Source organism: Streptomyces ficellus, from assembly GCF_030406405.1.
In the GTDB taxonomy this organism is placed as follows: Bacteria; Actinomycetota; Actinomycetes; order Streptomycetales; family Streptomycetaceae; genus Streptomyces; species Streptomyces ficellus_B.
The window spans coordinates 57,672-171,881 of sequence record NZ_JAUEPL010000003.1; the positions used below are offsets into that span (position 1 = coordinate 57,672).

Below are 114,210 nucleotides of genomic sequence, written 5' to 3' on the forward strand. Positions count from 1 at the left end.
GCGGTCGCGCACGGCGCGGCGGCCGTGCAACTGCCGGGCAGCGAAATGCCGACCCCCTCCGATCTGGACCCGTCCGCGGTCACCGTGACCGCCGACATACCCCTCGACCGAGACTTGAGCGAGTAAAGGGAGCCCGCGATGAGCGACATGATCACCGCGGACCTGGTCGATCTCGACCTGGCCGCGAACACGAAGGAAGCGGCGGCCCGTTCGCTCGCCGAGCGCATGGTGACGCTGGGGCGGGTGACCGACCTGGAGGGCTTCCTCGCCGATGTGGCGGCGCGGGAGGCGCAGATGCCGACCGGCCTGGACGGCGGCATCGGCATCCCGCACTGCCGCAGCGCGCATGTCACCGAGCCCACGCTCGCCTTCGGCCGCTCGGCCGCGGGTATCGACTTCGGCGCGGCGGACGGCCCGGCGGACCTGATCTTTCTCATCGCCGCCCCGGCGGGCGCGGACGACGCACACCTGACGATCCTGTCCTCCCTGGCCCGCCGCCTGATGGACACCGACTTCACGTCGGCGCTCCGGACGCTGACGGACCCGGCGGAGGCAGCCGCACTGATCCGCGGCGACACGCCGCAGCAGCCGCAGCCTGCTCGGGCGGCGACGGCGGCTGCGGCGACGGCGGCCCCGGCGGGTACGGCGACGGCGGCCCCCGCTTCCGAAGCGGAACGCCCGGTCGCGGCTGCGGGTTCCGGTGCGCCTGCGGCCCCGGCGGGTTCCGGCCCCGAGAGCCCCGCCCCGGCGGTGCCCTCCGGTGGGACGCCTTCCGGCGCGGAGAGCCCCGCCGCCGGGGAACCGGGCGCAATCCCCGCCGATGGGGGACCGGAACCGTTCCGGATCGTGGCCGTCACGTCGTGCCCCACCGGGATCGCCCACACCTACATGGCGGCCGAGTCCCTGGAGAACGCCGGGCGGGCCGCCGGAGTCGAGGTGGCCGTCGAAACGCAGGGCTCCGCCGGGTTCACCCGGCTCGACCCCGCCGTCATCGACGCCGCCGACGGCGTGATCTTCGCTCATGACGTCCCGGTCCGCGAGAAGGAGCGGTTCGCCGGGAAGCCCACCGTCGACGTCGGCGTCAAGGCCGGGATCAACCGGGCCGCCGACCTGATCACCGAGGTGCGCGGCAAGGCCGCACGCGGTGAGGTCACCGACCACGCCAAGGGCGGCGGCACCCCCGTCGAGCGCGCGGGCGAACCCGGTGAGGGCTACGGCACCAAGCTGCGCAAGTGGCTGATGTCCGGCGTCAGTTACATGGTCCCGTTCGTCGCCGCCGGCGGTCTCCTCATCGCCCTCGGCTTCGCCATCGGCGGCTACACCATCAACAAGGCCCCTTCCGTCGCCGAGCACTTCGCGTGGGGGCAGGCCGACAGCTGGGCGGCGCTGCTGTTCCAGGTCGGCGGCCTGGCGTTCAGCTTCCTGGTGCCCGTCCTCGCCGGATACATCGCGTACGGCATGGCCGATCGCCCCGGCCTCGTCCCCGGCTTCGTCGGCGGCGCCGTCGCGCTCAGCATCAACGCCGGGTTCCTCGGCGGCCTGGCCGCCGGCCTGATCGCCGGTGGGGTGGTGATGGGTATCCAGCGGCTTCGGGTCCCCGCGCCGCTGCGCGGCATCATGCCCGTGGTGGTCATCCCGCTGATCTCCTCGATCGTCGTCGGCTTCCTGATGTTCCTGGTGATCGGCAAGCCGATCGCCTCCCTCCAAAGCGCGCTGACCGACTGGCTGTCGGGTCTGTCCGGCGCCAACGCGATCGTGCTGGGCGTGATCCTCGGCCTGATGATGTGCTTCGACCTGGGCGGTCCGCTCAACAAGGTCGCGTACACCTTCGCCATCGGCGGTCTGGCCAGCCCCAACGAGGGTTCCCTCAAGGTCATGGCCGCCGTGATGGCCGCCGGCATGGTCCCGCCGCTGGCGATGGCCCTGGCCACGGTGGTGCGGGCCAAGCTGTTCACCAAGGCCGAGCGGGAGAACGGCAAGGCGGCCTGGGTGCTCGGCGCCTCGTTCATCACCGAGGGCGCGATCCCCTTCGCCGCGGCCGACCCCCTGCGGGTCATCCCTTCGGCGATGGTGGGCGGCGCGGTCACCGGCGCCCTGTCGATGGCGTTCGAGTGCACGCTGCGCGCGCCCCACGGCGGGATCTGGGTGGTCCCACTGATCGGCAACCCGTTCCTCTACCTGGTCGCGATCATCGCCGGCACCCTGGTGAGCGCCGGACTGGTGATCGTCCTCAAGGGCCACGCCCGCAGGGCAGCCGTCCCCGCCCCGGTGGACGAGCCGGAGACCTCCGGGAAGGTCGCCGTCGCGGCCTGACGACGGCGACCGGCGGGAGGCCGGCCGACGACGGCGGCGGCTGAAGCGTCAGCGCACCCGCGCGCGGAGCTCCATCGCTTCGCGCGCGGTGTGCTCGTCCTCGTACACCTCGCACATGTGGCGGCCGTCCGGCGTCGCCGTGTGCTCCACCTCCCAGACGCTCATCTCGCTGCCGTCCAGCAGCAGGAACGCGTGCTCGTACAGCGTGAACCCCGCGTCCTTGCCCGCCACGCTGCGCTGCCGCCCGAAGACCTGCCTGATGTGGTGGGCGAAGGCGCCCCGCAGCCGCGCCGCCACCGCGTCACCCGGCCGGTCCTCGTTCTCCGCCCGGCGCAGCACCCGGCGCGCATGGTCGGCGGAATCCTCCGGCACGTACCTCCGGGGCGCCGGGACCACCGGCCGGGCCAGCAGCGCGCCCAGCAGCTCATAGTCGGCGTCCAGGTCGTCCTGGTCGGGCTCGGGCGGGCCCACGGGCAGACGCGAGGCCGCCAGCCGGACCTCCGCCTCCTCCGTATACAGCTCGTGCTGGTCACGGCCGTCCCGCCCGGTGTTGTGCACCAGCTCCCACAGGGTCAGCGACGAGCCGTCCGCCAGCAGGTACGTATGCCGGTACGTCGCCCGGTGGAGCGCCGCGCTGTGGTGCGACGAATGCAGCGAACTGGCGTGCGCCAGCGCGGAGTCCAGTCGCTCGACCAGCGCGTCGGGCAGGTCGAAGGAGTTGAGCGCCCGCCCCATGAGGCGCTCGACATGCATCTCGGTCGTTTCGTACGGGTAGTCCAGGCCGCTCGGATCGATCGGATGGATCGGATCGATCGGCTCGTTGGGAACGTTCAAGAGGGGTCTCCAGGCCGTCGCCGCGTGTCACTCGATGCTTGCTTAAGGTAGTGCCTGGGTCTGACAACGCGTCCGGCTTCGACAAAACGAAGGGCGCGCGGGGCGAGTTCCCACGCGCCCCCAACCGCGGTGCTCCGCCCCTCAGTCGAGCCGGTACAGCTCACGGTACGAGGGGAAGTCGCCGCCCGGCCCGGACACCGACCCGGCGGCCAGTACCGCCCGGACGATCGCCCTGGTCACGACGGATGCCCCGGCCGCCAGCACCTCGTTCAGCGCCAGCGGACCGCCCGCTTCCGGCAGGGGCCGCTCACCCGTGGCGAGGGTGAACACCGTGTCGCCGTCGTTGAGCAGATGCACCGGCCGTACAGCGCGCGCGATGCCGTCGTGCGCCGTCCCCGCGAGCTTCTGCGCCTGCGCCCGGGTCAGGTCGGCGTCCGTACCGACCACCGCGAGGGTGGTGTTCAGCGGCGGCCAGTCGTTGCGCTCCAGCGCCTCGGCCAGCCGCCGGGCCGCCGCGGCGTGCACCTGGGGGTCCGGAAGCGCCACGGGCCCGTCGCCGTACGCCCCGTACAGCGCCCCCGTCAGCGGATCGACCGCCGAGCCCACGGCGTTGGCCACCACCAGCGCGCCGACGGTGATCCCGGACGCCAGCACCGTACTGGCCGTACCGACACCCCCTTTCATCCCGCCGATCACCGCGCCCGTACCGGCTCCGACAGCCCCGCACTCCACCGGTGCGCGCGGCCCCGTCGCGTCCGCCGCCTCCACCGCCGCCCGCCCCGTGGCCGCGTCCGGGCGCGCCCTCCAGTCGCCGCCCCGGCCCAGGTCGAACACGCACGCCGCCGGCACGACCGGCACCACCTGCGACGGGTCGGGACCCACGCGCACGCCGCGCCCCCGCTCCTCCAGCCACGCCATGACCCCGGCGGCCGCCTCCAGCCCGTACGCGCTGCCGCCCGTCAGGACCACCGCCTCGATGCGCTGGACCAGGTTGCGCGGGTCCAGCGCGTCGGTCTCGCGGGTGCCGGGCCCACCGCCCCGCACGTCCACGGCCGCTACCGCGCCGCCCTCCGGCGCGAGGACGACGGTGGTGCCGCTCAGGGCGCGCTCACCCAGCACGCGGGCATGGCCCACCCGCAGTCCGGCCACATCCGTCAGTGCGTCATTCATCCCTCTTGCGTATCACGGGCCGCGCGCCCGGCGGCCCCGCCGACCGCCGCCACGGGTGTGGCCGACCGCCTCGAACGACCGCTGATTTCCGGCGTACGCTGAGGGTATGAGCACCGCCCCCACCCCCGGACCGCGCGATGCGAAGGCCGAATCAGCGCCTGAGGAAGAGAAGAATCCACACAATCCGGAGAACCTGAAGAGTCCAAGCAGTCCGGACGATCCGAGCAGTCCGCAGAGCAGTCCGCAGAGCACTCCGAACAGCCCGGACGGGCCGGAGAGTCCCAAGAAGAGGAAACCGGCGCTGATCTTCGACGATCCGCTGGACCAACAGTCCGCGGACGATACGGGCCGTGGGTGGGGTGAGCGGCCTCCCGTCGGCGACAGCGCCGCCGACCTCGCGCGTTTCCTTGACGAGAAGCCGCCGCACCACCTCTGAGCCGGCGGCCTTACGGGGTGCCGCGCCCCGAGCCCCCGCGCTGTGAGACGAGGGCGTCGCGGATCTCCTTGAGCACCTCCAGCTCGGTGACTTCCAGGGTTTCCTCCACGCCCTTCTTCTGCTTCTCCAGTGCCGCGCGCCGCGCCAGGTACTTGGCCATGGGCAGCACCATCAGGAAGTAGACGATCGCCGCGGTGATGAGGAAGCTGAGCGTGGCGCTGAGCACCGAGCCCCACAGGATTGTGACGCCGCTGACGACCTCCCCACTGGCGTTCACCTCGCACGGGCCCTTCAGGCAGGCCCGGTAGCCGTCCAGGTTCTGGGTGCCGAAGGCGCCGACGATCGGGCTGATCACTCCCTTGACGATCGCGTTCACGATGTTGGTGAACGCGGCGCCGATGACCACCGCGACCGCCAGGTCGATCACGTTCCCGCGCATGAGGAAGGCCTTGAAGCCCTCCAGCAAGCTCTGATTCTTCTCCTGGCTCACCACGGTGCCTTTCGTCGCATGTGCAGTTGGCGGAGCCATTAGGCCGTGCGCCGCACACCACCGTCCAATCCGTGCACAGCGAAAGGGGACGTGACAGGCAAACGGTGCGGCTCAGCACAGGGTCACCGCCAGGCGGGACGTCGCACCCGCGCCGGCCAGCACCGCCGCGGTGGCACGCGGGACGGAGAGGACGACCAGCGCTCCACCCTCCGCGGAGGCCTCGGGTGCCCGCGGCACCTCGGCGACACGCACGCCCCCGGCCACCACCCGGGCCTTCGTCCCCTCACCGGACGCCGGGTCGGGTGCGGCGATCACATCCACCCGGTCTCCCGGCCTCAGCAGCCGTACCGTCGCCCCGTCCGCGATCCGCACCGGGGCGGACACCCACTCCATCGGCTTCCGCTCCTGCTGTGGCGCCGCGGCGGCCCGTGGCGCGCCCGTGTCGGCGAGCCCGCCGGCCCCCGAAGCGGCAAGCGCGGCCGCCGTCATGGCGAGCCCCGCCGCCATCGCCCGCCGCCTCCGCCGCAGGGCGCGCCGCAACCGGTGCCGCCCGCCGCGCACGCGCAGCGGTGCGAACTGCGGCACCCCGCACGGCTCGGGCACCGGAGAAACGAAGGGGGAAGCAGCGGAAGGAACCGCAGGAGGATCAGAGGGAGAAGAGCCAGCGGGAGAGGAACCAGAGGGAGAGGAACCAGAGGGAGAGGAACCAGAAGGAGAGGAACCAGAAGGAGAGGAACCAGAGGGATAAGAAGCGGAGAACGAGAGGGACGCCATGGCAACCACCGCCTGCCGTGAGAGACCGGATCGAGAAGCAGCTCCGCCGGCTCTTCCGCCGACGTGCCTCACGATCCCGCGTCCCCGCCGATCCCGCTCGTGCCTGTGGATGACCACCGGCATGTGGAAAACCCGCTCACCCGCCGGGGTGACCACCCGCCACGATCACGGCAGTTCGATCCCCAGGTCCCAGCCGTCGTGCACCCGCGTGCACAGGCACGAACGGCTCTCGGTCTCGGGCAGCGCGGCGACCGCGTCGAAGAGCACCTCGCGCAGCCGTCCCACGTTCTCGCCGAACACCCGCAGCACCTCGGTGTGCGAGACGCCGTCGCCCGTCTCCGCGCCCGCGTCCAGATCCGTGACCAGCGCCATCGACGTGTAGCAGAGCCCCAGCTCGCGGGCGAGCAGCGCCTCGGGGTGCCCGGTCATGCCCACCACCGACCAGCCCATCGCGGCGTGCCACTGGGACTCGGCCCGGGTCGAGAAGCGCGGGCCCTCTATGACCACCATGGTCCCGCCGTCCACCGCCTCCCAGCCCCGGCCGTGCGCCGCGGCCAGGGCGACCTTGCGGCCGTCGGGGCAGTAGGGGTCGGCGAAGGAGGTGTGCACGACGTTCGGCACGGTGCCGTCCGGCAGCGGCTCGCCGTCGAAGAACGTCTGCGTGCGCGCCTTCGTACGGTCCACCAGCTGGTCCGGTACCAGCAGCGTGCCCGGTCCGTACTCCGGCCGCAGCCCGCCCACCGCGCACGGCCCCAGCACCTGCCGTACGCCGGCCGAACGCAGCGCCCACAGGTTGGCCCGGTAGTTGATCCGGTGCGGCGGCAGATGGTGGCCGCGCCCGTGCCGGGGCAGGAACACGACCCGCCGCCCGGCCAGCTCACCGAAGAACAACGAGTCGCTCGGGCTGCCGTACGGGGTGGTCACCTCGACCTCGGTCACGTCCTCCAGGAAGGAGTAGAACCCCGAGCCGCCGATGACCCCGATGTCCGCGCCGTTCCCTGCGTTCCCTGCGTTCCCTGCGTTCGCCATGCGGCTCACCCTAACGGGGCCCGGATATGCCGAGGACCCCGCCGTGGGAAACGGCGGGGTCACGGAAAGTGGATCAGGCAAAGCGGACCGGGGAGAGCCGATCAGGCGGCGGTGCTGGAGCTTCCGGCCGTGCTCGACGTCGCGGACTTGGCCTTCGCATCCGAGGACGAGGAGCCCGACGACGAGGAGTCCGAGGACGAGCTGGACGCGCTCGACGCGGCGGATCCGTTCGCCGGCTTCGATGCGGGCGTGCTGCTCGACGACGAACCGCGGCTGTCGTTGCGGTAGAAGCCGGAGCCCTTGAAGACAATGCCGACGGCGGAGAACACCTTCTTCAGGCGTCCCTGGCAGCTCGGGCACTCGGTCAGGGCGTCATCGGTGAACTTCTGCACCGCCTCGAGGCCCTCGCCGCACTCGGTGCACTGGTACTGGTAGGTCGGCACTTGTCTTCCTCCTGGCACTCTCACTCGATGAGTGCTAACGACAGTCCATACTGACGTATTCCGCTGGATCAGTCCACCGTCACCGGCACGCGGTGACCGACGCCACGTGCCACGGTCCGGCCCGCAGGGCGCGGAGCCAGCCGCGACCGGAGCGCCACCAGGGTGGTCAGCGCCAGGGCCGTGCCGGCCAGCGGTACCAGGAAACCGGCGCTCGCGCCGTATCCGTCCGCGAGCCGGCCGGACACCGTCACGGCGGCAGCCTGGCCCAGCGCCACGGCGCCGGTCAGCCAGGTGAACGCCTCGGTACGGGCGGACGCCGGCACCAGGGACTCGACCAGCGTGTAGCCGCTGATCAGGGCCGGCGCGATGCACAGGCCGACGACCAGGCCCAGGGCGCCGAGCAGGGCCACGGAGTGCACGGACCACAGCAGCGAGGCGGCCACGGTCAGTCCCGCGTACCCGAGGACCAGCCGGTGCCGGGGGCCGCTCTTCCAGGCGATGGCGCCGACGGCGAGGCCGGCCAGCATGTTGCCCGCGGCGAAGAGCCCGTACAGCAGGCCGTTCATGCCCGGCTGGCCGATCTCCTCGGTGAACGCGGTCAGCGAGACCTGCATACCGCCGAAGACCGATCCGATGCCCAGGAAGGCCACAGCCAGGACGCGCACGCCCGGCACGGACAGGGCGGAAACGCGCTCCACGCGCGCGTGGGCACCGGCGGCGTACCCGTGTGCGGGCTGAGTACCGCGCTGCGCGGCGAACAGCAGGCCGCCGGCCAGCGTCAGCGACGCTTCGGCGATCAGGCCGGCGGCCGGGTGGACGCCGGTGCACAGGGCGGTCGCCAGCACGGGGCCCACCACGAACGTGAACTCGTCCGTCACGGACTCGAAGGCCGCCGCCGTCGACATCAGCGGGGAGCCCTCCAGCTTCGCGGCCCAGCGGGACCGCACCATGGGCCCGACCTGCGGCACGGAGGCGCCGGTCGGCACCGCCGCCGCGAACAGGACCCACAGGGGGGCATCGGCCAGCGCCAGCGCCGTCAGCGCCGACACCGACACGGTGTGCACCAGTACGCCGGGGACCAGGACGGCACGCTGTCCGAAGCGGTCGGCGAGCTTGCCGCTCTGCGGCGCGAACAGGGCCATGGAGACACCGGTGAACGCCGCGACGGCGCCGGCGCTGCCGTACGAACCGGTGGTGTGCTGCACCAGCAGGACGATGCCGATGGTGAGCATCGCGAAGGGCTGCCGCGCCGCGAAACCGGGCAGCAGGAACGTCCAGGCGCCGGAAGTGCGCAGCAGCTGCCCATAGCCGGGACGCTTCCCGGAAGCCCCGGAAGCCCCGGAAGCCCCGGAAGCCCCGGAAGCCCCGGAAGCCCCGGACGACGCCGCCGCGCCGGATGACGCGGAAGCCCCGGTTGACGCCGGAGTCCCGGGCGTCGACGCCCCGGACGTCGAAGCGTCAGAAGTGACCGTGGATGCCACGGCCCGTGCCTTTCTGCCGCCTGGTAGCGCTCCCCTGGGTGTCGGGAGCCGCCGAGAGCTGTCCTCTTGCGCGGAACTGCGGTAGATGCCGGGCCCCACTCGGGAGGGGCGTCACCGGCCGCCATACGGTCGCGCCAGCTCTGCGTCAGGCAGAGTTGGTCGATCAGTGTGCCTTCATGATACAGGGGAGAGCGGGTGTGGTCCCTGTGAAATTGCCAATACGGGCGAGTCCACACCTCCGATTAACCGGACGTTCACCTTCCAGCGCCGCCGGTCCCCAGCCAGCCGGCCAGCTTGCCGCCCTGTCCGACCGCCCGCAGCCGCCTCTCGGCCGCGTCCCGCACCGGATCCGTCGCCACCACCAGCAGCTCGTCCCCGCGCCGCAGCACGGTCGTCGGCGCCGGTACGAAGCTGGTTCCGTCCCGTACGACGAGGGTGACGGCCGCCCCCTGGGGCAGCCGTAGCTCCGCGACCTCCACGCCGTGCATCTTGGAGCCCTCGGGGATGGCCACGGACAGCAGGTGCCCGCCGAGCCGCTCCAGGGGGGCCGATTCCACGCCCAGGTCCGCTGCCCCGGCCGAGTCGCCCAGCCGCAGCGCCCTGGCCAGCCAGGGCAGCGTCGGGCCCTGCACCAGCGTGTAGACGACCACCAGGATGAAGACGATATTGAAGATCTTCTTGCTGCCCTCGATCCCGGACACCATGGGGATGGTCGCCAGAATGATGGGCACCGCGCCGCGCAGCCCCGCCCAGGACATCAGCGCCTGCTCCTGCCAGGGGATCCGGAACGGCATCAGGCTCACGAAAACGGACAGGGGCCGCGCCACCGCCGTCAGCACCAGTCCGACCATCACCGCCGGCCAGAAGTCCTCGACCAGCTCGTGCGGGGTCACGAGCAGGCCCAGCAGCACGAACATGCCGATCTGGGCGATCCAGCCCAGCCCCTCGGCGAAACCGCGGTTGGCGGGCGCGTGCGGCAGCTTGGCGTTGCCCAGGACCACCGAGGCGAGATAGACCGCCAGGAAGCCGCTGCCGTGGGCCATGGCGCCGGCCGCGTACGCCACCACGGCGATGGCCATCACGGCGATCGGGTAGAGGCCGGAGGCGGGCAGGGCCACATGCCGCAGCCCGTACGAGCCGAGGAGGCCCACCGCCAGTCCGATGCCCGCGCCGATGGCCAGTTCCAGCACGATGGTGCCGAGCAGCGCGTACCAGGTGTCGACCGGACCGGCCGTCGAGAAGGCCACCACAAGGATCAGGACAGGGGCGTCGTTGAAGCCGGACTCCGCCTCAAGGGCGCCGGTCACGCGCGAAGGGAGGGGCACTTTGCGCAGGACGGAGAAGACGGCGGCGGCGTCCGTCGAGGAGACGACCGCGCCGATGATCAGCGACTGCCGCCATTCCAGGCCGACCAGGTAGTGCGCCGCCGTGGCGGTGACGCCCACGCTCACCGCGACGCCGGCGGTCGACAGCACGGCCGCCGCGGGCAACGCGGGTTTGATCTCCTTCCACTGGGTGCCCAGGCCGCCCTCGGCCAGGATCACCACAAGCGCGGCATAGCCGATCACCTGGGTCAATTCGGCATTGTCGAAGGCGACGTTGCCGATCCCGTCCTGCCCGATGGCGACCCCGATCCCGAGGTACAGCAGCAGGCTGGGGAGCCCGCTGCGGGACGAGACACGCACCGCCGCGACGGCGACGAGCAGCACGAGCGAGCAGATGAGCAGGAGTTCGTTGAGCTGGTGGACAGTCAGTGGCCGATCCTTTCCTGACATGCGTGCCGGATCATTCCAGCCGGCGGTACTTCGTTACCTTACCTAATCATTAACGGTTCCTTGACGTCGCCTCCGGACCCGCGGCCCTCTCGCGACGGCGCCCGGAAAGGCGCCCTTACTGACACCGCGTCCGGGCCGGCCGGGCGCTGCGCCTATGGTTGCTCCAGCACTCCAGGACCAGCCTGCGCCTCGAAGGACAGCGATGCCCGCCAACACCACCGCCGCTTCCACCAAGAAGAAGGGGCGACGTGCCCGTCTGCTCGTGATCGCCCTGGTGCTGGCGCTGGTCGCGGGCGTCGGCTACGGCGCCTACTGGAGCGTCAGCACGGTGCGCGCCCCCTTCCCGCAAACCACCGGCAATCTGAAGCTCGACGGGTTGTCCGGGCCCGTCGACGTCAAACGCGACGACTACGGCGTCCCGCAGATCTACGCGTCCACCGACGAGGACCTCTTCCGCGCCCAGGGCTATGTCCAGGCGCAGGACCGGTTCTGGGAGATGGACGTCCGCCGCCATATGACGGCCGGGCGCCTCTCCGAGATGTTCGGCAAGGAGCAGCTCGACACGGACGCCTTCCTGCGCACCCTGGGCTGGCACCGGGTGGCGCAGGAGGAGTACGACAAGCACCTGTCGGCCGACACCAAGAAGTACCTCCAGGCGTACGCGGACGGCGTCAACGCCTACCTGAAGGGCAAGGAGGGCCGCGACATCTCCGTGGAGTACGCCGCCCTGGCCTTCAGCAACGACTACACGATCGAGCCCTGGACGCCGGTCGACTCCGTGGCCTGGCTCAAGGCGATGGCCTGGGACCTGCGCGGCAACATGCAGGAGGAGATCGACCGTTCGCTGATGACCAGCCGGCTCAGCGAGAAGCAGATCAAGGACCTCTACCCGCGGTACCCGTACGACCTGCACCGCCCGATCGTGGACCGGGGCGGCATCGACACGAGCACCGGAAAGTTCGACCCGTCGGCCACGGGCATGGGCTCGGGCTCGGGCGAGGGTGCGGGCACGGACTCCGGAGCGGGCACCGGTACGGGCTTCCAGGGCAGCGAGAGCGGCCAGGGCGGCGCCGGCGCCTCCGGCCAGGGCGGCACCGGCCCGGGCGGCTCCGACACCGCCCAGGGCGCCGCACAGGGCCTCCAGTCGCAGCTGTCCTCGCTGTCCGCGTCGCTGGAGCGGATCCCCGCCCCGCTCGGCCCCAACGGCAACGGCATCGGTTCGAACTCCTGGGTCATCTCGGGCAAGTACACGACCACCGGGAAGCCGCTGCTCGCCAACGACCCGCACCTGGCGCCCCAGCTGCCCTCGGTCTGGTACCAGATGGGCCTGCACTGCCGTTCCGTCTCGGACAAGTGCCGTTACGACGTGGCCGGCTACACCTTCGCCGGCATGCCCGGCGTGATCATCGGCCACAACCAGGACATCGCCTGGGGCTTCACCAACCTGGGCGCGGACGTCAGTGACCTGTACCTGGAGAAGGTCACCGACAGCGGTTACCAGTACGACGGCAAGGAACTGCCCTTCGCCACCCGCGAAGAGGTCATCAAGATCGCCGGCGGCGGCAGCAGGACCATCACCGTCCGTACGACGAACAACGGCCCCCTGGTCTCCGACCGCAGCAACGAGCTGGAGAAGGTCGGCGAGGAGGCCCCCGTCGACAACCTCGCCCCGGACCGCGGCGACGGCTACGCGGTGGCCCTGCGCTGGACCGCGCTCGACCCGGGCAAGTCCATGGACGCCGTCTTCAAGCTGAACCGCGCCAAGGACTTCAAGCAGTTCCGCGCGGCCGCCCGCGACTTCGACGTGCCCTCCCAGAACCTGATCTACGCCGACGCCAAGGGCGCCACGGGCAACATCGGCTACCAGGCGCCCGGCAGGATCCCGGTCCGGCAGAAGGGCCACGACGGGACCATGCCGGCGCCCGGCTGGGACTCGAAGTACACCTGGAAGAAGACCTTCGTCCCGTTCGACGAGCTGCCCTACGAGGAGAACCCCGAGCGCGGCTACATCGTGACCGCCAACCAGGCCGTCATCGACGCGGACAGCTACCCCCACCTCCTGACCGAGGACTGGGGATACGGCTCGCGCAGCCAGCGGATCAACGACCTCATCGAGTCCAAGACCAAGGACGGGGCCAAGGTCTCGACCGAGGACATGCGCGCCATGCAGATGGACAACAGCAGCGAGATCGCCAAGCTGCTGACGCCCTACCTGCTGAAGATCGACATCTCGGACCCGCACGTCCGTGAGGCCCAGAAGCTCCTCGAAGGCTGGGACTACACCCAGGAGGCGGACTCCGGCGCGGCCGCCTACTTCAACGGCGTCTGGCGCAACGTCCTCAAGCTCGCCTTCGGCGACAAGCTGCCCAAGGAGCTGCGGGTCAAGGGCGAGTGCCTCAACGTCCGCCCGGCCGACTCCACCGGTCCTGTCGACGAGCAGAACAGGCTCGTACGGGAGTGCGGCCAGCGTGACGCCGATACGGCCCAGCCGGACGGCGGCGACCGCTGGTACGAGGTGGTCCGCCGGATCCTGAAGGACGAGAAGAACGAGTGGTGGACGTCGGCGTCCAGCCGTACCCACCCGGGCACCGCCACCCGTGACGAACTGCTGAAGCGGGCCATGGAGGACGCTCGCTGGGAGCTGACCTCCAAGCTCGGCAAGGACGTCTCCAGCTGGAGCTGGGGCCGGCTGCACCAGCTGACCCTGAAGAACCAGACCCTCGGTACAGAGGGCCCGGGTTTCCTTCAGTCCCTGCTCAACCGGGGCCCGTGGAACCTGTCCGGCGGCGAGGCGGCGGTCAACGCCACCGGCTGGAACGCGGCCGGCGGGTACGGGGTGATGTGGGTGCCGTCGATGCGGATGGTCGTGACCGTCGGCGACTGGGACAAGTCCCGCTGGATCAACCTGACCGGCGCCTCCGGGCACGCCTACAGCTCCCACTACACCGACCAGACGGAAAAGTGGGCCAAGGGCGAACTGCTCGACTGGCCCTACGGCAAGCAGGCGGTCGACGCCAAGACGGTCGACACGCTCGTCCTGACCCCTTAAGCCCCCTTTAGCCCCTTAAGCCCCATCCCGATGGCTAGGGAGACCTCAGTCGCCGTAGCCGTCCGTGGGCCGGAAGTGGAGGGTGACCTCCGGGGTGACCACCGTGTGCACGGGGTGGTCGTGCGGTTCCTCCGGGACCCGCGCGACCACCTCGTTCGCGTACAGCAGCACCACCAGGGCCGGATCGGTCCCCGCCCGTACGATGCGGGCCAGCACCCGGTCGTACGAGCCGCCGCCCCGCCCGAGCCGCATGCCCCGCGCGTCCACCGCCAGGCCCGGCAGCAGCACCGCGTCGGCCTCCAGGACGGCGTCCACGCCCAGCCCGGGCCCCGATGGCTCCAGGAGCCCGCGCCGGGCCCGTACGAGCCGCTCGGCGCCCTCGTAGGCCGCCCAGTCCAGGTCGTTGTCCTCCAGCAGGACCGGCAGCAGCACCCGTACGCCCCGCTCGCGCAGCGCGTCGAGCAGCGCCCGCGTGCCCGGTTCGCTCCCTATGGACACATATGCGGCGACCGTGCGGGCCCGGCGCAGCTCGGGCAGGTGCAGGGCCGTCCGCGTCAGGGCCGAGGCCGCCTCCTGGACGTCAGCGCGGGTCAGCCGCGCGCGGGCGGCGAGGAGTTGGCGCCGCAGAGCGGTCTTCTCGGGCACGCCGCCGGACCTGTTGACGGTCGTGTCGCCGGTCGTGCCACCGGTCATGTCGCCGGTCATGGTGAATTCGCGAACCTCTCTTATGTGTCCATATGGGAAGGAAGTTAACCGGAAGCTCATCTCCTTCCCATACCGACCGGATATGGTGCTCGGCATGACTCAGTCGCACCCCAGGATCAGCAAGGCTGTCATCCCCGCCGCAGGGCTCGGCACCCGGTTCCTGCCGGCCACGAAAGCCACTCCCAAAGAGATGCTTCCTGTGGTCGACAAGCCCGCCATCCAGTACGTGGTCGAAGAGGCCGTGGGGGCCGGTCTCACCGATGTACTGATGATCACCGGCCGCAACAAGCGTCCGCTCGAGGACCACTTCGACCGGAACTACGAGCTGGAGGAAGCCCTCGTCAGGAAGGGCGACCAGGAGCGGCTCGCCAAGGTCCAGGAGTCCAGCGACCTGGCCACCATGCACTACGTCCGCCAGGGCGACCCGCGCGGCCTCGGGCACGCCGTCCTGTGCGCCGCCCCCCACGTCGGCAGCGAGCCGTTCGCCGTCCTCCTCGGCGACGACCTCATCGACCCCCGTGACCCGCTGCTGTGCCGGATGGTCGAGGTCCAGGAGCGGGAAGGCGGCAGCGTGATCGCGCTGATGGAGGTCGATCCGGCCCAGATCCATCTCTACGGCTGCGCTGCCGTCGAGCCGACCGGCGACGCCGACGTCGTGCAGGTGACCAACCTCGTCGAGAAGCCCGACCCGGGCGACGCGCCCAGCAGCTACGCCATCATCGGCCGGTACGTCCTGGACCCCGCCATCTTCGCCGTACTGCGCGAGACCCAGCCGGGCCGTGGCGGCGAGATCCAGCTCACCGACGCCCTCCAGAAGCTCGCCGCGGACGAGAGCATCGGCGGCCCGGTGCACGGCGTGGTCTTCAAGGGCCGCCGCTATGACACCGGTGACCGGGGCGACTATCTGCGGGCCATTGTCAGACTCGCGTGCGAACGTGAAGATCTGGGACCGGAGTTCCGGAACTGGCTTCGCAGTTACGTCACCGAGGAGATGCAGGGACTGTGAGTACGACCTGGTCGGTGGACGAGCACCTGGAGGACATCCTCCAGAGCGTCCACCCGCTCGACCCGATCGAGCTGCCGCTGCCCGACGCCCAGGGCTGTGTCCTGGTCGAGGACGTCATGGTGCCCGTCGCCCTGCCGCCCTTCGACAACAGCTCCATGGACGGGTACGCGGTGCGGGTCGCCGACGTCACCGGCGCCACCGAGGAGTTCCCGGCGGTCCTGACCGTCATCGGTGACGTCGCGGCGGGCAGCGGGGGCCTTCCCACGGTCGGCCCCGGCCAGGCCGCACGCATCATGACCGGCGCTCCGCTGCCGCCCGGCGCCGAGGCGGTCGTCCCGGTCGAGTGGACCGACGGCGGCACCGGCGGCGCGCCCGCCACCGGCATGCGCGCCGCCAGCGCGGCCCCCGAGGGCGCCGGGGGCGAGGTCCGCGTCCACCGCCCCGCCGAGGCCCGGGCGCATGTACGCGCGCGTGGCAGCGACGTCCAGGCCGGCGACCTGGCCCTGGAGGCCGGCACGGTCCTCGGCCCGCCCCAGATCGGCCTGCTCGCCGCCATCGGACGCGGCACCGTGCGGGTGCGCCCCCGCCCGCGCGTGGTCGTGATCTCCACCGGCAGCGAACTGGTCCAGCCCGGCGAGGAGCTGGGCCCGGGCCAGATCTACGACTCCAACAGCTTCGCGCTGGCCGCCGCCGCGCGCGACGCCGGCGCCATCGCCTACCGGGTCGGCGCGGTCACCGACGACGCCGAGAGCCTCCGCGCCACCATCGAGGACCAGCTGATCCGCGCCGACCTGCTGGTGACGACCGGCGGGGTCAGCGTCGGGGCGTACGACGTCGTCAAGGAGGCCCTGTCCTCGGTGGGCGACCAGGACGAGCCCGGCGGCGGCGTCGACTTCCGCAAGCTCGCCATGCAGCCCGGCAAGCCGCAGGGCTTCGGTTCCATCGGACCCGAGCACACCCCCCTGCTCGCCCTCCCGGGCAACCCGGTCTCGTCGTACGTCTCCTTCGAGCTGTTCGTCCGCCCGGCGATCCGCGCCCTGATGGGCCTCACGGACGTCCCGGACTCCCAGCGCCCACGCGCGCGTGCCGCGCTCGCCGCCGACAAGCCGCTGTCCTCACCCTCCGGCAAGCGCCAGTTCCTGCGCGGCACGTACGACGCCGAAGCGGGCACCGTCACGCCCGTGGGCGGCGCCGGGTCCCATCTGATCGCCGCCCTCGCACACGCCGACGCGCTGCTCGTCGTCCCCGAGGACACCACCACGGTCGAGCCCGGCAGCGAACTGGAGGTGATCCTCATCGGCTGACCGTCCCCCCAGGACCCGAGAGGACGGACCTATGCCCGGCGGGCGTGGAGGTGCCCGCGGCGTGGCGGTACCGTGTCTGCCGCTGTGCCTTCCCGGGGGACGACCCCCGGCCCCCGGCGGCGCGACAATGGGCCGTGCGGGGCAATCGGCGCCGGAACGCGAGGCGGAGTTCAGTGAGTACGCAAGGCAGCCTGACGCACATCGACGAGTCGGGGGCGGCCCGTATGGTCGACGTCTCGGAAAAGGACGTCACCGCCCGCACCGCCCGCGCCACCGGCCGGGTCCTGGTCTCCCCGCGCGTGATCGAGCTGCTGCGCGGCGAGGGCGTCCCCAAGGGCGACGCCCTGGCCACCGCCCGTATCGCGGGCATCATGGGCGCCAAGCGCACCCCCGACCTGATCCCGCTGTGCCACCCGCTGGCCGTCTCGGGCGTGAAGCTGGACCTGTCGGTCGCGGACGACGCGGTCGAGATCGCGGCGACCGTGAAGACCACCGACCGCACGGGCGTCGAGATGGAGGCCCTGACGGCGGTGTCCGTCGCGGCGCTCACCGTCGTCGACATGATCAAGGCCGTCGACAAGGCGGCGGTCATCACCGACGTACGGGTGGAGGAGAAGACGGGCGGCAAGTCGGGCGACTACCGCCGCGCGGAAGGACCGGGACAGTGACCCCCCGGGCCGGAAATGTCACCGGCGCGCACGCCCACGAGCCCGGCGCGCACGGGGACCGGCCCGGCGCGCACGCCACGGGTTCCGCCGCGCCCGGAACCGCCCCCGGGACCGCCCCCGGGCCGCACGAGGGCCGGGCCTCGTACCGCGCCCTGGTCGTCACGGCCTCCAACCGGGCGTCCGCCGGGGTGTACGAGGACAAGGGCGGCCCCATCCTCGCCGAAGGGCTGGCCAAGCTGGGCTTCGCCGTCGACGGGCCCCAGGTCGTCCCCGACGGCGACCCCGTCGAGGCCGCCCTGCGTGCCGGGGTGGCGGCGGCGTACGACGTCATCCTCACCACCGGCGGCACCGGCGTCTCACCCACCGACCGCACCCCCGACGTCACCCGCCGCGTCCTGGACCACGAGGCGCCCGGCATCCCGGAGGCCATCCGCGCGTACGGCCGCGACAAGGTGCCGACCGCCGCGCTCTCCCGGGGCCTCGCCGGGGTCGCCGGCCGCACGCTGATCGTCAACCTGCCCGGCTCGACCGGCGGTGTCCGCGACGGCCTGGCCGTCCTGGAGCGACTCCTCGTCCACGCGGTCGACCAGCTGCGCGGCGGCGACCACCCCAGACCGTCATGAACCCTGCCTGGCCCGTGATCCTGGCGGACGGCGGAGTCGTCCTCCGTCCGATAAAGCTGCGCGACCAGCGGGCCTGGCGGGAGGTCAACCGGCGCAACCGCGACTGGCTGCGGCCCTGGGAGGCGACCATCCCACCGCCCGCCCCCGGCGGCCCGCTCGCCCAGCGGCCCACGTACCGTCAGATGGTCCGCCACCTGCGCGCCGAGGCCAACGCGGGCCGGATGCTGCCGTTCGTGATCGAGTACGAGGGGCGGCTGGTCGGCCAGCTGACCGTCGCCGGGATCACCTGGGGCTCGATGTGCTCCGGCCACGTCGGGTACTGGGTGGACCGCGAGGTCGCCGGCCGGGGCGTCATGCCGACCTCCGTCGCCCTCGCCGTCGACCACTGCTTCCGTACGGTCGGACTGCACCGGATCGAGGTGTGCATTCGGCCGGAGAACACCCCCAGCCGCCGGGTCGTGGAGAAATTGGGATTCCGCGAGGAGGGCCTGCGCCCGCGCTACCTCCACATCGACGGCGCATGGCGGGACCATCTCGTCTTCGCGCTCACGGCGGAGGAGGTCCCGGAGGGCCTGCTGCGCCGCTGGCACCGGGTGAGCCGCGGAACACCGCGATAAATAAAATACTTGTTCGAATTACCTCTCCTCGCGAGACGGCCGGTCTGTCAATCAGAAAAAAATTCGGTGATATCAGCCAGATCGTGCGACACACCGGCTCAATTGGCCGATGGCCGGATGGGAACCCCTCTACGGTGTGAGGCGTGAGCAGCAGCGGCCTCATCTACGCAGTCATCGTCGGGGCCTGGGCCGCCTACCTGGTGCCGATGTGGCTCCGAAGGCAGGACGAGCTGAACGAAGCCCGTCCGACGGAACGCTTCAGCACCGCCATCCGGCTCCTGTCCGGACGGGCGGGCATGGAGCGCCGGTACGCCAGGGAGTTGCGCGAGCGCACCGCCGGTGAGGCGGCGCCCGACGTCGACCCGGACGCCGAGACCGAGCATCTGAGCTCGGTCGACGTCCGGGCCTTCGCCGCGCCCCCGGCCCATACGGAAGCCCGCCTGGAGATCCCCGCACCGGCGAGGCCCCGGCCCGTCCGGCGGCCCGTGTCGCCCGGCGCGGCCGAACGCGCCCGGCGCTCCAAGGTCCTCGCCCGGCGCCGGCGCACCACGGTGGTCCTCTTCCTCGCCTTCACGCTCGGCGCGATCGTCGCGGCGGTCGGCGGGCTGGCGTTCCTGTGGGCCCCGGGCGTCCCGGCCGTGCTGCTGAGCGCGTACATCGTGCACCTGCGGGCCCAGGAGCGCCGCCGCTTCGTGTACGTGATGGACCGGCGCCGCGCGGAGGCCGCGGCCCAGCGCCTGCGCGAGAGCCGGCCGCGCAACCGGCCCGCGCCGGACCGGGGTGACGCACCCGAGGCCCACCACCCGCACCGCCCGCACCACCCGCAGCCCGAGCCCGAACCGGCGCCCGCGCTGTCCCCGCAGGAGGCGGGGCGCCGCGCGCTGGTCGAGCAGACGGACCACGCGGAGTGGGTGGACCAGCAGCGGGACCACGGCCCGGCCCACGGCGACAGCTGGGACCCGGTCCCGGTGCCGTTGCCCACGTACGTCACCGCCCCGGTCGCGCCGCGTGCGACGGGTGGCGTGGACGTGACGGACCCGGAGACCTGGAGCGCGGCCCGCTCCTCCCCGGCGGAACCCACCCCGCCCCCGGCCACCCGCCAGAACCCCAACCCCAGCGCCACCCCGCCGCGCCGCTCCCACGACCACGGCCGGACACCGCTCTTCGATCAGTACGCGGACGAGGACCGGCCCCGCGCGGCCAACGAGTGACGGGGCCCTCCGCCGCCGCCCGGGAACGGATTTCCAAGCACCCGGATCGGGATGCTAATGTTTCACACGTCGCAAGGGCCTGTGGCGCAGACTGGTAGCGCACCTCGTTCGCATCGAGGGGGTCAGGGGTTCAAATCCCCTCAGGTCCACGCACGTCAAAGCCCCTGTCGGAAAAATCCGGCAGGGGCTTTGAGTTGTTGTACAGCAGCGAAGTACAGCAATTACTGCGGATCTTGCTTGCCCAGGTGCTTGCCGAGCTTGCGCCCGTCGAGCCGAGGAACTTCACCGCGCCTTTGCCGACCGGTCCGCGAAAGCAGGTGTCCGTAGGATCCGGCTGCACGAACGCGCCACACGTGCGGTTCGCTTCTCGCGGCCCTGGACGTGCACCCTCGCATCGCCATGCAGATCCTCCGTCACAGCAAGATCGCAGTGACAATGGAGGTCTACAACGCCAGGCACCCCGGGGGAGGCTCCAGAACGATCCAGTCGTCATCCTCGTAGCGCGGAGGCTGCCGCACGTACAGCAGGGCGTGACGCCAGAACTCGCCCCGCCCTCCTGTCATGGACCACGCCCAGCGAAACCTGCTTGATCGTCGCCATGCCGGCAGCCCAGGCATGCCCTGTCTGCGTGCTTTGAAGTCGGCCGGGCCGCCTGGCTGTCCGCGAACGCTAGAAGCTCAAAAGGGACATTCCCCGTGCTGCCAGCGTTGTCGTACTGAACTCGTGCGGCGCCCTTCAGGCCCACGCAGTTGTCTCGAGTTCTCCCGCACAGCGTGTCCTTTCTGTGCCAGTGCTCGACGGGCTTCGCTTCACGGACACTGCACCCGACGGCCGACAGCACATCAGCGATCACCACCGCAACCCATGCACGTGCCGCTAACCGACCCGGGCTGTTCTACCACAAGATCGTGGAGCCGGACCGGGTATTAGGAGGTGTAACGGAAGTCCGCCGGCGAAATACCTCCTTTACACCTCTCGTGAGGTGACTTAGTGCATACGACCCAGTCCTGAGTTCCTGGTGGCACTTGATAGATCCGTTCACTGTTCCACGCTGTCGTCATGAAAGACTTACCGCGATTATTCACCTCGACCGTCTGCCGCTCACCGCCAACTACCAGATCCAATTGAATCACCCAATCGACGGTACCCTTGGTAGTGGCCGCCAAGTCGAAGATTTCCGTCTCACCCTTCTGCAGAGTGAAGCCGAAAGGCTTCAACTGTCCAGGCACCTTTTCTGCATAGTCAGCAGCTCGGCCTTCTGAGTCCAAGTCGATGACCAGTTGTCTAGGGCTGGCCTCTCCCTGCGTTCCCCCGCAGCGGAAGCCAATGCCGGCTGGTTCGGGCTTAACGGACCGGCGGATAATCTTGGCTCGCAAGTTCTCGATCAGCACGCCTTTATCCGTGGCGCCTTGAATGACGAGTCGAACCCGAGTCGCCTGGTGGTCGGCGGCTCTATTGCGTCGAACCCAGTCAACCATTCGGCCGCAGTCTGTGGATGGTTGGCCGACGGGAGTAACATCCTTGGGCATGACGAAACCGAACTTCTCACCGCTCCAAGTGTTTACCGTGGCGGGATTGTTGACGACATTTACTGCTATGGGGCGAGTGTCCTGTGGATCCAGAATTTTGGGCACATAAACACTTGCAGCAGCGCCAATCACAGCAGTGGTCACACCGGCGGCCAGAAACCACCATCCCTTACGAACTGATGCGAGCGCCCGGACCCGAGGACTTTCGGCTTCTTCGTTCGTTTCCGTCGTCACTGCGCGGCCCCCTTCCACGACCCTACCTGCTTGCCATCCGGGACAGACCACACCCTGCCACTATCGAGGAAGTATGTGAGGAGCCATTTCCCATCCTCGGAGAACGCCATGTCCGCACCGGCATAGCTTCGCTCATAACCATCTTGGACCACAGGCGGAAGCTTCCATCGGGAAACTTCGCGACGAGTGGACCTTTCCCATAGAGAAATCCCTTCTGGAAGGATGTAGGCCACGCGATGGGCTCGACGGTCGATGGCAGCCCCTGTTGACTGACAGCCGCATGGCACCCATTCGACCTCACGCTCACTGGTCGACCAAAAAAAATACCCGTCAGCACCGGCAGCCACCACATGCTTCCCTGCGTCGAAAACCGCCAGTTCGTCGGCGACCCAAATGGTCGCATCGTCCCGCTTCACCGTCGGCGGTTGCGGAGAAGTCGACCGCTGCCCAGTGCGCACGTTGAATAACACATATCTACCACTGCGGTCCTCAATGAACTCTTCTCCCACCAGGTACGCACTGTCGGCCGAGAATCTGATGTTCATGAGTTGCTGACCAAGGATCGCACGCGGATTTTTCGTGGCGAAGTCATAAAGGATCACGGAGTCGGATACCGCAACCGCAAGGAAGCGGCCATCCGGAGAGAAGTCCATTGGCGGGTCGCCCCAATCCGACCCGGTGTCGAACGAATCGAACTCGTCGCCCTGAGCAGACGTGATGACCAGCCGGCCATTGGTATGCCGTGCCTCGTATCGTCCGTCCGGACTTATATGCGAGCCTTCGATCGCCCGCCGTTCCAGGTCGAACTGCCTGTCCAGCGTTGGGCTGACGCTGGATGGCTTCTCGGTGATGGCGTCCGTCCCGTCAAGGACGCCCTCTTCAGACGGCTGTGTGCAACCGGCTAAGAAGAGTGAGACCAGAGCAAAAGCCGCAACGAAACGCATGAGTTAAAAAGCTCTCCCCGTGTGGCATCAGTCGAAGCGAATACACACCTGCGATCCAGAGTCTGTCAAGGCGCTTCCTGGCCCTTCTGCATCCTTCGCTACCGCGGCGGGACGCTCGACACCGGCCCGGCCGCGCCCCACCCCTCGCGCCGGACGGCGCCCCGCACTCGTGGTTTTGCCCCGCCGGATGACGCCCAGTCGGCGCAGGTCCGTATCGAGCCGGCTGACTCGTGCATTCATGGTCGTCACGGCGGCACATCCCGCAGCCCCGCTGTAGAGGGTTACTACAGGGTGGAGGGTCGTCCGGTGGCGGTATGGCGGGCGGTGGTCCGCCGGCTCAGCGGCCGCTGCTGCTGGGCCCCTCGGCCAACCAGCCTTTTTGGGAACCCTGGCAGGGGGCGCGGCCCTCTCCGCACGCCTCGCGGCGGGGAGAAAGGGGCGCCAGCGACTGACCACCCCCGGCCCGCCCCTCCGGCGGCTCACTGGCGGCCCGGGCCCAGAAGCCCCGTGTTGGAACAGCCCTCAACTGACGTCAACTGACCCCCTGTCCCACCCGGAAAGGCTGGGGAACGATCACCACGCAGACGGGGAAAGATCTTCAACGGCCGACGACGCAGCAGGTCACATCCACTCGTGAACGCCCCACGCACACGCAAGATCCCGCACGATCATTCCGATCGGAACGGGATCTTGTCGTTGTGCCCACCCTGCTGCCCGTGCCGTGCCCCGCCGGCGGCAGGTTGTGGAAGCTCATGGAGCGGGAATCCGCGGTAGTGGTGCGGGCGGGCGGAACTCTTGTTCCAAAGTGGCGAGTTATGCAAAGCTGTGCAGCCCCGCAGCCCAACAGGGACTTATTGAGCGGACGTTCGAATTACCTTGTGTGTGGCTTCCTTAAAAGGGAATCGGCCCCACAAGGTATGTACCAATCAGGCGCACGTCTTCAGCCCCCCACCGCAATGCCCTGAATGGAAACGCCCATGTCTTCTTTCCGTACCGATCGCCCCGTACCGCCGCCGCCTCCCTACGCGCCCACGTCGGGAGGGGCGGACGCCGCGCTGGCCAGGATGCTGAGCGCGCCCGGCGGTGCGGGGGACGCGTACCCCGGCACCGTGCTGATGGCGCGGCACTGGAGAGCGGCGGCCGACTACGCGGCGCTGCTCACCGCCTCGCGCACCCACGCGTCGATGGCCGTGGCGGCCGCCTTCGAGCGGGTGCTGGAGGAGCTGCGGGAGGGCGTCGGGCCGGAGGAGGCCGTGCGGCCACGGCTGCTGGTGGCGGTACGGAGGGCCGTCGCCGACTGGGCGGCGGACCCGCGCCTCGTGGCGCTGCTGAGCTCAGTGCGCGATCCGGCCGGGCCCGCGCCCGACCGGCAGCTCGCGGCGCGCGCATTCGCGGCATTGCCCGGTACGGCGCAGGTTCTCCTGTGGCACCGGGAGGTCGAGGCGGAGGGCATATCCATTCCGGCCGCATTGCTGGCCATCGACCCCCGGGCCGCGACAGAGCAACTGGAACGGGCCCGAGAACTCTTCCGTGACGGTTGTGTACGCGCCCATTCGGAGCTCGCCGCGGACCCGGAATGCCGCCACTACAACCGGCTGCTCGACATATCGCTGCGGCGCGGTACCGCGCTGATCCCGGACATTCAGCGGCATTTGGCGAAGTGCCGGCACTGCCGGTACGCGGCTGATCAGCTGCGCCATTTTCGCGGGCGGCTCCCGGTGCTGCTGGCCGAGGGGGTGCTCGGGGAGGGCGCCCGGGGCTACCTCGACTCCCGGCCCGGACGCCGCCGGACCCGTACGCAGGCCGGGGCGCGCGGAATGGGCCGCCACTCGCGCGCGGCACGGGCGCGCGTGGCGCGGGGGCTGTCCGTGCCGAGCCGGGGAGCGCTCCTGGTGGGTCTCGGGGTCGTGATGACCGGCGTGCTGGCCGTGGCGGCCGTCTCCAGTCTGTGGAGCCAGGACGACAGCGCCGGTCCGGGTACGGGGACGGCGGCCCCCAGCGGTCCGGTTCCCAGTGGTTCGACCTCCAGCGGTCCCGTCACCGTCGCCCCGCCCGTGGTCCCGAGCGACGCCGTCAGCAGCGCCGCCCCCGCGCCCGGCTCCCGTCCCACCACTGCCGGACCGCCCGCGTCCGCCGGGTACGGCGACACCACCGGCCCCCTGACCACCCGGCTGCGCAACGCCGAGGCCGGACTGTGCCTCGACATCCGGGACGGCCGGCCCTCGGTCGGCGCCGAACTGACGCTCGCGCCCTGCTCGGCGTCGGCGACGCAGCAGTGGCGGTACGAGGCGGACGGGCTGCTGCACAGCGCGGCGGCGCCCGTCCTGTGCCCCAACTCCCAGGAGCACGCGGGTGTGGTCGTGCTGCGGCTGTGCGCGGCGCAGGACGCCGCCAGTGTGCGCTACGACCTGAGCGTCCAGGGCCATATCACGCCCCGCTGGCACGCGGGCCTGGCGCTCATGCCGGCCACCGCGGACCCCGGGACGAGCGTGGTCGTCAAGCTCCGCGACGGGTCGGCGTCCCAGCGCTGGCTGACCGACTCGGCACCCGGCTCGCCCGAGCCCCGGCGGGCCGAGGAGGTCGAGAGCGCGGGCTCCCGGCCCGCGCCGACGCCGCCGCCTCCCGCGACGGGCCACGAGGCGCGGCCCGAGGGCTCCGACGCGCGCCCCGGCGTACGCAGCGTCAACGACCCGGCGACGCCCGAGCCGGACCAGGGGCGCCGGGGGCCCGCGCAGGAGGCCGTGTCGCTCGTCGCCGGCCTGGTACCGGTGCCGGTACCGGTGTCCGTGCCGGTACCGGCGCCCGGGCTCGCCAGGTGAGCGGTGCCGCTCAGGGCGTCAGGAAACCCGGCCCTAGGAGGCCTGGGCCTTGTCGTACAGGGCCTTGGCCTCGTTGCCGAAGTACGGGCCGAACATCCGGTTGGGCAGGAAGGTGTAGCCGAAGCTGTTCACCGAGACCTGGAGGCCCGTGCCGGCGCTCTCGCTGAAGCCGGTGAACCAGGGGCCGCCGCTGGAGCCGCCCGTCATGTTGCAGCCCAGGCTGTGGTCCTGCGAGAACAGGAAGTCCTTGGAGGAGTTCCCGCTGCAGTAGATCAGCTTGGAGCCGTCGTACGGGGACGCGGCCGGGAAGCCGAAGGCGTACATCGGCTTGTTGTAGCCGCCGTTGAACTGGATGCCCTGCGCGCCGGTGACGGCGGTGAGCTTGCGGCCGTTGAGCGGGGCGAGAACGGCCGCGCCGATGTCGTAGTTGATGTCCTCACTGGCCTCCCACTGCGGGGTGGTCAGCGTCTTGGAGGCGGTCCACTGGCCGTAGGGTGCCTGGCCGTTGTCGTACGCGGGGACGAAGACCCAGTTGGTGTGCCAGCTGCCCTGGTACTTCACACAGTGCCCGGCCGTGATGACCGTGCTGGCGTTCTGGCTGGTCACCGCGTTCGCGGAGCACGAGGCGTTACGGCCCTGGAAGGTGAAGAACACCCGCCCGGACGTCTTGACGACCGCGCCGCCACCGGTCCAGGCCCCGCCCGCCTGCGGGAAGGCGGTGGGCGCGATGGTGGTCGTCTCCTCGCCCGGCGCGGGGGTCTTGAGCCGCTTGACGGCCTTGGGGGTGAGCACCAGGTCCAGCGGGGTCGCGGCGCGCATGCGCTCGGCGGTCCAGAAGGTGCGGGCCTGGCGCTGCTCGGCGGTGGTGATGTTTCGGGTGGAAGGGGTGGGGGTGGAGGGAGTGGGCGCCGCGGTGGCCGCGGTGGCGGTCGACAGGGCGCTCGTGAGCAGGGCTCCGACGGTCAGCAGGATGCCCGTGGCAGTGCGTTGGCGTCTCACGCAGGTCTCCTTCTGCCGTGCCCGGGCATGGCTCGCGGCGGCCCGGGCAGGGTGGGGGAACGAAGAGCGGTGCGGATCGACGTGCGTGAGAAGGGTGCCACGGACGGCGCCTGTTTGTCAGGGGCGCGTCACGGCCGGTTCACGGTCGCTTCAGCGGTTTCGCGAAACAGCGGCTGCTGTCGTACGTGCGGTAGTAGCCGAACTTGGCGCACGGCTGGTACCCGCTGGAGGTGTAGAGCGCGATGGCCTCCGGCTGCGCGTCGCCCGTCTCCAGCACCATCCGGGTGCGGCCGGCGGCACGGGCGTCGTCCTCCAGGGCGGCGAGGATGCGGCGGGCCAGACCCCGCCCCCGGGCCTCGGGGATGACGTACATGCGCTTGAGCTCGGCGTCGCCGTCCGCGTACCCCTTGTCGTTCTCGTCCTGGGTGCGCCAGCCGCCCGTGGCGACGGGGCGGTCCTTGGCGTCGTACGCGATGAGGTACAGGCCGCGCGGCGGGCGGAACATCAGGGGGTCCAGCGGTGTGAGGTCGCCCTCGTCGCCGTAACGCTCGGCGTACTCCTCCTGGACCATGTCGTTGAGCTTGCGGGCGTCCGGGTGGTCGAACGGCAGAGGGCGAATAATCATGCGGAGTATCGTACATTCATGCGGAGTGACCTTCGAGGCGTTGTCGGTAGGGTGCCGGGATGCTCATTGTGACGTCCGTGAATGTCAATGGTCTGCGCGCCGCCGCCAAGAAGGGGTTCGTGGAGTGGCTGGCCGCCACCGAGGCCGATGTCGTGTGCCTCCAGGAGGTCCGGGCCGAGGAGTCGCAGCTCCCCCAGGCGGCCGGCGCGCCCGAGGGCTGGCACACCTTCCACGCCCCGGCCGCCGCCAAGGGCCGCGCGGGCGTCGCCCTCTACACGCGGCGGGAGCCGGACGCCGTACGGATCGGGTTCGGGTCGAGCGAGTTCGACGGCGGCGGCCGGTACGTGGAGGCCGACCTGCCCGGCGTCACGGTCGCCAGCCTCTACCTGCCCTCCGGCGAGGTCGGCACCGAGCGGCAGGAGGAGAAGACCCGCTTCATGGGCGAGTTCCTGCCGTACCTGAAGGAGCTCAAGGAGCGCGCGGCCGCCGATGGCCGGGAGGTGCTGGTCTGCGGCGACTGGAACATCGCCCACCAGGAGGCCGACCTGAAGAACTGGAAGTCCAACCGCAAGAACTCCGGCTTCCTTCCCGAGGAGCGGGAGTGGCTGACCCGCGTCTTCGACGAGGCGGCGTACGTGGACGTGGTGCGGGCGCTCCACCCGGAGCAGGAAGGGCCGTACTCGTGGTGGTCCTACCGCGGCCGCGCCTTCGACAATGACGCCGGGTGGCGCATCGACCTCCAGGTGGCCACGCCCGGCCTCGCGGCCCGCGCGGTCAAGGCCTGGGTCGAGCGGGCGGCGACGCACGGCGAGCGCTGGAGCGACCACGCGCCGGTGACGGCGGCGTACGAACTGTAGGCCCGGCGCGGCCTGTGGGGGTGTCAGGGCCGGGGTGGGGAACGAGGGCTGCCACGGTGGTGTGATGCGGATCACCGTGGCCCTCTTCGTGGCGCTCGCGCTGCTCGCCGTCTCCCCGCCCGGCGTTCCCGCCGGCACCCCCGACGTGCTGCTCACCGACCAGGCGTCCCGGCGCGTCCTGCTGCTCGACGGTACGCGGCGCGACTGGGACCCGGCCGCCGAGCCGGGCGTCGTGAGGTGGGCGTTCTCGCCGCTCGGCGACGCCCGGTACGCGGACCTTCAGCCGGAGCGCAGCTGGGTCCATCCCAACGAGGCCAAGGTGCGCGGGTACCGGGGGCGGACGTATGTGCTGACCAGCGCGTCGTACGGGTTCGCGGCGGTCGTGGCGTACCCGTCGGGGGAGCGGTACTGGGCCGGCGCGCTGGCGCCCGGCACCATCAGGGTCAACCCGCACAGCGTGGAGCTGCTGCCGAACGGCGATGTGGCGGTCGCGGGCAGCACGGGGGACGTGGTGCGGCTGTACGCGGCCGGGTCAGGGGGGCGCGAGCGGGGGCGCGAGCCGGGGCCTGAGCGGGGGCGGGAGCCGGCCGGGGCGGCGTTCGCGGCGTACGCGCTCGATGACGCGCACGGGCTCCAGTGGGACGACCGGTGGCGGGTGCTGTGGGCGCTGGGCCGGGACCGGCTGGTGGCGCTGAAGGCGGGGCGTGAGCGCGGGCTGCCCGCCCTCACCCGGGTCTTCGAGGTGGCGCTGCCCACACCGGGCGGGCACGACCTGGGGCAGGTGGCGGGGGACCCTGACCGGTTGTGGGTGAGCAGCGGGTCGGCCGTGTACCAGTACGTGAAGAGCGCAGGGAGGTTCGTCCGGGACTTCGCGGGCGCGGCGCGGATCAGCCGGGCACGGGTCAAGGCGGTGGGGGACGACCCGGTGACCGGACAGGTGCTGTCGACGGTTCCGGAGAGCGGCCTGGCGGAGCCCTGGTGGACCCGGACGGTGGCGGTGCACCGGCCGTCCGGCACGTACCGGCTGGTCAACGGCGGGATCTACAAGGCGCGTTGGTGGCTGCCCTGATCCTGGGCGGTGGTGCGCTGGTTCCCATGGTCCTGGGCGGTGGTGCGGTGATTCCCATGGTCCTGGGCGGTCGCGCGTAGCCGGCGGTCCAGGGCCATCGACAGCTCGGCGTCCACCACGCTCTTGGCGAGCGGCCGCAGCCGCGCGATGTCCTGGGCGTCGTGCACGTGCTCGTGCAGCAGGTCGGTGAAGAGGGCGGCCAGGGACTCCGCCTGTTCCCGGACGCGCCCGGCGGCCGCGAGGACGGCCGCCAGCGGGACGCCTTCCTTGACCAGGGCGGCCGAGACGTCGAGCAGGCGGCGGCTGACGTGGACGATCTGCTCGCCGTCGGTGGCGAGGTAGCCCAGTTCCAGGGCGGCGGCGAAGTTCTCGGGCGTGACCTGGTCGCCGAAGTGGTCGGCCAGCTCCTCCGGGGTCAGCCGGACCGGTTCCTCCTCGGTCGGCTCGCCCAGCCCCAGCACCTCGCCGACGTCACGGCCCGACTCGAAGGCGGCGGCCAGGTCGGCGATGCCGGTGAGGGTGTGGCCGCGCTCCAGCAGGGCCGCGATCGTCCGCAGCCGGGCCAGGTGCCGGGCTCCGTACCAGGCGATGCGGCCCTCGCGGCGGGGCGGCGGGATCAGCCCGCGCTCGCGGTAGAAGCGCAGCGTCCGCGCCGTGATGCCGGCCGCCTCGGCGAGCTCCTCCATACGGTACTCACGCTCATCGGTCACGCCCGCAACCCTATGTCGTACCGCCGGTAACTTTAGCTGCCCGACCCCTACCGTTCGGTAAGTCCCTGCTCTACGCTCCCCTCAACCGTGCCAGTGATCGCTGGCAGGGTTTCACCGGATTTCCGATGCGGAGGCGGCATGAGCCAGCACGAGCATGTACGAGTGGCGGTGATCGGATCCGGATTCGGTGGCCTGGGAGCCGCCGTCCGGCTGCGCCGCGAGGGGATCACCGACTTCGTCGTCCTGGAGCGGGCCGACTCAGTCGGCGGCACCTGGCGCGACAACAGCTACCCCGGCTGCGCCTGTGACGTCCCGTCACACCTCTACTCGTTCTCGTTCGCGCCCAACCCCGACTGGCCACGCACCTTCTCCGGGCAGCGGCACATCCGCGCCTATCTGGAGCACGTCACCGACACCTTCCGGCTGCGCCCGCACCTCCGCCTGGGCCACGAGGTGCTGATGGCGCGCTGGGACAACGACGAACTGCGCTGGGAGATCGAGACCTCGCGGGGGACCCTGACCGCCGACGTCGTCGTCTCCGCGACCGGGCCGCTGTCCGACCCCAAGATCCCGGACATACCGGGGCTCGCCGCCTTCGAGGAAGCGGGCGGCAAGGTCTTCCACTCCGCCCGCTGGGACCACGACTACGACCTGACCGGCAAGCGCGTCGCGATGGTCGGCACGGGCGCCTCGGCCATCCAGATCGTCCCCGCCATCCAGCCCGAGGCCGGGAAGGTGACGCTGTTCCAGCGCACCGCGCCGTGGGTCATGCCCCGCATGGACCGCGCCATCAGTGGCGCCGAGCGGTGGCTGCACCGGCGACTGCCCCTCACCGCGACCGCGCGGCGCGGACTGCTGTGGGGCATCCGGGAGCTCCAGGTGAGCGCCTTCACCAAGCGGCCGGCGCAGCTCGGGCTCGTCGAGTCCCTCGCCAAGGCCAACATGGCCAAGGCCATCAAGGACCCGGCGCTGCGGGCCAAGCTGACCCCCTCGTACCGCATCGGCTGCAAACGCATCCTGCTGTCCAGCGACTATTACCCGGCCCTGGCCCGGCCCAATGTGGACGTCGTCGCCTCCGGGCTCGCTCAGGTGCGCGGCTCGACGGCCGTCGCGGCCGACGGGACCGAGGCCGAGGTCGACGCGATCATCTTCGGTACGGGATTCCACGTCACCGACATGCCGATCGCCGAACGCGTCGTCGGCGCGGACGGGATCACGCTCGCCGAGGCGTGGAAGGACGGCATGGAGTCGCTGCGCGGCGCGACCGCCGCCGGCTTCCCCAACTGGATGACGATCATCGGCCCGAACACCGGGCTCGGGAACTCCTCCATGATCCTGATGATCGAGTCCCAGCTGAACTACCTGGCCGACTACCTGCGGCAGTTGGACACGCTCGGCGAGCGGGTGGCGCTGAGCCCCCGCCCCTCGGCGGTGGGCGCCTGGAACCGGCGCGTACAGGCCCGGATGGAGCGGACCGTGTGGAAGGCGGGCGGCTGCGACAGCTGGTATTTGGACGCCAACGGGCGCAACACCACGCTGTGGCCGGGCACGACGAGCGAGTTCCGGCGCGCGACACGGTCGGTGGACCTGTCGGAGTACGAGGTCGTCCGCGCCCGTTCGCCGCGGAAGGAGGCCGTGCGATGAGGGTGATCTCCGCGGACGGCTCTCCGATACACGCCGAGGTGTACGGGCCCGAGGGCGCCCCCGCCGTGGTGCTGGTGCACGGCTGGACGTGCTCGACACGGTTCTGGGCGGCGCAGGTCCGGGACCTGTCCGCCGACCACCGGGTGGTCGTCTACGACCAGCGCGGTCACGGTCGCACCCCGGCGGTCGGGCGGGCCGGTTACTCGACGGACGCCCTCGCCGACGACCTGGAGGCCGTGCTCGCCGCCCCGCTGGAACCGGGCGAGAAGGCCCTGCTCGTCGGTCACTCCATGGGCGGCATGACGCTGATGGCCGCTGCCGGGCGGCCGGGCTGGCGTGCGCACGCGGCGGCGGTCCTGCTGTGCAGCACCGGCCCGTCGCGGCTGGTCGCCGAGTCGCTGGTGCTGCCGCTGCGCGCGGGGCGGCTGCGGACGTGGCTGACGCGTGCCGTGCTCGGGGCGCGGGCGCCCCTCGGGCCGGTCACGCCCCTGTCGAAGGCCCTCCTCAAGTACGCCACGATGGGCCCTGGCTCGGCGGCCGAGCGGGTCGCGGAGTGCGCCCGGATCGTGCACGCCTGCCCGCGAGCGGTGCGGGTGGCGTGGTCGCGCGTGCTCGCGGAGCTCGATGTCGAGGCGAACGTACGGAAGTTGACGGTGCCGGCGGCGGTGATCGTCGGTACGGCCGACCGGCTCACCCCGCCCGTGCACGCGCGGGCGCTGGCCGCCGCGCTGCCCGACTGCGTGGGCCTGGAGGAACTGGCGGGCGTCGGGCACATGACGCCGGTGGAGGCGCCCGAGGCCGTGACGGCCCGGATACGCGACCTGGTGGCGACGTACGTCCGTAGCGAGAGCGAGGAAGTGGCATGAGCAAGGTGAGCCTGGACGGGCAGGTCGCCGTCGTCACGGGCGGCGCGCGGGGCGTCGGGGAACTGCTGGCGCGCAAACTGTCCGCGCGCGGCGCGAAGGTGGCGCTGCTGGGCCTGGAGCCGGAGCTGCTGAAGGAGGTCTCGGGGCGGCTGCACACCGAGAGCGACTGGTGGCACGTCGACGTCACCGACCACGAGGCGATGGCCCGGGTCGCGGGCGAGGTGAAGGAACGCTTCGGCAAGGTGGACATCGTCGTCGCCAACGCGGGCGTCGCGGCGGGCGGCCCGTTCGCGGACTCCGACCCGGTCGCGTGGCGGCGCGTCATCGAGGTCAACCTGATCGGCGGCGCGGTCACGGGGCGGGCGTTCCTGCCGGTCCTCATGGAGAGCCGGGGGTACTTCCTCCAGATCGCCTCGCTGGCCGCCATCACCCCGGCGCCGATGATGACCGCGTACTGCGCGTCCAAGTCGGGCGTCGAGGCGTTCGCGCACAGCCTGCGCGCGGAGGTCGGTTACAAGGGCGTACGGGTCGGCGTCGGGTACCTGTCGTGGACCGACACCGACATGGTGCGCGGCGCCGACGAGGACGACGTCATGCGGGAGTTGCGCCGGCGGCTGCCGTGGCCGTCCAACCGTACGTACCCGCTGGGCCCGGCGGTCGACCGGATCGTCGCCGGGATCGAGCGGCGTTCGGCGCACGTGTACGCGCAGTGGTGGCTGCGGGGCATGCAGGGCGTGCGCGGGTACCTGCCGGCCCTCATCGCCACGGTCGGGCAGCGCGAGATGCGGCGCTTCGAGCCGCGGCTGGCGGGCGTGCGCAAGGGGCTGGTCGGGGCCGGCGGAGCGGCGGACGAGCTGGCGCGCAGGGCGGCCGCTACCGACCGTAACTGATCGAAATGCGCGCCATGTCCGGGCGTGCCAGGCTGGTCGAGGCCGGGAGCCGAGCACGGCTCCCGCAGTCCCCACATCCTTTCAGGAGACACCTCGATGGGTATCGCAGACCAGTTCAAGGACAAGTCGCAGGAGATGAAGGACCAGGCCAAGCGCCGGGCCCAGGACGCCAAGCGCGAGGCGCAGGAGCGTACGCAGAAGGGCCGCGGGCGCGAGGAGGGGCAGGGCCGGGACCGGACCCTGGACGACGAGATGCCAGCCGCTGAGCGCCGGGGTCGCGACACGGGCTACGACGTCTGACGTCCGCTCACGCCGACGTTCGACGCACCGCGCTCACGCGCACGGTGAGGCGCACCCGGGACGCCGGGTGCGCCTTTCGCCGTGGCGCCTCCGGTCTCCTTGACAGGTGCACGCGCTCCTCCCATCCTTCCCGTACCGACTGCGGGGGGAGTACGCATGGCGTCACAGACCGTTCCCGAACGGATGCCCGGCAAGCTGAAGGTCGCTCTGGTGGCCGTCTGGCTGCAAGGAGTCCTCAACGCCGCGGGCGGTGTGCTGCTGCTGGCGGTGGTCAACGACGAGGCGCAGCACGGCCGGGACGACGGCCTCGGCCTCCTGCGCTTCCTGGCCGTCCTGTCGTTCCTGGCCGCGGCCGCGCTGATCACCTGCGCCGTGCTGACCCCGCGCCGGACCGGGTGGGTCCGGGGCACCGTCATCGGCCTGGAGATCGTCACGGTCGTCAGCGTGCTGATCACGTTCTTCTCGGGCGGCGCGCCCTCGGCCATCGTGGGGCTGGCACTCGCGGCGGCGGTGCTGACCGCGTTCATGTCGCCGGAGGGCAAGGCGTGGTTCGCGCGGTGAACGGCCCAACTGGTTCAGCCGGCCGGTTCGTTGAAGCCGGCGGACCTGTTGAGCCGGCGTACCCGTTGAGCCGGCACATCTGTTGACCGGCCGCCCCGGACCCGTGTCCGGGGCGGCCGGTCCCGGTCAGCCCGTCCGGCGCGGTGGCAGCGGTGGCCGCTTCAGTGACGGGACCTCGGAGTAGTCCGGGGGCCGTGACGCCGGGTGCGTGGCGAGGAGCTTCAGCGCCACCTCCACCGCGTCCGCGAGCTGGCGGTGGCGGCCCTCCGCCCAGTCCAGCGGGGTGCGCAGGATCTCGATGTCCGGGGCCACCCCGTGGTTCTCCACGGACCAGCCGTACTCGTCGAACCACGCCGCGTTCATCGGCACCGTGATCACCGTGCCGTCGCCCAGCCGGTGGCGGCCCGTCATACCGACCACCCCGCCCCAGGTGCGCTGGCCGACCACGGGGCCCAGGCCGAGCAGTTTGAAGGCGGCCGTGATCATGTCGCCGTCCGACGCCGTGGCCTCGTCGGCGAGCGCGACGACCGGGCCGCGCGGCGCGTTGGAGGCGTACGAGACGGGCTGGGCGTCGCGGGTGAGGTCCCAGCCCAGGATCTTGCGCGTGAGCTTCTCCACGACCAGTTCGCTGATGTGGCCGCCGGCGTTTCCCCGTACGTCCACGATCAGGGCCGGCCGGGAGACCTCAAGGCGCAGGTCCCGGTTGAACTGCGCCCAGCCCGAACCGCCCATGTCGGGGATGTGCAGGTACCCGCACTTGCCGCCGCTCAGCTCCCGCACCACGTCGCGGCGCTTGGCGACCCAGTCCTGGTACCGCAGCGGCCGCTCGTCAATGAGCGGGACGACGGCGACGCGGCGCGGACCGCCCTCGCCCTCGGCGGGCTCGAAGGTCAGCTCGACGGTCGTACCGCCCGCCGCGGAGAGCAGCGGGTAGGGCCCCGCCACGGGGTCGACCGGGCGGCCGTCCACGTGGGTGAGCACCGCGCCCTCCCGGATTCCGGTACCGGCGAGCGGCGAACGGGCCTTGGAGTCGGACGACTCGCCCGGCAGGATGCGCTTGACCACCCAGTGGCCGTCGCGGGGCACGAAGTTGGCGCCGAGGAGCCCCTGCGCCCGCTGGTAGTGCGGCGGCCCCTCATTGCGGCGCGCGGGCGTCACATACGCGTGCGACGTGCCCAGCTCGCCGAGCACCTCGCGCAGCAGGTCGGCGAACTCGTCGGGCGAGGCGACCCGTTCGACCAGCGGGCGGTACTGGTCGAGGACCGCCTGCCAGTCGATGCCGCTCATCCCCGGGTCCCAGAAGTACGCGCGGATGATCCGCCCCGCCTCGTCGTAGGCCTGCCGCCACTCCGCGCCCGGGTCCACCTCGTGCAGGATCCGGCGGGAGTCGACGTACACCGTGCTGTCGCTGTCGCCCACCTCCGTCGCCGGGACTGCCCGCAGGTCGCCCTCGTCGACCACGACCAGCCGTGTCCCGTCGCCGCTCACCGCGAACCAGTCGAGGTGGTCGACCAGTTCGGTCTTGCGGGCCTTGGCGAGGTTGAAGTGCTCCAGGGTCGGCCGCCCGGAGGTGTCCGCCGGGTTGACGAACGTCTCGCCCAGCGCGCCCGAGATCGGCCAGCGCAGCCACACCAGGCCCCCGCCGCTCACCGGGTGGAGGCCCGAGTACTTGGACGCGATGACCGGGAACGGCGTCACCCGGTTCTCCAGCCCCTCGAACTCCACCACCACCGCCCCGTCGCCGCCCGGCTCGTCGGCCGGGTCCAGCCCGCCCGCCGCCGGCCGCCCCTCCGGGGACAGCGCGAACGGCGAGGGGGTGGTGGAGGCGAGGGGTACGAGGTAGGGGCGGCAGCCCAGCGGGAACGACAGGTCGCCGGTGTGCACGTCGTACACCGGGTCGAAGCCCCGCCAGGACAGGAAGGCCAGGTACCGGCCGTCGCGCGTGAAGACCGGGTTCTCGTCCTCGAAGCGGCCGTTGGTGACGTCCACGATCGTCCGGTCGTTGATCCGCGCGATCTTGATCTGGCGCAGCGACCGGCCGATACCGGGATGCGACCAGGTCAGCCACGCGCCATCGGGGGAGAAGGCGAGATCCCGAACGGGCCCGTTGAGGGAGCGGGTCAGCTCCGTGACCTCCCCGTCCGACTCCTCGGATGCGGTGACGAGGAGCAGCCGGCCGTCGTGGGAGGCGATCGCGAGCCGCACCCCGTCCGGGTCGGCCTCCATCTCGGTCACATGGCCCAGCTCGCCCGCCGCGAGCCGCCTCGGCTGCCGGTAGCCGCTCGCCCGCGGCAGGTAGGCCACCTCGATGGCCTCCTCGCCCTCCGCGTCCGTGACGTACGCGATGCGCCCGCCGCTGCCGAGCATCACCGGCAGGCGCACCCGCACCCCCGGCGTGTCGGCGATCGTCCGCGCGGGCCCGTCCCGGTGCGTGAGCCAGTACAGGCTGCCGCGTACGGAGACGGCGCTGGCCCGTCCGGTCTCGTCCACCGCCACCGCGTCCACGTTGTTCGCCGCCGGCACCTGGTAGGTGCGCCGCCCGGCGCGCGGCCCGCCCAGCCGTACCGCCAGTTTGCGCGGCACCGAGTCGGGGGTCAGCGCGTCCACGATCCACAGGTCGCCCGCGCACTGGTAGACCACGCGGCGCCCGTCGGAGGAGGCGTGCCGGGCGTAGAAGGCGTCGTGGTCGGTGTGCCGCTGGAGGTCGGTGCCGTCCGGCAGGCAGGAGTACAGGTTGCCGACGCCCTCGTGGTCGGAGAGGAACGCGATCCTGCCGTCCACGAACATCGCGCAGTCCAGGTGGCCGCCGATGTTCGGCAGCAGCCGCTCCCCGTGCAGCCACAGCCGCCCGGTGGCGCCGCCCCGGTACCGCTTCCACGCGGCCGGTTCGTGCGGGGGCTTGCCGGTCAGCAGCAGGGTGAGGTGACGTCCGTCGACGTCGGCGACCGCGATGTCCGAGACCGGCCCCCACGGCAGCCGGCCGCCGGGGGAGCCGTCGAGGGGCACTTTGTACGCCCAGGAGAAGTGCGAGAACGGCTGGCCGTGCGAGGCGACGGCCAGGATCTCGCCGTCCGGTGTCCACCCGCACACACGCGTGTCGAGCGACCCCCAGTAGGTCAGCCGGCGCGCGGGCCCGCCGTCGACCGGCACCAGGTGGATCTCCGGATCCAGGCTGCGCCAGGTCGTGTACGCGATGTGCCGCCCGTCCGGTGAGAACCGCGGGTGTCCCACCCGCGTCCGGTCGACCGTCAACCGCCAGGCGCGGCCGGGCGGTTCGCCGTCCCCGGCCAGGGGGGCGATCCACAGGTCGTCCTCGGCCGCGAAGCACAGCAGGTCGTCGTGGAGGTGGGGATAGCGGAGGTATGCGCCGTCGCTGCTCACACAGCAATGCTTTCCGCGCGGCGGGGGCCCGGCAACCCGGCCGGATGACCTTGTTGGCACGGACACCGTGATCCGCGCCACGTACGAAACTGTTTCGTTTCGCTAGCGGCTGTCGTAAGGTCATAGGTGTACGAAACCGTTTCGTCTCGATGGGAGCAGGAGACATGGCGCGCGGCAGGCTCACCCCGGAACGCGAGGCCGAGCTGTACGAAGCCGTGCTCGACCTGCTCCGCGAGGTCGGCTACGACGCCCTCACCATGGACGCCGTCGCCGCCCGCACCCACTCCAGCAAGGCCACCCTCTACCGCCAGTGGGGGAGCAAGCCGGAACTGGTCGCCCACGCCCTGCGGCACAACAAGCCGGTGAGCATCGCCGAGATCGACACCGGCTCGCTGCGCGGCGACTTCCACGAGCTGCTCGCGCGTTCCGACGACTGCCAGATGGAGAAGGACTCCGCGCTGATGCGGGGCCTGGCCCATGCCGTCCACGACAACCCCGATCTGCTCCAGGCGCTGCGCGACCTGCTCATCGAACCCGAGATGACCGGGCTCAACGAGGTGCTGGACCGTGCGGTGCGGCGCGGTGAGGTCGCCCCGGACAACCCGGCGCTGGGGCTCGTCCCGCATATGTTCATCGGTGCCTTCGTCGCCCGCCCCCTCGTCGAGGACCGGCCGGTCGACCAGGCGTTTCTCACCGCGTACGTCGACGCCGTGGTCCTCCCCGCCCTGGGCGTCTGACCGCTTCACCGCACCACCCGCACACCAGCCCCGCCGCGTACAAGCACCACCGGCACCACCGGCACAGCACCGCCGGCACCGTCGGCATCACGCACCACCTGCACCACCTGACACGTACCGCTCACGCTGTCGGGCCGACTCCCCATGTCCTGTCCCACTCATCACCGGGAGACGCCCCCGTGGCAACGTTCCTTTACCGACTCGGCCGGTCCGCCTTCCGGCGCCGCCATCTCGTGACCCTGATATGGATCGCGCTGCTGGCGCTCGCCGGAGTGGGCGCCGCCTCGGCGCCCGCCGCGACCTCCAGCTCGTTCTCCATACCGGGTACGGAGGCCCAGAAGGCCTTCGACCTCCTCGAAGAGCGCTTCCCGGCCGCCGGCGCCGACGGCGCCACCGCCCGTGTCGTCTTCAAGGCCCCCGAGGGCGGGAAGATGACCGACCCGGCGAACAAGGCCGAGGTCCACAAGGCCGTGGGCGCGCTGAAGTCCGGCTCCGGCCAGGTCGCGAACGTCACCGACCCGTACACCGCCCAGGCGGTCTCCCGGGACGGCACCACCGCCTACATCCAGGTGTCGTACAAGGTCAGCGGCATGGAGCTGACCGACGCCACCCGCGAGGCGCTGGAGAAGACCGGCGACGAGGCGCGCGAGAGCGGGCTCACCGTCGAGATCGGCGGCGACGCCCTGCAGACCGTGCCCCAGACCGGCGCGGGCGAGGTCATCGGCGTGATCGTCGCCGGGGTGGTCCTCGTCATCACCTTCGGCTCCCTGGTCGCCGCCGGGCTGCCGTTGCTGACGGCCCTCATCGGCGTGGGCATCGGCGTCTCCACCATCACGGCGCTCGCCAACGCGCTGGACCTCGGGTCGACCACCTCCACGCTCGCGATGATGATCGGCCTCGCGGTCGGCATCGACTATGCCCTGTTCATCGTCTCCCGCTACCGCGCCGAGCTCGCCGAGGGCCGCGACCACGAGGAGGCGGCCGGGCGCGCCGTCGGCACCGCCGGTTCCGCCGTCGTCTTCGCCGGGCTCACCGTGGTCATCGCGCTCGTCGGCCTGGCCGTGGTCAACATCCCGATGCTGACCAAGATGGGCTTCGCGGCGGCCGGCACGGTCGCGATCGCCGTCCTCATCGCGCTCACCCTCATCCCCGCGCTGCTCGGCTACGCGGGCAAGCGGGTCGTCGGACGCAAGGCCCGCGAGGCCGGGGAGGCTCGCGAGGCCCGGAAGGCCCGCGGGGCCGGCGATGCCCGCGGGGCCGGCGATGCCCGCGAGGCCGGCGATGCCCGCCAGGCTGCCGCGAGCGTGCCGGCGGCCGACAAGCCCAACATGGGCACCCGCTGGGCCCGCTTCGTGCTGCGCCGCCCCGTCACCGTGCTGCTCGTCGGTGTCCTCGGCCTCGGCGCGATCGCCGTGCCGGCCGCGTCCCTGGAGATGGGCCTGCCCGACGACGGCGCCCAGCCCACCTCCACCACCCAGCGCCGCGCCTACGACCTGCTCTCGGACGGCTTCGGGCCCGGCTCCAACGGGCCGCTGATGGTCGTCGTCGACGGCGACAAGGCCGCCGCGGACCGTACCGTCACGGACATCAAGGGCCTCGACGGTGTCGCGGTCGTCACCCCCGCCACGCCCAACAAGGCCGGTGACACCTCCATCATCACCGTCGTACCGAAGGACCGTCCCTCCTCCGTCGAGACGGAGAACCTGGTCCACTCCATCCGGGACACCACCGGAGACGATGTGCTGGTCACCGGCGCGACCGCGATGAACATCGACTTCTCGCAGAAGATGAACGACGCGCTGCTGCCCTATCTGGCGCTCGTCGTCGGTCTCGCCTTCCTGCTGCTGATGGTGGTCTTCCGGTCGGTGCTGGTGCCCCTGAAGGCGGCGCTCGGCTTTCTGCTGTCGGTGGTCGCCGCGCTCGGCGCGGTCGTCGCCGTCTTCCAGTGGGGCTGGCTCGGCTCGCTCTTCGGCGTCGAGCAGACCGGCCCGATCATGAGCATGATGCCGATCTTCATGGTGGGTGTGGTCTTCGGCCTGGCCATGGACTACGAGGTCTTCCTCGTCACCCGGATGCGTGAGGCGTACGTCCACGGGGAACGGCCCGCCGAGGCGATCGTGACCGGCTTCCGGCACGGGGCGCGGGTCGTCACGGCCGCCGCGGTGATCATGATCGCGGTCTTCGCGGGCTTCATCGGCTCCAGTGAGCAGATGGTGAAGATGATCGGCTTCGGGCTGGCCATCGCCGTCTTCTTCGACGCGTTCGTCGTCCGCATGGCGATCGTCCCGGCGGTGCTCGCACTGCTGGGCCGCACGGCGTGGTGGCTGCCGTCCTGGCTGGATCGCGCCCTGCCGAACGTGGACGTCGAGGGCGAGCAGCTGCGTACGGCCGCTCCCGAGGAGGACGAGCGGGAGCTCGTACGGGTGTGACAACGGGTGTGACAACGGGTGTAACAGGTCTGACAGACCCCGGGGCGGCCGCTTGAGCGGAGGGGCCGCCCCGGTTCGCGCCCGGGCCGTGGTGGGGACCACGGCCCGGGCGGCGGCGTCACGCCGTCATCGCGTCACGGACGACGCGGTGGCGGAGTACGTGCGTCGCAGGAAGCGCAGCAGCGCCGAGGAGTCGAACTGCACCACGGCCACGCCGTCCGACGAGTGGAACTCCACGATCGCCTGCACCCGGCCGCACGGCCAGATCCCGATGTCACCGCCGCGGGCGGGGGTGCGCAGCCCCGACTCCAGCAGGGAGCGCGGGACGCTCCACTCCGTGCCGCCGGGGAAGCAGAAGCGTACGGTGGCGGGCTCGGCGCCGGCCGGCGCGTCGTAGCGCAGGGCGACGGGGACGGGGCGCGAGAGGGGGCCGTCGGTCACGAGCTGCGCCTTGGTGTGGACTACGACACCTTTCTCAGCGGGGTACATCACCGACTCCTCACGCTCGCCTCATTTGTCTCTAATGTCCCACCATTCCGTGGTGTGCGCCCGTCCCCTTCTGTGACATGCCCGCTCTTGCAAGTCGTTTGCAGGAGGACCCATCATCGAACCCGTTCATATCCGCCTGTCCGAAAGCGGTCCCCGCATGCATGTCCCCGACGGATTCATCAACGCACCGGTCTCCGCGGCCGCCGGACTCGTCGCCGCCGGAGCCGTCGCCGCCGGCCTGCGCGGAGCGCGGCGTGAGCTGGACGAGAGGACCGCCCCGCTCGCCGGGCTGGTGGCGGCGTTCATCTTCGCCGTACAGATGCTGAACTTCCCCGTCGCGGCCGGCACCAGCGGGCACCTGCTCGGCGGCGCCCTCGCCGCGATCCTGGTCGGGCCTTACACGGGTGTGCTGTGCATCGCGGTCGTGCTGCTGATGCAGGGTGTGCTGTTCGCGGACGGCGGGCTCACCGCGCTGGGCGTCAACATCACCGTCATGGGCGTGGTCACCGTCGTCGTCGCCTACGGGCTCTTCCGCGGCCTGGTCATGGTCCTGCCCCGCACCCGCCGCTCGGTGACCATCGCCTCGTTCGTCGCCTCGCTGGTGTCGGTACCGGCCGCGGCGGCCGCGTTCACGGCCATCTACGCGATCGGCGGCACCACCGACGTACCCGTCCCCAAGGTCCTCACCGCCATGGTCGGCGTCCATGTCCTGATCGGCATCGGCGAGGCGGTGATCACGACGGCGACGGTCGGCGCGGTCATCGCCGTACGGCCCGACCTGGTGTACGGGGCGCGCGGCCTGACCGCGCCGCTGAAGCTGCGGGTGGGCGGCGAGCTGATCGACGCGCCCACGGCCCCCGTGGCGGTCGCGGCGCGCTCCACGCGCAAGGTGTGGGCCACCGGCCTGGTCACCGCCCTCGTGCTGGCCGGATTCGTCTCCTTCTACGCCTCCGCCAGCCCCGACGGCCTGGAGAAGGTCGCCGCCGACCAGGGCATCGACCGGAAGGCCGAAGAGCACGCCGTGAAGGACTCGCCGCTCGCCGACTACGGCGTCAGCGGCGTCACCGACACCCGCCTGTCCGGGGGGCTGGCGGGCACCATCGGCGTCGGCGCCACGGTCGCGGTCGGCACGGGCGTGTTCTGGGCCGTGCGCCGGCGCCGTACGGAGTCCGGGGCCGATTCCCGTACGGATTCCCGGACCGCTTCCCGTACCGGGGAAAGCGTCTGACATGGGCGCCGGCCACGCGCACAAGCTCTACCGGCACGGTCGCTCGCCCGTGCACCGCCTGCCGCCGCACTGCAAGCTCGCCGCCGTCTTCTGCTTCGTCGTGGTCGTCGTCTCCACGCCCCGCGAGGCGGTGTGGGCCTTCGGCGCGTACGCCGTGCTGCTCGGCGCGGTCGCGGCGGTGGCCCGCGTCCCGGCGGGCTTCGTGCTGCGGCGCCTCGTCATCGAGATACCGTTCGTCGCGTTCGCGTTCCTCATGCCGTTCGTCGTGCCCGGCGAGCAGACGGTCCTCTTCGGGGTCTCCGTCTCCGTCCCCGGCCTGTGGGACGCCTGGAACGTCCTCGCCAAGGGCACCCTCGGCGTCGCCGCGTCCGTCCTGCTCGCCGCCACCACCGAACTGCGCGCGCTGCTGCTCGGCCTGCAACGGCTGCGGCTGCCGCCCCTCCTCGTACAGATCGCCTCCTTCATGATCCGGTACGGCGACGTCATCACCGGCGAGATGCGGCGCATGTCCATCGCCCGGCGCTCGCGCGGCTTCGAGGCGCGGGGCGTACGGCACTGGGGCGTGCTCGCCAAGTCCGCCGGCGCCCTGTTCATCCGCTCCTACGAGCGCGGCGAACGCGTCCACCTGGCGATGGTCAGCCGCGGGTACGCCGGTTCCATGCCCGTCATCGACGAGGTGACCGCGTCGCGCGCCCAGTGGTCGGCGGCGGCTGTTCTGCCCTGCACCGCCCTGCTCATCTGTCTGCTGGGATGGACCCTATGACCCTCAGTTTCGTCCCGTCGCTCGACGTCCGGGGCCTCGCGTACGCCTACCCGGACGGCCACCAGGCGCTCTTCGGCGTCGACCTGACCGTCGAGCGCGGCGAACGGGTCGCCCTGCTCGGCCCCAACGGCGCCGGCAAGACCACCCTCGTCCTGCACCTCAACGGCATCCTGACGGGCGGCGCCGGGACGGTGACGGTCGCCGGGCTGCCCGTCGAGAAGGCGAACCTCGCGGAGATCCGCCGCCGCGTCGGCATCGTCTTCCAGGACCCGGACGACCAGCTGTTCATGCCGACCGTCCGCGAGGACGTGGCCTTCGGCCCGGCGGCGGCCGGGCTGCGCGGGCCCGAGCTGGAGGCCGTGGTGCGCAAGGCCCTGGCCCGGGTCGGCATGGAGCAGTACGCGGACCGGCCCCCGCACCACCTGTCCTTCGGCCAGCGGCGGCGGGTCGCGGTGGCGACCGTCCTCGCGATGGAGCCCGAGATCCTCGTCCTGGACGAGCCGTCGTCCAACCTCGACCCGGCCTCGCGCCGCGAACTCGCCGACATCCTCCGGTCATTGGACGTGACCGTGCTCATGGTCACCCATGATCTTCCGTACGCCCTCGAACTGTGCCCGCGCGCGGTGGTGCTGAGCGACGGCGTGATCGTGGCGGACGGCCCGACCGCAGGGCTGCTCGCCGACGCGGAGCTGATGCGGCGCCACCGCCTGGAGCTGCCCTTCGGCTTCGACCCGACCGCCCGGCCGACCCGGAATCCGGCCTCTCACTAGCACGTTGCACCATGGGTGTGACCGATCGGTGGGAAGGAGCGTGGGGCGTGGACGTCCAGGGCACGGTGCAGGCGGGCTTCGAGCCGGTGAGGGACGCGTTCGTACGCAACTTCGAGCAGCGCGGGGAGCGGGGCGCCGCCGTCGCCGTGTACCGGGACGGCCGCAAGGTGGTCGACCTGTGGGCGGGCGTGAGGGACGTGGGCGGGTCCGCGCCCTGGGCGGTGGACACCGCGCAGGTGATCCGCTCCGCGACGAAGGGCGTCGCCGCGGCCGTACCGCTGCTGCTGCACCAGCGCGGGCAGCTCGACCTGGACGCACCGGTCGGCACCTACTGGCCCGAGTTCAAGGCGGCCGGCAAGGAGCGGGCGCTGGTGCGCCACCTGCTGTCGCACCAGGCGGGCGTCCCCGTCCTGGACCGCCCCCTGACCTTCGCCGAGGCGGCCGACCTCTCCGTGGCGTCGGCCGCCATCGCGGCCCAGGAGCCCGCCTGGGAGCCGGGCACCGACCACGGCTACCACGCGCAGACGTACAGCTGGCTGCTGAGCGCGCTGGTCCAGCGGGTCACGGGCCGCACCATCGGCCGCTGGGTCGCCGAGGAGATCGCCCGGCCGCTGGGCCTCGACCTGTGGATCGGGCTCCCGGCGGACGAAGCGCACCGGGTGGGCCGTATCGGGCCGGTCGAGCAGCCGGCGGACGGCGGTGCCGCGCTGAGGCTGCGCCCGAAGCGGTCGGTCGCCGAGGCGTACGCGGACCCGGCTTCCCTGACCCGCCGCGCGTTCGAGGCGATCACCCCGGCCCCGGACGAGAACGACCCGGCGTACCGCGCCGCCGAACTCCCCGGCTCGGCGGGCGTCTCCACGGCCCGCGCCCTGGCCCGCTTCTACGCGGCCACGCTGGGCCCCGTCGACGGCCACCGGCTCTTCGCCCCGGCGACGCTCGCCATGGCCCGCACGGAGGAGTCCACGGGCCCCGACCGGGTCCTGGTGGTCGGCACCCGCTTCGGCCTCGGCTACATGCTGCACGGCCCGGCCTCGCCGCTCCTGTCGCCCGGCTCCTTCGGCCACCCCGGGCGCGGCGGCTCCCTCGGCTTCGCCGACCCGGCCTCGGGCATCGCGCTCGGCTACGTGACCAACGGCATGCGCAAGGGCGTCACCGCCGACCCCCGGGCGCAGGCACTGATACGGGCGGTGCGTACGGCCCTCGCGTAAGGCTCCCCCAGGGGTCACCTAGAGTGATGCCCATGACTGACAACAGCAACGTCTTCTTCGACATCACGATCAACGACGAGCCGGCCGGCCGGATCGTCTTCACCCTCTTCGACGACGTCGTCCCCAAGACGGCCCGCAACTTCCGCGAACTGGCCACCGGCCAGAACGGCTTCGGCTACGCGGGCTCCAGCTTCCACCGCATCATCCCGGACTTCATGCTCCAGGGCGGCGACTTCACCGCCGGCAACGGCACCGGCGGCAAGAGCATCTACGGCGAGAAGTTCGCCGACGAGAACTTCCAGCTCAAGCACGACCGCCCGGGCCTGCTGAGCATGGCCAACGCCGGCCGGAACACCAACGGCTCGCAGTTCTTCATCACGACGGTCGTCACCGACTGGCTGGACAACAAGCACGTCGTCTTCGGCGAGGTCGTCGAGGGCATGGACCTGGTCAAGAAGATCGAGTCCCTCGGCACCCGCGCCGGCACGCCGCAGGCCAAGGTCACCATCGCCGCCTCCGGCACGATCTGACGCCCCCACCGGCGCTCACCCCTGTGGGCCGCCCTTCAGCACACCGACGAAGGCGCGCCACTGGCCTTCCGCAAAGGCGAGGGCGGCACCAGAGGGCTTCTTGAGCACTCCGCCCAACGTGGTAATCCCGTAACAGCGAACCTGCTGCCACTCGCCCCGGGTCAGCACTGAGGTGTCGACGTCCGAGAGAGGCATAGTGAGCTGCTCGCGATGGAGCACCACAAAACCCGTGTCGGTGAAGGCTCGGGCCCACGGGGGCGGTGCGAGGAACTCCTCGGTGTACCACTCCCGGCGTTCCTGAGCGAATGCGATCCAGGGGTGGTAGGCGTGGCACAGGACGATGCACTCACCTGTGCCGTCGACGACCGTCGCGGTGTGGAAGGTCGGTCTCGGGAAGCGGACCGTCCTTCGGGCGGAAGAAGCCTGTCGCTCCCCTGGGGAGTGTGAAGCCCGCGTTCTCGTCGTTGACCATGTCCTCGGCTTTGTTGCTGTCTTGTGGTGCCACTACTGCCGGATGGGTCGGCCCGTGCGAGGGCGGTTACCGGGCCTTCAGTACGGAGGCGACCAGTGGGCCCGCCGCGTCGCCGCCGTGGCCGGCGGACGGGACGACTGCCGCGGCGGCCAGGTCGTCGGCGAAGCCGGTGAACCAGCTGTTGGAGGTGGCCTGGCCGTCCACTTCCGCCGAGCCGGTCTTGGCGCCCTTGTCGCCGCCGACGCCGGCCATGGCTGCCGCGCCCGTGCCGCTGGTCGCGGTGGCCCGCATCATGTCGCGCAACTGGCGGGCCGCGGAGCCCTCCAGGGGGCGCGAGGCGGTGGCGATCTCGCGGTCGTCCAGCTCGCGCGGCACCAGGATGGGCTGCTTGAAGCCGCCGTGCTTCGCGGTGGCGGTGATGGACGCGACGTTGAGCACGTTCATCTGGATGGTGCCCTGCCCGATGTACTGGGCCGCCGCCACACCGCCGCTCTCCGCGGGCACGGAACCGTCCTCGGTCGCCACGCCCGTCTGCCAGTTCAGGCCGATGCCGAAGACGTCCCGCGCCTCCTTGCCCAGCGCCGCGTCGTCGCCGACGTCGTCGATCAGCTTGATGAAGGCGGTGTTGCAGGACTGCTTGAAGCTCTCCGTGAAGGTGCTTGACGCCGGGAGGTCGAAATGGCCCAGGTTGTGGAAGGACCGGCCCTGGTACATGACGTCCTTGGGGCACTCGGCCGGGCGGTCGGCGCTCACCAGCCCCTTCTCCAGCAGCATGGCCGCCGTCACGATCTTCATCGTGGAGCCGGGTGCCTGCACGCCCAGGAAGGCGGCGTTCCAGCCGTCCTGGCGGTTGTTGGCGACCGCCCGTATCTCGCCCGTGCTCGGCTTGATGGCGACGACCGACGACTCGGCGTACCGCTTCACCGCCTGCTCGGCCGCCGCCTGGACGTCCGCGTCCAGCGTCGTCTCCAGCGTGCCCGGGACGCCCTTGGCGAGCGTCAGCAGCGTCTGGTCGGCGACGCTCTCGTTCACGGACTCGATCCACGTCTCGATGCCGGGCCGACCGCCCGCCTCCGAGCCGTACTTCTCGCGCAGCTGGTCCAGGACCGGCTTGAGGGACGGGTACTTCTCCGGCGTCAGTTCCGCGCCGTTGCGGTCGACGGCCTTCACCGGCGGGTTCGGCGCCTCGCCCGTATGCAGCGCCGACTGGTCGGTCAGCTTCGGGTGGATCACCGACGGCTCCCAGTCGACCAGCGGCCTGCCGGTGGTGAGGCCCCGTACGACGGTGAGCTCCGAGGCGTACGTCCAGCGCTTCGACCGGCCTTCGTACGTCACCGTCGCGTCGACCGTGAAAGGCACCTTCGGGCCCACCGCCCTGCCCGGGGTGATCACCGCCTTGGAGACGTGGGCGGTGTCCCGGAAGTCCTGTATGGCAGGTCCGGCGCCGCCCGCGTTGTTGGTCAGCTCACCGGCGGCGGCCGCGTCGCCCTCCGCCCAGGCCGCGAGGAACGCCTTCGCCGTCTCCTCGACCTCCCCGGCGGTCACCGGCCCCGAGCCGGCCTTCCGCGGGGCGGCGGCCGACGTGGTCCGCGTCTCGCCGCCCGTGATCCCGTTCCAGAGGTTGTACGCCCCGTACCCCACGCCACTGGCGACCACCGTGAACACGCCGCCGACGATGGCGACCTTCGCTCCACCGCGCATCTCGCAGTCCCCCTCCCCAGGAGCTCACTTGAACATGTTCAAGCAAGTGATGGGAGGCACTCTATGGGACAGCACTGACAAGGGAGGCGGTCGTTACCCGACCGGAACTCAGACCCACGTATCCAGCCACATGCGGTTGCGCCAGGAGTCCATCGGAATCGGCTGCCCTGTGTACAGGGGCCAGAAATAAATAAAGTTCCAGATGATGAGGAGCACCAGCACCCCCGCGCCGACCGCCCCGATCGTCCGGCGCCGCTCGGCCGCGCCGCCGCGCCCCGGGGGCCCGAGCATCGCGCCGATCATCATCGCCACCGCCAGGCACAGGTACGGCACGAACACCACCGCGTAGAACAGGAAGATCGTGCGCTCCTGGTAGTGCAGCCACGGCAGCCACCCGACCGCGATCGCGCACGCGATCGCCCCCGCCCGCCAGTCGCGCCGGAAGAACCAGCGCCACAGGACGTACAGGATCGCGAAGCACGCCGCCCACCACAGCAGTGGCGTACCGATCGCCAGCACCTCGCGCGCGCACTTCCCCGCCGCGTTCGCGGGACAGCCGTCCTGGCCGGGCGCGGGGTCCTCGTAGAAGTACGACACGGGCCGGCCCAGCACGATCCAGCTCCATGGGTTGGACTCATACGTGTGCCCGGACGTCAGGTTGCGGTGGAAGCTGTAGACCTCGGCCTCGTAGTGCCACAGGCTGCGCCACCAGTCCGGGAACAGCCAGGACCAGGAACTGTCCTTGCCGTCCGTGGTGGCCCAGTTCCGGAAGTAGCCCTTGTCCGTGAAGATCCAGCCGGACCACGACACGATGTACGTCGCGATCGCCACCGGCACCGTCGAGACGAACGCGGGCAGCAGATCCCGCTTCAGCACGGTCCGGTACGGCCGCCAGGCACCGGCCGTGCGCCGCGCGCCCACGTCCCACAGCACCGTCATCACCCCGAACGCGGCCAGGAAGAACAGGCCGTTCCACTTCGTGGCCGCCGCCAGGCCCAGCATCACACCGGCCGTCAGACGCCACGGCCGCCACCCCAGGCGCAGCGTTTCCGCAACCGCGGCGTCCGGCCGGAGCACCCCGTCCTCGTCCACCGGCAGCGCGGCCGCGAGCCTGCGGCGCGCACGGTCACGGTCGATCAGCAGGCAGCCGAACGACGCCAGGACGAAGAACATCAGCACCTGGTCGAGCAGTGCCGTACGGCTCATCACGAAGTGCAGCCCGTCCACCGCGAGCAGCGCGCCCGCCAGGCACCCCAGGAACGCCGACCGCAGCAGCCGCCGGCCGATCCGGCACAGCATCAGCACCGACAGCGTGCCGAGCACCGCCACCATGAAGCGCCAGCCGAACGGATCGAACCCGAACAGCCACTCGCCGGCCCCGATGACCCACTTCCCGACCGGCGGGTGCACCACATAGCCCGGGTCCGTGGGGACGGCCACCGCGCCGGGGTCCTTGAGGATCGACGCGTCGACGTTCTTGGGCCACGATCCCTCGTAGCCCTGATTGATCAGCGCCCAGGCGTCCTTGGCGTAGTACGTCTCATCGAATATCACCGCCCTGGGCTCGCCCAGGCGCCAGAACCGCATCAGCCCCGCGACGAGCGCCACCAGCAGCGGCCCTCCCCACGCCGCCAGCCGCCATACCCGCTCCGCCCGCCACGGCGGCACACCGAGCACCGTCCACACCCGGTCCGAGGGCCGGACGTACGGAGGCACCAGCCGCTCGCGCAGGCCGGTCACCGGGCGCGGCGCGTAGCCGAAACGGCGAAGGCGCCGCTGCCATGGGGGCGGCTGTCTCCCGGCGGTCCCGGCGTCCTGCCCGTGCAGTGCCTCTGGCGCAGTACTGGTCACCGCGCCATCGTAGGGAACGCACCTGTGCGAGTCGCCCGTCCGGGCTGCGAGGATGGCCCCTGTGACAGGAACGGTGACCGGAACGCTCGTACTCGCAGGGACCCCGATCGGAGACGTCGCGGACGCCCCGCCCCGCCTCGCCGCCGAGCTGGAGAGGGCGGACGTCGTCGCCGCGGAGGACACCCGGCGGCTGCGCCGGCTGACCCAGGCGCTCGGCGTGCACACGACCGGGCGGGTCGTGTCGTACTTCGAGGGCAACGAGTCCGCCCGTACGCCCGAACTGGTCGAGGCCCTCACGGGAGGCGCGCGGGTCCTGCTGGTCACCGACGCGGGCATGCCGTCCGTCTCCGACCCCGGCTACCGGCTGGTCGCCGCCGCCGTCGAGCGGGACATCAAGGTCACCGCCGTGCCCGGGCCGTCCGCCGTCCTGACCGCGCTCGCGCTGTCCGGGCTGCCCGTGGACCGGTTCTGCTTCGAGGGCTTCCTGCCGCGCAAGGCGGGGGAGCGGCTGTCCCGGCTCCGGGAGGTCGCCGGTGAGCGGCGCACGCTCGTCTACTTCGAGGCCCCGCACCGCCTCGACGACACGCTCGCCGCGATGGCCGAGGTGTTCGGCGAGGAGCGCCGGGCCGCCGTGTGCCGCGAGCTGACCAAGACGTACGAGGAGGTCAAGCGCGGCGGGCTGGGCGAGCTGGCGCGCTGGGCGGCCGAGGGCGTACGGGGCGAGATCACCATCGTCGTGGAGGGCGCGCCCGAGACCGGGCCCGCCGAACTGGACGCGGCCGAGCTGGTGCGCAGGGTGCGCGTGCGCGAGGAGGCCGGGGAGCGCCGCAAGGAAGCCATCGCGGCGGTCGCCGCGGACGCGGGGCTGCCCAAGCGGGAGGTCTTCGACGCGGTCGTCGCGGCGAAGAACGCCTCTCCCGAGGGCTCAGCGGACGGTAAAGGACTATCGTAAAAAGCAAAGACCAGCACCGTGCGGCAGGCCTTTCGGCATGGAAAGCCCCAAAACCGGTCCAACATTCGGCAGGTGCCTACGCACTCCCGCCCGTAAAGGCGTCCACTGGTGCAGTGGAAAGGAGCTGGCATGAGCGAGACCACACATACTCCGGCCGGCCACGAGGCATACGCCTTCGCCTGCATGAACTGCGGGTACGGCTGGGAGCAGGCCTACGACATCGAGCACCACACCGACATCAGCGGTCATGAGTTCGTCGTGTACAAGGCGGGGGGCCACCGGGTGCCGTCACCGCTCTCCGACCCCACCTGTGTGAACTGCGGACGGCACCGCGTCCGGATCATGCGGGCCGGCCAGGTCTCCTCGGTGCTCGAACTGCTCGCCCAGCACCAGGCCGAGCCGACGAAGGGGTCCGTCGGGTCCGCCGGGCCGACCCTCGCCCAGGAGCGGACCGCGGCCGAGGCCGCGCAAGCGCCGCCCGCCAGGGAGCCGCACCACTGGCACCTGTCGGATCTGCTGCACGCCTTCCACCGCAAGTAGGCCCGGGCCGGTCTTCGCCGGTCTTTCGTACGATCGGGGCATGAGTTCCAAGGACGCCCCGCCGCCGCTGCCCGAGCCCCTCGGGGTGCCGGTCGCCGATTCCCACACCCATCTGGACATGCAGTCCGGCACCGTCGAGGAGGCCCTCGCCAAGGCGGCGGCCGTTGGCGTCGAGACCGTGGTCCAGGTGGGCTGCGACATCAAGGGCTCCCGCTGGGCCGCGGAGACCGCCGCCGCGTACGACCCCGTGTGGGCGGCCGTCGCCCTGCACCCCAACGAGGCCCCGCGCATCGTGCTCGGAGACCCCGCCGGCTGGTCCCGGCAGGGGGCGAGGGAGGCGGGCGGCGACACGGCGCTGGACGACGCGCTCGCCGAGATCGACCGGCTGGCCGCGCTGCCCGAGGTCAAGGCGGTCGGCGAGACCGGCCTGGACTACTTCCGTACGGGGCCGGAGGGCATGGTCGCCCAGGAACGGTCCTTCCGCGCCCACATCGAGATCGCCAAGCGGCACGGCAAGGCCCTCGTCATCCACGACCGCGACGCCCACGACGACGTCCTGCGGATCCTCGCCGAGGAGGGCGCCCCCGAGCGGACCGTCTTCCACTGCTACTCCGGGGACGCCGACATGGCCCGGATCTGCGCGGAGGCGGGATACTTCATGTCCTTCGCCGGGAACGTCACCTTCAAGAACGCCCAGCCGCTGCGCGACGCGCTCGCCGTCGCCCCGCTGGACCTGGTCCTGGTGGAGACGGACGCGCCCTTCCTGACGCCCGCGCCGTACCGCGGACGGCCCAACGCCCCGTATCTCGTTCCGATCACGGTCCGGGCGATGGCGGCGGTGCGGGGTATCGACGAGGAGGCCATGTCGACCGCGATCGCCGTCAACACGGCACGGGCCTTTGATTACTGAGCGATAACGGGCGGGTCCGCTCGCAGGGCCCGCTTGGCGACACCCGGTAACCGGCTTGCTTTGGAGAGTGACCGGCCCTCCGCTAGGGTCCCGGCCTCGTGAGCTACTCCCAGGGCAGACACCGGAGCGTCGCCGGGTACGGAGGCGGCGCGGTCGCGTACGAGCCGCTCCTGCCGGCCCAGGGCGCCGACCCCGACGCTCCGACGATCACGGCGGTCCCGGGAGCCACCGCCGGGGGACTCGGGACCGCCACCGTCCCGGCGCCCGGTCTGAGGACCACCACCGTCCCGGGGTCCGGTCTCGGGACCTCGACCCTGCCGGGGCAGGGGGCCGCGCCCCTGGACATCCCCGCACGGGTGCCAACGCCCGCCCCCGTGGGCGGCCGCGCCGAGGCCCGCCGTGCCGCACGCCGCCGCAAGGCCGCCTCTCCGGCCGCCCCCGAGGGGCTGCGGCGGCTGGTCCCGCAGGCCCTGGTCGTGGCCTTCCTCGCGGGCGGCACCAGCGCGTTCGTCGCCAGCGACAAGGCCGTACGGCTCAGCGTCGACGGCGTACCCCGCACCATGCACACCTTCGCCGACGACGTGTCCGAGCTGCTCGCCGACGAGGGCCTGAACGTCGGCGAGCACGACCTCGTCGCCCCCGGCCCGAACGCCGCCCTCGCCAGCGGCGACGAGGTCGTCCTGCGCTACGGCCGTCCCCTCACCCTCACCCTCGACGGCAGCCGCCGTCAGGTGTGGACCACCGCCCGCACCGTCGAGGAGGCGCTGCGCCAGTTCGGCGTCCGCGCCGAGGGCGCCTACCTGTCCGTGTCCCGCTCGTCCCCCATCTCCCGCCGCGGGCTCGCCCTCGACGTACGCACCGAACGCACCGTGACCTTCATGGCCGACGGCCGCGAGCGCACCGTCCGCACCAACGCCGCCACCGTCCGCGAGGCCGTCGAACAGGCCGGGATCACCCTCAGCGGCCAGGACACGACCTCCGTACCGCCCGGCAGCTTCCCGCGCGACGGCCAGACGATCACCGTCATGCGGATCACCAGCGGCAGGGAGGTGCGCGAGGAGCCCATTCCGTACGAGGTGGAAAGGGTGGAGGACCCGTCGCTGTTCACCGGCACCGAGGTCGTCGAGCGGCAGGGGCAGCAGGGCTCGCGACGTGTCACGTACGCGCTGCGCACGGTCAACGGCGTCCGGCAGGAACCGCGCAGGATCGACGAGGAGGTCGTACGCGAGCCGGTCGACCGGCTCGTGAAGGTCGGCACCAAGCCCATGCCCACCTCCGTCGCCGGCGCCGACCACCTCGACTGGAACGCCCTGGCCCAGTGCGAGTCGGGCGGCCGGCCGGACGCCGTCGACGCGTCGGGCACCTACGGCGGGCTGTACCAGTTCGACCCCGGCACCTGGCGCTCCCTCGGCGGCACCGGCGTCGCCCAGGACGCACCCGCCGCCGAACAGACATACCGGGCGAAGAAGCTCTACGTGCAGCGGGGGGCGAGTCCGTGGCCGCACTGCGGCCGTAGGCTGTATCGGTGAGCACCACTGAGCCCGACGCCCTCCTCGGCCCCGCCGACATCCGTGAACTGGCCGCAGCGCTGGGCGTACGCCCCACCAAGCAGCGCGGCCAGAACTTCGTCATCGACGCCAACACGGTCCGCCGGATCGTGCGGACGGCGGAGGTACGGCCCGAGGACGTCGTCGTGGAGGTCGGGCCCGGGCTCGGCTCGCTGACCCTGGCGCTGCTGGAGGCGGCGGACCGGGTCGTCGCGGTCGAGATCGACGACGTACTGGCGGGCGCCCTGCCCGCGACCATCGCCGCCCGGATGCCCGCGAAGAAGGACCGCTTCTCCCTGGTCCACTCCGACGCGATGCACGTGCGGGAGCTGCCCGGCCCGCCGCCGACCGCGCTCGTGGCGAACCTGCCGTACAACGTCGCCGTGCCCGTCCTGCTGCACATGCTCGACCGCTTCCCGACCATCGAGCGCACCCTCGTCATGGTCCAGGCGGAGGTCGCCGACCGGCTGGCCGCCCGGCCCGGCAACAAGGTGTACGGCGTGCCGTCGGTCAAGGCCAACTGGTACGCGGAGGTCAAGCGGGCCGGCGCGATCGGGCGCAACGTCTTCTGGCCCGCCCCGAACGTCGACTCGGGCCTGGTGTCCCTGGTACGCCGCTCGGAGCCGGTGAAAACCAGCGCCACGAAGGCGGACGTCTTCGCGGTCGTCGACGCGGCGTTCGCCCAGCGCCGCAAGACGCTGCGCGCCGCGCTGGCGGGCTGGGCCGGGTCACCGGCGGCCGCGGAGGCCGCGCTGGTCGCGGCCGGGATCTCGCCGCAGGCGCGGGGCGAGGCCCTGACCGTGGAAGAGTTCGCACGCATCGCGGAGGCCAAGTCAGCGTGAGCATCACCGTACGGGTACCGGCCAAGGTCAACGTCCAGCTGGCGGTCGGCGCCGCACGCCCCGACGGCTTCCACGACCTGGCCAACGTCTTCCTCGCCGTATCGCTCTACGACGAGGTGACCGTCACGCCCGCCGACGAGCTGCGGATCACCTGCTCGGGCCCGGACGCCGGCCAGGTGCCGCTGGACGCGTCCAACCTGGCCGCGCGGGCGGCCATGGCGCTCGCTGCCCGGTACGGCATCACCCCGGACGTCCACGTCCACATCGCCAAGGACATCCCGGTCGCGGGCGGCATGGCGGGCGGCAGCGCGGACGGCGCGGGCGCGCTGCTGGCCTGCGACGCCCTGTGGGGCACGGGTGCCTCCCGCGACGAACTCCTCGCCATCTGCGCCGAGTTGGGCAGCGACGTGCCGTTCAGCCTGATCGGCGGGGCGGCGCTGGGCACCGGGCGCGGCGAGCGGCTGACGCCGCTGGAGGTGGGCGGCACGTTCCACTGGGTGTTCGCGGTCGCGGACGGCGGGCTGTCGACACCCGCGGTGTACGGGGAGTTCGACCGGCTCGCGGCCGGCGCGGACGTCCCGGAACCGGCCGCCTCACCCGCGCTGCTGGACGCGCTGCGTACGGGGGACGCCGCCGCCCTGGCCGGTGCCCTCGCCAACGACCTCCAGGCCGCCGCCCTGTCGCTGCGCCCCTCGCTCGCCGACACGCTGGCGGCGGGCACGGCGGCGGGCGCGCTCGCGGGCCTGGTCTCCGGCTCGGGGCCCACGACCGCGTTCCTGGTCAAGGACGAGGACGCCGCCCGGACGGTCGCCGAAGCCCTGCTCGCCTCGGGCACCTGCCGCACGGCCCGCGTGGCGACGTCCCCGGCGCCGGGCGCGCGCGTCCTGTGAGGTGGGGCGGCCTGTGAGGTGGGGCGTCAGCGGCGGCAGTCGGCTCCCCGGCTACGGGCGGCACGGATGCGGGCTCGCGGGACACGGGCTTCCCGGCCGCGAACCCTGCGGCGGCGAGCGCCGCTGGACTCGTCGCCCATGTCCACGGTGACACGGTGACCCGCCCCGGGCGGTAGAGGCCGGTCCTGGCCGGCCTCGGCGGCCTGAGGGAGGCCACCCGGTCTCGGTGAGGCGGATCGCGGTCCACGTCACGCCCGGCGGCGGTCGCCATGGCCTGCAGGGGTCAGTCCGTCACGGCCATCGTCCTCCTGGCCAGCTCGTACGCCGGCAGCATCTGCTGGTGCTCCGCCGTGTCCAGGCCGCCCAGGTGCACCACGACCGCGCCGCGCGGGGTGGTGACGGCGAGGGCGCGCTCGGTCTTCGGCTCGTCCTGGAACTCACCGGAGACGGTGTACGTCACCTCGGCGGCGGGCAGCCGGCCCGCCTCCACGTCCCGGTAGCGGGCCTTGCTCGCGGACGTGTCGGCCGCGATGAAGCCCTCCAGGATCTCGCGGGGCGTGGCGCCCTTGGCGGCGGCCTCGGCCTCGCCGGTCCAGACGCGGAGGAAGCCGATGTTCCCGGCGGGCTTCGCGTCGATCTCGCAGGCCAGCACGACGGGGCCCTGGTCGAGAACGCCGATCGCGGGATCGGACGTCACCGCCTCCGCCGTCCACTCGGGCGCCGTCTCGAAGGACACCGGCAGGGCGCACGGCGTGCCGGCCCCGCCGATCAGGCGCTTCGGCTGTGCGGCGGCCCGGACGCTCCCGGACGGCTTCGCGGCCGGCCCGGCACCCTCCGCCGCGCACCCGGCCGCCAGCCCCCCGGCCACCACCAGCACCACCATCGCGGCCACGCCCCGCATCCCGTACCGGCCCATCACCATGCCACCCCCCGCGCTCGAACGAACGCCGCACGCTACCGCACGGGTGCCGCGCCCCCCGTGGGGGTCCGCCCCACGCGGACGCCGACGCACCGGCCGCGGCGGCTACCCTGGTAGGTCGGCCCGTCCCCCTGCACAGGAGTGAAATGGCAGTCAACCTCGTCAATGTCGAGGCAGTCAGCAAGGTGTACGGCACCCGTGCCCTGCTCGACGGCGTGTCCCTCGGCGTCTCCGAGGGGGACCGGATCGGTGTCGTCGGGCGCAACGGGGACGGCAAGACCACCCTCATCCGGATGATCGCCAAGCTGGAGGAGGCCGACACCGGGCGCGTCACCCACAGTGGCGGGCTGCGGAGCGGGGTGCTCACGCAGCACGACTCGCTCGACCCGGCCGCCACCGTCCGGCACGAGGTCATCGGCGACCTCGCCGACCACGAGTGGGCCGGCAACGCCAAGATCCGGGACGTGCTGACCGGGCTGTTCGGCGGGCTGGAGATGGCCGGGTTCCCGCAGGGCCTCGACACCGTCATCGGGCCGCTGTCCGGTGGTGAGCGCCGCCGTATCGCCCTCGCCAAGCTGCTGATCGCCGAGCAGGACCTGATCGTCCTGGACGAGCCGACCAACCACCTGGACGTCGAGGGCATCGCCTGGCTGGCCCGGCACCTGCGGGAGCGGCGCTCCGCACTCGTCTGTGTCACCCACGACCGCTGGTTCCTCGACCAGGTCTGCACACGGATGTGGGACGTGCAGCGCGGGGCGGTCCACGAGTACGAGGGCGGCTACTCGGACTACGTCTTCGCGCGCGCCGAGCGTGAGCGCATCGCCGCGACCGAGGAGGTCAAGCGGCAGAACCTGATGCGCAAGGAGCTGGCGTGGCTGCGGCGCGGCGCCCCGGCCCGGACGTCCAAGCCGCGCTACCGCATCGAGGCCGCCAACGAGCTGATCGCCGACGTGCCGCCGCCGCGCGACACCTCCGAGCTGATGCGGTTCGCCAACGCCCGGCTCGGCAAGACCGTCTTCGATCTGGAGGACGTCACCATCACGGCCGGGCCGAAGGTGCTGCTGAAGCACCTCACCTGGCAGCTCGGCCCCGGTGACCGCATCGGCCTCGTCGGCGTCAACGGCGCCGGCAAGACCTCGCTGCTGCGGGCCCTCGGCGACGCCGCCACCACGGGGGGCGAGAAGCAGCCGGCGGGCGGGCGGATCGTCGTGGGCAAGACGGTGCGGCTGGCCTACCTGTCGCAGGACGTGGCCGAACTGCCGCCGACGCTGCGCGTGCTGGAGGCGGTCCAGCAGGTGCGTGACCGCGTCGACCTCGGCAAGGGCCGGGAGATGACGGCGGGGCAGCTGTGCGAGCAGTTCGGGTTCACCAACGAGAAGCAGTGGACGCCCGTCGGCGACCTCTCCGGTGGTGAGCGGCGCCGCCTCCAGCTTCTGCGGCTGCTGATGGACGAGCCGAACGTCCTCTTCCTCGACGAGCCCACCAACGACCTCGACATCGAGACGCTGACGCAGCTGGAGGACCTCCTCGACGGCTGGCCCGGCTCGATGGTCGTCATCTCCCACGACCGGTTCTTCATCGAGCGGACGACGGACAGGACGTACGCGCTCCTCGGCGACGCCACGCTGCGCATGCTGCCGCGCGGTATCGACGAGTACCTGGAGCGGCGCCAGAGGATGATCGAGGCGGCCGTCCCGTCCCCGGCGTCCGCCCCGGTCAAGGAGAAGTCGGCGGGCGACGCCCGTGCCGCGAAGAAGGAGCTGCAGAAGATCGAGCGCCAGCTCGACAAGATCTCCGAGAAGGAGAGCACCCTGCACACCCAAATCGCCGACAACGCCACGGACTTCGAGAAGGTGGCGAAACTCGACGCGGAGCTGAGAGAACTCGCGGCCCAGCGCGAGGACTTGGAGACGCGGTGGCTGGAACTCGCCGAGGACGCCTCCTAGCGCGTACGCGTGGCGAAGGCGTGGAGAGCCGATAACGACGGCGTCACGGGCCGGTCCTCCCTTGGGAACAGGGGGCGGACCGGCCCTTTTCGTGTCAGTGCCGGGTGATAGAAAGAAGCCCCGCTCGACTCACGTGACACTGCGGAATCCATGTCCGATTCGCTCCTTTCCGGCGGTACGTGTGCGCCGGAATCGCGGGGGAGGCCGGTCGGGCAGCGGGCCGCACGAAGGGGGATGCGCTGATGACTCAGCCGCCCAGCCAGCAACCGCCGCAGGGAGGCTCCGGGTCCCCGCAGGACCCGCCCCAGCAGCCCCACCAGCCCCCGGCCCCACCCCAGCCGCCAGCCGCCCCCGCCGCGCCGGGTCAGCCGCCGGTGCCGCCGACCGCCGCACCGCGGGTGCCGCCGGGCCGGCCGGGGCACGCACCCGCCGCCGGGCCGGGCGTGCCGCCGCAACAGCCTGCCGCCGCACCGCAGATGCCGCAGCCGTCCCAGACGCCGCCGGCCGCGCCCGGCCAGCCGCCCACCGCCGCACCCGGGTACCCGCAGCCTCCGGCCGCCGCGCCCGGTTACGGCACCGCGCCTGGTTACGGCACCGCGCCTGACGCCCCCGGTTACGGCAACCCGCCTGCCGCCGCCCCTGGTTACGGCAACGCGCCCGCCGCCGCGCCCGGTTACGGCTACCCGCAGGCACCGGCCGCGCAGCCCGGTTACGGCTACCCGCAGGCGCCCGGCCAGCAGCCCGGCCAGCAGCCCGGCCCGTACGGGGCGCAGCCGGGGCCCTATGGCCGGCAGCCCAACCCGTACGGCGGTTACCCGGCCCAGCCGCAGTACCCCGGCGCGCCCACCCCTCCCCCCGGCGGGGGCAAAGGCCCCTTCAAGGGCAAGCCCGCCGTCATCATCGGCGCGGCCGTCGCCGCCCTGCTCGTCATAGGCGGCGGCACGTACCTCGCCCTCAGCGGCGACGACAGCGGCACCAAGCCGGACGCCAAGAGCTCCGGCGCCGCGCCGGACCCGACCACCTCCGAGTCCGCCGACCAGGGCGACGGCAGCGGCGACGGGCGTGAGGCCAACGACGACCTCAACGCCGGGCGCAAGCCGGGCGAGGCCAAGGTCGAGTGGCTGGTCACCAACGACGTGGACCTGCCGCGCAACGGCGCGGACGTGCACGGCCCGTGGGTCGTCGGCGACACCATCGCCAAGGCGATGTACAAGGGCCTCTCGGGCTACTCGGTGGCCGACGGCAAGAAGAAGTGGGACCTGCCCTTCACCACCGAGGTCTGCGCCGCCCCGGTCGCGCCCGCGGCCAACGGCACGATCGTCATCGGCCTGAACGACAAGACCGGCGACAAGGCCGACTGCACCGTGTTGCAGCAGATCGACCTCAAGACCGGCAAGGCGGGCTGGAAGAAGCCCATCCCGAAGGGCACGGGCTTCGGCTCGCTCTCCGACTTCACGCTGGCCATCAGCGGCAACACCGTGACGGCCGCGGGCACCGGCAACTCGTACGGCTTCTCGCTGGCGGACGGCACGCAGCTGTTCGGCAAGCCGTCCACCGACTGCAAGCCGTTCGCGTTCGCGGGCGGCCCCAAGCTGATCGCCGCGTCGAGCTGCCCCACGGGTGACTACGAGAAGGTCCAGCACCAGGTCAGCGAGGTCGACCCGACGACCGGCAAGCCGAAGTGGACGTACCGGCTTCCGCTCAACTGGGAGGTCGACAAGGTCTTCTCGGTGAGCCCGCTGGTCGTCTCCACCACCGAGCCCGACAGCAAGAAGTGGAGCGTCATCGCGCTGACGGACGCCGGCAAGCTCCGCTCGACGCTCGACGGCGGCAAGGACAAGTTCCAGCCCGACTGCGGCGGCAGCTTCGTCGTGTTCGGCCAGAACCTGGAGGGCTGCGTCGGTGTCGCCGCCGACGCGACCACCTTCTACATGGCGACGGTGCCGACCCAGGTCAGCAACGGCACCAACGACGTGGTGGCCTTCGACCTGAACACCGGCAAGCCCAAGTGGCGCGCACCGGCGGGCCCGCAGCGGACCGCGACCCCGCTGCGCATGGAGGGCGGCGACGTCCTGATGTACATGGAGGGCTCCTGGGACCGCGGCGGCGCCGTCGCCACGCTCGCCCCGACCGGCGGCAGCCCCAAGGTGCTGCTCCAGCACCCGGCGTCCACGGCCGAGATCGAGCGCGACTTCTACTCGCCGCAGTACGCCTACGCGGACGGCCGCTTCTTCATCGTCAGCGGCCGCGTGAGCGCCCGCAATGACGCGGAGGAGAAGCAGACCAAGACGATGATGGCCTTCGGGAAGTGAGGGCCGCCGCCCCGCTCGCCCTTCTTCAGATCCTCAGAGGTACATAGCCCATGACGCAGCCACCGCCGCCACCGCCGAACCAGCCCCCGGGCCCCCCGCCGAACCAGCCCCCCGGCCCGCCAACCGGCTCGCCGCAGCCGGGCGGCTTCGGTGCCCCGCAGGACCCTCCGCCCGGCTTCGGCGCCCCCACGCCGCCGCCGCAGGACCCCGCGTACGGCTATCCCCAGACGCCGCCCGCCCAGCCCCCCGGCTACGGCTACCCCCAGGCCCCGTACCAGGCTCCCGGGCAGCAGCCCGGGTACGGCTCCGGCTACCCGGCCGCTCCCATGCACCCCATGGGGCAGCCCGCGCCCATGCCGGGCGGGCCCGGCGGCGTCAAGAAGCTGTCCACGCCGACGCAGATCATCATCGCCGCGACCGTCGCGGTGGTCCTGATCATCGCCGCCGGTGTCTGGTACGCCGCCGGCAGCGGAGGCAGCGAGAAGACCAACGACGCCAAGGGCTCCTCCGGCGCCGCCGACGGCGGCAAGGACGGCGGCCAGCAAGGTCTCGGCGGCAAGGAGAAGGTGCCCGCGAACACCAAGTCCAGGGTGGCCTTCCAGCTGCCCCAGCCCGAGGTCGGCGACCTGACGTTCGTGGGCGGCTCATGGGTCACGGACAAGGCGTACGTCAAGACGAACGTCCGCTCCGTCGTCGGCCACGACCTCGCCAAGGGCACCCCCCTGTGGACCCTCCAGCTCCCCGGTGACGTGTGCGCGGTGTCGCGCCACATGAAGGACAACAAGACCGCCATCGCCTTCGAGGCCACCAAGCGTGTGCCGCCGAAGAACTTCCAGCCGTGCACCGAGGTCGGCGCCATCGACCTGAACACCGGCAAGCTGTTGTGGACCAGGTCCGTCTCCGGCGGCAACGCCGGTGACAGGAAGGTCGCGTACAACGAGGTCACCCTGGGCGCCTCCACCGTCGCGGCGGGCGGCACGGACGGCGGCGCGGCCTGGGACCTGACCACCGGCAAGGAGCTGTGGAAGCCGCAGGTCGACGCCGACTCCTGTTACGACATGGGTTACGGAGGCGGCGAGGGCCTGGTCGCCGCGCGCAAGTGCGGTCCGTACGACAACCAGTACGTCCTCATCCAGAACCTGGAGCCCGGGACCGGGGCGCCGATCTCCTCGTACAAGATGCCGACAGGCGTCGAGTACGCGAGCGTCGTCTCCACCAAGCCGCTGGTCGTGGCGGCCGATGTCGGCGACACCGCCGGTGACGGCTCCGGCATCTCTGACTTCTTCTCCATCGATGAGAAGACCGGCAAGCTGAAGGCCAAGATCTCGGCCAACGCCGAGCGGTACGCGGGCGAGTGCGGCTCCACCGAGGTCGAGGCGTGCGAGAAGCTCGTCGTCGGCAACAACCGGCTCTACCTGCCGACCGAGGACCACGAGGGCGGCGGCGAGTACGGGGACACCAACGAGATCGTCTCCTTCGACCTCACCACCGGCAAGCCGACCACCGACAAGGCCGACGCGGGAGACCGGTACTCGATGGTCCCGCTGCGCATGGACGGCGCCAACCTGATCGCGTACAAGGTGCCCCCGTACGACAAGGGCGGCCAGGTCGTCAGCATCGACGGCTCCACCTTCAAGCAGACGGTCCTGATGGAGAACCCCTCCGACGAAGCCGTCCGGGACGCGGAGGAGAGCTTCTCGCTGGAGTACAACGAGATGCTGTACGCCGGTGGGCGGCTGTTCCTGTCCGAGAACATGCTGTCCGAGCGCAGCTCGTCCTCTTCCGACGAGAAGAAGTACCTGGCGATGTCGTTCACCACGAACTGAGCGCACCCAGCCTCCGGCCCGGCCCGGCACATCGATCCGCGATGTGCCGGGCCGTCCACTTGGTGAGTCTCAAGTAGCCCTGTTTGACGAAGAATTCGACATTCTGGGGGGCTTCTGGCAGGTAGGGGGCGCGCAACGTCGAACAAGCGTGTAGCTTGCCGGGTCAACAGTGCCGGGGTGCGGCGGGGGGCCGGTCCCGGGGGATGGGGGGATGGTGGATGGGCGTGCGGCTCATGGTGGTCGACGATCACCGACTTCTCGCCGAGGCGCTCGCCTCGGCGTTGAGGCTGCGCGGACACCGGGTGCTCGCGGCCACCGCGCCCACGGCGGGCGCGGCCGAGCTGGTGGTCAGCAGGGCGCCCGAGGTGTGCCTGCTGGGGACGGCGGCACCGGCCGAGCCCGGGGTCTTCGACCCGATCGTGACGATCAAGCGGGAGCGTCCGCAGGTGGCGGTCGTGGTGCTCGGGCCGGTGCCCAGCCCGCGCGGGATCGCGGCGGCGTTCGCGGCCGGTGCTTCGGGGTACGTCCGCCACGACGAGCGCATCGAGGGCGTGGAGCGCGCCATGGCCAAGGCGCGGGCGGGTGAGGCGGCGGTGGCGCCGCAGCTGTTGCAGGGTGCCTTCACCGAGCTGCTGAACCCGGCCGCGCAGCCGGACGACGAGGGCCGGCGGCTGTTGCGGATGCTGACGCCCCGTGAGGTCGAGGTGCTGGTACGGGTCGCGGAGGGCGAGGACACGCGGCTGATCGCGGCCGGCATGGGCATCGCGCCGAGCACGGCGCGCACACATGTGCAGCGCGTGCTGATGAAGCTGGGCGTGGGGTCACGCCTGGAGGCCGCCGCCCTCGCCGCCCGTACGGGCCTGCTGGACCGGGCGGCCGCCGGTGCGCGAAACGGGCACCCCGGCCCGCACCGACCCGGGGCGGAGGGGCCCGGCCCGGTGTGACGGGCGGCGGGCCCCGGTCGACTCTGGTGGTCTCTGTTGGGTTCTTTGTCGATGGCGAGTGCGCCAGGCGATATGTCCGTTGCAAGCGCTTACCCGCGCCCCGCTGACTCACTGGCTCATTGGCTCACCCATTGACGTGACTGTTCGAGTATGGTTGGTTGTGTTTGTTTCTGTTGAATGAGTGTGCGTGCCACCGCGTGTGAGCGAGGAGTCCCGGAGTGAAGAAGACGTCGACCCGGCTGGCCGACGGGCGTGAGCTGGTCTACTACGACCTGCGGGACGACGTCGTACGTGACGCCGTGGACCCGCGGCCGCTCGACCCGATCTCCACGACCTCCGAGGTCCGCCGCGACCCGCTGCTCGGCGACTCGGTCGCCATCGCCTCGCACCGCCAGGGCCGCACCTACCACCCGCCCGCCGACGCATGCCCGCTGTGTCCCTCACGGGACGGCCGGCACAGCGAGATACCGGACGGTGACTACGACGTCGTCGTCTTCGAGAACCGTTTCCCCTCCCTCGCCGATGACTCCGGCCGCTGCGAGGTCGTCTGCTTCACCTCCGACCACGACGCCTCGTTCGCCGATCTCACCGAGGAACGGGCCGCACTCGTCCTGGAGGCCTGGACGGACCGCACCGCCGAACTCGCCGAGCTCCCCCACGTCCAGCAGGTGTTCTGCTTCGAGAACCGGGGCGCCGAGATCGGGGTCACCCTCGGCCACCCGCACGGCCAGATCTACGCCTACCCCTTCACCACTCCCCGTACGGCGCTGATGCTCCGCTCGCTCGACGACCACCGCGCCGCCACCGGCCGCAACCTCTTCGACGACGTGGTCGCCCGCGAGCGCGCCGAGGCCGAACGGGTGGTCCTGGAGACCGGCGAATGGGTGGCCTTCGTGCCGTACGCCGCGCACTGGCCGTACGAGGTCCACCTCTACCCCACACGGCGCGTCCCCGACCTGCGGGCGCTGGACGACGCGGCACGCACGGAGTTCCCCCAGGTCTATCTGGAACTCCTGAGGCGCTTCGACCGGATCTTCGGGCAAGGTGAGCCGCCGACGCCGTACATCTCCGCCTGGCACCAGGCGCCGTTCGGCGACCCGCGGCGCGACGCGTTCGCGCTGCATCTCGAGCTTTTCACCATCCGCCGCACTTCCGGCAAGCTGAAGTTCCTCGCGGGCTCGGAGTCCGGCATGAGCGTATTCATCAACGACGTGCCGCCGGAGGCCGCGGCCCGGCGACTGCGAGAGGTAGCGAGCGCGTGAAATATCTGGTTACGGGCGGGGCCGGCTATGTCGGCAGTGTGGTCGCCGCGCATTTGCTGGAGGCCGGACACGAGGTCACCGTCCTGGACGACCTGTCGACCGGGTTCCGCGAGGGAGTCCCGGCGGGCGCCCGCTTCATCGAGGGCCGCGTCCAGGACGCCGCCCGCCACCTCGACGCCTCCTACGACGGCGTCCTGCACTTCGCCGCGTTCAGCCAGGTCGGCGAGTCCGTCACCGACCCGGAGAAGTACTGGGTGAACAACGTCGGCGGCACCATGGCCCTGCTCGCCGCGATGCGCGACGCGGGGGTGCGCAGGCTCGTCTTCTCCTCGACCGCCGCCACGTACGGGGAGCCGGTCTCCACCCCCGTCACCGAGACCGACCCCACCGCGCCCACCAGCCCCTACGGCGCCTCCAAGCTCGCCGTCGACCACATGATCACCGGCGAGGCCCGCGCGCACGGCCTGGCCGCCGCGTCCCTGCGGTACTTCAACGTGGCGGGCGCGTACGGCGACTGCGGCGAGCGCCACGACCCCGAGTCCCACCTCATCCCGCTCGTGCTCCAGGTCGCGCTCGGCGGGCGCCAGTCGATCTCGGTGTACGGCGACGACTACCCCACCCCCGACGGCACCTGCGTACGCGACTACATCCATGTCGCCGACCTCGCCGAGGCACACCTGCTCGCGATGGACGCGGTCACCCCCGGCGAGCACCTGATCTGCAACCTCGGCAACGGTAACGGCTTCTCGGTCCGCGAGGTCATCGAGACCGTACGGGAGGTCACCGGCCACCCGGTTCCCGAGGTCGTCGCCGCGCGCCGTGCCGGTGACCCGGCCGTGCTGGTCGCCTCGGCCGTCACCGCGCGCGAGCGGCTCGGCTGGCAGCCGTCCCGGCCGGACCTCGCGGGCATCGTGGCCGACGCGTGGGAGTTCGCGCGGAAGCGGGAGGCGGGGCGGTGACCGGGGGCGGAGAGACCGGGGGCGGAGCCGTCGCGGAGGGCTTCCGCGAGCTGTACGGGTACGCGCCGCAGGGCGTGTGGGCCGCGCCGGGCCGGGTCAACCTCATCGGCGAGTACACCGACGTCAACGACGGCTTCGTGATGCCGCTGGCCCTCCCGCACACCGCGGTCGCCGCGGTCTCCCGGCGGGACGACGGGCAGCTGCGCGTCCACTCGGCCGACGCCGACCAGGGCGTGATCCAGCTCGGCGTCGAGGCGCTGGAGCCGCTCTCCGACACCGGGTGGGCCGCTTACCCGGCCGGTGTGGTGTGGGCGCTGCGCGAGGCGGGCCACCGGGTCGGCGGCGCCGACATCCACCTCGCCTCGACCGTGCCCACCGGAGCCGGCCTGTCCTCGTCGGCCGCCCTGGAGGTCGTCACCGCGCTCGCCCTCAATGACGTGTACGGGCTCGGGCTGGCGCCGCGGGAACTGGCCGTCCTGGCACAGCGCGCCGAGAACGCGTTCGTGGGCGTCCCGTGCGGCGTGATGGACCAGATGGCGTCGGCGTGCTGCACCGAGGGCCACGCCCTGTACCTCGACACCCGGGACCTGACGCAGCGCCACGTGCCGTTCGACCTCGCCGCACAGGGCCTTCAGCTCCTGGTCGTCGACACCCGGGTGAAGCACGCGCTCGGGGACGGCGCGTACGCAGAGCGGCGCGCCGGATGCGAGGCCGGTGCGCGGGCGCTGGGTGTGCGCACGCTGCGCGAGGTCGAGTACGCGCATCTATTCGACGCCCTCGGGCGGCTGGCTGATGAAACGGTTCGCTCGTACGTCCGCCACGTGGTGACCGACAACCACCGGGTGGAGCGGACCGTCGCGCTGCTGGACGCGGGGCACGTGCGCGCGGTCGGGCCCGTCCTGACGGAGGGCCACACCTCGCTCCGCGACGACCTCAGGGTCTCCTGCCCGGAACTGGACCTCGTCGTGTCGGCCGCGAACGCCGCCGGGGCGCTGGGCGCCCGGATGACGGGCGGCGGGTTCGGCGGCTCGGCGATCGTGCTGGTCGAGGCGGCGGACGCGGACACGGTGACCAAGGCGGTCGGGGAGGCGTTCGCGGCGGCCGGGTACACGGCCCCGCGGGTCTTCCCGGCCGTGCCGTCGGCGGGGGCGCGCCGCATCGGGTGAGCGTGGGTGCCCGCCGCGTCCCCGGCGGACGGGCGGCACGGCTTCGGCCCGTCCCCGGCGGACGGGCCGAAGCCGTGAGTTCGGCCAATCACCCTCCCCCTTCGCCCGCCCGGTCGTAGTCTGTGCACAGCACCGGTGGGGGCCGGTGTTGATCAGGGGGCGAGAGAAGCCGGGTACGACGCCCGGGGCGGGGGTAACAGTCACTGCACGGCGGCGGCCGCGCGACCACTGGACACCTCAACTCCGGGCGCCGTACCCGCAGCTGCTCCGCTTCTCGACACTTGGGGGTGTCAGTGGTCCGTATCCGGGTTCTGGTGGTGGACGACCACCGCATCTTCGCCGAATCGCTCGCCGCCGCTCTGGCGGCCGAGCCCGACGTGGATGTCGCGGCGGCCGGCAGCGGCCCCGCCGCGCTGCGCTGCCTGGACCGCGCGGCCGCCGAGGGCCGCCGGTTCGACGTGCTGCTGGTCGACGCCGACCTGGGCGCGGCGGCCACGCCCCCGCCCGCCCCGGGCACGCCGGCGGTCTCCGCGGTCACGCCTTCGGTGGTGGCGCCCCGCGCCGTGCCGGACGACGGCGAGGGCGCCGTGGACGGTATCTCGCTGGTGGCCGGGGTCCGCGAGGGCCGGCCCGAGGTGCGTACGGTCGTGCTGGCCGAGAAGGACGACGCGCGCCGGGCCGCGCTGGCCCTCCAGGCGGGGGCGTCCGGCTGGGTGGCCAAGGACTGCTCGCTGCAACGGCTGCTGACGGTGATACGGGGTGTACTGCGCGACGAGACCCATCTGCCGCCCGCGCTGCTCACCGGTGTGCTGCGGGAGCTGACGGCCGCGCGCAAGCACCGCACCGAGAGTGAACGGCTGGTGGAGTCGCTCACCCCGCGCGAGCGCGAGGTGCTGCGGTGCATGGTGGCGGGCCTGGGCCGCAAGGCGGTGGCGGAGCGGCTGTTCCTGTCCCCGCACACGGTCCGTACGCATATGCAGAACGTGCTGGGGAAGCTGGGCGTGCACTCCACGCTGGCGGCGGTGGCACTGGCCCGCCGGGCGGGTGTGGGGCCGGCCGAGTTAGCCGGGGATGTTGTCGAACGGGGCGGTCAGCTGGCGTAGCAGCGCGGCCAGTTCGGCGCGCTGCGCGCGGGACAGCTCGGCCAGGATGGCCCGCTCCTGGGCGAGGAGCCCGGCGAGGGCCTGGTCGGCCCGGTCGCGGCCCTCGGCGGTGAGGCGGACCAGGACGCCGCGCCGGTCGCTCGGGTCGGGCAGCCGTTCGACGAGACCCTTCTTGGCGAGCCGGTCGATGCGGTTGGTCATGGTGCCGGAGGTGACCAGCGTCTGGGTGAGCAGCTGGCCGGGGGAGAGCTGGTAGGGGGCGCCCGCGCGGCGCAGTGACGTCAGGACGTCGAACTCCCAGGGCTCCAGGTTGTGCTCGGAGAAGGCGAGCCGGCGGGCCCGGTCCAGATGCCGGGCCAGCCGTGAGACCCGGCTGAGCACCTCGAGCGGTTCCACGTCGAGGTCGGGGCGCTCACGGCGCCATGCAGCGACCAGTCGGTCGACCTCGTCCTCCATGGCGATCAGTGTAGGCGATCTGTCGACGTGAAGTCTCTTGACGTCAAGAAATACTCTCCTGGACCATTGGGCATGACGGGGCCGGGACACTCTTCCGCTTCCGTATGACGTTCCAGCAAGGGGGCTCGAACATGCATTCCGCGCCAACGTGGGATCCACAGCAGTACCTGCGCCACTCCTCACACCGCACACGCCCGTTCCTGGACCTGCTCGCTCGCATACCCGAGCTGCCCGCCACGGCGCAAGGGCGTCCTCCCCGTATCGCCGACCTCGGGTGCGGCCCGGGAAACGTCACCGCGCTGCTCGCCGAGCGCTGGCCGGACGCGCGCATCACCGGCTTCGACCTCTCACCCGAGATGCTGGAACAGGCCAAGAAGGACCACGCCGGCACCACCCCCGGCGGCGGCTGGCTCGACTTCCGGCCCGCCGACGCCGCGCACTGGACACCTGACGAGCCGTACGACCTGATCATTTCCAACGCGGCGCTCCAGTGGGTACCCAACCATCCCGAATCGCTGCCCGTCTGGACCGAGGGGCTGGTCCCCGGCGGCATCCTCGCCTTCCAGGTCCCCGGCAACTTCACCTCACCCAGCCACGCGATCCTCGGCGAGCTGTGCGAGTCGCCCCAGTGGCGCGCCCGCCTCGGTGGGCACGGCCACCGCTTCGTCCATATCCTCGATGCCGCCGACTACCTCACCCGCCTCTCCGACCTCGGCTGCACCGCCGATGTCTGGGAGACGGTCTACTCCCAGCTCCTCCAGGGCGAGGACCCCGTCCTGGACTGGGTGAAGGGCACCGCGCTGCGCCCGGTCCTCACCGTCCTGGACGGTGACGACGAGGCCGTCGCCGAGTTCCTGACCCAGTACCGCGACCTGCTGCGCAAGGCCTACCCGCCCGGCCCGTACGGCACGGTCTTCCCCTTCCGCCGCATCTTCGCGGTGGCGCGGAAGGGGGCGTGACACCGGTGCCGGGCAGAGGGGCGCGGCGGCCGGCCCACCGTGCCCCTCGCCTGCCCCCCCGGGGTCAGCTCTTGCGGTGCCCTATCAGGCGGGGCTTCGGCTCCAGGCCGTCCAGGCCGTGCCAGGCCAGGTTCACCAGATGGGCGGCGACCTCGGCCTTCTTCGGCTTACGGGCGTCCAGCCACCACTGACCGGTCAGGGCCACCATGCCCACCAGCGCCTGCGCGTAGAGCGGGGCGAGCTTCGGGTCGAAGCCACGGGCCTTGAACTCCAGGCCCAGGATGTCCTCCACCTGCGTGGCGATGTCGGAGATCAGCGACGCGAACGTGCCCGTCGACTGCGCGACCGGCGAGTCCCGGACCAGGATCCGGAAACCGTCCGTGTACGTCTCGATGTAGTCCAGCAGCGCGAAAGCGGCCTGTTCGAGCAGCTCGCGCGGATGCCCGGCGGTCAGGGCGCCGGTGACCATGTCGAGGAGCTGGCGCATCTCGCGGTCCACGACCACCGCGTACAGCCCCTCCTTGCCGCCGAAGTGCTCGTACACCACCGGCTTGGAGACCCCGGCCTTCGCGGCGATCTCCTCCACCGACGTGCCTTCGAAACCGCGCTGGGCGAAGAGGGTGCGGCCGATGTCGAGCAGTTGCTGGCGGCGCTCGGCGCCCGTCATGCGGACCCTGCGCCCCCGCCTGGGCTTGTCGCTGCTGCTGGTGCTACTGCCGTCGATCGCCACACCGTCCATCATGCCGCGTTCGCGGGCTGGTCCTGGCGCCGGGCTTCGATCCGGGACGCGCTCGGCCAGCGCACGTCGTACGCCCAGCCCAGCTTCTCGAACCAGCGGATCAGCCGGGCGCTGGAGTCGATCTGCCCCCGCATCACACCGTGACGCGCACTCGTCGGGTCCGCGTGGTGCAGGTTGTGCCAGGACTCGCCGCACGACAGCACCGCCAGCCACCACACGTTGCCGCTGCGGTCCCGTGACTTGAACGGGCGCTTGCCCACCGCGTGGCAGATCGAGTTGATCGACCACGTCACATGGTGCAGCAGCGCCACCCGCACCAGCGAGCCCCAGAAGAACGCCGTGAAGGCGCCCCACCAGGACATGGTCACCAGACCGCCCACCAGCGGCGGGATCGCCAGCGAGAGGACCGTCCAGCCGATGAACTGCCGCGAGATCGCCCGGATCGCCGGGTCCTTGATCAGATCCGGCGCGTACTTGGCCTGCGGGGTGCGCTCCTCGTCGAACATCCAGCCGATGTGCGCCCACCACAGGCCCTTCATCAGCGCCGGCAGGGTCTCGCCGAACCGCCACGGGGAGTGCGGGTCGCCCTCCGCGTCGGAGAACTTGTGGTGCTTGCGGTGGTCCGCCACCCAGCGCACCAGCGGCCCTTCCACGGCGAGCGACCCCATGACCGCCAGCGCGATCCGCAGCGGGCGCTTGGCCTTGAAGGAACCGTGCGTGAAGTACCGGTGGAAGCCGATCGTGATGCCGTGGCAGCCGATGTAGTACATCGCCACCAGCAGGCCCAGATCCAGCCAGCTCACGCCCCAGCCCCAGGCCAGCGGCACCGCCGCGAGGAGGGCGAGGAAGGGCACCGTGATGAACAGCAGCAGCGCGATCTGCTCGATCGAGCGCTTGCTGTCCCCGCCGAGTGTGGCGGGGGGCAGATCGGAGGAGGGTGAGGGAGAGGGCGCGGGATCCGTGGTGTGGAGCACGTCGGGGCTTGTTGTCATGGGGTCCCCAGGGGGTGAGGGATACAACGGAAGCCGTGGCGACGGTCCTGGCTACGGTTCCGTAACCTACGGCGACGTAAGTATGACAGCGCCCGGGCGGGCGGCAAGAGGGCTGTGGACAACGCCGCACACGGGGACACCTATCCTGGGTGTCGTCGGACAGCGCGGTCCGCAAGCCTCCAGTACCCCTCCAGACGTGCTCAAACACTGCAAGGAGCCGCACCTGTGAGCAGTGCCGACCAGACCACCACCGCCAGCGCCGAACTGCGCTCCGACATCCGCCGACTGGGCGATCTCCTGGGCGAGACGCTCGTACGGCAGGAAGGACCGGAGCTTCTCGAGCTCGTCGAGAAGGTCCGCCGCCTCACGCGCGAGAACGGCGAGGCCGCCGCCGAGCTGCTCGGCGACACCGACCTGGAGACCGCCGCCCGCCTGGTGCGCGCCTTCTCCACGTACTTCCACCTGGCCAACGTCACCGAGCAGGTCCACCGTGGCCGTGAGCTGCGCGAGAAGCGCGCCGCCGAGGGCGGCCTGCTGGCCCGCACCGCCGACATGCTCAAGGACGGCGACCCCGAGCACGTACGCGAGACGGTCAAGAACCTCAACGTCCGTCCCGTCTTCACCGCGCACCCCACCGAGGCGGCGCGGCGCTCCGTACTCAACAAGCTCCGCCACATCGCCGAGCTGCTGGAGACCCCGGTCATCGCCTCCGACCGGCGCCGCCACGACCTGCGCCTCGCCGAGCACATCGACCTGATCTGGCAGACCGACGAGCTGCGGGTCGTCCGCCCCGAACCGGCCGACGAGGCGCGCAACGCCATCTACTACCTGGACGAGCTGCACGCCGGCGCGGTCGGTGACGTCCTGGAGGACCTCGCCGCCGAGCTGGAGCGCGTCGGCGTCGAGCTGCCGCCCGGCACCCGGCCGCTCACCTTCGGCACCTGGATCGGCGGCGACCGGGACGGCAACCCCAACGTCACCCCGGACGTGACCCGCGAGGTGCTGATCCTCCAGCACGAGCACGGCATCACCGACGCCATCGAGCTCATCGACTACCTGCGGGGCCTGCTGTCCAACTCCATCCGGTACGCGGGCGCCACCCAGGAGCTCCTGGACTCCCTGAAGGAGGACCTGGAGCGCCTCCCGGAGATCAGCCCCCGCTACAAGCGCCTCAACGCCGAGGAGCCCTACCGCCTCAAGGCCACCTGCGTACGCCAGAAGCTGGTCAACACCCGCGAGCGCCTCGCCAAGGGCACGCCCCACGAGGAGGGCCGCGACTACCTCGGGACGGCCGGGCTCATCGAGGACCTGCGGCTGATCCAGACGTCCCTGCGCGAGCACCGCGGCCAGCTGTTCGCGGACGGCCGGATGGACCGCACCATCCGTACCCTGTCCGCCTTCGGCCTCCAGCTCGCCACCATGGACGTACGCGAGCACGCCGACGCCCACCACCACGCGCTCGGGCAGCTCTTCGACCGGCTCGGTGAGGAGTCCTGGCGGTACGCGGACATGCCGCGCGACTACCGGCGGAAGCTGCTCGCCAAGGAGCTGCGCTCCCGCCGCCCGCTCACGCCCCAGCCCGCCCCGCTCGACGCGGCCGGCACCAAGACCCTGGGCGTCTTCCTCACCATCAAGGACGCCCTGGAGCGCTTCGGGCCCGAGGTCGTCGAGTCCTACATCATCTCCATGTGCCAGGGCGCCGACGACGTCTTCGCGGCGGCCGTGCTGGCCCGCGAGGCGGGACTGCTCGACCTGCACGCCGGCTGGGCGAAGATCGGCATCGTGCCGCTGCTGGAGACGACGGACGAGCTGAGGGCCGCCGACGTCATCCTCGACGACATGCTCGCCGACCCCTCCTACCGGCGCCTGGTCTCCCTGCGGGGAGATGTGCAGGAGGTCATGCTCGGGTACTCCGACTCCTCCAAGTTCGGTGGCATCACCACCTCCCAGTGGGAGATCCACCGAGCCCAGCGCCGCCTGCGCGACGTCGCCCACCGCTACGGCGTGCGGCTGCGCCTCTTCCACGGCCGCGGCGGCACCGTCGGCCGCGGCGGCGGCCCCTCGCACGACGCGATCCTCGCCCAGCCCTGGGGCACCCTGGAGGGCGAGATCAAGGTCACCGAGCAGGGCGAGGTCATCTCCGACAAGTACCTGATCCCCTCCCTCGCCCGGGAGAACCTGGAGCTCACGGTCGCCGCCACCCTCCAGGCGTCCGCCCTGCACACCGCGCCCCGCCAGTCCGACGAGGCCCTCGCCCGCTGGGACGCGGCCATGGACACCGTCTCGGAGGCCGCCCACACCGCGTACCGCAGGCTGGTCGAGGACCCCGACCTGCCCGCCTACTTCTTCGCCTCCACCCCCGTCGACCAGCTCGCCGAGCTGCACCTGGGCTCCCGCCCCTCCCGCCGCCCCGACTCCGGCGCGGGCCTGGACGGGCTGCGGGCCATCCCGTGGGTGTTCGGCTGGACCCAGTCGCGGCAGATCGTGCCCGGCTGGTACGGCGTCGGCTCGGGCCTGAAGGCACTGCGCGAGGCGGGGCTGGACCCCGTGCTCGACGAGATGTACGGGCAGTGGCACTTCTTCCGCAACTTCATCTCCAACGTCGAGATGACGCTCGCCAAGACCGACCTGCGGATCGCCCGCCACTACGTCGAGACGCTGGTGCCGGAGAACCTGCGGCATGTGTTCGCCGACATCGAGGCCGAGCACGCGCTGACGGTCGCCGAGGTGCTGCGCGTGACGGGCGGTGAGAAGCTGCTCGACTCGAACCCGGTGCTCCAGCAGACCTTCGCCATCCGCGACGCCTACCTGGACCCCATCTCCTACCTCCAGGTCTCCCTGCTGGCCCGCCAGCGGACCGCCGCCGCGCGCGGTGAGGAGCCCGACCCGCTGCTCGCCCGGGCGCTGCTGCTGACGGTGAACGGCGTGGCGGCCGGCCTGCGCAACACCGGCTGACGCCCGCCCGGACGTGACGAAGGGGGGCGCCCGGGTTCACCGGGCGCCCCCCTCATGTCATGCCGTGCTACGTCAGCCCTGCTGGCCCTGCGCCTTGCGGCGGCGCATCACCAGGAAGCCACCGCCCGCGACCAGCGCGGCGGCGACGCCCGCCAGCACGCCCACGGGGGCACTGCTGCCGGTCTCGGCCAGGTCACCCTGGGCGTCCGGGTTGTTCGGGCTGTCCGGCGAAGCGGACGCGGCGGGTCCGGCGGCCGCGGGGGCGGTGGCGTCCGCCTGCGCGGGCTCCTCGGCGGGCTTGTCACCCGGCTGCTCGCCCGGCGTGTCGCCCGGCTTGTCCTCGGGCTTGTCACCCGGCGTGTCGCCCGGCTTGTCGGCGGGCTCGTCGCCCGGCTTGTCCCCGGGCTTGTCGCCGGGCTTGTCACCCGGCACGGAGTCCTCGGTCTCGCAGTCGGTCTTGAAGACCTTGTGCTTGGCCTTGCCGTTCTCGCCCTCCCAGTTCCAGAAGAGCTTGTACTGACCGTCGGGCAGGGTCATGTCCTCGGTGCGCCCGTGGCCCTTGGCGTCGAGGGCGAGCGAGCCGGACTCCACCGTCTCGCCCTTCGCGACGTCGTTATTGGCCCAGGCCTCGATGTGCCAGGTGACCTTCTGCCCGGCGTCGAAGTGGAAGGCGTCCAGGTAGAACTCGCAGACCTTCGGCTCGTTCTTCTTGAGCTCTTCGCCGGTCGTGGCGTTGTGGATCTTTACGGTGCCGTTGTCACCGTTGTTGCCTTTGGTGGCGTGCGCCGCGGGAGCGAGCAGGAGCGAGCAGGCCGTGGCCGCCACCATCGCGCTGGTGGCAGTGAGAATGCGCATGGGCAGTCCAACATGAGTAAGAGGGCCGTGGGGGGCGGCGGCTCAGCTTCCTGTGACCACGCCAGCCCGTCAAGTGACGTTGCGCCACATCCATGACGTGCGCTAGGACTTGCCCCATTGCTCCCGGATAACAATTGGGTGAATGCCAGGGCGCCCACCGGCCCAGTGTCCATCGCGGCGACCGGCTCACCACGCCCGTCGCGGCGCGCGTCAGCGTGCGCGTCACAGGGCGAAGAACGTTCCCACCAGCAACGCCCCGCCCACCGACGCCGACACCCACGCCAGCCGCGGCATCCGCATTCCGCCGCCGATCACCAGCCCCGCCAGCAGCAGCGCGCCGCCCAGCGGCAGCCACGCGTGCAGCCCGCCGGGCCAGCCCGTACGCACCAGCTCGGTCGTGTCCGGCTTCACCACCACCGGGTAACTCCCGCCCGTCCGCACCGCCACCGAGTGGCCGATCGTCATATCGGTGCGCGGCCCCGCCGGGCCCTCCGGGTCGTACCGCCCCGTACACACATCCGCCGAACACCCCGTGACCGTCAGCGTGCCGTGCTCGCGGCCCTTCGACAGCAGGACGTGCTGCGCCGTACCCCACGACGCCCAGGTGCCCGCCACCACCAGCAGCAGCGCGACCAGCGCCATGGCGGCGCTCCGGGCATAGGGAAGGGCTGAAGTCCGCTTCTTGCTCATGGGGCGCGATCCTCAGGGATAGCACCACGCCCGGTCAATCCCGATCGGAAACGGTCAAGAGTTGTACGCCGATTGCGCCCGCTCCAGGCCCTCCGTCACCAGGCACTCCACCGCGTCAGCAGCGCGGTCCACGAAGTAGTCCAGCTCCTTGCGCTCCGCCGACGAGAAGTCCTTCAGTACGAAGTCGGCCACCTGCATCCGGCCCGGCGGACGCCCGATCCCGAACCGCACCCGGTGGTAGTCGGGCCCCATCGCCTTCGTCATCGACTTCAGACCGTTGTGCCCGTTGTCGCCACCGCCCAGCTTCACCCGCAGCGTGCCGTAATCGATGTCCAGCTCGTCATGGACCGCCACGATGTGCGCCGTCGGCACCTTGTAGAAGTCGCGCAATGCGGTCACCGGTCCGCCCGACAGGTTCATGTACGACATCGGCTTCGCCAGGATCACCCGGCGGTTCGCCGGCCCCGGCGGACCGATCCGGCCCTCCACCACCTGCGCCTGCGCCTTCTGGGCGCGCTTGAACCTCGCCCCCATCCGCTCCGCGAGGAGGTCGGCCACCATGAACCCGACGTTGTGCCGGTTCGCGGCGTACTCAGGACCCGGGTTGCCCAGGCCCACGATCAGCCAGGGGGCGCTGGCGTCCGTCGTCATGCGGTCAGTCTCCTCGTACACGCACCGAACAGGGAAACGGGGTGGCGGGCCGCAGCCCGCCACCCCGTCAAGCAGAGCCCAGGACGGCTCAGACCTCGGCGGCCTGCTCGCCCTCGGCGCCCTCGGCGGCCGGCTCCTCGGCCTGCGCGGCCAGGACCTGGAGGACGACGGTGTCCTCCTCGACGGCGAGCGTGGTGCCCTTCGGCAGCGGGATGTCCTTCGCCAGGATGGACGCACCGGCCGCCAGGCCCTCGACGGAGACCGTCAGGCTCTCGGGGATGTGGGTCGCCTCGGTCTCGACCGGCAGCGCGTTGAGCACGTGCTCCAGCAGGTTGCCACCCGGGGCCAGCTCGCCCTCGGCGTGGACCGGGATCTCGACCGTGACCTTCTCGCCACGCTGGACCAGCTGCAGGTCGACGTGCTCCAGGAAGCCCTTCAGCGGGTCGCGCTGCACGGCCTTCGGGATCGCCAGCTCGGTGGACTTGCCGTCGATGTCCAGGGAGATCAGGACGTTCGGCGTACGCAGCGCCAGCAGCAGGTCGTGACCCGGCAGCGACAGGTGCAGCGGCTGCGAGCCGTGACCGTAGAGAACACCGGGAACCTGGTTCGCGCGGCGGATACGGCGGGCAGCGCCCTTGCCGAACTCGGTACGGGTCTCAGCGGTGAGCTTCACCTCGGACATATGCACTCCTCGTAAGTGACAGACGGATCAACGGTCGTGGTTACCCGGCCACGACTGGACTTGGCCTGCTACGAAGAGCGCGTCGATAACGGACCGCCGCACCGTGTATGGGTGCGGCCTCCCTCGCCGAGCAACTGCACCAGTCTAACCGAACACGAGAGGCCGCCCCGACCGTGCGGCCGGGGCGGCCTCTCGCGCTCGCTGTGGACAGCGCCTCGTGCGGGTCAGTGGCTTGTGCGGATCAGCCCTGCTCCTCGAAGAGGCTCGTGACCGAGCCGTCCTCGAAGACCTCGCGCACCGCGCGGGCGATCGTCGGTGCCATCGACAGCACCGTGATCTTGTCGAGCTCCAGCTCACCGGGGGTCGGCAGGGTGTTCGTCAGGACGAACTCGCTCACCTTGGAGTTCTTCAGACGGTCGGCCGCCGGACCCGACAGGATGCCGTGCGTCGCGGTGACGATGACATCCTCCGCGCCATTGGCGAACAGCGCCTCGGCCGCCGCGCAGATCGTGCCACCCGTGTCGATCATGTCGTCGACCAGCACACACACCCGGCCCTTGACCTCACCGACGACCTCGTGGACGGTCACCTGGTTCGCGACGTCCTTGTCACGGCGCTTGTGGACGATCGCCAGCGGCGCGTCCAGCCGGTCGCACCAGCGGTCGGCGACCCGCACCCGGCCCGCGTCGGGCGAGACCACCGTCAGCTTGTTCCGGTCGACCTTCGCGCCCACGTAGTCCGCCAGCACCGGCAGCGCCGACAGATGGTCCACCGGACCGTCGAAGAAGCCCTGGATCTGGTCCGTGTGCAGATCCACCGTGAGGATGCGGTCCGCACCTGCGCACTTCAGCAGATCCGCGATCAGACGGGCCGAGATCGGCTCACGGCCACGGTGCTTCTTGTCCTGCCGGGCATAGCCGTACGACGGGATGATCACGGTGATGCTCCGGGCCGAGGCCCGCTTCAGAGCATCGATCATGATCAGCTGCTCCATGATCCACTTGTTGATGGGAGCCGTGTGGCTCTGCATCAGGAAGCAGTCCGCGCCACGCGCCGACTCCTGGAAGCGGACGTAGATCTCACCGTTGGCGAAGTCGAAAGCCTTCGTCGGCACCAGGCCGACACCCAGCTGATGTGCGACCTCCTCGGCCAGCTCGGGGTGGGCGCGGCCGGAGAAGAGCATCAGCTTCTTCTCGCCGGTCGTCTTGATCCCGGTCACAGCACTGTCTCCTCAGACGTGTCCTCTGGCCGCGAGCCACTTTCGCGCGAACCAGCCGAATTTGTGTGCACGTATCACGGTACGCCGAGTTCGACGCACCCGTTTCCGGTCAGTCCTCGCCCGGAACCTGCTCCGAAGCCGCCGCGGCCGCCTGCGCGGCAGCGCTGCCAGGCCGCTTACGGGCCACCCAACCCTCGATATTCCGCTGCTGGCCACGGGCCACGGCCAGCGAACCGGGCGGCACGTCCTTGGTGATCACCGAGCCGGCGGCGGTGTAGGCGCCGTCCCCCACCGTGACAGGAGCCACAAACATGTTGTCCGAGCCCGTCTTGCAGTGCGACCCGATCGTCGTGTGGTGCTTCGTCTCACCGTCGTAGTTCACGAACACGCTGGCCGCACCGATGTTGGTGTACTCACCGATCGTCGCGTCACCCACGTACGACAGGTGCGGCACCTTCGTGCCCTCGCCGATCACGGCGTTCTTCATCTCCACGTACGTCCCCGCCTTGGCCTTCAGGCCCAGGCGCGTCCCCGGCCGCAGATACGCGTACGGACCCACCGCCGCCGCCTCGCCGATCTCGGCACCGTCCGCGACCGTGTTGTCCACCCGGGCGCCCCGGCCGACCTTCGTGTCGTTCAGCCGGCTGTTGGGACCCACCTCGGCGTCCTCGGCGATGTGCGTGGCACCCGTCAGCTGCGTATTCGGGTGCACCAGCACGTCACGCTCGAACGTCACCGTCACATCCACCAGCACCGACGAGGGATCGACCACCGTCACCCCCGCCATCATCGCCCGCTCCAGCAGCCGCGCGTTCAGCAGCGCACGGGCCTCGGCCAACTGCACGCGGTTGTTGATCCCCAGGATCTCCCGGTGGTCCGACGCCACCGACGCCCCCACCCGGTGCCCGGCCTCCCGCAGAATCCCCAGCACGTCCGTGAGGTACTCCTCACCCTGGCTGTTGTCCGTCCGCACCTTGCCCAGCGCCTCCGCCAGCAACTGCCCGTCGAACGCGAACACCCCGGAGTTGATCTCCTTGATCGCGCGCTGCGCCTCGGTGGCGTCCTTGTGCTCCACGATCGCCCTCACGGCACCGGTCCCCGGATCGCGCACGATCCGCCCGTACCCCGTGGAGTCCGGAACCTCGGCGGTCAGCACGGTCACGGCGTTGCCGTCGGCGGCGTGCGTCCCGGCGAGCGCGGCCAGCGTCCCGCCCGACAGCAGCGGGGTGTCACCGCACACGACGACCACCGTGCCGTCGAGCGCCTCCGGCCCCAGCTCCTCCAGCGCCATGCGCACGGCATGACCGGTGCCGTTCTGCTCGTACTGCACGGCGGTACGGGTGCCGGCGTAGTGCTCGTCAAGATGCGCGGTGACCTGCTCGCGGGCGTGCCCGACGACCACGCACAGGTGGGCGGGATCCAGCTCGCGCGCCGCGGAGACGACGTGTCCGACGAGCGAGCGCCCGCAGATCTGATGCAGGACCTTGGGGGTCTTCGACTTCATGCGGGTGCCCTCACCCGCTGCGAGGACGACGACGGCTGCCGGGCGGTTGGCGCTCACGGGAATGCCCTTCGGCTTCGGGTGGTGGACACCCGCAGGATACCGGGGGGTTTCGGAGCGGAAATGAGGGCGGGTCCTGACGGTTAGGTCAGGACCCGAACTTTCGAAGCTCCCGGGGGAGGACTCGAACCCCCATGATCAGAACCAAAATCTGACGTCTTGCCCTTAGACGACCCGGGATGGGCTTTATGTCCGATTCCCTGATCCGGGTGCGGACGCAGCCCCTACTATGCCGTACCAGCAGCCTTCGATGCGACGGTAGAGATCGACGCTTTGGACGACGCGAATGGCGAGACAGCCGTGATAGTCCGGTCCGACGTTCTTCCGGTTGGTCTTGGGGTTGTGCTTCTTGAGCGTCGTCCGGCCCAGTGCGGACACCTCCTCGCCGACGATGTGCGCCCAGAAGTCCTCCGCCTTGCTGACGTCGGCGGATTCGTGCACGTGTACGTGGTAGCGCAACTGCTCTCTCCGTACACCGAGAAGGCGCAGCCAGGATAGGAAGACCCTGATCATGTCGGGGTCGCTGTTGATAAAGGTGACCCGCTCCTGCGGGCGATGCGCCTTGGACTTGGTGCCCTCGGCCCAATAGAGGGCCGTGCCGACCAGCAGTAGTTCGCGGTCCGTCATGTCGCCGACCGCCTTCGCGGCTGCCGTCTTGGCCTCCTGCCGTTCGGCTTCCCGCCGCTGCAGCGTGGGCTCCCACCCCTTCTTGGCAATGGCTGAGGCCTGCTCGCGGCTGCGCCTGCACTCCGGCTTCGGCAAGTCCCGCACCCACAGCGAGATGGAGCTCTTCGAGCAGCCCAGCTCGACCTGGATCCGGTCGTAGGTCATGCCCTGGAGGCGCAGCTCGCGGGCGCGGGCCCGGAGGTCGTCCTTGGCGCGGGGGCGTTTGGTCCACTCCGGTGGGGGCTCGCCCTCCAGGAGGCGGTTGAGGATGTCGTTGTTGTCGACCCGCAGGCGGTCGCGGATCTGGCGGCGGCTGAGGCCCTGCCTGCGCAGGGTGATGGCCTGCTGGCGCAGGTTCTCGAAGTCGGCGTATTTGTCGGTGGCAGTTGTCACATGGACAGGTTCGTCCGGAATGCGGACCTCCGGGTCGAATGCGCGGTCGATTCACATGTTCGAGGGATCAACGTGTGTTTCGGCTGCGGATCGTCCCGGTCTGTGCTGCTGGGCTCCCCCGAAAATGAGTCGCGGCCGCCCGTAGGCTGGAAGACATGACCACAACGGGGGCACATCAGGACGCTGCGGGCGCGGTCGCTCGTGGCTGGTGGTGGTGGGGGCGGCGGCGTAGTGCCGTGCTGGATGTGGCGCTCGGGGGCGTGTCGGCCCTGGAGTGCGCGGTCGAGGGTGTGGGGTTCGCGGAGCGGGCCGGGTTGCCCGTGGCCGTGGGGTTGCTGTTCGGGCTGGTGGCGGGGGCCACGCTGGTCCTGCGCAGACGCTGGCCCATCGCCGTGGTGCTGGTGTCCATCGCGATCACGCCCGCCGAGATGGGCATCCTCATGGGCATCGTCGGGCTCTACACGCTCGCCGCGTCCGAGGTGCCACGGCGGATCATCGGGCTGCTGGCGGGGATGTCGCTGGTCGCGGTGCTGATCGTGACGTTCGTGCGGGTGCGGCAGGACATCGCGTCGGCCGACTTCGACCCGGGCCCCTGGTACGTGCCGCTCATGGCGGTCTTCATCTCGCTGGGTATGAACGCCCCGCCGGTGCTGTTCGGCCTCTACATAGGGGCCCGGCGGCGGCTGATGGAGAGCCTGCGGGAGCGGGCCGACAGCCTGGAGCAGGAGCTGTCGCTGCTGGCGGACCGGGCGGAGCAGCGGGCGCAGATGGCGCGTACGGAGGAGCGGACGCGGATCGCGCGGGAGATGCATGACGTGGTGGCGCACCGGGTGAGCCTGATGGTGGTGCACGCGGCGGCGCTACAGGCGGTGGCGCTGAAGGATCCGCAGAAGGCGGCGAAGAACGCGGCGCTGGTCGGGGACATGGGGCGGCAGGCGCTGACGGAGCTGCGGGAGATGCTGGGGGTGCTGCGTACGGGGGAGTCGCAGCCGGTGGCGCGGGCGTCCGTGCCTCTGGCGGCGGTGGGACGGGCCGCCGCGGCGGCGGCTTTCGCGGCGGAGGCGGAGGACGGGCCGTGTCTGGACCGGCTGGAGGAACTGGTGGAGCAGTCGCGGCAGGCCGGGATGGTGGTGGAGCTGCGGGTGACCGGGGAGGCGCGGGCGTACGGGCCGGAGGTGGAGCAGACGGCGTACCGGGTGGTGCAGGAGGGGCTGACGAACGTCCACAAGCACGCGGCGGGCGCGAAGGTGGTCGTCCGGCTGGCGCACCGGGGCGATGAGGTGGCGATGCAGGTGGAGAACGGCCCCTCGGACGGTGCGGCGGCCGATGCGGGCCTGCCGAGCGGGGGCAACGGTCTGGTGGGCATGCGGGAGCGGGTGACGGCGCTGGGCGGGGTGTTCGTGTCGGGGCCGACGGACGAGGGAGGTTTCCGGGTGTCGGCGGTGTTGCCGGTTTCGCCGGGGGCGTGAGGGTCAGCGGGGAGGCTGGCGGTGTTGCCGGTTTCGCCGGGGCGTGAGGTCGGGGTGAGGTGGGTGGTGTTGCTGGTTTCGCCGGGGCGTGAGGGCCCGGGGGAGGTGCGCGGTGTTGCCGGTTTCGCCGGGGCGTGAGGTCACGGTGAGGTGAGGCGGGCCGGCTGGGTGCCGGTGATGAGGGCCGCCAGGGCGTGGTCGACGTCGGGGCCGAGGTACCAGTCACCGGTGTGGTCGAGGCTGTAGACGCGTCCTTCGGCGTCGATGGCGAGGACGGCCCGGTTATCGGCCTCCTCGCCGAGGGGGGCCAGCTCGGTTTCCAGGGCCCGGCCGAGATCGGCGAGGCTGCGGGCGTGGTGCAGGCCGGCGAGCGGGTCGACGTGTACGGGCGCGGGGGCGATCTGGCGGCCGGGGCCGGGGGCGGTGATGTGGAGGCCGCCGAATTCGGCCCAGGCCTCGACGGCGGCGGGGAAGACGCTGTGCCGGTGGCCGGCGGGGGAGACGTACGCACGCAGGGCGTCGGCCCACTGTTCGGCCTGCTTGATGTCCCAGCGGCCGGGCTGCCAGCCCGCTTCCCTCAGGGCGGCGTCGACGGCGACGGGGAAGCGGGTGGTGTTGAGGTCGGGCATGTGCGTGCGGTCAGCCGTTCTGGGGGGTGGTGGGGTCGACGGGGCGTACGCCGAAGTGGGCGAGGAGCGCCGCGCAGGAGCGGCAGGGTGCGGCGTAGCTGCCGTGCAGGGGGTCGCCGTCCTCGCGGATGCGGCGGCTGGTGATCTTGGCGTGTTTGAGGGAGCGGCGGGCCTCGCCCTGGCTGAGGGGTTTGCGCCGGGCGCGTTTGGAGCGGCCCGCCTCGGTGGCCGTGAGGTGGCGGGAGAGCAGGATCGCCTCGGGGCAGCGGCCGGTGAAACGCTCGCGCTGGCCGCTGGTGAGGGTGTCGAGGAAGTCCTGGACGAGGGGGTGCAGCGCGGGCGGCCGGTCGCCGCGGCCGGCGGTGCACGTAAGGGTCTCGCCGCGTACGGAGAGTGCCGCTCCGACGGTGGGCAGGATGCCGTCGCGGCGGTGGCGCAGGGTGGGGGCCTGGTCCGGGCCGGTGCTGCTCCAGCTGAGGCGCGGGTCGCCCGACGCGGGCGTTGTGCCTGGCTGTGGTGCGTGCATGATGCGTGTCGTCCCCTCTGCAATCCCCCGAGTTGCGGGGAACAGCCTGCCAAATGGGTGAGCTGATGGGGAAGCTGGGGCGCTGAATCGTGTGATGGGTGTGTCGTGTGATCGTCGGTGGGTCATCCGATTGTGACGGTTGGTCACCGCGGCGGAGGGCGGGTTCCCCCTGTCGGCCCACCGCATAGGCTGTGCGCAACCAGCCAGCAGCAGCAGGGGGCAACCGCCATGACGACAGGTCGGCTCGGGCAGCAAGCCGCGCCAGCCGCGCCACCGAACGCGGCGTACGCCGGGCAGGTCGTGCACTTCCCGGATCCGGTCCGGGCCGCCCGGCACCCCGGCGGGGTGCGGGTGGACGAGAACGGCCATCCGAACTTCTCTCCGTACGCCCGCGCGGCCGCGGAGATCGCGGAGCCGCCGGAGGGTTTCGGTGTGGACGAGCTGCGGCTGACGGACTACGTGTCGGCGAACGCCGCGCTGGCCGCGTCGGGGCACGAGCTGTGGGACACGATCCCGCCGGTGGCGACGCCGCACGGCTGGACGTGGCACCACGTGGCCGGTACGCGCCGGATGCAGCTGGTGCCGGTCGAGGTGAAGGCGCTGCTGCGGCACCACGGCGGGCTGGCGACGGCGGCCGTGGACCAGTCCAAGCGCGGTACGCGGCCGTTGCAGGAGACCCGGCCTGCGCACTTCGGGCTGCCGAAGGGTTCCCTGTCGGTGACGGAGGCGCAGCTCCAGGGGGTGGAGGAGGACCTCGGCTACCGGCTGCCGGGTGCGTACCGGTCGTTCCTGAAGGCGGCGGGCGGTTGCGCTCCGGTGGGCGCGGCGCTGGACGCGGAGCTGGGGCTGCTGGTCGACCAGCCGTTCTTCACGGTGCGTGACGAGGCGGCGGTCAATGACCTGGTGTACGTCAACAAGTGCCTGCGCGACCATCTGACGAAGGATTACCTCGGGGTCGGTTTCGTCCAGGGCGGTCTGCTCGCGGTGAAGGTGCGGGGCGGCGGCGACGTCGGCTCGGTGTGGTTCTGCGCGTACGACGACGCCCGTGACCAGGACGGCTGGACGGTGCGGGAGCGGGTGGAGCGGCTGCTGCTGCCGTGCGGGGCGGACTTCGACGCGTTCCTCCAGCGGCTGGCGGGCAATCCGCCGGAGCTGGAGACGGTGGCGAACCTGATGGTGGACGGCGGCTTCGCGCGGGCCGTCCCGGTGGGGGAGTGAGCTTTCGATGGTGACCTTCGCGCAGGCGCAGGAGCGCGCGGAAGAGTGGGTCAACGGCGACGTGCCCGCGTACCAGCACCGTGAGGTGCGGGTACGGGAGTTCGAGCTGGGGTTCGTGGTGTGGGCGGAGGACCGGGACGGGGTTGCCGCGTCGGACGGCGGGCGTCAGCGGCTGGTGATCGCCCGGGACAGCGGCGAGGCCACGCTGTGGCCGGGGCTGCCGGTGGGCGAGGTGATCCGCCGGTACGAAGAGGAGTACGGCGCCGCCGGCAGCGCTCCGGCGCCCGCTGCGGCGCCGCCGGAGCGGATCGACCTGAACCAGACGTCGTTCCTGCTGAGCCCGCCGGAGTGGCTCCAGGACGCGGCGGACAAGCTGGGTATTCCGGACCGGCGGGCCGGTGTGGGTGCGGGTGCTGGTGCTGGTGCTGGTGTGGGTGCGGGTGCTGGTGCGGGTGCGGGTGCTGGTGTGGGTGCCGCGGCTTCCGTTTCCGTGGACGCCGCGCCCGCCGGTTCGTCGACGTCCGGGCGCGGGTCGCACGTCGAGGGCGGCGCCTGGCCGGCCCCCGGCGACTACGAGCCGACCGCGCAGGACGGGCTGCCCGCCTCCGCGCCGTGGAGCGACGTCAACGCGCCGGGCGGCCGCCGTGACGGTGACGACGACGGTTCGGTGCCGCTGCCCGCGACGGTGTTCGCCCCGCCGCTGTCCGGCTCGGACGACGACGACACACCGCCGCCCGCGGTGGGCGCGGACGCCCCGACCGCGCTGATGGCGGGCGGCAGCCAGTTGCCGCGCACCTCGGTCGCGCCCGCCGTGGACCCGCAGGGTTCGTCGGCGGGGGACATCGCGGACGCCGCCACCAGCAAGGCCACCGCGCCGCCGCGTGGCGCGCGCCCGCCGCGCGGGGCAGGGCCGACGACCCCGCCGCCGCCCGGTGCGCCGGGCACTCCCGGGGCACGGCCGCCCGCGTCCGGCCCGGGTGCTCCCGGGGCGCCCGCCGGGGGCTACGTACCGACGCAGCTGGTGTCGCAGCTGGGCCCCGAGGGCCCGCAGCCTCCCGGTCCCCCCGGCCCGCCGGGGCCCCCTCCGCCGCCTCCGGGCGCGACGCCGCCTCCGGCGCCTCCCGGGCCTCCCGGTGGCGGGGTGCACCATGCGGCGACGATGCTGGCGCAGCCGGGGCCGGGTGGTCCCGGTACGCCGCCGCCCCCGGGCCCGCCCGGCCCGCCCGGTCCGCCCGGGCCTCCCGGTGGTGGGGTGCACCACGCTGCGACGATGCTGGCGCAGCCGGGGCCCGGGGGCCCCGTTCCGCCGGGCCCGCCGCCGCCCGCGTACGGCTATCCGCAGCAGCCGCAGCCGCAGCCGACCGGTCTGCCGACCGTCGGCCCCGGCTACCAGGCCGTGCTGCGCTACCGCGCGCCCGACGGCTCGGAGGCGCAGCTGATCCGCCGCTCCGCGCCCGGTACGCCGCACCCGGAGTGGCAGATCCTGCACGAGCTGCGCGCCATGAACGTGCCGCCGCAGCAGGTGCTGGAGCTGCACACCGAACTGGAGTCGTGCGAGCTGCCCGGCGGCTACTGCGCCCGGATGATCCGCGAGACGTGGCCGCAGGCGCGGATCACCTCGATCGCCCCGTACGGGCGTGACCACGCGAGCCGCCAGCAGGGCATGCGGCAACTCCTCGCCCACCAGGCCGAGTTGCACCAGGTCGCGGACGGGCCGGCGCGTCCCGCGCCGGTACGCGCCCCGCTGCCGCCGGTGCAGCCCGCGCCGCCGATCCCGCCGGAGGGCATCGCGCAGGAGCTGGCCGGGGCGTTCGGGCCGCAGGGCATCTGCCGGTTCGACCAGCGGGCGGTGTCGCGGCAGGGCGTACCGGAGCTGGTGGCGCGCACGCTCGTGTGGGCGGGCCTGCCGGCGGACTTCGGGCCGTTCTTCTGGGCGCAGCCGGCCCAGCCGGTCGTGCCGACGCTGGCCGAGCTGGCGGCGCAGCGGCAGGTGCGGCCGGCGTCCGACGCGGGTTCGTACCTGGTGATCGGTTCCGACTTCGGGCGGGCGATCTGCGTGCAGTACGGTACGGCGCACATCGTCGCCGTACCGGTGGAGGCGGGTCCGGGCGGTCAGCCGCACGCGCCGCAGTTCGTCAACAGCGGGCTGCCGGAGTTCACCCGGTGCCTGGCGCTGCTGGGGCGGATGTGGCGGCTGCGGTTCGGGCTGACGCCGGAGCAGGCCGGCCGCTGGACGGTGGACTTCCAGGCGCAGTTGGCGATGCTGGACCCGGCGGCGCTGTCGTCGCCGGAGAGCTGGTGGTCGGTGCTGCTGGAGCAGATGTGGGACGGACTGCTCTGAGCGTGCGGTGACGTGGGGGGCGCCCGTCCGGAAACGGATGGGTGCCCCCTTTTCTCGCGTACGGGTTGTTGCATCCTGCATCCTGCATCCTGGATCGGGGAAAGGGGCGTCAGGATGAGCGGTTTCGATGTCGTATGGGGCCGTGGTTACCGCACCGAGCAGGTGGACCGTGCCGTCGCCCGCCTGGAGGCGGAGCGGGACGCCGCGCGGCGGCGGGCGGGTGAGCTGACGGTTCGCGCCGAGGAGCTGGCGGCGGAGGCGGCGCGGCTGCGGGAGTTCGTCGCCGAGCTGCCGCCGCAGCGGTACGAGACGCTGGGCCGCCGCGCGCAGGAGGTCCTGGCGCTCGCGGAGGAGGAGGCCGAGGCGCTGCGGGCGGACGTCGTGGCCGAGGCGCGGCGCCTGGCCGACGAGGCGGACGCGGCGGCCCAGCGGGTGCGGGACGCGGCGGGTGAGGCGGCGGACGCGGTACGGAGCCGGGCCGAGGCGCGGGCGGAGGAGACGCTCCAGGCGGCGCGGCGCACGGCCGGGGAGACGCGGGCGGAGGCGCTCGCGGAGGCCGAGGAGCGGCGCGGTGAGGGGCTGGCCGCGCTGCGCGAGGCACGGGAGCGGGCGGAGCGGGTGCTCGCCGCCCAGGAGGCCGGGCACGCCGAGCGGTGGCAGGCGCACGAGCGGGAAGCGGCCGCGCGCGAGGCGGAGCTTGCGGCGCGGCACGAGGAGCTGATCGGGGCGGCCCAGGCGCGGCTGACGGCGGCGGAACGGGCGCTGGCGGAGGCGGCGGAGCAGGCGCGGCACGGCCAGGAGGAGGCGGAGGCGCGGGCCGAGGCGCTGCTGGCCCAGGCGCGGCTGCGGGTGGAGCGGCTGGAGCGGGAGACGGAGCGGCTGCTGCGGGAGCACGAGGCGGCGCGCGAGGAGGTCCGGGCCCATATGGCGCACGTACGCAGCAGCCTGGCGGCCCTGACGGGCCGGGTGGCCGACTGACGCCGGGTGCTCAGTTCTCGTCCGGGAGGACGGGGAAGCGGCGCGGGGCGAGGGTGAGGAGGACCACGAGCGCCAGGACGCCGGCCGCCGCGGCGCCGGCGTAGACGTACTCCACCGCCGCGTCCACCGCCGTGGGCGTGAGCGTGCCGGGGTCGTCGAGGTCGCCGTGGGGGAGGTGGGCGGCGAGGACCGCGTTGGCGATGGCGCCGAAGAGCGCGGCGCCCAGGCTCTGGCCGACCTGGCGGCAGAAGAGGACGGAGGCGGTGGTGGTGCCGCGCTCGGACCACGGGACCGTGGACTGGACGCCCACGATCAGCGGCAGCTGGAACAGCCCGAGGGCGGCGCCCAGCAGCAGCATGATCAGCGCCGGCTGCCAGGGCTCGCCCGGGTAGGGCAGGAGCGGGAAGGCCAGCAGGACCAGGACGGCCAGCGTCATGCCGGTGATCGCGGTGAGGCGGAATCCGATGCGCCTGTAGAGGCGGTTGGAGAAGGCCGCGCTCACGGGCCACGAGAGGGTCATCGCGGACAGGACGAAGCCGGCCGCGATGGGGCCGAGCCCCAGGACGGTCTGGGCGTACGTCGGGAGGAAGACGGTCGGCGCCACCATCAGCAGGCCGAGCGCGCCGAGGGAGAGGTTGACGGCGGCTATGGTGCGGCGGCGCCAGACCCAGCCGGGGATCACCGGCTCGGCGGCGCGGCGTTCGATCACGACGGTCAGGGCGGTCAGCAGCGCGGCGCCGGTGAACAGGGCCAGGGACGGGGCCGACAGCCAGGGCCAGGCCACGCCGCCCTGGACGAGCGCGGTGAGCAGCAGGGTGCCCGTGGCGAAGACGGCCAGGGCGCCGGGCCAGTCGACCCGCGTGGCGGCCCGGGAGGGGCGGGGGGCCGGTTCGACGAGGTGGCGGGCGATCAGCCAGAGGGCGACGGCGCCGACGGGCAGGTTGATCAGGAAGATCCAGCGCCAGTCGGCGTACCCGGCGAGCAGTCCGCCGAGCGCGGGACCGGCGACCGAGGACGTGGCCCAGACGGTGGAGAGGCGCGCCTGGATCCTGGGGCGTTCCTTGAGCGGGTAGAGGTCGGCCGCGATGGTCTGCACGGTGCCCTGGAGCGCCCCGCCGCCCAGGCCCTGGACGATCCGGAAGGCGATGAGGGACGCCATGTTCCACGCGGCGGCGCACAGGAGCGAGCCGATGAGGAACAGGATGATGCCGGCGATCAGGACTGGTTTGCGGCCGAAGGTGTCGGAGAGCTTCCCGTACACGGGGAGGGTGACGGTCACGGCGAGCAGATAGCCGGAGAAGAGCCAGGAGAAGACCGAAAGACCGCCCAGGTCGCCGACGATCTGCGGTACGGCGGTGGAGACGATGGTCCCGTCGAGCGCGGCGAGGGCCATGCCGAGCATCAGCGCCGCGACGACCGGTCCCCGTCCGCGTCCGCTTACGCGTGGTGCGGTGGCCGGTGTCGCGGCGCCGGTGGTCGCGTCAGCTTCGGACACCAAGATCCCTTCCCTATGCACGTATGTCGCCGGGTCAGCCTCTCACTCCGTCCGTGGGGCGGAGAAGCCCTGGGCGGGCCGGCCGGACAGGTCGCATGGGGTAACACCCCTGGGGCGAGCTGTCCGATTGGCACCCGCGCCGCACAGGTTTTCGGACGCTCTGTGGGGCGCGGGGGGTTTCGGGGGCGGGTGTCCTACCGACGCCGTACGCTGGAAACCCCCCGGCCCGTGCGACGTGTCGGGCGGTTCGCGTTGCCCATACCCCCCGGATGGAAGCCTCCATGAGCTTGCACGGTCTGCTCGACGCCGTGGTCAAGGACCCCGCCCTCACCGAAGCGGTGAAGGCCGCCGCCGATGGCCACCGGGCCCATGTCGACCTGGTCGGCCCGCCCGCCGCGCGCCCCTTCGCGGTCGCCGCGCTGGCCAGGGACGCGGGCCGCCCGGTGCTCGCCGTGACGGCGACCGGCCGGGAGGCGGAGGACCTGGCGGCGGCGCTGCGCTCCCTGCTGGACCCGGACACCGTCGTGGACTACCCCTCCTGGGAGACGCTGCCGCACGAGCGCCTGTCGCCCCGGTCCGACACCGTCGGCCGCCGCCTCGCCGTGCTGCGGCGCCTGGCCCACCCGTCGGCGGACGACCCGGCGACCGGCCCGGTCTCGGTGGTCGTCGCGCCCGTACGGTCGGTGCTCCAGCCGCAGGTCAAGGGGTTGGGCGACCTGGAACCGGTCTCCTTGCGCACCGGTCAGCAGGCGGACCTGAACGATGTCGTGGACGGGCTCGCGGCAGCCGCGTACGCGCGCGTGGAGCTGGTCGAGAAGCGCGGCGAGTTCGCCGTGCGCGGCGGGATCCTGGATGTGTTCCCGCCGACCGAGGAACATCCCCTGCGCGTCGAGTTCTGGGGCGACGACGTCGAGGAGATCCGGTACTTCAAGGTCGCCGACCAGCGGTCCCTGGAGGTCGCCGAGCACGGCCTGTGGGCGCCGCCCTGCCGTGAGCTGCTGCTGACGGACGACGTACGGCGCCGGGCGGCCGAGCTGGCCGAGGCCCACCCCGAGCTGGGCGAACTGCTCGGCAAGATCGCCGAGGGCATCGCGGTGGAGGGCATGGAGTCCCTGGCACCCGTCCTCGTGGACGAGATGGAACTGCTGCTGGACGTGCTGCCGGCCGGCTCCATGGCCGTGGTGTGCGACCCCGAGCGGGTGCGCACGCGCGCGGCCGACCTCGTCGCCACCAGCCAGGAGTTCCTCCAGGCGTCCTGGGCGGCCACGGCCGGTGGCGGCGAGGCCCCGATCGACGTCGGCGCCGCCTCGCTGTGGGGGATCGCGGACGTACGGGAGCGGGCGCGCGAGCTCGGCATGATGTGGTGGTCGGTCTCGCCCTTCGCCGCCGACGAGGAGCTCGACGCGGACACCGTCAAGCTCGGTATGCACGCCCCGGAGTCGTACCGCGGCGACACCGCCCGCGCGCTCGCCGACACCAAGGGCTGGCTGGCCGAGGGCTGGCGCACGGTCTTCGTCACCGAGGCCCACGGCCCCGCCGCCCGCACGGTGGAGGTGCTGGGCGGCGAGGGCATCGCGGCCCGCCTGGACGCGGACCTGAAGGACATCTCGCCGTCCGTCGTGCACGTGGCGTGCGGCTCGATCGAGTACGGGTTCGTCGACCCGGGCCTCAAGCTCGCCGTGCTGACCGAGACCGACCTGTCGGGCCAGAAGGCGGCCGGCAAGGACGGCCAGCGGATGCCGACGCGCCGCCGCAAGACCATCGACCCGCTCACCCTGGAGGCCGGCGACTACATCGTCCACGAGCAGCACGGCGTCGGCCGCTACATCGAGATGGTGCAGCGCACGGTCCAGGGCGCCACCCGCGAGTACCTGCTCGTGGAGTACGCCCCCGCCAAGCGCGGCCAGCCGGGCGACCGCCTCTACATCCCCACCGACCAGCTGGAACAGGTCACCAAGTACGTCGGTGGCGAGGCTCCGACCCTGCACCGGCTCGGCGGCGCGGACTGGACCAAGACCAAGGCCCGGGCGAAGAAGGCGGTCAAGGAGATCGCCGCCGACCTCATCAAGCTGTACTCGGCCCGGATGGCGGCGCCCGGCCACGCCTTCGGCCCCGACACGCCCTGGCAGCGGGAGCTGGAGGACGCCTTCCCGTACACGGAGACCCCCGACCAGCTGTCCACCATCGCCGAGGTGAAGGAGGACATGGAGAAGACGGTCCCCATGGACCGCCTGGTCTGCGGCGACGTCGGCTACGGCAAGACGGAGATCGCCGTACGCGCCGCGTTCAAGGCTGTGCAGGACGGCAAGCAGGTCGCCGTCCTCGTCCCGACGACCCTCCTCGTACAGCAGCACTTCGGCACGTTCTCCGAGCGGTACTCCCAGTTCCCGGTCGTCGTCCGCGCCCTGTCCCGCTTCCAGAGCGACACGGAGGCGAAGGCGACGCTGGAGGGTCTGAAGGACGGCTCGGTCGACATCGTCATCGGCACCCACCGCCTCTTCTCCGCCGAGACCAAGTTCAAGGACCTGGGCCTGGTCATCGTGGACGAGGAGCAGCGCTTCGGCGTCGAGCACAAGGAGCAGCTGAAGAAGCTGCGCGCCAACGTCGACGTCCTCACCATGTCCGCCACCCCCATCCCCCGCACGCTGGAGATGGCCGTCACCGGCATCCGCGAGATGTCGACCATCACCACCCCGCCGGAGGAGCGGCATCCGGTCCTCACCTTCGTCGGCCCGTACGAGGAGAAGCAGATCGGCGCGGCGATCCGGCGTGAACTGCTGCGCGAGGGCCAGGTCTTCTACATCCACAACCGTGTCGAGTCGATCGACCGGGCGGCGGCGCGGCTGCGGGAGATCGTCCCGGAGGCCCGTATCGCGATCGCCCACGGCCAGATGTCGGAACAGGCCCTGGAGCAGGTCGTCGTGGACTTCTGGGAGAAGAAGTTCGACGTCCTGGTCTCCACCACGATCGTGGAGTCGGGCATCGACATCTCCAACGCCAACACCCTCATCGTCGAGCGCGGCGACAACTTCGGGTTGTCGCAGCTGCACCAGCTGCGCGGCCGCGTCGGCCGTGGGCGGGAGCGCGGGTACGCCTACTTCCTCTACCCGCCGGAGAAGCCGCTCACGGAGACCGCCCACGAGCGCCTCGCGACGATCGCCCAGCACACCGAGATGGGCGCCGGCATGTACGTCGCCATGAAGGACCTGGAGATCCGCGGCGCGGGCAACCTGCTGGGCGGCGAACAGTCCGGCCACATCGCGGGCGTCGGCTTCGATCTGTACGTACGCATGGTGGGCGAGGCGGTCGCGGACTACCGCGCGTCCCTGGAGGGCGGCGTGGAGGAGGAACCGCCCCTGGAGGTCAAGATCGAGCTCCCGGTCGACGCCCACGTCCCCCACGACTACGCGCCCGGCGAGCGGCTGCGCCTCCAGGCCTACCGCGCGATCGCCTCGGCCAATTCGGAGGAGGACATCAAGGCGGTGCGCGAGGAGCTCACCGACCGCTACGGCAAGCTCCCCGAGCCGGTCGAGAACCTCCTCATGGTCGCCGGCCTGAGGATGCTGGCCCGCGCCTGCGGCGTCGGCGAGATCGTCCTCCAGGGCCCGAACATCCGCTTCGCCCCGGTGGAGCTGCGCGAATCGCAGGAGCTGCGCCTCAAGCGCCTCTACCCGCGTACCGTGATCAAGGCCCCCGCCCGCCAGCTCCTGGTCCCCCGCCCCACCACGGGCAAGATCGGCGGCAAGCCGGTCGTGGGCCGCGAACTCCTGGCCTGGACGGGCGAGTTCCTGACCACGATCCTGGACTCCTAGGGCAGGGCCCGGCGGGGGCGGCTCTCATGGAGGGGGCCGCCCCCGGTGCTGCCCGGCGTGCGTGCGGGCCGCCTACTCCCGGTCGGCGCCGAACTCGTAGGCCACTTCCCAGCGGACGTCCGGAACGACGATGTCCGCCGTCTCGACCGGGCGCCCTCCGTTGTCGTAGTACGTTCGCTCGATCGCCAGGACGAGATCACCGAGACTGATCCCCAGCAGATTGGCCTGCTCCTCAGTGGCCCGCGCCGGTCGCGGCACCTCCACCGCGGTGTCGATGACGACTCCGATCGAGCGCATCCGTTCCACCACGCCCTTGCCCGCGAGCGGCCCCATCTCGGGAAGGACGACAGGGGTGCCGTCGGTGATCGACATGGGCTCCCAGGAGGTGGAGAGCTGAACCGGCTGTCCGTCCGCCAGGAACTCGTACCGGGTGACGACGCAGAGTTCGCCCGGCTCGATGGCGAGCCGCTCGGCGATGTGCGCGGGGGCCGGGGTACGGGCCTCACTGTGGGATTCCCACGTGCCCACGCTGCCTCGCTCCTTCATGTCGGCGCGGAAGGGAGAACCGCCGCGCCGTTCACGGTGGCGTGAGCGCACCATGCGCATGCGCTCGCGCGGCTTGCGGACGTACGTACCCGAGCCGGCACGTCCTTCGAGGAGCCCCTCGACAATGAGCCGGTCCATGGCTCGCTGCGTGACATTGCGCCCCACGCCGTACTCCTCAGCGAGCTGAGCCCGCGAAGGCAGACGCTCACCTACGGCCCATTCCCCGGCGAGGACCCGCGCACGCAGGGAGTCGGCTACCTCAAGGTACGGGGCCTCTCGGGGCATTGGCGGCTCTCCGTTTCCCCTGGGGGGCGGTTCGACGTTCACACGGGCATTGACAAGCTACTGCATCAGGTCCAAGCTACTGGAGTAGCAATACGCGCTGTAGTCGGTCGCTCACGGGGGATGTTGTGCGCTCTTACCGTTCTCGGGCCGCCGCACTGGCCGCGCACCTGGCGGCGATGGCGGGTGGCGAGCCGCAGGCCCGGGAGACACCCGAGCTGATCCGTATCGGGGTCGCACTTCCCGCGCGGCTGAGCGAGGCCGGCCGCCGGGCGCTCCTGGCGGCCTTGGCCGACGCCGACCGGTACGGACACGACCTCACGGTCGACGGCGCAACCCTGTGGGTCGAGATCGGTCGGATGCCCCGATGTCCCTGACGCCCATCGCGCTCCCCTCCTGACGGAAAGGCACGGCACATGACCGCCTCCTTGTCACGACTGACCAACTGGCTACGCGCCCTGTGCGCCGTCCGGCGTGGCCACCACCGGGCGGACGGCGCGCGGCCCGCACCACCGCCGCAGGCTCCACCCGTCACCGTCCGGCGACCCGCGGCGACCGTACGGCACTGGTACGAGCCCCTCGACGGCACTGCGACCGCGCTGGTCCGGCCGTATCTGCGGGCGTACGAGCAGGAGCACGCGTGGCGCTGCGCGGCCTGGGTGGAGGTGGCCGTATGAGCGTGCGGGAGTTGCCGTGGACCGGCGTCGACGGGAAGCGGTGTTACGTCATCGGCGATGGCGACGGCCCCGTCTCCCGCCTCGCGGACGACATCGAGGCGGCCCAAATCGGTCTGGCGAGACACCTGCTGGGCCGTGCGGAGCGCGCGCAGCCGCAGGACAACGATCTGCTCGCGCTCATCGCCCAGCTGGCCGACGCTGTGGGCGGCGCGTTGCGGGTCACCGAAGGCGGCTGAACCGCCCCCGCTCCTCAGGGGCGCTTCGGCTCCAGGTGGAGCGCGGTGATCCCGCAGGCGAAGGGGCGGGCGGTGACCAGGCGGAGTCGCTGATAGGCCCCCGTGTTGGGGAAGACGGGCATTCCGGAGCCGAGCGCGGTGGGGTTGACGAGCAGGTGGAGCTCGTCGAGCAGGTCCTCGGCGATCAGGCTCTGTACGAGCGTGGCGCCGCCGTAGGCGATGATGTCGCCGCCCGGCTGGGCCTTGAGCTTGTGCACGGTCTCGGCGAGGTCGCCGCCCGCGACGACGGCGTTGTCCCAGGGGGACTCGGTGAGGGTGCGGGAGATGACGACCTTGGGCGTGGTGTTCATCTTGTCGATGGACGCCTGGTCCTCGCCCTCCGGCCCGGCCGCCCAGGTGGGGATGAACCCCTCGGCGAGCTTGCGGCCGAGCACGATGCAGTCGACCGGTTCGGTGAGCGCGTCGAGGTAGGCGTTGATGTCGTCGGTCCACGGGAACGTCAGCCAGTCCATCTCGCCGTTCGGGCCGGCCATGTAGCCGTCGACGCTCATCTGGACCTGAAGCTTGAACGTGCGCATGGGGTGCGTTCCTTATCCATCGCGGAGCTGTTGGTGTCGTCGTCCATGCAGACCGGCGCCGGGGCGCAAACTCATCGGCCGGCCGTAGGGATTGTCGATCAGGTCCTGAACAGCAGGCCGGTGAGCGAGCTGAAGACGTCCTCCGGGGCCCGGTCGCCCACCGGGTCGGTGAGGTTGTGGGTCAGGAACAGGGTCGCGAAGCCGTGGGCCAGGGACCAGGCCGCGATGCCCGCGAGGCGGGCGTCGTCCGTGTCGACCGCCTCGGCCACGGCCTCGCGCAGGCGGTCGCCCGCGCGGGACTTGGCCTCCGCAAGGGCCGGATCGGTGGGGTGGTGGAGGTCCGGCTGGAACATGACCTGGAAGTGCGCCGGGTGGTCCGTGGCGAAGCGGACGTACCGTACGCCCGCGTCGCGCAGGCCGGCGGCGTCCGCGAGCGTGCTCGCCAGCAGGTCGAAGCCCTCCGTCGCGATGGCGGTCAGCAGCCCCGCGCGGTCCTTGAAGTGGTGGGCGGGGGCCGCGTGGGAGACGCCCGCGCGGCGGGCCAGGCCGCGCAGGCTCAGCGCGGCCGGGCCGTCGGTGCGGATGACGTCGAGGGCGGCGGTGAGGACCGCCCGCCGCAGGTCTCCGTGGTGGTAGGCGTCTCGGCTGCCGGTGCTTCTCGTCATGGGATCAGCGTATGCCCCATCTAGGCATTGACAAGTTGGGGTTCGGTGGGGACGCTCCATCTAGGCAATGTCTAGATGGGGGGTCGGTCATGGACGTCACGCGCGTACGCCGGATGTGGCACCTGCTGGAGCCGCTGCACGCGGTGCTCTACTACGCGCCGGAGGCCGTCGAGGAGGCCGCAGCCCTCGGGTACGGCACCGAGGAGCGCTGGCCGGCTTACTTCGCGTGGCGGGCCGCGCCGCTCGGGGCCGTGGGCGCCGGACCGGTGGCGGCCGCGTTCTACAGCTTCAGCCCCGCGATGGTGGAGCGGTACGTGCCGGCCGCGTGGGACGTCGCCGCGCCCGGGGACGTACTCGCGGCGCGGCTGCGGGCGGTGGACCGGTTCTACCGGCGGCTGCTCGGGCCGGCGGTGCGCGAGCTGGACGCGGCAGCCGCCCTCGCGCGCCGCGCCGCCGAAGCCGCCGTACCCGCCGGGCGGCCCCTCGCCGCCGCCAACGCCGCCCTGGAGTGGCCCGAGGAGCCGCACCTGGTGCTGTGGCAGGCCGCGACCGTGCTGCGCGAGCACCGTGGCGACGGGCACCTCGCCGCGCTGCTCACCGCCGGGCTGGACCCCGTCGAGGCGCTCGTCTCGTTCGCCGCCATCGGCGCCGCGTCCACGCAGACCTTCGCCAGTCGCGGCTGGAGCGAGGCGGAATGGGCCGCCGCCCGCGAACGGCTCGCCGCCCGCGGGCTCGTGACGGCGGACGGCGCCGCGACCGACGCGGGGCGCGCCCTGCGCGCCGAGGTCGAGCGGCGTACGGACGAACTGGCCGCCGGCCCCTGGGTGGCCCTCGGCGACAAGGACACGGAGCGGCTCGCCGAGGCGCTCGGCGGCGCATGGGTCGCCGTTCTGGGCGCCGGGCTGCTGCCGCGCGAGAACACCCTGGGGGTGGGCAAGGTGTAGCCCCTACGATTCGGGCATGCGTACGCCCCGAACCGCCCTGCCCGCCGCGGCCCTCGCCGTCGCCGCGTCACTCGCCGTCGCGGGATGCGAGACCGCCGTTGACGGCCCGTCAGGTCCGGAGTCGTCCGCGGGTGCGTTCAGTCCGCTGCGCAACCCGGACGGTACGAAGCCGGGCCTCGCACCCCTCACCTCCGACGCCGACCGCTCCGAGGCGCGCCGGCTCCTCGAACGGCTCGCCGTGAAGGGGCGCGGCCCGAAGACCGGGTACGACCGGGACGAGTTCGGGTACGCCTGGATGGACACCGCGGACGGCGTACCACTGGCCCGCAACGGCTGCGACACGCGCAACGACCTGCTCCGGCGCGACGGCCAGGAGGTGCGGTTCCGCAAGGGGTCCACCTGTGTGGTCGTGGCGATGACCCTGAACGACCCGTACACCGGCAAGGCGATCGAGTGGCGCAAACAGCGGGCCGCCGAGGTGCAGATAGACCACGTCGTACCGCTGTCCTACAGCTGGCAGATGGGCGCCTCCCGCTGGCCGGAGCGCAAGCGCGAGCAGCTGGCGAACGACCCGCTGAACCTGCTGCCCGTCGAGGGCCGCGCCAACTCGGCGAAGGGCGACTCGGGCCCGGCGTCCTGGCTCCCGCCGGACAGGCGCATCCGCTGCGCGTACGCGGTGCGGTTCGCCCAGGCCGCGCTCAAGTACGAGCTGCCGGTCACGGCGGCGGACAAGGGCATGATGCTGCGGCAGTGCGGCGGTTGAGCCGATGACCGCGCTGTACGCCGAGCGCCATGCGCGGGTACGGGACCGGCTGTGAACGTACGGGAGGGGAGGCCGCACCCCTGTGGCGGCCTCCCCTCCCGGGTCCCCACGGGCCCTACTGCCAGGACTGGTGCTGCCCCAGCTGGTCCGGGTCGAGGATGTCCTTCGCTGCGGGCTTCTTCGCCGGGACCGGCTTGTCGTACGCGGAGAAGGACATCGTGCCGGGCTCCTCGCCGCCCTTCTGCTCGATCTTCAGCAGGTACGGCTTGCCTTCCGTGGCGACGTACATCGTGGTCGTCGTCCCGCCGCTGGACTCGGTGAGCCGCAGGGCCTTTCGGCCGCCCACGGTGGTCTCCTCGCCCCTGCGGGCGGAGGTGAGGCCGGTGTCGAAGTCGGCCAGCATCGCGTCCAGTTCGCAGAACGCCAGACTGTCCTTGTTCGAGGGGTCGGCCACGTCCGTCGCCACCCATCGGCCGCGCAGTTGCTTGAGGACCGCCGCGTTCTCCTCGGCGGAGCCCCCCTCGTTCTGTTCGCGGAGGAACGCCTCGTCGAAGCGCATGTACGCGACCTTGCTGTCGGTCTTGAGGATCTCCGCCGTGCCCGTGGGGCCGAGGGTGAGGGTGCCCGCGCACCGGCCCTTGGTGTCCATGGACATGTACGCCCTGATCCGGCCGTCGGCGTCGCCGTCGGAGGCCGAGAGGTTCACGTCGAGGGTGAGGGAGGAGGCGGTCTTGGTCGCCGCGATGGCCTTGTTGGCTATCTGGGGGCCGGACAGGCCCGCGAACGGGCCGGTCGCCTCGGCCTCCTGGCCGAGCGGGCCGCACGCCGTGAGGCCGAGCACCGTGACGCCGAGCACAGCGGTGGCGCGGACGATGGCACGCATGGGGATGTTCTGCAGAAGGGGAGGAAGGGGAAGGGGGCGGGTCAGAGCTTCAGCTCCCACTGGGAGGCGTTGTAGTCGAAGCCGGGGGTGACCTCGACGGTCAGGTTCTTCGCGGTGGCCGGCGCGTCGAAGGCGTACTTCACCGTGGCCTTCTTGCCGGGCATCACCGTGCCCTGGAAGCCCGTGCCGTACGTGTCGCCGTCGAAGATCTCCTCGGCGTTGACGCCGTCCTCGCCCGCGCGGGCGCTCACGGTGACCGTGCTCGTGTCGAACCTCTCCTTGCCCGCGTTCTCGATGACGATCGTGACCTCGTACGCCTTGTTGCCCTTGGTGTGGCCGCTGGCGAACTCGCCGGGCTCGATGGACGTGGCCTCGGAGACGGTGACCTGGAGGTCGTCGTCGTAGATGGAGGTGTCGCCGGCGGCCAGGCCCTTGCCCTTGTCGCCCTTGGCGCCGTCGCCCGCCGTGCCGCTGTCGCCCTTGGCGCTCTCACCGGCCGCCGGGGCCTTGGTGGCGGTCTGGCCGAGATCCTTGTTGAGCTCGTTCACCGCGTCGTCCACGGCCTTGAAGGTGATCACCGCGCCGACCACCGAGAGGATCACGGCCACCAGGCCCAGGATCGCGCCGGTCGTCGTGACGCCCTTGTTGGTGGCCTCGCCGCGCTTGACGCGGCCCCGGCCGGACAGGCCGAGGATCAGGGCGATCAGGCCGAGGATGCCCGCCAGCCAGAAGAAGAAGGGGATGAAGCCCGAGACCGTACCGATGATGCCGAGCACGAGTGCCGTGGTGCCCAGCCCGTTGCGGGCCGGGTGCGCCGGCTGGGTCGGCTGGGCCGGCGGCTGCGGGGCGGCGGGCTGGTCGGCGCCGTACGGAGGCTGCTGCATGGAGTGGGACATGGGGTTGCCCTCCCGGACATGACTGAGGTGTGACCGGGTCTGCCGCAGGGCCCCCGTGTCGTGGTGCGTCAATAAGAACAGAGCCTGTGAACCGAGTCAACACGGCTTACGTGGGGCAGGTTTATCCACAGTGTGAAACGAAGGGTTCGGCGTGCCGCTGTACGATCGGGGACACAGCAGCGGGATGAGGGGAGTCAGCCACGTGCCGGACAACGCAGCAGAGGTGACCGGGGCGGCGGGCGCGGCCGAGGTCACCGCGGCCGGGATCGCCCGGCTCGCCGGGGTGGGACGGGCCGCCGTCAGCAACTGGCGGCGCCGGCACGCCGACTTCCCCAAGCCCGTGGGCGGCACGGAGACCAGCCCCTCCTTCGCCCTCGGCGACGTCGAGCGGTGGCTGCGCGCCCAGGGCAAGCTCGCCGAGGTGCCGCTGCGCGAACGGGTCTGGCAGCAGGTCACCGCACACCCCGCCGGCGCGGTCACGGCGCTCGTCCACGCCGGCTGCGCCCTCCTGCTCGTACGGGACAGGTCCAGCGGCTGGCTGAAGCTGACCGCCCTGTCCGACGAGCGGATGGCCGAGCTGCTGCCCACCGCCCTGGAGGAGGTTCTGACCCTCCGCTTCGGCGTCGAGCGGGCCGTGCCCACCCCCCACCTGAGCGCGCTCCTGCCCTCCGTCCCACTGCTGCGCGCCGTCACCGAGCTCGCCGCCGAGACCGGCGCCCGGCAGGCCTTCGAGTTCCTCCTCGGCCGCCACCTGGACGCCAACCCGCGCCAGTACACCCTCACCCCGCCCGGGCCCGCCGCCCTCATGGCCGAGCTCGCGGGCCGGGCCGAAACCGTCCTCGACCCCGCGTGCGGCACCGGCGCCCTGCTGTGCGCCGTCGCCCGGCCCACCGCTGTGTACGCCCAGGAAACCGACCGTGACCTGGCCGCGCTCACCGCCCTGCGGCTGGCGCTGCACTCGGAAGCCGAAATCCGTGCCCAGGTGGGCGACGCCCTGCGCGCCGACGCGTACCTGGGGCTCACGGCCGACGCGGTCCTCTGCCACCCGCCGTTCAACGAACGCAACTGGGGCCACGACGAACTGGCCTACGACCCGCGCTGGGAGTACGGCTTCCCGGCCCGCACCGAATCCGAACTGGCCTGGGTCCAGCACGCCCTGGCCCGGCTGCGCCCCGGCGGCACCGCCGTCCTGCTGATGCCGCCCGCCGCCGCGTCCCGCCGCTCCGGCCGCCGCATCCGCGCCGACCTGCTGCGCCGCGGCGCCCTGCGGGCGGTCGTCGCCCTGCCGGCCGGCGCGGCACCCCCGTACGGCATTCCGCTCCACCTGTGGGTGCTGCGCAAGCCCGTCACGGGCGCCCCCGCCTCGCCCGAGCTGCTCGTCGTGGACGCCTCGGAACACACCGACGCCCGCCGGGACAAGCTCGACTGGCAAGCCGTCCACAACGCCGTACTCGACGCGTGGGGGCCCTTCGACAAGCACGGCACCGTCACCGAACAGCCCGGCGCCCACCGCTGCGTGCCCGTCATCGAACTCCTCGACGACGACGTGGACCTGGCACCCGCCCGCCACCTGCCGCCCCAGGCCGCCGCCGGAGGCGCCGACGAGCTGGCCGCCGTGCGCGACCGGCTGACGGCCGTGCTGCGCCGGACCGGCGAGCTTACCCCGCCCCCCGTCCGGCCCGCCGCCCGCACGGCACCCCTTCGCGCCCCCGGTGTCACCGTGGGCGAACTGGCCCGCACCGGCGCCCTGGAACTGCGCGCGGGCGGCGCGGGCGGTGCGGGTGGTGCGGGCGGTGCGGGTGGCGGCACCGGCGGCACGGGGGCCGTCCCCGTCCTCACCGAGCAGGACGTCCTCGCCGGCCAGGCCCCTTCCGGCAGCCTCCCCGAAGGGCCGGGCGAGCAGCCCGTGCTCGTACGCGCCGGTGACGTCGTCGTCCCCGTCCTCGGCGGCGGGTCCATCGCCCGCGTCGTCGACGACGCCACGGCGGGCGCCGCGCTGGGCCGCAACCTCCAGCTGCTGCGCCCCGACCCGGCGGCCCTCGACCCCTGGTTCCTGGCGGGGTTCCTGCGCGGCACCGCCAACAACCGGCAGGCCAGCAGTTACGCGTCCACCGCCACCCGCCTCGATGTACGGCGCCTCCAACTGCCCCGCCTTCCGCTCGCCGAACAGCAGCGGTACGGCGAGCGGTTCCGCGCCCTGGCGGAGTTCGAGGAGGCGCTGCGCCTGACGGGGCGGCTGGGGGAGCGGCTGGTGCGGGGCATGTACGACGGGCTGACGGACGGCACGGTGGAGGCCTGAGGGCTCAGGACTGAGGACTCAGGACTGAGGACTGAGGACTGATGCCCCTCAGGCACGGGGCGTGGGCGCGGGGCGTGAGCGCGTGGCCTGAGCAGCGGGGCGTGGGCGGCGGGGCGTGAGAGAGGGGGCACGCATCCGTTTGTTGATCGGTTCAACAACGGTTCCGTACAACCCGGGGCCGGTTGTCGGTGTCGGTGTATACGCTCACTTCCGTATCCGACTCGTTCGCCCAGGAGCAGCAATGTACGGCCCCGGCCCCGGCATCGTGCCGCCTCAGCCCCGTCGCCCGTCGACGACGGCGGTGGTCGTGCTGCGCGTCGTCTTCGCGCTCCTGCCGCTGCTGAGCATCGGCTTCCTGACGTGGGCGACGACGCTGCGGCTCGCGATCGTGACCCGCAAGGCGCTGGACTGGGCGCTGTTCGCCCTGTCCGTCGTGTTCATCATCGTCGGCCTGGCCTTCACCACCGATGACATCGACTCGCTCCAGATGGACCTGGCGATGGGTGGCATCATCCTGAACGCCGCGGTCTTCACCGGCTACTTCCTGTACGCCGACCTCCGCCACTACGAGCGGCGCTACGCCGAGCCCGCCCCGAACCCGTACGCGGCGACGTTCCCCCAGCAGACGGCCGGTTACGGCTATCCGCAGCCCTACGGGCACACGCCCCAGCCCCACCTCCAGCCACCGATACCCCCGCAGCCCCACCTCCAGCCCGAGCCCCAGCTCCAAGCCCCGGCCCCCGCCCCGATCCAGCCGCAGCCGCAGCCCCAGCCGCCCGCCCCCGCCAAGCCCCCGTCGCACCGCATCGACCAGGTGCGCGCCGAGCTCGACGAACTCAGCGACCTCCTCCGCAAGGAAGAGGACAAGTGAGCGGACGGGTCATCGCCGGGCGGTACGAGCTGTCCACCGTCATCGGCCAGGGCGGCATGGGCCAGGTCTGGACCGCCTACGACGGCCGGCTCGACCGCCGCGTCGCCGTCAAGCTGCTGCGCCCCGACCACATGGCCGCCGCCACCGCCGCCGACGAGATGCGCCGCCGCTTCGTCCGGGAGTGCCGCGTCACCGCCCAGGTCGCCCACCCCGGCCTGGTCACCGTGCACGACGCGGGCGGCGACGGCGACGACCTGTTCCTGGTCATGCAGTACGTGGAGGGCGCCGACCTCGCCGACCACCTCGCCGAGCACGACCCGTACCCCTGGCAGTGGGCCGTGTGCGTGGCCGCCCAGCTGTGCGCCGTGCTCGCCGCCGTGCACGCGGTGCCGATCGTCCACCGCGACCTCAAGCCCCGCAACGTCATGGTGAAGCCGGACGGCACGGTCACCGTCCTGGACCTGGGCGTCGCCTCGGTCATCGACACCGACACCACCCGCCTCACCCACACCGGCTCGCCCATCGGCAGCCCCGCCTACATGGCGCCCGAGCAGGCCATGGGCGGCGCCGTGGGCCCGTACACCGATCTGTACGCGCTGGGGGTCCTGCTCCACGAACTGCTCAGCGGCAACGTGCCGTTCGCCGGCTCCACCGCCCTCGGCGTCCTCCACCGCCACCTGTACGAGCCGCCGGTGCCCGTCCGCCGGCTGCGCCCCGAGATCCCCGAGGCGCTCGAAGCGCTGGTCCTGCGGCTGCTCGCCAAGGACCCGCAGCACCGCCCGTCCGGTGCCCAGGAGGTGTACGAGGCCCTCGCGCCGCTGCTGCCCGGGCGCGGCGCCCCGGCCGGCCCCCTTGACCCGACCCGGCCCTTCCTCCGCCCGCATGCCCCGTGGCCCGACCGCGCCACCACCCCGGCGCCCGTGCCGCAGCCGGCCGTCGCCCCCGCCGCCTCCCGCCCCGATGTCGCGGCAGCCGTCGACGAGGTCAAGCGGCTGCTCGGCGAGGGCAGCATCACCCAGGCCGTCGACATCCTCGGCGGGATCCTCCCGGCGGCCGCCGCCGAGCACGGCGAGCACTCACCGGTCGTACGGATCCTGCGCAAGCAGTACGCGACGACGCTGATGGACGACGGGCAGTACCGGCGCGCCCTGCCCGAGCTGCGGCGCCTCGCCGACGACCGGTCGGCCGAGGCGGGCCCGGCCGACCCGCAGACGCTGCAGTTCCGGTACGACGCGGCGCAGTGCCTGGAGCAGTTGGGCGAGACGGCCGCCGCGCTCGCCGAGTACCGGGCGGTCCTGCCGTACTACGAGAACGGGCAGTCGGCCGGCGCCGACCCCGCCCGCGCCTTCGACATCCGCCACCGCATAGGCCACCTGCTGCTGGCGATGGGCGACCACACGGGTGCGTACCAGCAGTTGCAGAGCCTGCTGTACGACACGGAGCGGACGTACGGCCCCTACCACCCGCTCGCGGCGGACCTGCGCCGCGCGCTGGACCGCCAGCAGCGGATGCGCGGTATCTGACTAGTCCACGCGGCAGTACACCGAGTCGGCGACCCGGCCGAGGCCGGTGAGGCCCGCCGGGCGCGGCTGGTGGCCCAGCACCACGATGGCGCCGGGCGCCGCCAGCTCGCGTACCGCCGCCAGGTCGGGGTCGCCGTTCACCACGATCACGCCGTAGCGGCGGTCGGCGATCCGCTGCCGTACGCCCGGGTCGCCGAAGACGCCCTGTTCGATCCGCGCCGTGTCCGCCGCGCCGGGGACGGCCCCGCCCAGCGCGAGGTTGGCCCGCACCATGTGCGCGCGTGTGGGCGGGCCGTCCAGGGGGTCGACGATCGTCAGCCGCGCCTCGACGCCCTCGCGCCGCAGCATCCGTTGCAGCGCGGCCGCGAACAGCCCGTGCAGGGCGCCGATCTCCAGCACCTCGCCGTTCGGCGGGCCGAGCAGCGGTACGGTCGCCAGCCGCCCGCACACGTCCGAGACGGTGCCGGCGAGGCCGCCCGCCCCGAGCGCCTCTAGCGCCACCAGGTGGCGGTAGGCGACGGTGATGTCGTGCCGGGCCCGTTCGCCGCTGTCACCGGTGACGGCGCGCACCTCGCGTACGAGCGTGTCGACCTGGGTGGCGGTGGGCATCCGGTGCCCGTCGCGCCCGGCCTGGTCGAGCAGCAGCCCGAGGCCGTAGCTCTGGCGCCGCAGGTCGGCCACCTCGTGGTGCAGGGCGTCGAGGTCGGACTGGAACGCGGTGGTCACGCGCTCCATGCGCTGCTCGACCAGGGCGAACGCGGGGCGCAGGACCCGCTTCGCCAGCCGGTTGCTCAGAAGAGAGGGCATGCGGCGCAAGCTACGCGCCCCCGGCGGGCGGCCGGGCCACGGAAGGGTGCTGCGCGGATGAAGTCTTGGTGTCGCGCAGGCGACCCGCACCCCGGCCCGGCGCCCGCGCCACCAGCCGGCCCGGCGCCCGCGTCATCAGTCGGCCCGGCGCCCGCGCCACCAGCCGGCCCGGGCCCCGCGACCCCGCCCGCCACAGCACCAGCGCGGCCAGCGCCGCCGCCCCCACCCCCGTACCGGCCCGCAGGCCGGGTGGGCGGAAGGCGCACTCCACCGACGACGGGGCGGTGCGCGCGGCCACGTCGACCGCGACGAGCCCGCCGTACGAACCGGCCGGGCGGCCTTCGCAGCGCCAGCCCGCGATGCGGGGAGCCGCGAGCACGGCCGTGCCGCGGGGGCCGGGCGGCAGGTCGGCGCGCACGCCGTCTGCGGTGACGTGCACCGCTACCGCGCCGGTCGCCTTCAGCCGGGCGACGGCCTTCGCCAGCCTGGCCCGGTCCAGGCACCCGACGCTGCCGGGCGGCACCGCGCCTCTGCCGTCCAGCGTCACCCGCACGCCCGCCGTGCGCTGCGTACCCAGCGGCACCATCGCCGCCCGCCGCTTGGGCAGCCCGCCGCTCAGCCGCACCGGGGCGCCGGCCCCCAGGCGGGCCGTCCCGCTGAAGTCGGGCGCCCACAGGTGGACGTCGCTGCCGACCGGGCACGCGCCATCGGCGGGGAGGTCGTAGACGCGCGACCCGAGCAGCAGCTCCTGGTTGCGGAACGGCGAAGCCCCGTACCGAAGTTCCCGCCCCGGCGGCCGAAGCGTCACCAGCGGAAGCACGTGCTCGCGCGGCAACACCCCCGGGCCCCGCAGTACCTCCGGGCCTCGCGGCACCCCCTGGCCCGGCAGCACACCATCGCGCCCCAGCACCTCCTCGCGCCGCAGCACATCCTGGCCCCGCAACACCTCCTGACCCCGCACCAGGTCCGCCCCCCGCACCCGCGCGCCCACCGCGAACAGCGCGTCCGTCACCGGGTTGTCCAGGGACTGCACGCTCCGCCCGTTCGACGTCCAGCCGCCGCCCAGCGCCGCCAGCGTCCGCGTCAGCACCGCCGGCGTATGGCTGCTGTAGTACGCCGCGCCCTGCCCGCCCACCAGCAGCGGATCGTTCCCCGTCAGCTGCGGCCGCCCCGGATCGGTGCGGTGGCGCGGCCACCCGTCCGACCCGGCCACGGCCGCCGCCCGCGCCTCGTGCGGCGCGCCCCACGCCGGGTAGTCGTCCAGCCGGGCGGGCCGCTCCCGGTCGGCGTGCGCCGTGGTCGCCGCGGCCTGCCCCACCAGGGCACCCGACAACAGCGCGGCGCCCACCACCGCGTACCCGGGCCGGCGGATCAGCAGCACCGCGCCCACCGCCGCGGCCAGCCCGGCCGCGAACAGCCCGTACGCCCACGCCGTGACCAGGTCACTGGGGGCGGCACCTGCCGCGACCACCCCCAGCACCGCCACCCCGCCCCCCAGCGCCCGCCACCCCGGCCAGCCGTACGACACCGCCGTCCACGCGGTGAGCACCACCACCCCCGCCAGCACGAACGTCTGCCGGTACGGGCTGCCGTTGGGCGTGGCGAATACATGCCACACCAGGTGCGTCGGCTCCCACTGCGCCGACAGCAGGACCGCGACCACCAGGCCCGTCCACACCCACCGCTCCCGCGCCGGCACCCGGCGGTGGAAGGGCAGCGCGGCGGCGAGCAGCAGCGCGCCCGTGCCGAGGAAGACCGCCGGGGTGAAGAAGCCGTACGTCGCCGGCAGCGCCCGGGCCGCCACGTCCGCCCACCCGGCCGGGGCGAACTCCCGCGTCCACCCCGGATACGCGTGCCGCGACCCGAGGAACACCGGCACCAGGACGGGCGCCGCGAGCCCCACCCCGAGCAGCACGGTCCGGGCCGCCCGCCCCAGCACCCGCCACCCAGGCACCCCGCGTATCAGCAGCACCACCATCAGCACCAGCGCCGCGCCGATCGTCGCCATGTACGCCGTATAGAAATTGGCCACCCACGCCACCGCGACGACCACCGGCCCCAGCACCGGGCGCCGACCGTCCCGTACCCACGCGCCCACCAGGCACAGCAGCGGAAACGCGATCAGTCCGTCCAGCCACATCGGGTTGTACGACGCCTCGACGACGGACCAGCCGCACAGGGCGTACGACGCGCCGAGCACCGCCGCGCCCCACCGGCTGCCCGTGCGCAGGGCGAGCAGCAGACCGGTCATCGCGGCCGCGGCGGCCGCCATCTTCGCCACCGTGATCACATACACCGCGAGGTCGATGTCATCGCGCGGGAAGAGGCCGACCAGTACCGAGAACGGGCTGGTCAGATACGTACCGAGGTCGGGCAGGAAGCTGGTGCCGTAGCCCGACCGCCAGTTCAGCAGCAGGCCGCCATCGGCCCGACCGTGCAGCAGGTCCCACAGGTGGGCGTGGAACGGCACGAACTGGTTGCCGAGGTCGTTGACGGCGCGGGTACGCGGCCCGAAGGGGAAGGTGCGGGCGGCGGCGTCACCGGCGCAGACGGCGAGGGCGGTGAGCAGCCCGGCGAGCGCGCACGCCCACGTCCGGGACACATATCTCTGCATGGTGCTGTCGAATATCGCAGGGCCGGAACGTGAAATCACCATCTCCCCGGGCCAGTTCATGCAATGGTCGCCTGCCCGCCATGTGATCCGTCCGCCGCCGACACGCGCGTCGGTTGTCGTTCTTCTGTGCTGATCTCGATAGTTGTGCCGTGCTTCAACGAAGAGGAGATCATCGGCCGCTTCCATGAGCGCGTGACCGCAGAACTCGAATCCCTCGAATCCCTGGGACTCCCCGGATTCCCCGGATTCCCCGGATCCCCCGGGGTGCGATTCGAGCTGGTCTACGTGGACGACGGAAGCCATGACCGTACGCTCCCGCTGCTCGAAGCGATCGCGGCCGCCGATTCCCGTACCCGCTATGTGTCCTTCAGCCGCAATTTCGGCAAGGAGGCGGCGATGCTGGCCGGGCTGCGACACGCGGCCGGTGACGCCGTCGTCATCATGGACGCCGACCTCCAGCACCCGCCCGAGCTGGTGCGCCGCATGCTGCGGCTGCACGGCGAGGGGTTCGACCAGGTCGTGGCCCGCCGCACCCGCACGGGCGACCGGGTCACCCGCACCCTCACCGCCCGCGCCTACTACCGGCTGATCAACCGGCTCGTCGACGTGGAGCTCATGGACGGCGTCGGCGACTTCCGGCTCCTCTCCCGCCGTACGGTCGACGCGATACTGCGACTCACCGAGTACAACCGGTTCTCCAAAGGCATCTTCGCCTGGGTGGGATTCCGCACCACCACGATCGAATACGAGAACGCGGCACGTGAGCAGGGCCGCTCGAAATGGACCTTCGGGAAACTCCTCAACTACGGACTCGACGGCCTGCTCTCCTTCAACAACAAACCCCTGCGCGCCGCCCTCTACCTCGGCCTGCTGCTGGTGTCCGTCGCCGCCGTGTATGCCGTCTGGATCGTCGGTGTCGCCCTGGTGAAGGGAGTCGACACCCCCGGCTATGTCACTCTTCTCGTGACGGTCACCGCACTCGCCGGAGTCCAAATGGTCATGCTCGGAGTCGTCGGGGAGTATGTGGGACGTATCTATTACGAGGTGAAGCGCCGCCCGCACTTCCTGGTGAAGGCGAGCAACACCTCCGCGCCACACCACCACGGGGAGCTCGTACGCCGATGACCGTCCACGGCCGGATCAGTGGCCAGATCGTCAGGTTCGCGCTGGTGGGCGTGGTGAACACCGCCACCTACTACGGCTGCTACCTGCTGCTGCTGGCCCTGACCCCGCTGCCCTACGTCGCCGCGCACGTCGTCGCCTTCCTCCTGGCCATGACCGGGTCCTTCTTCCTGAACTGCCGCTTCACCTACCGGACCCGCCCGACGTGGCGGAAGTTCCTGCTGTTCCCGCTCACCAACGCCGCCAATTTCGCCATCACCACCAGCGGCGTCTGGCTCCTGGTGGACGTCGCGGGCTTCTCCAGCCGGTACGCCCCCCTCGTCGCGGCCGCGGTGGCGATCCCCATCACGTTCGTCGTGTCGCGGACGATCATGCTGCGCCCCGAGACTCCCCATGCGCGTGAGTCGTTGTCCGAAGCAGTGACATGCCAAGCCGTGGCATCCGAAGCAGTGGCGTCCGAAGCCGTGGCATCGGAAGCAGTGACCTCGAAGTAGTGGCCTACGCCACTGCGACTGCCTAACATCGATCACCGCAAGGTCGTTCACACTGACGCACGACCCACGCCGGGAGGCTCCTTTGCACCGCCTGCATCGCCGCCGTCGCACCGCGCTCTCCGTCGCCGCCGCGCTCCTCGCCGCGGCGCCGCTCCTGGCCGCCTGCGGCAGCGAGGCCCACCCCGGGGCCGCGGCCGTCATCGACGGGGACCGGATCGAGGTGGCGGCGCTCCAGGCCCAGGTGAGGGACGTACGCACCGCCCAGCAGGCGTCGCCGCAGGCGGAGCAGCTGATCGAGGCCACCGGCGACCTGAACCGCGAGAAGCTCAACGGAATGATCTTCGACCGGGTCGTGGAGAAGGTCGCCGCCGACCACGGGATCACCGTCAGCCGCAGGGAGATCCAGGAGACCCGGCGGACCGCCGCCACCCGGAGCGGTGGCGAGGAGCAGCTCGCCGCGATGCTGCTCCAGCAGCAGGGGGTCGCCCCCGACGAGATCGACAGTGTGGTGCGGCGCAACGTCCTCATGAACAAGATCGCGGCGAAGCTCGGCGCGGGGAACACCCCGGAGGGGCAGCGGAAGCTGACCGAGGTCTTCGCCGCGGCGTCGAAGAAGCTGGACATCGACGTGAACCCCCGGTACGGCACCTGGGACAACGACAAGATCCAGCTCGGGGAGTACAGCGCGCCCTGGATCCGCCGGGTCACCCAGGACCACTCGGACCCCCCGGCCGGTATGTGATCCCAGGCGGTAGGTTCGAAGGGTGAACGCCGACACCCCCGCCGACACCCCCGCCGACGCCCCCGCCGCCGGCACCCCCGACGCCACCGCCCCCGGCCGTATCGTCCTGCTCACCGCCAGCCACCGCGTCGCGCCCGGGCTGCTGTCCTGGCCCGCGTGGCAGGCGCTGCGCGCCGCCGACCGGGTGCTGTGCGCCGACGAGGGCCACCCGCAGCTGCCGTACCTGCGCGAGGCGGGCGTCACGGTCGACATCGCGGCGCCGACGGCCGAGGAGCTGGTCGACGCGTGCGCCGACGGCTCGACCGTGGTGGTGATCCCCTCCGGTGAGGGCGACCGCGCCCTGACGGACGGGCTCGCCCGGCTCGCCGGGTCGAACCGGGTGCGCATGCCCGACCTGGAGCTGCTGCCCGGTTCGTACGACCTGCCGGGCGCCCGGCTGCTGGACCTGGTGGAGGTCATGGACCGCATCCGCCGGGAGTGCCCCTGGTCCTCGCGGCAGACGCACCAGGGCCTGGCGAAGTACGGCATCGAGGAGGCGTACGAACTCGTCGAGGCCATCGAGGACGGTGACCGCGACGAACTGCGCGAGGAGCTCGGCGACGTACTCCTCCAGGTCGTCTTCCACGCCCGGATCGCCGAGGAGCACGAGGACGAGCCCTTCTCGATCGATGACGTGGCGGGCACGATCGTGGAGAAGCTGATCCACCGCCACCCGCACGTCTTCGGCGAGGAGAGCGCCGAGACGCCGGAGGAGGTCAAGGCCCACTGGCTGCGTACGAAGGCGATCGAGAAGCAGCGCGCGTCGGTGACGGACGGCGTCCCGCTCGGCCAGCCCGGCCTGGCCCTGGCGGCGAAGCTGGCGAGCCGGGTGCGCAGCGCCGGGCTGGACGTCGCGCTGCCGAAGGCGGACGGCTTCGGCTACGACCTGCTCGCCCTGGCGGTACGGGCCGAAGCGGCCGGCGTGGACCCGGAAGCCGCGCTGAGGGCGGCCGCCCGCACCTACCGTGACGCGATCCGCGCGGCCGAGGGGCACGGCGTTAACGTCGAGGAGTGAACGACCCGAACGCTCCCTCCAGCCCTCCCGAACTCTTCACCTGGGAGTTCGCCACCGACCCGTACCCCGCCTACGCCTGGTTGCGCGAGCACGCCCCCGTACACCGCACCAGGCTGCCCAGCGGTGTCGAGGCGTGGCTGGTGACGCGGTACGCCGATGCCCGGCAGGCGCTCGCCGACCAGCGGCTCAGCAAGAACCCGGCGCACCACGACGAGCCCGCGCACGCCAGGGGCAGGACGGGCATCCCCGGCGAGCGCAAGGCCGAGCTGATGACCCACCTGCTCAACATCGACCCGCCGGACCACACCCGGCTGCGCCGGCTGGTCTCCAAGGCGTTCACACCCCGCCGGGTGGCGGAGTTCGCGCCGCGCGTGCAGGAGCTGACGGACCGGCTCATCGACAACTTCGCAACAAAAGGGGAAGCCGACCTCATCCATGAGTTCGCCTTCCCGCTCCCCATTTATGCCATTTGCGACATGCTGGGTGTGCCCCGCGAGGACCAGGACGACTTCCGGGACTGGGCCGGGATGATGCTGCGGCATACGAAAGCGGGGCAGGGCGGCGGGCCGCGCGGCGGCGTCGCGCGGTCGGTGAAGAAGATGCGGGGCTATCTCGCCGAGCTGATCCACCGCAAGCGGCAGGAGCCGGGGGACGACCTGATCTCCGGGCTCATCCGGGCCAGTGATCACGGCGAGCACCTCACCGAGAACGAGGCCGCCGCCATGGCCTTCATCCTGCTGTTCGCCGGCTTCGAGACGACCGTGAACCTGATCGGCAACGGCGTCTACGCCCTGCTGCGCAACCCGGACCAGCGCGCCCGGCTCCAGGAGTCGCTGGCGGCGGGGGAGCGGGGGCTGCTGGAGACCGGGGTCGAGGAACTGCTGCGCTACGACGGGCCGGTGGAGCTGGCGACGTGGCGGTTCGCGACCGAGGCGCTCACCATCGGCGGCGAGCGGATCGCGGCCGGCGACCCGGTCCTCGTCGTCCTCGCCGCGGCCGACCGGGACCCCGAGCGGTTCGCCGAACCGGACACGCTCGACCTGGGGCGGCGTGACAACCCGCACCTGGGCTACGGACACGGCATCCACTACTGCCTCGGCGCACCGCTCGCCCGGCTGGAGGGACAGACAGCGCTGGCGACGCTGCTGACACGGCTGCCGGACGTCCGGCTTGCGGTGGATCCTGCCGATTTGCGGTGGCGTGGCGGGCTCATTATGCGGGGACTGCGCACGCTCCCTGTCGAGTTCACCCCCTTTGAGAACTGACGATCCGTCATAACTGTGATGTTCGCGTGATCTCAGGTGCATCGACTTGTGACTGACGTTCGAATGCCGCTACGTTCACCGTCACCTCAGCAGTCACGCGAAAGGCAGTACCGCATGCGCTCCGGGAACGGCCGGCACCGACGACCCCGTCAAGCCCCCGCCATCGTCGTCGCGGCAGGGGTGACCGGATCCGCCATCGCGCTCCCGCTGCTCGGCGCGGGTTCCGCGTCGGCGGCCGACGCCGCCACGTGGGACAAGGTGGCCGAATGCGAGTCCGGCGGCATGTGGAGCGCCGACCTCGGCAACGGCTTCTACGGCGGCCTGCAGATGTCGCAGGAGACCTGGGAGTCGTACGGAGGTCTCGCCCACGCCCCGCGGCCCGACCTCGCCAGCCGTGGCGAGCAGATAGACGTGGCGGAGAAGGTGTACGCCGCGACCGGCGTCAAGACGTGGGAGACCTGCGCCCCCATCGCGGGCCTGGGCGGCGCCACCGAGACGTCCGGGCCGGCCCTCGGCCTCACGCCCACCGAGACCGCCCCGACGGCGCCCGAGCCGACGCGGAGCACCGACCCGGCAGCGCCCTCCGGCCTGCCCGACGTGCTGGAAGCCCCCGAGGCGCCCGCGGCCTCCGCGCCGGCCGGTGCGGGCGCTCCCGCCGGGACCGCCCCGGCGTCGCCCGCCCCCGCCGGGGGCCCCGCCACCGGCACCGGCAAGCACCGGGGCGAGACGGCCCCGGAGGAGACCCCCGCCACGGAGCCGGGCAGTCCGGGCAGTCCGGGCGCTCCGGGCAGCTCGGGCACTCCGGGCACCTCGGGCGCCCCGTACGACCCGGCGGCCCCGCAGGGCGGCGGCGCCACCGGCGCCGGCGAGGCGGGCACCGGCCGCGAAACGGGCGACCGCCCCTCGCGAGGTGACGGGGCGACACGCGACCCGGGTGCGGTCGAGCCCGGCGCGTACACCGTGCGTCCCGGCGACAGCCTGTGGGTCATCGCGGACGAGCAGCAGGTCCCTGGCGGCTGGTCGGCCCTCTATGAGGCCAACCGCGAGGCCGTCGGCGCCGACCCGGACCTCATCCTGCCTGGTCAGAGCCTCGACCTGACGGCGGCTCAGGAGTAGATCCGGGGTGTATGTCCGTTTGCGCCCCGGTGAGACATGAGTCTCTTTGTCCCAACTGGTGTGTCATGGCCGCCCGGTCTGACCACTTCGCCCTTCACCTGGGGAAACGTCCGCCAAAGGCAGGCGCATAAGGGCGGATTGACCCTGATGTCCGTCTTTGAAGTTCGGGCGGGTCTGTGATTACGGTCGTGACTGCTCGCACCGCGGGCCCCATCGACCGGTACGCCGAATCCTGCCGCCGGTCGACGGGAACAGTCGTCGCGTCAAGCGCCGAAGGCAGGAGCGGGGGACCCAAGGTAAGTGCCGGGTCCGGCCATGGGGACATGGCAGGAGACCGGCTAGGGGTGGAGCCGCGCGATTCGCGCGGCCGGGCAACTCACTTGGCCCGAACCCGACAGCTCACCTCGCAGGCGTCGGTGAGGAGATGTTCCATGCTGTTTTCCAGCAAGGCCAAGCACCGTCGCCCCTCCAAGGCCGTCCGGTTCGCCGCGTTCGCCGGCATCACCGGTGCCGCCGTGGCCGCCCCGCTGATGGGCGCCACGTCCGCCTCGGCCGCCACCGCCGCCGAGTGGGACAAGGTCGCGCAGTGCGAGTCCGGCGGCAACTGGTCCATCAACACCGGCAACGGCTACTACGGCGGCCTGCAGTTCTCCGCCTCGACCTGGGCGGCGTACGGCGGCACCGCGTACGCCCAGACCGCCGACCAGGCCTCCAAGTCGCAGCAGATAGAGATCGCCGAGAAGGTCCTGGCCGGCCAGGGCAAGGGTGCCTGGCCGAACTGCGGCGTCGGCCTGTCCAGCGCCTCGTACGACGGCGGCGGCGCCGAGCAGGCGCAGACCCAGGCGCAGCCCCAGCAGCAGGAGCGCGCGGCCGAGCAGCCCACCACGCGCAGCGA

General features: G+C 72.0%; 99 protein-coding genes, 2 tRNA genes, 2 pseudogenes and 1 riboswitch (2 of these 104 running past the window's edge). Of the genes and pseudogenes, 63 read left to right on the plus strand and 40 right to left on the minus strand.

The genetic code is table 11. From position 1 onward, the window contains the following. Both pfkB and QWM81_RS03005 read left to right on the plus strand, forming a co-directional pair. Window positions 1–126, plus strand: partial view of a 1-phosphofructokinase gene (gene pfkB / locus QWM81_RS03000; protein WP_290109858.1) — the 3' end only. The gene continues 813 nt to the left of window position 1, outside the view; only the last 126 of its 939 coding nucleotides appear in the window; its start codon lies off the left edge, out of view; the stop codon is at window positions 124–126. Window positions 127–138: 12 nt separating this feature from the next. Further along, a complete protein-coding gene (locus QWM81_RS03005; RefSeq protein WP_290109859.1) occupies window positions 139–2,313 on the plus strand; it encodes a PTS fructose transporter subunit IIABC in 2,175 nt (724 codons plus the stop codon). A 48-nt stretch (window positions 2,314–2,361) separates the two neighbouring features. Here the strand turns inward: QWM81_RS03005 and QWM81_RS03010 are convergent, their stop codons facing one another. Together QWM81_RS03010 and QWM81_RS03015 are read right to left on the minus strand one after the other, a co-directional pair. After that, window positions 2,362–3,093 carry a DUF6227 family protein gene (locus tag QWM81_RS03010; RefSeq protein ID WP_290110040.1) on the minus strand — a complete coding sequence of 244 codons (732 nt, stop codon included), beginning with the start codon at window positions 3,091–3,093 and terminating at the stop codon, window positions 2,362–2,364. A 195-nt stretch (window positions 3,094–3,288) separates the two neighbouring features. Further along, window positions 3,289–4,317 carry a P1 family peptidase gene (locus QWM81_RS03015; protein WP_290109860.1) on the minus strand — a complete coding sequence of 343 codons (1,029 nt, stop codon included), beginning with the start codon at window positions 4,315–4,317 and terminating at the stop codon, window positions 3,289–3,291. A gap of 106 nt (window positions 4,318–4,423) precedes the next feature. Here QWM81_RS03015 and QWM81_RS03020 point away from each other — a divergent pair, with 106 nt between their 5' ends. Further along, complete coding sequence (locus QWM81_RS03020; protein WP_435372313.1) at window positions 4,424–4,753, plus strand: hypothetical protein; 330 nt, start codon at window positions 4,424–4,426, stop codon at window positions 4,751–4,753. Between the two features lie 10 nt (window positions 4,754–4,763). Here the strand turns inward: QWM81_RS03020 and QWM81_RS03025 are convergent, their stop codons facing one another. The 6 genes from QWM81_RS03025 to QWM81_RS03050 all read right to left on the minus strand — a co-directional run bounded on the left by QWM81_RS03025 (window position 4,764) and on the right by QWM81_RS03050 (window position 10,745). Next, on the minus strand, window positions 4,764–5,282 hold the full coding sequence (locus QWM81_RS03025; RefSeq protein ID WP_290109861.1) for a large conductance mechanosensitive channel protein MscL: 519 nt from the start codon (window positions 5,280–5,282) through the stop codon (window positions 4,764–4,766). Window positions 5,283–5,354: 72 nt separating this feature from the next. Next, window positions 5,355–5,846 carry a CpaB family protein gene (locus QWM81_RS03030; RefSeq protein WP_353938273.1) on the minus strand — a complete coding sequence of 164 codons (492 nt, stop codon included), beginning with the start codon at window positions 5,844–5,846 and terminating at the stop codon, window positions 5,355–5,357. Between the two features lie 336 nt (window positions 5,847–6,182). Then, the gene (locus tag QWM81_RS03035) at window positions 6,183–7,046 is read right to left on the minus strand and encodes an S-methyl-5'-thioadenosine phosphorylase (RefSeq protein ID WP_290109864.1); all 864 of its coding nucleotides are present in this window, start codon (window positions 7,044–7,046) and stop codon (window positions 6,183–6,185) included. Window positions 7,047–7,147: 101 nt separating this feature from the next. Next, on the minus strand, window positions 7,148–7,489 hold the full coding sequence (locus QWM81_RS03040) for an FmdB family zinc ribbon protein (RefSeq protein ID WP_290109865.1): 342 nt from the start codon (window positions 7,487–7,489) through the stop codon (window positions 7,148–7,150). 68 nt (window positions 7,490–7,557) lie between these two features. Further along, on the minus strand, window positions 7,558–8,787 hold the full coding sequence (locus QWM81_RS03045) for an MFS transporter (protein WP_290110042.1): 1,230 nt from the start codon (window positions 8,785–8,787) through the stop codon (window positions 7,558–7,560). Between the two features lie 437 nt (window positions 8,788–9,224). Further along, window positions 9,225–10,745 carry a potassium/proton antiporter gene (locus QWM81_RS03050; protein WP_290109866.1) on the minus strand — a complete coding sequence of 507 codons (1,521 nt, stop codon included), beginning with the start codon at window positions 10,743–10,745 and terminating at the stop codon, window positions 9,225–9,227. A 202-nt stretch (window positions 10,746–10,947) separates the two neighbouring features. On the opposite strand from QWM81_RS03050, the gene QWM81_RS03055 reads away from it, so the two are divergent. Next, complete coding sequence (locus tag QWM81_RS03055) at window positions 10,948–13,794, plus strand: penicillin acylase family protein (RefSeq protein ID WP_290109867.1); 2,847 nt, start codon at window positions 10,948–10,950, stop codon at window positions 13,792–13,794. 45 nt (window positions 13,795–13,839) lie between these two features. Here QWM81_RS03055 and QWM81_RS03060 read toward each other — a convergent pair whose 3' ends face one another. Beyond that, on the minus strand, window positions 13,840–14,487 hold the full coding sequence (locus QWM81_RS03060) for a 5-formyltetrahydrofolate cyclo-ligase (RefSeq protein ID WP_435372319.1): 648 nt from the start codon (window positions 14,485–14,487) through the stop codon (window positions 13,840–13,842). 106 nt (window positions 14,488–14,593) lie between these two features. Between QWM81_RS03060 and galU the strand changes: the two genes are divergently transcribed. From galU to QWM81_RS03100, 8 genes and pseudogenes are all read left to right on the plus strand, one after another. Continuing rightward, complete coding sequence (galU, locus tag QWM81_RS03065) at window positions 14,594–15,505, plus strand: UTP--glucose-1-phosphate uridylyltransferase GalU (protein ID WP_290109869.1); 912 nt, start codon at window positions 14,594–14,596, stop codon at window positions 15,503–15,505. Beyond that, window positions 15,502–16,809, plus strand: a complete 1,308-nt coding sequence (glp, locus tag QWM81_RS03070) for a molybdotransferase-like divisome protein Glp (RefSeq protein WP_290109870.1) — start codon at window positions 15,502–15,504, stop codon at window positions 16,807–16,809. The genes galU and glp overlap by 4 nt, the downstream gene beginning before the upstream one ends. Before the next feature lie 72 nt (window positions 16,810–16,881). Continuing rightward, window positions 16,882–17,477: pseudogene (moaC, locus tag QWM81_RS03075) on the plus strand (cyclic pyranopterin monophosphate synthase MoaC). A gap of 152 nt (window positions 17,478–17,629) precedes the next feature. After that, window positions 17,630–18,100, plus strand: coding sequence for a MogA/MoaB family molybdenum cofactor biosynthesis protein (locus QWM81_RS03080; RefSeq protein ID WP_290110043.1), 471 nt, complete (start codon window positions 17,630–17,632; stop codon window positions 18,098–18,100). Continuing rightward, window positions 18,097–18,717 (plus strand): GNAT family N-acetyltransferase, encoded by a 621-nt coding sequence (locus QWM81_RS03085; RefSeq protein WP_290109871.1) that lies wholly within the window; start codon window positions 18,097–18,099, stop codon window positions 18,715–18,717. The genes QWM81_RS03080 and QWM81_RS03085 overlap by 4 nt, the downstream gene beginning before the upstream one ends. A gap of 143 nt (window positions 18,718–18,860) precedes the next feature. Further along, window positions 18,861–19,928, plus strand: a complete 1,068-nt coding sequence (gene sepX / locus QWM81_RS03090; RefSeq protein WP_290109872.1) for a divisome protein SepX/GlpR — start codon at window positions 18,861–18,863, stop codon at window positions 19,926–19,928. A gap of 75 nt (window positions 19,929–20,003) precedes the next feature. Next, a tRNA-Ala gene (locus tag QWM81_RS03095) sits at window positions 20,004–20,077 on the plus strand. A 114-nt stretch (window positions 20,078–20,191) separates the two neighbouring features. Next, a pseudogene (locus QWM81_RS03100) lies at window positions 20,192–20,375 on the plus strand (tyrosine-type recombinase/integrase); the annotation flags it as partial. Between the two features lie 479 nt (window positions 20,376–20,854). On the opposite strand, the gene QWM81_RS03105 reads toward QWM81_RS03100, so the two are convergent. After that, entirely contained in the window at window positions 20,855–21,691 is an 837-nt protein-coding gene (locus QWM81_RS03105) for a hypothetical protein (protein WP_290109873.1), read from the minus strand. Further along, on the minus strand, window positions 21,688–22,635 hold the full coding sequence (locus tag QWM81_RS03110) for a WD40 repeat domain-containing protein (protein ID WP_290109874.1): 948 nt from the start codon (window positions 22,633–22,635) through the stop codon (window positions 21,688–21,690). Before QWM81_RS03110 ends, QWM81_RS03105 begins: the two co-directional genes overlap by 4 nt. Before the next feature lie 977 nt (window positions 22,636–23,612). Here QWM81_RS03110 and QWM81_RS03115 point away from each other — a divergent pair. Beyond that, entirely contained in the window at window positions 23,613–25,454 is a 1,842-nt protein-coding gene (locus QWM81_RS03115) for an RICIN domain-containing protein (protein ID WP_290109875.1), read from the plus strand. 33 nt (window positions 25,455–25,487) lie between these two features. Here the strand turns inward: QWM81_RS03115 and QWM81_RS03120 are convergent, their stop codons facing one another. Beyond that, complete coding sequence (locus tag QWM81_RS03120; protein WP_290109876.1) at window positions 25,488–26,453, minus strand: trypsin-like serine peptidase; 966 nt, start codon at window positions 26,451–26,453, stop codon at window positions 25,488–25,490. A gap of 139 nt (window positions 26,454–26,592) precedes the next feature. Then, complete coding sequence (locus QWM81_RS03125) at window positions 26,593–27,078, minus strand: GNAT family N-acetyltransferase (protein WP_290109878.1); 486 nt, start codon at window positions 27,076–27,078, stop codon at window positions 26,593–26,595. A 59-nt stretch (window positions 27,079–27,137) separates the two neighbouring features. Between QWM81_RS03125 and QWM81_RS03130 the strand changes: the two genes are divergently transcribed. Both QWM81_RS03130 and QWM81_RS03135 read left to right on the plus strand, forming a co-directional pair. Continuing rightward, the gene (locus QWM81_RS03130) at window positions 27,138–27,935 is read left to right on the plus strand and encodes an exodeoxyribonuclease III (RefSeq protein ID WP_290109879.1); all 798 of its coding nucleotides are present in this window, start codon (window positions 27,138–27,140) and stop codon (window positions 27,933–27,935) included. Between the two features lie 64 nt (window positions 27,936–27,999). Continuing rightward, complete coding sequence (locus tag QWM81_RS03135; RefSeq protein ID WP_290109880.1) at window positions 28,000–29,004, plus strand: DUF6528 family protein; 1,005 nt, start codon at window positions 28,000–28,002, stop codon at window positions 29,002–29,004. Here the strand turns inward: QWM81_RS03135 and QWM81_RS03140 are convergent. Continuing rightward, complete coding sequence (locus QWM81_RS03140) at window positions 28,977–29,690, minus strand: MerR family transcriptional regulator (RefSeq protein ID WP_290110044.1); 714 nt, start codon at window positions 29,688–29,690, stop codon at window positions 28,977–28,979. The genes QWM81_RS03135 and QWM81_RS03140 overlap by 28 nt on opposite strands. A 162-nt stretch (window positions 29,691–29,852) precedes the next feature. On the opposite strand from QWM81_RS03140, the gene QWM81_RS03145 reads away from it, so the two are divergent. The 5 genes from QWM81_RS03145 to QWM81_RS03165 all read left to right on the plus strand — a co-directional run bounded on the left by QWM81_RS03145 (window position 29,853) and on the right by QWM81_RS03165 (window position 33,975). Continuing rightward, window positions 29,853–31,358 (plus strand): flavin-containing monooxygenase, encoded by a 1,506-nt coding sequence (locus QWM81_RS03145; RefSeq protein ID WP_290109881.1) that lies wholly within the window; start codon window positions 29,853–29,855, stop codon window positions 31,356–31,358. Beyond that, complete coding sequence (locus tag QWM81_RS03150) at window positions 31,355–32,224, plus strand: alpha/beta fold hydrolase (RefSeq protein ID WP_290109882.1); 870 nt, start codon at window positions 31,355–31,357, stop codon at window positions 32,222–32,224. The genes QWM81_RS03145 and QWM81_RS03150 overlap by 4 nt, the downstream gene beginning before the upstream one ends. Next, window positions 32,221–33,114: an SDR family oxidoreductase gene (locus QWM81_RS03155; protein ID WP_290109883.1), complete on the plus strand. Its 894-nt coding sequence runs from the start codon at window positions 32,221–32,223 to the stop codon at window positions 33,112–33,114. Before QWM81_RS03150 ends, QWM81_RS03155 begins: the two co-directional genes overlap by 4 nt. Window positions 33,115–33,210: 96 nt before the next feature. Next, window positions 33,211–33,414, plus strand: a complete 204-nt coding sequence (locus QWM81_RS03160) for a hypothetical protein (protein ID WP_290109884.1) — start codon at window positions 33,211–33,213, stop codon at window positions 33,412–33,414. 156 nt (window positions 33,415–33,570) lie between these two features. Beyond that, entirely contained in the window at window positions 33,571–33,975 is a 405-nt protein-coding gene (locus QWM81_RS03165; protein WP_290109885.1) for a hypothetical protein, read from the plus strand. A gap of 126 nt (window positions 33,976–34,101) precedes the next feature. Here QWM81_RS03165 and QWM81_RS03170 read toward each other — a convergent pair whose 3' ends face one another. After that, window positions 34,102–37,356, minus strand: a complete 3,255-nt coding sequence (locus QWM81_RS03170; RefSeq protein ID WP_290109886.1) for a S41 family peptidase — start codon at window positions 37,354–37,356, stop codon at window positions 34,102–34,104. A 164-nt stretch (window positions 37,357–37,520) separates the two neighbouring features. On the opposite strand from QWM81_RS03170, the gene QWM81_RS03175 reads away from it, so the two are divergent. Together QWM81_RS03175 and QWM81_RS03180 are read left to right on the plus strand one after the other, a co-directional pair. Next, on the plus strand, window positions 37,521–38,093 hold the full coding sequence (locus tag QWM81_RS03175; protein ID WP_290109887.1) for a TetR/AcrR family transcriptional regulator: 573 nt from the start codon (window positions 37,521–37,523) through the stop codon (window positions 38,091–38,093). 179 nt (window positions 38,094–38,272) lie between these two features. Beyond that, window positions 38,273–40,522, plus strand: coding sequence for an MMPL family transporter (locus tag QWM81_RS03180; RefSeq protein ID WP_290109888.1), 2,250 nt, complete (start codon window positions 38,273–38,275; stop codon window positions 40,520–40,522). Between the two features lie 126 nt (window positions 40,523–40,648). Here the strand turns inward: QWM81_RS03180 and QWM81_RS03185 are convergent, their stop codons facing one another. Next, window positions 40,649–41,011 carry an SsgA family sporulation/cell division regulator gene (locus tag QWM81_RS03185; RefSeq protein WP_290109889.1) on the minus strand — a complete coding sequence of 121 codons (363 nt, stop codon included), beginning with the start codon at window positions 41,009–41,011 and terminating at the stop codon, window positions 40,649–40,651. Between the two features lie 157 nt (window positions 41,012–41,168). Here QWM81_RS03185 and QWM81_RS03190 point away from each other — a divergent pair, with 157 nt between their 5' ends. The 5 genes from QWM81_RS03190 to QWM81_RS03210 are packed head-to-tail and all read left to right on the plus strand — an operon-like array spanning window position 41,169 to window position 45,510. Next, window positions 41,169–42,239, plus strand: coding sequence for an energy-coupling factor ABC transporter permease (locus QWM81_RS03190; RefSeq protein ID WP_290109890.1), 1,071 nt, complete (start codon window positions 41,169–41,171; stop codon window positions 42,237–42,239). A 1-nt stretch (window position 42,240) separates the two neighbouring features. Next, window positions 42,241–43,002: a cobalt ECF transporter T component CbiQ gene (cbiQ, locus tag QWM81_RS03195; RefSeq protein ID WP_290109891.1), complete on the plus strand. Its 762-nt coding sequence runs from the start codon at window positions 42,241–42,243 to the stop codon at window positions 43,000–43,002. Further along, on the plus strand, window positions 42,999–43,772 hold the full coding sequence (locus tag QWM81_RS03200) for an energy-coupling factor ABC transporter ATP-binding protein (RefSeq protein ID WP_290109892.1): 774 nt from the start codon (window positions 42,999–43,001) through the stop codon (window positions 43,770–43,772). Before cbiQ ends, QWM81_RS03200 begins: the two co-directional genes overlap by 4 nt. A 47-nt stretch (window positions 43,773–43,819) precedes the next feature. Further along, window positions 43,820–44,980 (plus strand): serine hydrolase domain-containing protein, encoded by a 1,161-nt coding sequence (locus QWM81_RS03205; RefSeq protein ID WP_290109893.1) that lies wholly within the window; start codon window positions 43,820–43,822, stop codon window positions 44,978–44,980. A 32-nt stretch (window positions 44,981–45,012) separates the two neighbouring features. Next, complete coding sequence (locus QWM81_RS03210) at window positions 45,013–45,510, plus strand: peptidylprolyl isomerase (RefSeq protein WP_290109894.1); 498 nt, start codon at window positions 45,013–45,015, stop codon at window positions 45,508–45,510. Window positions 45,511–46,048: 538 nt separating this feature from the next. On the opposite strand, the gene QWM81_RS03215 is transcribed toward QWM81_RS03210, so the two are convergent. Continuing rightward, window positions 46,049–47,683 carry a penicillin-binding transpeptidase domain-containing protein gene (locus QWM81_RS03215; RefSeq protein ID WP_290109895.1) on the minus strand — a complete coding sequence of 545 codons (1,635 nt, stop codon included), beginning with the start codon at window positions 47,681–47,683 and terminating at the stop codon, window positions 46,049–46,051. A 108-nt stretch (window positions 47,684–47,791) separates the two neighbouring features. Continuing rightward, a complete protein-coding gene (locus QWM81_RS03220) occupies window positions 47,792–49,534 on the minus strand; it encodes a dolichyl-phosphate-mannose--protein mannosyltransferase (RefSeq protein WP_290109897.1) in 1,743 nt (580 codons plus the stop codon). A 52-nt stretch (window positions 49,535–49,586) separates the two neighbouring features. Between QWM81_RS03220 and rsmI the strand changes: the two genes are divergently transcribed. From rsmI to QWM81_RS03250, 6 genes are all read left to right on the plus strand, one after another. Further along, complete coding sequence (gene rsmI, locus QWM81_RS03225; RefSeq protein WP_435372314.1) at window positions 49,587–50,486, plus strand: 16S rRNA (cytidine(1402)-2'-O)-methyltransferase; 900 nt, start codon at window positions 49,587–49,589, stop codon at window positions 50,484–50,486. 129 nt (window positions 50,487–50,615) lie between these two features. Next, window positions 50,616–51,026 (plus strand): hypothetical protein, encoded by a 411-nt coding sequence (locus tag QWM81_RS03230; protein ID WP_290109899.1) that lies wholly within the window; start codon window positions 50,616–50,618, stop codon window positions 51,024–51,026. A 40-nt stretch (window positions 51,027–51,066) separates the two neighbouring features. Continuing rightward, window positions 51,067–51,936 (plus strand): TatD family hydrolase, encoded by an 870-nt coding sequence (locus QWM81_RS03235; RefSeq protein WP_290109900.1) that lies wholly within the window; start codon window positions 51,067–51,069, stop codon window positions 51,934–51,936. A gap of 98 nt (window positions 51,937–52,034) precedes the next feature. Further along, window positions 52,035–53,465 (plus strand): resuscitation-promoting factor, encoded by a 1,431-nt coding sequence (locus QWM81_RS03240; RefSeq protein ID WP_435372315.1) that lies wholly within the window; start codon window positions 52,035–52,037, stop codon window positions 53,463–53,465. After that, window positions 53,462–54,325: a 16S rRNA (adenine(1518)-N(6)/adenine(1519)-N(6))-dimethyltransferase RsmA gene (gene rsmA, locus QWM81_RS03245; protein ID WP_290109901.1), complete on the plus strand. Its 864-nt coding sequence runs from the start codon at window positions 53,462–53,464 to the stop codon at window positions 54,323–54,325. The genes QWM81_RS03240 and rsmA overlap by 4 nt, the downstream gene beginning before the upstream one ends. Beyond that, complete coding sequence (locus QWM81_RS03250; RefSeq protein WP_290109902.1) at window positions 54,322–55,215, plus strand: 4-(cytidine 5'-diphospho)-2-C-methyl-D-erythritol kinase; 894 nt, start codon at window positions 54,322–54,324, stop codon at window positions 55,213–55,215. The genes rsmA and QWM81_RS03250 overlap by 4 nt, the downstream gene beginning before the upstream one ends. Window positions 55,216–55,498: 283 nt before the next feature. Here QWM81_RS03250 and QWM81_RS03255 read toward each other — a convergent pair whose 3' ends face one another. Continuing rightward, window positions 55,499–56,131, minus strand: a complete 633-nt coding sequence (locus QWM81_RS03255; protein WP_290109903.1) for a lipoprotein — start codon at window positions 56,129–56,131, stop codon at window positions 55,499–55,501. A 149-nt stretch (window positions 56,132–56,280) separates the two neighbouring features. On the opposite strand from QWM81_RS03255, the gene QWM81_RS03260 reads away from it, so the two are divergent. The 8 genes from QWM81_RS03260 to QWM81_RS03295 all read left to right on the plus strand — a co-directional run bounded on the left by QWM81_RS03260 (window position 56,281) and on the right by QWM81_RS03295 (window position 67,652). Further along, a complete protein-coding gene (locus tag QWM81_RS03260) occupies window positions 56,281–58,080 on the plus strand; it encodes an ABC-F family ATP-binding cassette domain-containing protein (protein WP_290109904.1) in 1,800 nt (599 codons plus the stop codon). Window positions 58,081–58,556: 476 nt separating this feature from the next. Next, window positions 58,557–60,392, plus strand: coding sequence for an outer membrane protein assembly factor BamB family protein (locus QWM81_RS03265; protein WP_290109905.1), 1,836 nt, complete (start codon window positions 58,557–58,559; stop codon window positions 60,390–60,392). Window positions 60,393–60,442: 50 nt separating this feature from the next. Then, window positions 60,443–62,218, plus strand: coding sequence for an outer membrane protein assembly factor BamB family protein (locus tag QWM81_RS03270; protein ID WP_290109906.1), 1,776 nt, complete (start codon window positions 60,443–60,445; stop codon window positions 62,216–62,218). 218 nt (window positions 62,219–62,436) lie between these two features. After that, on the plus strand, window positions 62,437–63,162 hold the full coding sequence (locus QWM81_RS03275; protein ID WP_290109907.1) for a helix-turn-helix transcriptional regulator: 726 nt from the start codon (window positions 62,437–62,439) through the stop codon (window positions 63,160–63,162). Between the two features lie 218 nt (window positions 63,163–63,380). Next, window positions 63,381–64,424, plus strand: coding sequence for a galactose-1-phosphate uridylyltransferase (gene galT, locus QWM81_RS03280; RefSeq protein ID WP_290109908.1), 1,044 nt, complete (start codon window positions 63,381–63,383; stop codon window positions 64,422–64,424). After that, entirely contained in the window at window positions 64,421–65,383 is a 963-nt protein-coding gene (galE, locus tag QWM81_RS03285) for a UDP-glucose 4-epimerase GalE (protein ID WP_290109909.1), read from the plus strand. The genes galT and galE overlap by 4 nt, the downstream gene beginning before the upstream one ends. Then, entirely contained in the window at window positions 65,380–66,549 is a 1,170-nt protein-coding gene (gene galK, locus QWM81_RS03290; protein WP_290109910.1) for a galactokinase, read from the plus strand. Before galE ends, galK begins: the two co-directional genes overlap by 4 nt. 293 nt (window positions 66,550–66,842) lie before the next feature. Continuing rightward, the gene (locus QWM81_RS03295) at window positions 66,843–67,652 is read left to right on the plus strand and encodes a helix-turn-helix transcriptional regulator (protein WP_290110047.1); all 810 of its coding nucleotides are present in this window, start codon (window positions 66,843–66,845) and stop codon (window positions 67,650–67,652) included. Here QWM81_RS03295 and tamR read toward each other — a convergent pair. After that, the gene (gene tamR / locus QWM81_RS03300) at window positions 67,611–68,108 is read right to left on the minus strand and encodes a MarR family transcriptional regulator TamR (protein WP_290109911.1); all 498 of its coding nucleotides are present in this window, start codon (window positions 68,106–68,108) and stop codon (window positions 67,611–67,613) included. The genes QWM81_RS03295 and tamR overlap by 42 nt on opposite strands. A 131-nt stretch (window positions 68,109–68,239) precedes the next feature. On the opposite strand from tamR, the gene QWM81_RS03305 reads away from it, so the two are divergent. Next, complete coding sequence (locus QWM81_RS03305; protein ID WP_290109912.1) at window positions 68,240–69,067, plus strand: trans-aconitate 2-methyltransferase; 828 nt, start codon at window positions 68,240–68,242, stop codon at window positions 69,065–69,067. Window positions 69,068–69,131: 64 nt separating this feature from the next. Here the strand turns inward: QWM81_RS03305 and QWM81_RS03310 are convergent, their stop codons facing one another. Continuing rightward, window positions 69,132–69,809, minus strand: a complete 678-nt coding sequence (locus QWM81_RS03310; protein WP_290109913.1) for a TetR/AcrR family transcriptional regulator — start codon at window positions 69,807–69,809, stop codon at window positions 69,132–69,134. After that, the gene (locus QWM81_RS03315; RefSeq protein ID WP_290109914.1) at window positions 69,806–70,798 is read right to left on the minus strand and encodes an acyl-CoA desaturase; all 993 of its coding nucleotides are present in this window, start codon (window positions 70,796–70,798) and stop codon (window positions 69,806–69,808) included. Before QWM81_RS03315 ends, QWM81_RS03310 begins: the two co-directional genes overlap by 4 nt. 225 nt (window positions 70,799–71,023) lie before the next feature. On the opposite strand from QWM81_RS03315, the gene ppc reads away from it, so the two are divergent. Then, complete coding sequence (gene ppc, locus QWM81_RS03320) at window positions 71,024–73,753, plus strand: phosphoenolpyruvate carboxylase (RefSeq protein ID WP_290109915.1); 2,730 nt, start codon at window positions 71,024–71,026, stop codon at window positions 73,751–73,753. 72 nt (window positions 73,754–73,825) lie between these two features. Here ppc and QWM81_RS03325 read toward each other — a convergent pair whose 3' ends face one another. The 8 genes from QWM81_RS03325 to QWM81_RS03360 form a co-directional block, all read right to left on the minus strand. Then, window positions 73,826–74,608 (minus strand): LAVTG motif-containing sortase-dependent surface protein, encoded by a 783-nt coding sequence (locus QWM81_RS03325; RefSeq protein WP_290109916.1) that lies wholly within the window; start codon window positions 74,606–74,608, stop codon window positions 73,826–73,828. A 222-nt stretch (window positions 74,609–74,830) separates the two neighbouring features. Next, window positions 74,831–75,298 carry a hypothetical protein gene (locus QWM81_RS03330; protein ID WP_290109917.1) on the minus strand — a complete coding sequence of 156 codons (468 nt, stop codon included), beginning with the start codon at window positions 75,296–75,298 and terminating at the stop codon, window positions 74,831–74,833. 54 nt (window positions 75,299–75,352) lie between these two features. Continuing rightward, on the minus strand, window positions 75,353–75,949 hold the full coding sequence (gene pth, locus QWM81_RS03335; RefSeq protein WP_290109918.1) for an aminoacyl-tRNA hydrolase: 597 nt from the start codon (window positions 75,947–75,949) through the stop codon (window positions 75,353–75,355). A gap of 88 nt (window positions 75,950–76,037) precedes the next feature. Further along, on the minus strand, window positions 76,038–76,631 hold the full coding sequence (locus QWM81_RS03340; protein ID WP_290109919.1) for a 50S ribosomal protein L25/general stress protein Ctc: 594 nt from the start codon (window positions 76,629–76,631) through the stop codon (window positions 76,038–76,040). Window positions 76,632–76,872: 241 nt separating this feature from the next. Further along, entirely contained in the window at window positions 76,873–77,850 is a 978-nt protein-coding gene (locus QWM81_RS03345; RefSeq protein WP_290109920.1) for a ribose-phosphate diphosphokinase, read from the minus strand. Window positions 77,851–77,959: 109 nt separating this feature from the next. Further along, on the minus strand, window positions 77,960–79,411 hold the full coding sequence (gene glmU / locus QWM81_RS03350) for a bifunctional UDP-N-acetylglucosamine diphosphorylase/glucosamine-1-phosphate N-acetyltransferase GlmU (protein WP_290109921.1): 1,452 nt from the start codon (window positions 79,409–79,411) through the stop codon (window positions 77,960–77,962). 109 nt (window positions 79,412–79,520) lie between these two features. Beyond that, window positions 79,521–79,591, minus strand: a tRNA-Gln gene (locus QWM81_RS03355). 6 nt (window positions 79,592–79,597) lie between these two features. Continuing rightward, window positions 79,598–80,470: a hypothetical protein gene (locus tag QWM81_RS03360; RefSeq protein ID WP_290109922.1), complete on the minus strand. Its 873-nt coding sequence runs from the start codon at window positions 80,468–80,470 to the stop codon at window positions 79,598–79,600. A 155-nt stretch (window positions 80,471–80,625) separates the two neighbouring features. On the opposite strand from QWM81_RS03360, the gene QWM81_RS03365 reads away from it, so the two are divergent. Further along, complete coding sequence (locus QWM81_RS03365) at window positions 80,626–81,939, plus strand: sensor histidine kinase (protein WP_290109923.1); 1,314 nt, start codon at window positions 80,626–80,628, stop codon at window positions 81,937–81,939. Between the two features lie 140 nt (window positions 81,940–82,079). Here QWM81_RS03365 and QWM81_RS03370 read toward each other — a convergent pair whose 3' ends face one another. Both QWM81_RS03370 and QWM81_RS03375 read right to left on the minus strand, forming a co-directional pair. Beyond that, window positions 82,080–82,568, minus strand: a complete 489-nt coding sequence (locus tag QWM81_RS03370; protein WP_290109924.1) for an SUKH-3 domain-containing protein — start codon at window positions 82,566–82,568, stop codon at window positions 82,080–82,082. Window positions 82,569–82,578: 10 nt separating this feature from the next. Beyond that, entirely contained in the window at window positions 82,579–83,094 is a 516-nt protein-coding gene (locus QWM81_RS03375; protein WP_290109925.1) for a YwqJ-related putative deaminase, read from the minus strand. A 228-nt stretch (window positions 83,095–83,322) separates the two neighbouring features. On the opposite strand from QWM81_RS03375, the gene QWM81_RS03380 reads away from it, so the two are divergent. From QWM81_RS03380 to QWM81_RS03390, 3 genes are all read left to right on the plus strand, one after another. Continuing rightward, entirely contained in the window at window positions 83,323–84,312 is a 990-nt protein-coding gene (locus QWM81_RS03380) for an SMI1/KNR4 family protein (protein ID WP_290109926.1), read from the plus strand. 7 nt (window positions 84,313–84,319) lie between these two features. Continuing rightward, window positions 84,320–86,653, plus strand: a complete 2,334-nt coding sequence (locus QWM81_RS03385; protein ID WP_290109927.1) for an SUKH-4 family immunity protein — start codon at window positions 84,320–84,322, stop codon at window positions 86,651–86,653. A 114-nt stretch (window positions 86,654–86,767) separates the two neighbouring features. Further along, complete coding sequence (locus tag QWM81_RS03390) at window positions 86,768–87,631, plus strand: cellulose-binding protein (RefSeq protein WP_290109930.1); 864 nt, start codon at window positions 86,768–86,770, stop codon at window positions 87,629–87,631. A gap of 10 nt (window positions 87,632–87,641) precedes the next feature. On the opposite strand, the gene QWM81_RS03395 is transcribed toward QWM81_RS03390, so the two are convergent. Then, window positions 87,642–89,126: an MFS transporter gene (locus QWM81_RS03395; RefSeq protein ID WP_290109932.1), complete on the minus strand. Its 1,485-nt coding sequence runs from the start codon at window positions 89,124–89,126 to the stop codon at window positions 87,642–87,644. Window positions 89,127–89,407: 281 nt separating this feature from the next. Here QWM81_RS03395 and mfd point away from each other — a divergent pair, with 281 nt between their 5' ends. Then, window positions 89,408–92,938 (plus strand): transcription-repair coupling factor, encoded by a 3,531-nt coding sequence (gene mfd, locus QWM81_RS03400; RefSeq protein WP_290109933.1) that lies wholly within the window; start codon window positions 89,408–89,410, stop codon window positions 92,936–92,938. A 72-nt stretch (window positions 92,939–93,010) separates the two neighbouring features. Here mfd and QWM81_RS03405 read toward each other — a convergent pair whose 3' ends face one another. Continuing rightward, window positions 93,011–93,769, minus strand: coding sequence for a GntR family transcriptional regulator (locus QWM81_RS03405; protein WP_290109934.1), 759 nt, complete (start codon window positions 93,767–93,769; stop codon window positions 93,011–93,013). Between the two features lie 125 nt (window positions 93,770–93,894). Between QWM81_RS03405 and QWM81_RS03410 the strand changes: the two genes are divergently transcribed. Genes QWM81_RS03410 through QWM81_RS03420 form a run of 3 tightly spaced genes read left to right on the plus strand, consistent with a single transcriptional unit; the run spans window position 93,895 to window position 94,679 of the window. Continuing rightward, entirely contained in the window at window positions 93,895–94,143 is a 249-nt protein-coding gene (locus tag QWM81_RS03410; RefSeq protein WP_290109936.1) for a hypothetical protein, read from the plus strand. Between the two features lie 39 nt (window positions 94,144–94,182). Beyond that, the gene (locus tag QWM81_RS03415) at window positions 94,183–94,443 is read left to right on the plus strand and encodes a hypothetical protein (protein WP_290109938.1); all 261 of its coding nucleotides are present in this window, start codon (window positions 94,183–94,185) and stop codon (window positions 94,441–94,443) included. Then, entirely contained in the window at window positions 94,440–94,679 is a 240-nt protein-coding gene (locus tag QWM81_RS03420; RefSeq protein ID WP_290109939.1) for a hypothetical protein, read from the plus strand. Before QWM81_RS03415 ends, QWM81_RS03420 begins: the two co-directional genes overlap by 4 nt. Window positions 94,680–94,693: 14 nt before the next feature. Here the strand turns inward: QWM81_RS03420 and QWM81_RS03425 are convergent, their stop codons facing one another. Together QWM81_RS03425 and QWM81_RS03430 are read right to left on the minus strand one after the other, a co-directional pair. After that, on the minus strand, window positions 94,694–95,257 hold the full coding sequence (locus tag QWM81_RS03425) for a dihydrofolate reductase family protein (protein WP_290109940.1): 564 nt from the start codon (window positions 95,255–95,257) through the stop codon (window positions 94,694–94,696). 98 nt (window positions 95,258–95,355) lie between these two features. Then, the gene (locus QWM81_RS03430) at window positions 95,356–95,922 is read right to left on the minus strand and encodes a TetR/AcrR family transcriptional regulator (RefSeq protein WP_290109941.1); all 567 of its coding nucleotides are present in this window, start codon (window positions 95,920–95,922) and stop codon (window positions 95,356–95,358) included. Between the two features lie 89 nt (window positions 95,923–96,011). Here QWM81_RS03430 and QWM81_RS03435 point away from each other — a divergent pair, with 89 nt between their 5' ends. Next, entirely contained in the window at window positions 96,012–96,866 is an 855-nt protein-coding gene (locus tag QWM81_RS03435) for an SCO6745 family protein (protein ID WP_290109942.1), read from the plus strand. A 16-nt stretch (window positions 96,867–96,882) separates the two neighbouring features. Continuing rightward, complete coding sequence (locus QWM81_RS03440) at window positions 96,883–97,629, plus strand: HNH endonuclease family protein (protein WP_290109943.1); 747 nt, start codon at window positions 96,883–96,885, stop codon at window positions 97,627–97,629. Between the two features lie 115 nt (window positions 97,630–97,744). Here the strand turns inward: QWM81_RS03440 and QWM81_RS03445 are convergent, their stop codons facing one another. Next, window positions 97,745–98,512, minus strand: a complete 768-nt coding sequence (locus QWM81_RS03445; protein WP_290109944.1) for a hypothetical protein — start codon at window positions 98,510–98,512, stop codon at window positions 97,745–97,747. Window positions 98,513–98,553: 41 nt separating this feature from the next. After that, window positions 98,554–99,408, minus strand: coding sequence for a DUF4352 domain-containing protein (locus QWM81_RS03450; RefSeq protein ID WP_290109946.1), 855 nt, complete (start codon window positions 99,406–99,408; stop codon window positions 98,554–98,556). Window positions 99,409–99,592: 184 nt separating this feature from the next. Here QWM81_RS03450 and QWM81_RS03455 point away from each other — a divergent pair, with 184 nt between their 5' ends. The 3 genes from QWM81_RS03455 to QWM81_RS03465 all read left to right on the plus strand — a co-directional run bounded on the left by QWM81_RS03455 (window position 99,593) and on the right by QWM81_RS03465 (window position 104,101). Continuing rightward, the gene (locus QWM81_RS03455) at window positions 99,593–101,707 is read left to right on the plus strand and encodes an N-6 DNA methylase (protein WP_290109950.1); all 2,115 of its coding nucleotides are present in this window, start codon (window positions 99,593–99,595) and stop codon (window positions 101,705–101,707) included. Window positions 101,708–101,948: 241 nt separating this feature from the next. Beyond that, a complete protein-coding gene (locus tag QWM81_RS03460) occupies window positions 101,949–102,578 on the plus strand; it encodes a hypothetical protein (RefSeq protein WP_290109952.1) in 630 nt (209 codons plus the stop codon). Continuing rightward, complete coding sequence (locus QWM81_RS03465) at window positions 102,575–104,101, plus strand: serine/threonine-protein kinase (RefSeq protein WP_290109953.1); 1,527 nt, start codon at window positions 102,575–102,577, stop codon at window positions 104,099–104,101. The genes QWM81_RS03460 and QWM81_RS03465 overlap by 4 nt, the downstream gene beginning before the upstream one ends. Here the strand turns inward: QWM81_RS03465 and QWM81_RS03470 are convergent, their stop codons facing one another. Together QWM81_RS03470 and QWM81_RS03475 are read right to left on the minus strand one after the other, a co-directional pair. Next, window positions 104,102–104,908 (minus strand): class I SAM-dependent methyltransferase, encoded by an 807-nt coding sequence (locus QWM81_RS03470; RefSeq protein ID WP_290109954.1) that lies wholly within the window; start codon window positions 104,906–104,908, stop codon window positions 104,102–104,104. Window positions 104,909–104,918: 10 nt separating this feature from the next. Continuing rightward, complete coding sequence (locus tag QWM81_RS03475) at window positions 104,919–107,522, minus strand: YfhO family protein (protein WP_290109955.1); 2,604 nt, start codon at window positions 107,520–107,522, stop codon at window positions 104,919–104,921. Window positions 107,523–107,648: 126 nt separating this feature from the next. Between QWM81_RS03475 and QWM81_RS03480 the strand changes: the two genes are divergently transcribed. From QWM81_RS03480 to QWM81_RS03510, 7 genes are all read left to right on the plus strand, one after another. Continuing rightward, window positions 107,649–108,647 (plus strand): glycosyltransferase family 2 protein, encoded by a 999-nt coding sequence (locus tag QWM81_RS03480; protein ID WP_290109957.1) that lies wholly within the window; start codon window positions 107,649–107,651, stop codon window positions 108,645–108,647. Then, window positions 108,644–109,138 (plus strand): GtrA family protein, encoded by a 495-nt coding sequence (locus QWM81_RS03485; RefSeq protein ID WP_290109958.1) that lies wholly within the window; start codon window positions 108,644–108,646, stop codon window positions 109,136–109,138. The genes QWM81_RS03480 and QWM81_RS03485 overlap by 4 nt, the downstream gene beginning before the upstream one ends. A gap of 91 nt (window positions 109,139–109,229) precedes the next feature. Beyond that, entirely contained in the window at window positions 109,230–109,880 is a 651-nt protein-coding gene (locus QWM81_RS03490; RefSeq protein WP_290110048.1) for a SurA N-terminal domain-containing protein, read from the plus strand. A 22-nt stretch (window positions 109,881–109,902) separates the two neighbouring features. Continuing rightward, window positions 109,903–110,934, plus strand: a complete 1,032-nt coding sequence (locus QWM81_RS03495) for a nucleoside triphosphate pyrophosphohydrolase (protein ID WP_435372316.1) — start codon at window positions 109,903–109,905, stop codon at window positions 110,932–110,934. Beyond that, complete coding sequence (locus QWM81_RS03500) at window positions 110,931–112,199, plus strand: cytochrome P450 family protein (RefSeq protein ID WP_290109959.1); 1,269 nt, start codon at window positions 110,931–110,933, stop codon at window positions 112,197–112,199. Before QWM81_RS03495 ends, QWM81_RS03500 begins: the two co-directional genes overlap by 4 nt. A gap of 180 nt (window positions 112,200–112,379) precedes the next feature. Beyond that, window positions 112,380–113,315 (plus strand): transglycosylase family protein, encoded by a 936-nt coding sequence (locus QWM81_RS03505; protein ID WP_290109960.1) that lies wholly within the window; start codon window positions 112,380–112,382, stop codon window positions 113,313–113,315. 258 nt (window positions 113,316–113,573) lie between these two features. Beyond that, window positions 113,574–113,743: riboswitch (cyclic di-AMP (ydaO/yuaA leader) on the plus strand. Window positions 113,744–113,746: 3 nt separating this feature from the next. Continuing rightward, a protein-coding gene (locus QWM81_RS03510) for a LysM peptidoglycan-binding domain-containing protein (RefSeq protein ID WP_290109961.1) crosses the window boundary here: on the plus strand, window positions 113,747–114,210 show its 5' portion. 226 nt of this gene lie beyond the right edge of the window; only the first 464 of its 690 coding nucleotides appear in the window; it begins with the start codon at window positions 113,747–113,749; the stop codon falls past the right edge of the window.

Excerpts from the sequence above, each read along its gene's own strand:
- QWM81_RS03005 (WP_290109859.1), top strand. The coding sequence starts at position 139 with ATGAGCGACATGATCACCGCGGACCTGGTCGATCTCGACCTGGCCGCG.
- QWM81_RS03015 (WP_290109860.1), bottom strand. The coding sequence starts at position 4,317 with ATGAATGACGCACTGACGGATGTGGCCGGACTGCGGGTGGGCCATGCC.
- QWM81_RS03020 (WP_435372313.1), top strand. The coding sequence starts at position 4,424 with ATGAGCACCGCCCCCACCCCCGGACCGCGCGATGCGAAGGCCGAATCA.
- QWM81_RS03025 (WP_290109861.1), bottom strand. The coding sequence starts at position 5,282 with ATGGCTCCGCCAACTGCACATGCGACGAAAGGCACCGTGGTGAGCCAG.
- QWM81_RS03035 (WP_290109864.1), bottom strand. The coding sequence starts at position 7,046 with ATGGCGAACGCAGGGAACGCAGGGAACGCAGGGAACGGCGCGGACATC.
- QWM81_RS03050 (WP_290109866.1), bottom strand. The coding sequence starts at position 10,745 with ATGTCAGGAAAGGATCGGCCACTGACTGTCCACCAGCTCAACGAACTC.
- QWM81_RS03055 (WP_290109867.1), top strand. The coding sequence starts at position 10,948 with ATGCCCGCCAACACCACCGCCGCTTCCACCAAGAAGAAGGGGCGACGT.
- QWM81_RS03060 (WP_435372319.1), bottom strand. The coding sequence starts at position 14,487 with ATGACCGGTGGCACGACCGGCGACACGACCGTCAACAGGTCCGGCGGC.
- galU (WP_290109869.1), top strand. The coding sequence starts at position 14,594 with ATGACTCAGTCGCACCCCAGGATCAGCAAGGCTGTCATCCCCGCCGCA.
- QWM81_RS03085 (WP_290109871.1), top strand. The coding sequence starts at position 18,097 with ATGAACCCTGCCTGGCCCGTGATCCTGGCGGACGGCGGAGTCGTCCTC.
- QWM81_RS03110 (WP_290109874.1), bottom strand. The coding sequence starts at position 22,635 with ATGCGTTTCGTTGCGGCTTTTGCTCTGGTCTCACTCTTCTTAGCCGGT.
- QWM81_RS03115 (WP_290109875.1), top strand. The coding sequence starts at position 23,613 with ATGTCTTCTTTCCGTACCGATCGCCCCGTACCGCCGCCGCCTCCCTAC.
- QWM81_RS03125 (WP_290109878.1), bottom strand. The coding sequence starts at position 27,078 with ATGATTATTCGCCCTCTGCCGTTCGACCACCCGGACGCCCGCAAGCTC.
- QWM81_RS03130 (WP_290109879.1), top strand. The coding sequence starts at position 27,138 with ATGCTCATTGTGACGTCCGTGAATGTCAATGGTCTGCGCGCCGCCGCC.
- QWM81_RS03135 (WP_290109880.1), top strand. The coding sequence starts at position 28,000 with ATGCGGATCACCGTGGCCCTCTTCGTGGCGCTCGCGCTGCTCGCCGTC.
- QWM81_RS03140 (WP_290110044.1), bottom strand. The coding sequence starts at position 29,690 with ATGGAGGAGCTCGCCGAGGCGGCCGGCATCACGGCGCGGACGCTGCGC.
- QWM81_RS03145 (WP_290109881.1), top strand. The coding sequence starts at position 29,853 with ATGAGCCAGCACGAGCATGTACGAGTGGCGGTGATCGGATCCGGATTC.
- QWM81_RS03150 (WP_290109882.1), top strand. The coding sequence starts at position 31,355 with ATGAGGGTGATCTCCGCGGACGGCTCTCCGATACACGCCGAGGTGTAC.
- QWM81_RS03155 (WP_290109883.1), top strand. The coding sequence starts at position 32,221 with ATGAGCAAGGTGAGCCTGGACGGGCAGGTCGCCGTCGTCACGGGCGGC.
- QWM81_RS03160 (WP_290109884.1), top strand. The coding sequence starts at position 33,211 with ATGGGTATCGCAGACCAGTTCAAGGACAAGTCGCAGGAGATGAAGGAC.
- QWM81_RS03165 (WP_290109885.1), top strand. The coding sequence starts at position 33,571 with ATGGCGTCACAGACCGTTCCCGAACGGATGCCCGGCAAGCTGAAGGTC.
- QWM81_RS03175 (WP_290109887.1), top strand. The coding sequence starts at position 37,521 with ATGGCGCGCGGCAGGCTCACCCCGGAACGCGAGGCCGAGCTGTACGAA.
- QWM81_RS03185 (WP_290109889.1), bottom strand. The coding sequence starts at position 41,011 with ATGTACCCCGCTGAGAAAGGTGTCGTAGTCCACACCAAGGCGCAGCTC.
- QWM81_RS03190 (WP_290109890.1), top strand. The coding sequence starts at position 41,169 with ATGCATGTCCCCGACGGATTCATCAACGCACCGGTCTCCGCGGCCGCC.
- cbiQ (WP_290109891.1), top strand. The coding sequence starts at position 42,241 with ATGGGCGCCGGCCACGCGCACAAGCTCTACCGGCACGGTCGCTCGCCC.
- QWM81_RS03200 (WP_290109892.1), top strand. The coding sequence starts at position 42,999 with ATGACCCTCAGTTTCGTCCCGTCGCTCGACGTCCGGGGCCTCGCGTAC.
- QWM81_RS03210 (WP_290109894.1), top strand. The coding sequence starts at position 45,013 with ATGACTGACAACAGCAACGTCTTCTTCGACATCACGATCAACGACGAG.
- QWM81_RS03215 (WP_290109895.1), bottom strand. The coding sequence starts at position 47,683 with ATGCGCGGTGGAGCGAAGGTCGCCATCGTCGGCGGCGTGTTCACGGTG.
- rsmI (WP_435372314.1), top strand. The coding sequence starts at position 49,587 with ATGGCCCCTGTGACAGGAACGGTGACCGGAACGCTCGTACTCGCAGGG.
- QWM81_RS03230 (WP_290109899.1), top strand. The coding sequence starts at position 50,616 with ATGAGCGAGACCACACATACTCCGGCCGGCCACGAGGCATACGCCTTC.
- QWM81_RS03235 (WP_290109900.1), top strand. The coding sequence starts at position 51,067 with ATGAGTTCCAAGGACGCCCCGCCGCCGCTGCCCGAGCCCCTCGGGGTG.
- QWM81_RS03255 (WP_290109903.1), bottom strand. The coding sequence starts at position 56,131 with ATGGGCCGGTACGGGATGCGGGGCGTGGCCGCGATGGTGGTGCTGGTG.
- QWM81_RS03260 (WP_290109904.1), top strand. The coding sequence starts at position 56,281 with ATGGCAGTCAACCTCGTCAATGTCGAGGCAGTCAGCAAGGTGTACGGC.
- QWM81_RS03265 (WP_290109905.1), top strand. The coding sequence starts at position 58,557 with ATGCCGCAGCCGTCCCAGACGCCGCCGGCCGCGCCCGGCCAGCCGCCC.
- QWM81_RS03270 (WP_290109906.1), top strand. The coding sequence starts at position 60,443 with ATGACGCAGCCACCGCCGCCACCGCCGAACCAGCCCCCGGGCCCCCCG.
- QWM81_RS03275 (WP_290109907.1), top strand. The coding sequence starts at position 62,437 with ATGGGCGTGCGGCTCATGGTGGTCGACGATCACCGACTTCTCGCCGAG.
- tamR (WP_290109911.1), bottom strand. The coding sequence starts at position 68,108 with ATGGAGGACGAGGTCGACCGACTGGTCGCTGCATGGCGCCGTGAGCGC.
- QWM81_RS03305 (WP_290109912.1), top strand. The coding sequence starts at position 68,240 with ATGCATTCCGCGCCAACGTGGGATCCACAGCAGTACCTGCGCCACTCC.
- QWM81_RS03310 (WP_290109913.1), bottom strand. The coding sequence starts at position 69,809 with ATGATGGACGGTGTGGCGATCGACGGCAGTAGCACCAGCAGCAGCGAC.
- QWM81_RS03315 (WP_290109914.1), bottom strand. The coding sequence starts at position 70,798 with ATGACAACAAGCCCCGACGTGCTCCACACCACGGATCCCGCGCCCTCT.
- QWM81_RS03325 (WP_290109916.1), bottom strand. The coding sequence starts at position 74,608 with ATGCGCATTCTCACTGCCACCAGCGCGATGGTGGCGGCCACGGCCTGC.
- QWM81_RS03330 (WP_290109917.1), bottom strand. The coding sequence starts at position 75,298 with ATGAGCAAGAAGCGGACTTCAGCCCTTCCCTATGCCCGGAGCGCCGCC.
- pth (WP_290109918.1), bottom strand. The coding sequence starts at position 75,949 with ATGACGACGGACGCCAGCGCCCCCTGGCTGATCGTGGGCCTGGGCAAC.
- QWM81_RS03340 (WP_290109919.1), bottom strand. The coding sequence starts at position 76,631 with ATGTCCGAGGTGAAGCTCACCGCTGAGACCCGTACCGAGTTCGGCAAG.
- QWM81_RS03365 (WP_290109923.1), top strand. The coding sequence starts at position 80,626 with ATGACCACAACGGGGGCACATCAGGACGCTGCGGGCGCGGTCGCTCGT.
- QWM81_RS03370 (WP_290109924.1), bottom strand. The coding sequence starts at position 82,568 with ATGCCCGACCTCAACACCACCCGCTTCCCCGTCGCCGTCGACGCCGCC.
- QWM81_RS03375 (WP_290109925.1), bottom strand. The coding sequence starts at position 83,094 with ATGCACGCACCACAGCCAGGCACAACGCCCGCGTCGGGCGACCCGCGC.
- QWM81_RS03380 (WP_290109926.1), top strand. The coding sequence starts at position 83,323 with ATGACGACAGGTCGGCTCGGGCAGCAAGCCGCGCCAGCCGCGCCACCG.
- QWM81_RS03385 (WP_290109927.1), top strand. The coding sequence starts at position 84,320 with ATGGTGACCTTCGCGCAGGCGCAGGAGCGCGCGGAAGAGTGGGTCAAC.
- QWM81_RS03390 (WP_290109930.1), top strand. The coding sequence starts at position 86,768 with ATGAGCGGTTTCGATGTCGTATGGGGCCGTGGTTACCGCACCGAGCAG.
- mfd (WP_290109933.1), top strand. The coding sequence starts at position 89,408 with ATGAGCTTGCACGGTCTGCTCGACGCCGTGGTCAAGGACCCCGCCCTC.
- QWM81_RS03405 (WP_290109934.1), bottom strand. The coding sequence starts at position 93,769 with ATGCCCCGAGAGGCCCCGTACCTTGAGGTAGCCGACTCCCTGCGTGCG.
- QWM81_RS03415 (WP_290109938.1), top strand. The coding sequence starts at position 94,183 with ATGACCGCCTCCTTGTCACGACTGACCAACTGGCTACGCGCCCTGTGC.
- QWM81_RS03420 (WP_290109939.1), top strand. The coding sequence starts at position 94,440 with ATGAGCGTGCGGGAGTTGCCGTGGACCGGCGTCGACGGGAAGCGGTGT.
- QWM81_RS03425 (WP_290109940.1), bottom strand. The coding sequence starts at position 95,257 with ATGCGCACGTTCAAGCTTCAGGTCCAGATGAGCGTCGACGGCTACATG.
- QWM81_RS03430 (WP_290109941.1), bottom strand. The coding sequence starts at position 95,922 with ATGACGAGAAGCACCGGCAGCCGAGACGCCTACCACCACGGAGACCTG.
- QWM81_RS03435 (WP_290109942.1), top strand. The coding sequence starts at position 96,012 with ATGGACGTCACGCGCGTACGCCGGATGTGGCACCTGCTGGAGCCGCTG.
- QWM81_RS03440 (WP_290109943.1), top strand. The coding sequence starts at position 96,883 with ATGCGTACGCCCCGAACCGCCCTGCCCGCCGCGGCCCTCGCCGTCGCC.
- QWM81_RS03445 (WP_290109944.1), bottom strand. The coding sequence starts at position 98,512 with ATGCGTGCCATCGTCCGCGCCACCGCTGTGCTCGGCGTCACGGTGCTC.
- QWM81_RS03450 (WP_290109946.1), bottom strand. The coding sequence starts at position 99,408 with ATGTCCCACTCCATGCAGCAGCCTCCGTACGGCGCCGACCAGCCCGCC.
- QWM81_RS03455 (WP_290109950.1), top strand. The coding sequence starts at position 99,593 with ATGAGGGGAGTCAGCCACGTGCCGGACAACGCAGCAGAGGTGACCGGG.
- QWM81_RS03460 (WP_290109952.1), top strand. The coding sequence starts at position 101,949 with ATGTACGGCCCCGGCCCCGGCATCGTGCCGCCTCAGCCCCGTCGCCCG.
- QWM81_RS03470 (WP_290109954.1), bottom strand. The coding sequence starts at position 104,908 with ATGCCCTCTCTTCTGAGCAACCGGCTGGCGAAGCGGGTCCTGCGCCCC.
- QWM81_RS03475 (WP_290109955.1), bottom strand. The coding sequence starts at position 107,522 with ATGCAGAGATATGTGTCCCGGACGTGGGCGTGCGCGCTCGCCGGGCTG.
- QWM81_RS03485 (WP_290109958.1), top strand. The coding sequence starts at position 108,644 with ATGACCGTCCACGGCCGGATCAGTGGCCAGATCGTCAGGTTCGCGCTG.